At 59.0% G+C, this 114,395-nt stretch carries 103 protein-coding genes, 2 tRNA genes and 2 pseudogenes; 40 read left to right on the top strand and 67 right to left on the bottom strand.

Annotated elements, in window-relative coordinates:
* Positions 1–134 precede the first annotated feature (134 nt).
* From EKK30_RS08125 to EKK30_RS08155, 7 genes and pseudogenes are all read right to left on the bottom strand, one after another.
* The gene (locus EKK30_RS08125) at positions 135–806 is read right to left on the bottom strand and encodes a response regulator transcription factor (protein WP_290982989.1); all 672 of its coding nucleotides are present in this window, start codon (positions 804–806) and stop codon (positions 135–137) included.
* Positions 807–882: 76 nt separating this feature from the next.
* Positions 883–1,173: a hypothetical protein gene (locus tag EKK30_RS08130; protein WP_290982992.1), complete on the bottom strand. Its 291-nt coding sequence runs from the start codon at positions 1,171–1,173 to the stop codon at positions 883–885.
* A gap of 90 nt (positions 1,174–1,263) precedes the next feature.
* Positions 1,264–2,082, bottom strand: a complete 819-nt coding sequence (locus EKK30_RS08135; protein ID WP_290983337.1) for a glycosyl hydrolase 108 family protein — start codon at positions 2,080–2,082, stop codon at positions 1,264–1,266.
* Positions 2,056–2,953: pseudogene (locus EKK30_RS08140) on the bottom strand (phage portal protein); the annotation flags it as partial. The gene EKK30_RS08135 and the pseudogene EKK30_RS08140, both read right to left, overlap by 27 nt.
* 324 nt (positions 2,954–3,277) lie before the next feature.
* Positions 3,278–4,780, bottom strand: a complete 1,503-nt coding sequence (locus EKK30_RS08145; protein WP_290982994.1) for a terminase family protein — start codon at positions 4,778–4,780, stop codon at positions 3,278–3,280.
* Positions 4,698–5,270: a hypothetical protein gene (locus EKK30_RS08150; protein WP_290982997.1), complete on the bottom strand. Its 573-nt coding sequence runs from the start codon at positions 5,268–5,270 to the stop codon at positions 4,698–4,700. Before EKK30_RS08150 ends, EKK30_RS08145 begins: the two co-directional genes overlap by 83 nt.
* Before the next feature lie 310 nt (positions 5,271–5,580).
* The gene (locus EKK30_RS08155) at positions 5,581–6,066 is read right to left on the bottom strand and encodes a YcgN family cysteine cluster protein (RefSeq protein ID WP_290983000.1); all 486 of its coding nucleotides are present in this window, start codon (positions 6,064–6,066) and stop codon (positions 5,581–5,583) included.
* 215 nt (positions 6,067–6,281) lie between these two features.
* On the opposite strand from EKK30_RS08155, the gene EKK30_RS08160 reads away from it, so the two are divergent.
* The 3 genes from EKK30_RS08160 to EKK30_RS08170 are packed head-to-tail and all read left to right on the top strand — an operon-like array spanning position 6,282 to position 9,845.
* Complete coding sequence (locus tag EKK30_RS08160; RefSeq protein ID WP_290983003.1) at positions 6,282–8,609, top strand: PBP1A family penicillin-binding protein; 2,328 nt, start codon at positions 6,282–6,284, stop codon at positions 8,607–8,609.
* Positions 8,610–8,637: 28 nt separating this feature from the next.
* Positions 8,638–9,294 (top strand): DUF1214 domain-containing protein, encoded by a 657-nt coding sequence (locus EKK30_RS08165; RefSeq protein WP_290983006.1) that lies wholly within the window; start codon positions 8,638–8,640, stop codon positions 9,292–9,294.
* A complete protein-coding gene (locus tag EKK30_RS08170) occupies positions 9,291–9,845 on the top strand; it encodes a hypothetical protein (protein WP_290983009.1) in 555 nt (184 codons plus the stop codon). Before EKK30_RS08165 ends, EKK30_RS08170 begins: the two co-directional genes overlap by 4 nt.
* 110 nt (positions 9,846–9,955) lie before the next feature.
* Here the strand turns inward: EKK30_RS08170 and EKK30_RS08175 are convergent, their stop codons facing one another.
* The 3 genes from EKK30_RS08175 to EKK30_RS08185 form a co-directional block, all read right to left on the bottom strand.
* Positions 9,956–10,144 (bottom strand): hypothetical protein, encoded by a 189-nt coding sequence (locus EKK30_RS08175; protein ID WP_290983012.1) that lies wholly within the window; start codon positions 10,142–10,144, stop codon positions 9,956–9,958.
* Between the two features lie 205 nt (positions 10,145–10,349).
* On the bottom strand, positions 10,350–10,694 hold the full coding sequence (locus EKK30_RS08180) for a DUF1491 family protein (RefSeq protein ID WP_290983014.1): 345 nt from the start codon (positions 10,692–10,694) through the stop codon (positions 10,350–10,352).
* 33 nt (positions 10,695–10,727) lie between these two features.
* Positions 10,728–11,453, bottom strand: coding sequence for a peptidoglycan-binding domain-containing protein (locus EKK30_RS08185; protein WP_290983017.1), 726 nt, complete (start codon positions 11,451–11,453; stop codon positions 10,728–10,730).
* A gap of 260 nt (positions 11,454–11,713) precedes the next feature.
* On the opposite strand from EKK30_RS08185, the gene EKK30_RS08190 reads away from it, so the two are divergent.
* The 3 genes from EKK30_RS08190 (at position 11,714) to EKK30_RS08200 (ending at position 13,305) form a co-directional block, all read left to right on the top strand.
* Positions 11,714–12,106, top strand: a complete 393-nt coding sequence (locus EKK30_RS08190; RefSeq protein ID WP_290983020.1) for a DUF5330 domain-containing protein — start codon at positions 11,714–11,716, stop codon at positions 12,104–12,106.
* Between the two features lie 105 nt (positions 12,107–12,211).
* Positions 12,212–12,643: a SufE family protein gene (locus EKK30_RS08195; protein WP_290983024.1), complete on the top strand. Its 432-nt coding sequence runs from the start codon at positions 12,212–12,214 to the stop codon at positions 12,641–12,643.
* Positions 12,644–13,011: 368 nt separating this feature from the next.
* On the top strand, positions 13,012–13,305 hold the full coding sequence (locus EKK30_RS08200) for a GIY-YIG nuclease family protein (protein ID WP_290983027.1): 294 nt from the start codon (positions 13,012–13,014) through the stop codon (positions 13,303–13,305).
* 233 nt (positions 13,306–13,538) lie between these two features.
* Here the strand turns inward: EKK30_RS08200 and EKK30_RS08205 are convergent, their stop codons facing one another.
* The 4 genes from EKK30_RS08205 to EKK30_RS08220 all read right to left on the bottom strand — a co-directional run bounded on the left by EKK30_RS08205 (position 13,539) and on the right by EKK30_RS08220 (position 15,564).
* Positions 13,539–14,114: a DUF6456 domain-containing protein gene (locus tag EKK30_RS08205; protein WP_290983030.1), complete on the bottom strand. Its 576-nt coding sequence runs from the start codon at positions 14,112–14,114 to the stop codon at positions 13,539–13,541.
* On the bottom strand, positions 14,105–14,545 hold the full coding sequence (locus EKK30_RS08210) for a helix-turn-helix domain-containing protein (protein WP_290983033.1): 441 nt from the start codon (positions 14,543–14,545) through the stop codon (positions 14,105–14,107). Before EKK30_RS08210 ends, EKK30_RS08205 begins: the two co-directional genes overlap by 10 nt.
* Positions 14,546–14,919: 374 nt before the next feature.
* Positions 14,920–15,069 (bottom strand): hypothetical protein, encoded by a 150-nt coding sequence (locus EKK30_RS08215; protein WP_290983036.1) that lies wholly within the window; start codon positions 15,067–15,069, stop codon positions 14,920–14,922.
* 87 nt (positions 15,070–15,156) lie between these two features.
* The gene (locus EKK30_RS08220; RefSeq protein WP_290983339.1) at positions 15,157–15,564 is read right to left on the bottom strand and encodes a MucR family transcriptional regulator; all 408 of its coding nucleotides are present in this window, start codon (positions 15,562–15,564) and stop codon (positions 15,157–15,159) included.
* 339 nt (positions 15,565–15,903) lie between these two features.
* Here EKK30_RS08220 and EKK30_RS08225 point away from each other — a divergent pair, with 339 nt between their 5' ends.
* Together EKK30_RS08225 and EKK30_RS08230 are read left to right on the top strand one after the other, a co-directional pair.
* A complete protein-coding gene (locus EKK30_RS08225) occupies positions 15,904–18,075 on the top strand; it encodes a S9 family peptidase (RefSeq protein WP_290983039.1) in 2,172 nt (723 codons plus the stop codon).
* A 179-nt stretch (positions 18,076–18,254) separates the two neighbouring features.
* A complete protein-coding gene (locus EKK30_RS08230; protein ID WP_290983042.1) occupies positions 18,255–18,833 on the top strand; it encodes a cytochrome P460 family protein in 579 nt (192 codons plus the stop codon).
* Here the strand turns inward: EKK30_RS08230 and EKK30_RS08235 are convergent.
* Both EKK30_RS08235 and EKK30_RS08240 read right to left on the bottom strand, forming a co-directional pair.
* A complete protein-coding gene (locus EKK30_RS08235) occupies positions 18,811–20,016 on the bottom strand; it encodes a hypothetical protein (protein ID WP_290983045.1) in 1,206 nt (401 codons plus the stop codon). The genes EKK30_RS08230 and EKK30_RS08235 overlap by 23 nt on opposite strands.
* 228 nt (positions 20,017–20,244) lie before the next feature.
* Positions 20,245–21,582 carry a hypothetical protein gene (locus EKK30_RS08240; RefSeq protein WP_290983048.1) on the bottom strand — a complete coding sequence of 446 codons (1,338 nt, stop codon included), beginning with the start codon at positions 21,580–21,582 and terminating at the stop codon, positions 20,245–20,247.
* Positions 21,583–22,317: 735 nt separating this feature from the next.
* Here EKK30_RS08240 and EKK30_RS08245 point away from each other — a divergent pair.
* Complete coding sequence (locus EKK30_RS08245) at positions 22,318–23,493, top strand: peptidoglycan-binding domain-containing protein (RefSeq protein WP_290983051.1); 1,176 nt, start codon at positions 22,318–22,320, stop codon at positions 23,491–23,493.
* Here EKK30_RS08245 and cutA read toward each other — a convergent pair.
* Positions 23,487–23,867 carry a divalent-cation tolerance protein CutA gene (gene cutA / locus EKK30_RS08250; RefSeq protein ID WP_290983053.1) on the bottom strand — a complete coding sequence of 127 codons (381 nt, stop codon included), beginning with the start codon at positions 23,865–23,867 and terminating at the stop codon, positions 23,487–23,489. The genes EKK30_RS08245 and cutA overlap by 7 nt on opposite strands.
* A gap of 56 nt (positions 23,868–23,923) precedes the next feature.
* Here cutA and EKK30_RS08255 point away from each other — a divergent pair, with 56 nt between their 5' ends.
* Positions 23,924–24,706 carry an NAD kinase gene (locus tag EKK30_RS08255; RefSeq protein ID WP_290983056.1) on the top strand — a complete coding sequence of 261 codons (783 nt, stop codon included), beginning with the start codon at positions 23,924–23,926 and terminating at the stop codon, positions 24,704–24,706.
* A 234-nt stretch (positions 24,707–24,940) separates the two neighbouring features.
* Here the strand turns inward: EKK30_RS08255 and EKK30_RS08260 are convergent, their stop codons facing one another.
* Entirely contained in the window at positions 24,941–25,516 is a 576-nt protein-coding gene (locus tag EKK30_RS08260) for a nitroreductase (RefSeq protein ID WP_290983059.1), read from the bottom strand.
* A 117-nt stretch (positions 25,517–25,633) separates the two neighbouring features.
* On the opposite strand from EKK30_RS08260, the gene EKK30_RS08265 reads away from it, so the two are divergent.
* Together EKK30_RS08265 and EKK30_RS08270 are read left to right on the top strand one after the other, a co-directional pair.
* Positions 25,634–27,568: a VWA domain-containing protein gene (locus tag EKK30_RS08265; protein ID WP_290983062.1), complete on the top strand. Its 1,935-nt coding sequence runs from the start codon at positions 25,634–25,636 to the stop codon at positions 27,566–27,568.
* A gap of 5 nt (positions 27,569–27,573) precedes the next feature.
* Positions 27,574–28,623 carry a hypothetical protein gene (locus EKK30_RS08270; RefSeq protein WP_290983065.1) on the top strand — a complete coding sequence of 350 codons (1,050 nt, stop codon included), beginning with the start codon at positions 27,574–27,576 and terminating at the stop codon, positions 28,621–28,623.
* On the opposite strand, the gene EKK30_RS08275 is transcribed toward EKK30_RS08270, so the two are convergent.
* Together EKK30_RS08275 and EKK30_RS08280 are read right to left on the bottom strand one after the other, a co-directional pair.
* Positions 28,610–29,188, bottom strand: a complete 579-nt coding sequence (locus EKK30_RS08275) for a hypothetical protein (protein WP_290983068.1) — start codon at positions 29,186–29,188, stop codon at positions 28,610–28,612. The genes EKK30_RS08270 and EKK30_RS08275 overlap by 14 nt on opposite strands.
* 66 nt (positions 29,189–29,254) lie before the next feature.
* Complete coding sequence (locus tag EKK30_RS08280; RefSeq protein ID WP_290983071.1) at positions 29,255–30,292, bottom strand: amino acid ABC transporter substrate-binding protein; 1,038 nt, start codon at positions 30,290–30,292, stop codon at positions 29,255–29,257.
* Positions 30,293–30,491: 199 nt separating this feature from the next.
* Here EKK30_RS08280 and metC point away from each other — a divergent pair, with 199 nt between their 5' ends.
* Positions 30,492–31,676, top strand: a complete 1,185-nt coding sequence (gene metC, locus EKK30_RS08285; RefSeq protein ID WP_290983074.1) for a cystathionine beta-lyase — start codon at positions 30,492–30,494, stop codon at positions 31,674–31,676.
* Between the two features lie 15 nt (positions 31,677–31,691).
* Here the strand turns inward: metC and EKK30_RS08290 are convergent, their stop codons facing one another.
* Positions 31,692–33,443, bottom strand: coding sequence for a L,D-transpeptidase family protein (locus EKK30_RS08290; protein WP_290983077.1), 1,752 nt, complete (start codon positions 33,441–33,443; stop codon positions 31,692–31,694).
* 292 nt (positions 33,444–33,735) lie between these two features.
* A tRNA-Arg gene (locus EKK30_RS08295) sits at positions 33,736–33,811 on the bottom strand.
* A gap of 208 nt (positions 33,812–34,019) precedes the next feature.
* On the opposite strand from EKK30_RS08295, the gene EKK30_RS08300 reads away from it, so the two are divergent.
* Together EKK30_RS08300 and EKK30_RS08305 are read left to right on the top strand one after the other, a co-directional pair.
* Positions 34,020–34,367 (top strand): hypothetical protein, encoded by a 348-nt coding sequence (locus EKK30_RS08300; RefSeq protein WP_290983080.1) that lies wholly within the window; start codon positions 34,020–34,022, stop codon positions 34,365–34,367.
* A gap of 102 nt (positions 34,368–34,469) precedes the next feature.
* Positions 34,470–34,793: a hypothetical protein gene (locus EKK30_RS08305; RefSeq protein ID WP_290983084.1), complete on the top strand. Its 324-nt coding sequence runs from the start codon at positions 34,470–34,472 to the stop codon at positions 34,791–34,793.
* Between the two features lie 63 nt (positions 34,794–34,856).
* Here EKK30_RS08305 and EKK30_RS08310 read toward each other — a convergent pair whose 3' ends face one another.
* Positions 34,857–35,450 carry a hypothetical protein gene (locus EKK30_RS08310; RefSeq protein WP_290983087.1) on the bottom strand — a complete coding sequence of 198 codons (594 nt, stop codon included), beginning with the start codon at positions 35,448–35,450 and terminating at the stop codon, positions 34,857–34,859.
* A 342-nt stretch (positions 35,451–35,792) separates the two neighbouring features.
* Between EKK30_RS08310 and ligD (EKK30_RS08315) the strand changes: the two genes are divergently transcribed.
* Positions 35,793–37,469 (top strand): non-homologous end-joining DNA ligase, encoded by a 1,677-nt coding sequence (gene ligD, locus EKK30_RS08315; protein ID WP_290983089.1) that lies wholly within the window; start codon positions 35,793–35,795, stop codon positions 37,467–37,469.
* A gap of 118 nt (positions 37,470–37,587) precedes the next feature.
* Complete coding sequence (ligD, locus tag EKK30_RS08320) at positions 37,588–38,541, top strand: non-homologous end-joining DNA ligase (protein WP_290983092.1); 954 nt, start codon at positions 37,588–37,590, stop codon at positions 38,539–38,541.
* Positions 38,542–38,620: 79 nt separating this feature from the next.
* Here ligD (EKK30_RS08320) and EKK30_RS08325 read toward each other — a convergent pair whose 3' ends face one another.
* Positions 38,621–38,815 (bottom strand): hypothetical protein, encoded by a 195-nt coding sequence (locus EKK30_RS08325; protein ID WP_290983095.1) that lies wholly within the window; start codon positions 38,813–38,815, stop codon positions 38,621–38,623.
* A 166-nt stretch (positions 38,816–38,981) separates the two neighbouring features.
* Between EKK30_RS08325 and EKK30_RS08330 the strand changes: the two genes are divergently transcribed.
* Both EKK30_RS08330 and EKK30_RS08335 read left to right on the top strand, forming a co-directional pair.
* Positions 38,982–40,097 (top strand): hypothetical protein, encoded by a 1,116-nt coding sequence (locus EKK30_RS08330; protein ID WP_290983097.1) that lies wholly within the window; start codon positions 38,982–38,984, stop codon positions 40,095–40,097.
* 559 nt (positions 40,098–40,656) lie between these two features.
* Positions 40,657–41,133, top strand: a complete 477-nt coding sequence (locus EKK30_RS08335; protein WP_290983100.1) for an NUDIX hydrolase — start codon at positions 40,657–40,659, stop codon at positions 41,131–41,133.
* A 172-nt stretch (positions 41,134–41,305) separates the two neighbouring features.
* On the opposite strand, the gene EKK30_RS08340 is transcribed toward EKK30_RS08335, so the two are convergent.
* Positions 41,306–41,998, bottom strand: a complete 693-nt coding sequence (locus EKK30_RS08340) for a group II truncated hemoglobin (RefSeq protein ID WP_290983103.1) — start codon at positions 41,996–41,998, stop codon at positions 41,306–41,308.
* Positions 41,999–42,032: 34 nt separating this feature from the next.
* On the opposite strand from EKK30_RS08340, the gene EKK30_RS08345 reads away from it, so the two are divergent.
* The gene (locus EKK30_RS08345) at positions 42,033–42,284 is read left to right on the top strand and encodes a hypothetical protein (protein WP_290983106.1); all 252 of its coding nucleotides are present in this window, start codon (positions 42,033–42,035) and stop codon (positions 42,282–42,284) included.
* A gap of 369 nt (positions 42,285–42,653) precedes the next feature.
* Positions 42,654–43,574 carry a hypothetical protein gene (locus tag EKK30_RS08350; protein WP_290983109.1) on the top strand — a complete coding sequence of 307 codons (921 nt, stop codon included), beginning with the start codon at positions 42,654–42,656 and terminating at the stop codon, positions 43,572–43,574.
* A gap of 118 nt (positions 43,575–43,692) precedes the next feature.
* Here the strand turns inward: EKK30_RS08350 and EKK30_RS08355 are convergent, their stop codons facing one another.
* The 15 genes from EKK30_RS08355 to EKK30_RS08425 form a co-directional block, all read right to left on the bottom strand.
* Positions 43,693–44,322 (bottom strand): NADAR family protein, encoded by a 630-nt coding sequence (locus EKK30_RS08355; RefSeq protein WP_290983112.1) that lies wholly within the window; start codon positions 44,320–44,322, stop codon positions 43,693–43,695.
* Positions 44,323–44,505: 183 nt separating this feature from the next.
* The gene (locus tag EKK30_RS08360) at positions 44,506–44,844 is read right to left on the bottom strand and encodes a cytochrome c (protein WP_290983115.1); all 339 of its coding nucleotides are present in this window, start codon (positions 44,842–44,844) and stop codon (positions 44,506–44,508) included.
* 18 nt (positions 44,845–44,862) lie between these two features.
* On the bottom strand, positions 44,863–46,086 hold the full coding sequence (locus tag EKK30_RS08365; RefSeq protein ID WP_290983118.1) for a hypothetical protein: 1,224 nt from the start codon (positions 46,084–46,086) through the stop codon (positions 44,863–44,865).
* Positions 46,087–46,091: 5 nt separating this feature from the next.
* Complete coding sequence (locus tag EKK30_RS08370; protein WP_290983121.1) at positions 46,092–47,507, bottom strand: cytochrome c; 1,416 nt, start codon at positions 47,505–47,507, stop codon at positions 46,092–46,094.
* 499 nt (positions 47,508–48,006) lie between these two features.
* Positions 48,007–48,579, bottom strand: a complete 573-nt coding sequence (locus EKK30_RS08375; protein ID WP_290983124.1) for a DUF2244 domain-containing protein — start codon at positions 48,577–48,579, stop codon at positions 48,007–48,009.
* A gap of 76 nt (positions 48,580–48,655) precedes the next feature.
* The gene (locus EKK30_RS08380; RefSeq protein ID WP_290983126.1) at positions 48,656–49,033 is read right to left on the bottom strand and encodes a hypothetical protein; all 378 of its coding nucleotides are present in this window, start codon (positions 49,031–49,033) and stop codon (positions 48,656–48,658) included.
* A 435-nt stretch (positions 49,034–49,468) separates the two neighbouring features.
* Positions 49,469–49,930, bottom strand: coding sequence for an SRPBCC family protein (locus EKK30_RS08385; RefSeq protein WP_290983128.1), 462 nt, complete (start codon positions 49,928–49,930; stop codon positions 49,469–49,471).
* A 294-nt stretch (positions 49,931–50,224) separates the two neighbouring features.
* A complete protein-coding gene (locus tag EKK30_RS08390; RefSeq protein WP_290983131.1) occupies positions 50,225–50,845 on the bottom strand; it encodes a response regulator transcription factor in 621 nt (206 codons plus the stop codon).
* On the bottom strand, positions 50,842–52,200 hold the full coding sequence (locus EKK30_RS08395; RefSeq protein ID WP_290983134.1) for a histidine kinase: 1,359 nt from the start codon (positions 52,198–52,200) through the stop codon (positions 50,842–50,844). The genes EKK30_RS08390 and EKK30_RS08395 overlap by 4 nt, the downstream gene beginning before the upstream one ends.
* Before the next feature lie 18 nt (positions 52,201–52,218).
* Positions 52,219–53,199, bottom strand: a complete 981-nt coding sequence (locus tag EKK30_RS08400) for a PQQ-dependent catabolism-associated beta-propeller protein (protein WP_290983137.1) — start codon at positions 53,197–53,199, stop codon at positions 52,219–52,221.
* A 13-nt stretch (positions 53,200–53,212) separates the two neighbouring features.
* Positions 53,213–54,412, bottom strand: coding sequence for an ABC transporter substrate-binding protein (locus EKK30_RS08405; RefSeq protein ID WP_290983140.1), 1,200 nt, complete (start codon positions 54,410–54,412; stop codon positions 53,213–53,215).
* Positions 54,413–54,477: 65 nt separating this feature from the next.
* Positions 54,478–55,044 (bottom strand): cytochrome c, encoded by a 567-nt coding sequence (locus EKK30_RS08410; RefSeq protein ID WP_290983143.1) that lies wholly within the window; start codon positions 55,042–55,044, stop codon positions 54,478–54,480.
* A 128-nt stretch (positions 55,045–55,172) separates the two neighbouring features.
* Positions 55,173–57,011, bottom strand: coding sequence for a quinoprotein dehydrogenase-associated putative ABC transporter substrate-binding protein (locus EKK30_RS08415; protein ID WP_290983146.1), 1,839 nt, complete (start codon positions 57,009–57,011; stop codon positions 55,173–55,175).
* A 97-nt stretch (positions 57,012–57,108) separates the two neighbouring features.
* Positions 57,109–58,989 carry a PQQ-dependent dehydrogenase, methanol/ethanol family gene (locus EKK30_RS08420; RefSeq protein ID WP_290983149.1) on the bottom strand — a complete coding sequence of 627 codons (1,881 nt, stop codon included), beginning with the start codon at positions 58,987–58,989 and terminating at the stop codon, positions 57,109–57,111.
* Positions 58,990–59,447: 458 nt separating this feature from the next.
* Positions 59,448–60,593, bottom strand: coding sequence for a serine hydrolase (locus EKK30_RS08425; protein ID WP_290983151.1), 1,146 nt, complete (start codon positions 60,591–60,593; stop codon positions 59,448–59,450).
* 137 nt (positions 60,594–60,730) lie between these two features.
* Between EKK30_RS08425 and EKK30_RS08430 the strand changes: the two genes are divergently transcribed.
* Positions 60,731–61,561 carry a quinoprotein dehydrogenase-associated SoxYZ-like carrier gene (locus tag EKK30_RS08430; RefSeq protein WP_290983154.1) on the top strand — a complete coding sequence of 277 codons (831 nt, stop codon included), beginning with the start codon at positions 60,731–60,733 and terminating at the stop codon, positions 61,559–61,561.
* Here EKK30_RS08430 and EKK30_RS08435 read toward each other — a convergent pair.
* Positions 61,527–62,282, bottom strand: a complete 756-nt coding sequence (locus EKK30_RS08435) for a VWA domain-containing protein (RefSeq protein ID WP_290983158.1) — start codon at positions 62,280–62,282, stop codon at positions 61,527–61,529. The two genes, EKK30_RS08430 and EKK30_RS08435, sit on opposite strands and share 35 nt — an antisense overlap.
* Positions 62,279–63,388, bottom strand: coding sequence for a WD40 repeat domain-containing protein (locus EKK30_RS08440; RefSeq protein WP_290983161.1), 1,110 nt, complete (start codon positions 63,386–63,388; stop codon positions 62,279–62,281). The genes EKK30_RS08435 and EKK30_RS08440 overlap by 4 nt, the downstream gene beginning before the upstream one ends.
* A gap of 194 nt (positions 63,389–63,582) precedes the next feature.
* Between EKK30_RS08440 and EKK30_RS08445 the strand changes: the two genes are divergently transcribed.
* Positions 63,583–64,101 (top strand): DUF3617 family protein, encoded by a 519-nt coding sequence (locus EKK30_RS08445; protein WP_290983163.1) that lies wholly within the window; start codon positions 63,583–63,585, stop codon positions 64,099–64,101.
* Positions 64,102–64,150: 49 nt separating this feature from the next.
* On the opposite strand, the gene EKK30_RS08450 is transcribed toward EKK30_RS08445, so the two are convergent.
* A complete protein-coding gene (locus EKK30_RS08450; RefSeq protein WP_290983166.1) occupies positions 64,151–64,768 on the bottom strand; it encodes a response regulator transcription factor in 618 nt (205 codons plus the stop codon).
* A 108-nt stretch (positions 64,769–64,876) separates the two neighbouring features.
* Between EKK30_RS08450 and EKK30_RS08455 the strand changes: the two genes are divergently transcribed.
* The 6 genes from EKK30_RS08455 (at position 64,877) to EKK30_RS08480 (ending at position 73,179) form a co-directional block, all read left to right on the top strand.
* Positions 64,877–66,235: an ATP-binding protein gene (locus EKK30_RS08455; protein WP_290983169.1), complete on the top strand. Its 1,359-nt coding sequence runs from the start codon at positions 64,877–64,879 to the stop codon at positions 66,233–66,235.
* Positions 66,236–66,394: 159 nt separating this feature from the next.
* Positions 66,395–66,679, top strand: coding sequence for a hypothetical protein (locus EKK30_RS08460; RefSeq protein ID WP_290983173.1), 285 nt, complete (start codon positions 66,395–66,397; stop codon positions 66,677–66,679).
* A 434-nt stretch (positions 66,680–67,113) separates the two neighbouring features.
* On the top strand, positions 67,114–69,012 hold the full coding sequence (locus EKK30_RS08465) for a PQQ-dependent dehydrogenase, methanol/ethanol family (RefSeq protein WP_290983176.1): 1,899 nt from the start codon (positions 67,114–67,116) through the stop codon (positions 69,010–69,012).
* A gap of 137 nt (positions 69,013–69,149) precedes the next feature.
* Positions 69,150–70,958: a quinoprotein dehydrogenase-associated putative ABC transporter substrate-binding protein gene (locus EKK30_RS08470; protein ID WP_290983179.1), complete on the top strand. Its 1,809-nt coding sequence runs from the start codon at positions 69,150–69,152 to the stop codon at positions 70,956–70,958.
* Positions 70,959–70,970: 12 nt separating this feature from the next.
* Positions 70,971–72,170, top strand: a complete 1,200-nt coding sequence (locus EKK30_RS08475) for an ABC transporter substrate-binding protein (RefSeq protein WP_290983182.1) — start codon at positions 70,971–70,973, stop codon at positions 72,168–72,170.
* Between the two features lie 25 nt (positions 72,171–72,195).
* Positions 72,196–73,179, top strand: coding sequence for a PQQ-dependent catabolism-associated beta-propeller protein (locus tag EKK30_RS08480; RefSeq protein WP_290983185.1), 984 nt, complete (start codon positions 72,196–72,198; stop codon positions 73,177–73,179).
* Positions 73,180–73,292: 113 nt separating this feature from the next.
* On the opposite strand, the gene EKK30_RS08485 is transcribed toward EKK30_RS08480, so the two are convergent.
* Complete coding sequence (locus EKK30_RS08485) at positions 73,293–76,022, bottom strand: TonB-dependent receptor (protein ID WP_290983188.1); 2,730 nt, start codon at positions 76,020–76,022, stop codon at positions 73,293–73,295.
* Between the two features lie 1,072 nt (positions 76,023–77,094).
* Here EKK30_RS08485 and EKK30_RS08490 point away from each other — a divergent pair.
* Positions 77,095–78,675, top strand: coding sequence for a carboxylesterase/lipase family protein (locus EKK30_RS08490; protein WP_290983191.1), 1,581 nt, complete (start codon positions 77,095–77,097; stop codon positions 78,673–78,675).
* A 65-nt stretch (positions 78,676–78,740) separates the two neighbouring features.
* Here the strand turns inward: EKK30_RS08490 and EKK30_RS08495 are convergent.
* Both EKK30_RS08495 and glpK read right to left on the bottom strand, forming a co-directional pair.
* Positions 78,741–78,929 (bottom strand): annotated as a pseudogene (locus EKK30_RS08495) (helix-turn-helix domain-containing protein); the annotation flags it as partial.
* A gap of 136 nt (positions 78,930–79,065) precedes the next feature.
* Positions 79,066–80,553: a glycerol kinase GlpK gene (gene glpK / locus EKK30_RS08500; RefSeq protein WP_290983193.1), complete on the bottom strand. Its 1,488-nt coding sequence runs from the start codon at positions 80,551–80,553 to the stop codon at positions 79,066–79,068.
* Positions 80,554–81,016: 463 nt separating this feature from the next.
* On the opposite strand from glpK, the gene EKK30_RS08505 reads away from it, so the two are divergent.
* The 3 genes from EKK30_RS08505 (at position 81,017) to EKK30_RS08515 (ending at position 86,430) form a co-directional block, all read left to right on the top strand.
* Positions 81,017–81,781: a DUF4239 domain-containing protein gene (locus EKK30_RS08505; protein ID WP_290983196.1), complete on the top strand. Its 765-nt coding sequence runs from the start codon at positions 81,017–81,019 to the stop codon at positions 81,779–81,781.
* Between the two features lie 489 nt (positions 81,782–82,270).
* Positions 82,271–83,380: an efflux RND transporter periplasmic adaptor subunit gene (locus tag EKK30_RS08510; RefSeq protein ID WP_290983199.1), complete on the top strand. Its 1,110-nt coding sequence runs from the start codon at positions 82,271–82,273 to the stop codon at positions 83,378–83,380.
* A complete protein-coding gene (locus tag EKK30_RS08515) occupies positions 83,377–86,430 on the top strand; it encodes an efflux RND transporter permease subunit (protein WP_290983201.1) in 3,054 nt (1,017 codons plus the stop codon). The genes EKK30_RS08510 and EKK30_RS08515 overlap by 4 nt, the downstream gene beginning before the upstream one ends.
* On the opposite strand, the gene EKK30_RS08520 is transcribed toward EKK30_RS08515, so the two are convergent.
* The 9 genes from EKK30_RS08520 to EKK30_RS08560 form a co-directional block, all read right to left on the bottom strand.
* Complete coding sequence (locus EKK30_RS08520; RefSeq protein WP_290983203.1) at positions 86,427–87,878, bottom strand: GntP family permease; 1,452 nt, start codon at positions 87,876–87,878, stop codon at positions 86,427–86,429. The two genes, EKK30_RS08515 and EKK30_RS08520, sit on opposite strands and share 4 nt — an antisense overlap.
* Before the next feature lie 2 nt (positions 87,879–87,880).
* Entirely contained in the window at positions 87,881–88,918 is a 1,038-nt protein-coding gene (locus EKK30_RS08525; protein ID WP_290983205.1) for a patatin-like phospholipase family protein, read from the bottom strand.
* Between the two features lie 139 nt (positions 88,919–89,057).
* On the bottom strand, positions 89,058–90,683 hold the full coding sequence (locus EKK30_RS08530; RefSeq protein WP_290983208.1) for a proton-conducting transporter membrane subunit: 1,626 nt from the start codon (positions 90,681–90,683) through the stop codon (positions 89,058–89,060).
* Entirely contained in the window at positions 90,680–92,191 is a 1,512-nt protein-coding gene (locus EKK30_RS08535; RefSeq protein WP_290983211.1) for a proton-conducting transporter membrane subunit, read from the bottom strand. The genes EKK30_RS08530 and EKK30_RS08535 overlap by 4 nt, the downstream gene beginning before the upstream one ends.
* Positions 92,191–92,520 carry a sodium:proton antiporter gene (locus EKK30_RS08540; RefSeq protein WP_290983213.1) on the bottom strand — a complete coding sequence of 110 codons (330 nt, stop codon included), beginning with the start codon at positions 92,518–92,520 and terminating at the stop codon, positions 92,191–92,193. The genes EKK30_RS08535 and EKK30_RS08540 overlap by 1 nt, the downstream gene beginning before the upstream one ends.
* Complete coding sequence (locus EKK30_RS08545; protein WP_290983215.1) at positions 92,517–93,467, bottom strand: hydrogenase subunit MbhD domain-containing protein; 951 nt, start codon at positions 93,465–93,467, stop codon at positions 92,517–92,519. Before EKK30_RS08545 ends, EKK30_RS08540 begins: the two co-directional genes overlap by 4 nt.
* A 4-nt stretch (positions 93,468–93,471) precedes the next feature.
* A complete protein-coding gene (locus EKK30_RS08550) occupies positions 93,472–93,756 on the bottom strand; it encodes a monovalent cation/H(+) antiporter subunit G (protein WP_290983218.1) in 285 nt (94 codons plus the stop codon).
* Entirely contained in the window at positions 93,753–94,040 is a 288-nt protein-coding gene (locus tag EKK30_RS08555; protein WP_290983221.1) for a multiple resistance and pH regulation protein F, read from the bottom strand. The genes EKK30_RS08550 and EKK30_RS08555 overlap by 4 nt, the downstream gene beginning before the upstream one ends.
* Positions 94,033–94,506 carry a Na+/H+ antiporter subunit E gene (locus tag EKK30_RS08560; RefSeq protein WP_290983223.1) on the bottom strand — a complete coding sequence of 158 codons (474 nt, stop codon included), beginning with the start codon at positions 94,504–94,506 and terminating at the stop codon, positions 94,033–94,035. The genes EKK30_RS08555 and EKK30_RS08560 overlap by 8 nt, the downstream gene beginning before the upstream one ends.
* 695 nt (positions 94,507–95,201) lie before the next feature.
* Here EKK30_RS08560 and EKK30_RS08565 point away from each other — a divergent pair.
* Together EKK30_RS08565 and EKK30_RS08570 are read left to right on the top strand one after the other, a co-directional pair.
* Complete coding sequence (locus EKK30_RS08565) at positions 95,202–95,765, top strand: dihydrofolate reductase family protein (protein WP_290983224.1); 564 nt, start codon at positions 95,202–95,204, stop codon at positions 95,763–95,765.
* Positions 95,766–96,142: 377 nt separating this feature from the next.
* Positions 96,143–96,403 (top strand): hypothetical protein, encoded by a 261-nt coding sequence (locus tag EKK30_RS08570; protein ID WP_290983226.1) that lies wholly within the window; start codon positions 96,143–96,145, stop codon positions 96,401–96,403.
* A 195-nt stretch (positions 96,404–96,598) separates the two neighbouring features.
* Here EKK30_RS08570 and EKK30_RS08575 read toward each other — a convergent pair whose 3' ends face one another.
* The 4 genes from EKK30_RS08575 to EKK30_RS08590 form a co-directional block, all read right to left on the bottom strand.
* Positions 96,599–96,970, bottom strand: coding sequence for a hypothetical protein (locus tag EKK30_RS08575; RefSeq protein WP_290983228.1), 372 nt, complete (start codon positions 96,968–96,970; stop codon positions 96,599–96,601).
* A 402-nt stretch (positions 96,971–97,372) separates the two neighbouring features.
* A complete protein-coding gene (locus tag EKK30_RS08580; RefSeq protein ID WP_290983231.1) occupies positions 97,373–97,774 on the bottom strand; it encodes a hypothetical protein in 402 nt (133 codons plus the stop codon).
* A 1,047-nt stretch (positions 97,775–98,821) separates the two neighbouring features.
* A complete protein-coding gene (locus EKK30_RS08585; RefSeq protein WP_290983234.1) occupies positions 98,822–102,070 on the bottom strand; it encodes a CusA/CzcA family heavy metal efflux RND transporter in 3,249 nt (1,082 codons plus the stop codon).
* 13 nt (positions 102,071–102,083) lie between these two features.
* Positions 102,084–103,367, bottom strand: coding sequence for an efflux RND transporter periplasmic adaptor subunit (locus EKK30_RS08590; protein WP_290983237.1), 1,284 nt, complete (start codon positions 103,365–103,367; stop codon positions 102,084–102,086).
* Positions 103,368–104,339: 972 nt separating this feature from the next.
* Between EKK30_RS08590 and EKK30_RS08595 the strand changes: the two genes are divergently transcribed.
* Positions 104,340–105,440 (top strand): choloylglycine hydrolase family protein, encoded by a 1,101-nt coding sequence (locus EKK30_RS08595; RefSeq protein WP_290983240.1) that lies wholly within the window; start codon positions 104,340–104,342, stop codon positions 105,438–105,440.
* Positions 105,437–105,874, top strand: coding sequence for a calcium-binding protein (locus tag EKK30_RS08600; RefSeq protein ID WP_290983243.1), 438 nt, complete (start codon positions 105,437–105,439; stop codon positions 105,872–105,874). Before EKK30_RS08595 ends, EKK30_RS08600 begins: the two co-directional genes overlap by 4 nt.
* Positions 105,875–106,153: 279 nt before the next feature.
* Here EKK30_RS08600 and EKK30_RS08605 read toward each other — a convergent pair whose 3' ends face one another.
* From EKK30_RS08605 to EKK30_RS08630, 6 genes are all read right to left on the bottom strand, one after another.
* Positions 106,154–106,330: a hypothetical protein gene (locus EKK30_RS08605; protein ID WP_290983245.1), complete on the bottom strand. Its 177-nt coding sequence runs from the start codon at positions 106,328–106,330 to the stop codon at positions 106,154–106,156.
* An 87-nt stretch (positions 106,331–106,417) separates the two neighbouring features.
* Positions 106,418–106,494, bottom strand: a tRNA-Arg gene (locus EKK30_RS08610).
* 98 nt (positions 106,495–106,592) lie between these two features.
* Complete coding sequence (locus tag EKK30_RS08615) at positions 106,593–107,390, bottom strand: glycosyltransferase family 2 protein (protein ID WP_290983248.1); 798 nt, start codon at positions 107,388–107,390, stop codon at positions 106,593–106,595.
* A gap of 307 nt (positions 107,391–107,697) precedes the next feature.
* Positions 107,698–107,952, bottom strand: coding sequence for a GlsB/YeaQ/YmgE family stress response membrane protein (locus EKK30_RS08620; RefSeq protein WP_290983251.1), 255 nt, complete (start codon positions 107,950–107,952; stop codon positions 107,698–107,700).
* 212 nt (positions 107,953–108,164) lie between these two features.
* Positions 108,165–110,663: a TonB-dependent receptor gene (locus EKK30_RS08625; protein WP_290983253.1), complete on the bottom strand. Its 2,499-nt coding sequence runs from the start codon at positions 110,661–110,663 to the stop codon at positions 108,165–108,167.
* A 96-nt stretch (positions 110,664–110,759) separates the two neighbouring features.
* Complete coding sequence (locus EKK30_RS08630) at positions 110,760–111,131, bottom strand: DUF2946 family protein (RefSeq protein ID WP_290983255.1); 372 nt, start codon at positions 111,129–111,131, stop codon at positions 110,760–110,762.
* Between the two features lie 342 nt (positions 111,132–111,473).
* Between EKK30_RS08630 and EKK30_RS08635 the strand changes: the two genes are divergently transcribed.
* Positions 111,474–112,001 carry a hypothetical protein gene (locus tag EKK30_RS08635; RefSeq protein ID WP_290983257.1) on the top strand — a complete coding sequence of 176 codons (528 nt, stop codon included), beginning with the start codon at positions 111,474–111,476 and terminating at the stop codon, positions 111,999–112,001.
* 75 nt (positions 112,002–112,076) lie between these two features.
* A complete protein-coding gene (gene idi, locus EKK30_RS08640) occupies positions 112,077–112,598 on the top strand; it encodes an isopentenyl-diphosphate Delta-isomerase (protein WP_290983259.1) in 522 nt (173 codons plus the stop codon).
* Between the two features lie 120 nt (positions 112,599–112,718).
* On the opposite strand, the gene EKK30_RS08645 is transcribed toward idi, so the two are convergent.
* Together EKK30_RS08645 and EKK30_RS08650 are read right to left on the bottom strand one after the other, a co-directional pair.
* Positions 112,719–113,084, bottom strand: a complete 366-nt coding sequence (locus EKK30_RS08645) for a hypothetical protein (protein WP_290983261.1) — start codon at positions 113,082–113,084, stop codon at positions 112,719–112,721.
* A 115-nt stretch (positions 113,085–113,199) separates the two neighbouring features.
* The gene (locus tag EKK30_RS08650; RefSeq protein WP_290983264.1) at positions 113,200–113,397 is read right to left on the bottom strand and encodes a CsbD family protein; all 198 of its coding nucleotides are present in this window, start codon (positions 113,395–113,397) and stop codon (positions 113,200–113,202) included.
* A gap of 428 nt (positions 113,398–113,825) precedes the next feature.
* On the opposite strand from EKK30_RS08650, the gene EKK30_RS08655 reads away from it, so the two are divergent.
* Positions 113,826–114,089, top strand: a complete 264-nt coding sequence (locus tag EKK30_RS08655) for a hypothetical protein (RefSeq protein WP_290983266.1) — start codon at positions 113,826–113,828, stop codon at positions 114,087–114,089.
* Positions 114,090–114,395: the final 306 nt, after the last annotated feature.

Below are 114,395 nucleotides of genomic sequence, written 5' to 3' on the forward strand. Positions count from 1 at the left end.
GAAGCTTCTTCAGCTGAGCATCGAAGCTCAGCTGAACGTCTTCCCGGTAGAGCGCATATATTATGTAACCCGCCAGCGGCAGGGCCAGAAGTGTCCATGCTGCCGAAGTCGCAAAGAGGCGAAGAGCAAGTGAATTAAGCCTCATCCGGTCCTTGGCTCATGCGGTATCCAAGACCGCGGACCGTCTGGATCACGTCGCCTGGAATCTTCTTCCGCAGTCGGCCGATAAATACTTCGATCGTGTTCGAATCGCGATCAAAATCCTGATCATAGAGATGTTCGACCAGCTCGGTCCGCGAGACCACGCGGCCATTGTGATGCATCAGATAGGCGAGCAGACGGAATTCGTGGGAGGTCAGCTTGACGGGATTGCCCTCGCAGGTGACGCGCGCGGACTTGGTGTCCAGACGGATGGGACCGCATTCAATCTCGGATTTGGCGTGGCCGGACGCCCGGCGCACCTGGGCACGGACGCGGGCCAGCAGCTCTTCCATATGGAAGGGCTTGGCCAGGTAGTCGTCGGCGCCGGCATCCATCCCGGAGACCTTATCGCTCCAGCGGTCGCGCGCGGTCAGAATAATGACGGGCATTTTCCGGTCGCTGCGGCGCCATTGCTCGAGGACCGAGATGCCGTCGATCTTCGGCAAGCCGATATCCAAGATCACGATGTCGTAAGGCTCGGTATCGCCAAGGAAATAGCCTTCCTCACCATCGGCGGCCGTATCGACCGCGAAGCCGGCGTCCGAGAGCGCCGTGGAAAGCTGACGGTTCAAGTCCTTGTCGTCCTCAACTACCAGTGCGCGCACGGGATTCCCTCCCCTCGTGAATACGACTGCGGGTTTATAGGATGAACTCCAGCGAATGCTACCCGCAACGAACCGCCTATCGGGTTCTGGCAGTCATAACGGTCGTCCTGAGCTGTCCCGTCGGACTCCGGATCACCAGGCGATAAAAATATCCGTCGTCCGACCGGCAAAGGGTCGTCTTGACGAGTTCGCCGATGCCGTCGGCAGCGAGCGATCGGGATACCTCTTCGACCGTGATCAGGTTCTCGCGGCGAACGATCTGCCCCGCCATTCCCCAATCGGACATGCAATCGACGGCAAAACCAGGGCTGCATGGCAGCATGACTGCCGCTGCAATCGCAGACCCCGCTGTTCGCAACTCGATCATACCTTCATCCGAAAAATCGCGAGGGTTCTAAGATTATCCGATTGAATGGGCGATGAACACGTGTCTTCGGGGTCTACGAGAGAGGATCGGTTAATTTTTCCGCAGACTGATCACCGTGGAAGCCTTGAACCGGCCGTAGATGGCCAGCGTGGTGCCGAAGAGGCCGGCCACGGCCTGGACGGCGGAAATTGCCTGATCGCCGAACGTCTGGATAACGTCGGCCGGCAGGCTCACGCCCAGCGCCGGCGTCAGGAGCGGCAGGACCGTCGCCGCGGCCGTTATCAGGGTGCCCCACAGCGTCTTGGACTGGGCCCACCATTTGGCCGATTGATCAGTCGTCGTTGTATCGCTCATGGTCGTCGTTCCTTTCGCGTTGAGGGAGGGTTCAATGAGGGCGCGTGTGATGCCGTCAGCAGCCGCCCAGGACTTGCCGAGCGCCAGGGTTGCATCGACGCGCTTCAGCCAGCCGCGTCCGAACCGCCAGAAGTGCGGAAGCGCGCGATAACGTCCGCGGCGGATTTCGGCGTAGGTTTCGATGAGGTCGACGACATCGCGGCTGCCGATCGCACCAAGCGTTTGAGGTCCGATCTCACCATCGACCGTTGCGCCAGCCGCCTGGTGCAGCATTCGGATCGCAGCGCCGAGGCCGTGGTTCACGGCGGCATCGAAGTGCATAAGCGCGAGCGGGGCCGTAAAGGCCGAGCAATCCGCGGGATCGAAATAGCGGCGGCGATAGATGGCAGCGACGGTCTGATCGGAGATCGCCTGCAATTTCGCGATGAGGCTGTCGCGTGAAGCCGCATCGAGCGGCTCGCCTTCGAAGCTTGCGAAAACTTCGAGCGTGATGCCCTTGTTGGTCGCCCCGCCAGGATCGTACGGGTCATCCGAAAACGTGTTGTCGCCCGGAATGCCGAGCAGCATCGGGGGCACGCCGATCGCGAGCGCGATCTCGCGCGCGGCGGCGTTCTTGGCCTCGATGAAGTCCATGTCCTTCGGCGTCAGCGAAAGCGGCTTCCAGTCGAGGCCACCTTCCAAAAGCAGCGGACGTCCGGCAGCGCGCGCCCTGGAAGTTCGTCTCAAGCTCGCTTTTGAGGCGCGTGAACTGCTCGTCTGTCATCTGGCCGTTCGACGCCGCATAGACGAGCGCGCCTGATGGCCTGGCGGAATTGTCGAGCAGCGCCTTGTTCCAGCCCGAGGCCGTGTTGTGAATGTCGATCGCGGTGGCCGCGGCCTCGATCGGGCTCATGCCGTAGTGATCGTTGATTGGATGAAAGAGTTTCAGGTGAAGGATCGGCCGCACGCCTTCGACGGCGTCGTCGATGAAGCGCACGCTTCGTCCGCAGACGGTGTATTCGTAGCCTTCGGGCCAACCGTCGAGCCCAGGGATCACCTTCATGCGGTCGGGACGCAGGATGTGCAGCTCGCGCAGCTCGCCGTCGAGCGCGACGGCTTCCGCGTAGGCGTTGCCCGAGACGAGCAGGAAGCCGTACCAGGCTTCGAGGAAATCGGTGCCGGTGTGATCGAGGCTCGGCCGCCGGAGCAGCCCGATCAGCGGATGATCCTCGATCTCGGTCGTGCCCTCGTAGAGGAGCAAGGGGATCGAGGCGGCGGCCTCCGCTATCATGCGCACGCAGCGATAGACGATGGCATTCTGCATGAAGCCTTCGCGGGCGAAGGCGGCGTAGTCACGCGGCGCCCACACGGGCTCGCCGAGTGTGTGATAGGCGATGAGAGGGCCTACACTGCTTCCCTTCTTTTCCCCGCGAGGCGAATCTTTGATTGTGCCCGGCGACTCTCCTCCGTCGAGCCGACCGCCGGGCACGGGCGTGTTGAAAGAGTCTTCGAACATATTCGGCGACTCGCGTGGCAACAAGGACTCCGGCAGCCAGCGCGCTAGCGTTTCCGAGATCAGCGACATGAACTGTCCTTTGAAATTGCGTGGAACGGGCGCGTCGTCTCAGCGCTCCACCGTCGTGCGGACGGAGCGCGGCGAGGCTGTTCGGGGATTCAGCGTAAGAAGCACCTTAGGCTCACCGGTGCGTCTGCGACGAGTCCTGCGCTGGATCCCCGGCCGTCGCATACGCGCGACCGAGGATGACGAAGATCAAAGCATCCGTACCGATGGCTTGGTCGTATCGCTCAAGAGCAAGTCAGTGATGGCCCAGACGAGCGCGTCGGCGCGATCGGGGCTGCGGCCGCGCATCGTGCCATCGGCGCCGAACGAACACATCTGATCTTCCAGCGCATCGAAGCGCCCGACGTGCGCCACGCGGCCTTCGGCGTAAAGCGCGGCGACCGGCTCGGCGCGAACCCATTTTCCCCGCGTGGCGCGAACCTTCACGACGGGGAAATTCTCGCGAAATCGCTGCAGCACGGAGATCACGAGATCGCCGCCCTGATTGACTTCCGCCACCATGCGGTCGGCTTCGAAATCATCGAACGCGCCCAGCGCCGCATGCGCCCAGACTTCCGGCGTTCGTCCCTGGATCGTGCGATCGGCAAGAACGTAGGCTCGTTTGTCGACGCCCAAACCGGCGACGACAATTCCACACGCGTCCGATGACGCCGTCGCGGTGACGGGCGGATCGAGCGCGACGACGATGCGCTGCATGTCGGGCGTGGTTTCGACGCGCGCTTCCTCGATCCAGTGCCGGCGCCAGAGGCCATCGCTGGGGTCCTCGACGATCTCACCCAGGAGTTCCTGGCGGCCGATCGCGGAGCCCGCATAGCGGCGCGTCATCTCGGCCAAGAACGATGGCGCGAGGTTCATCGCATTGTCCGCTGTCGCAAGGTTGACGGTCACGGTCGCTTCGTCCGCCATGATCTGCTTCAACAGCTTCGTCGCGCGCGGCGTCGTCGTCACGCACATGCGCGGCGCATCGCCAAGACGGAGCGCGAACTGCAGCATGTCCCACGCCTTCTCCGCGCCGCGCCACTTGGCGAGTTCATCGCACCACGCGGCGGTGAACTGCGGACCGCGCAGTGCTTCGGCTTCATCGGCCGAGAACAGCTCCGCGATGGCACCGTTCGGCCAGGTCAGGCGACGCTTCGAAGGTTTGAACTCGGGCCGCTCGTGCGCCGGATGGATCGCGAGCAGACCGGATTGACCTTCGATCATGACGTTGCGAACGTCGGCGAGCGTTTTGCCCACGAGCGCTATTCTTGGTGAGTCTTTTGTTTGTGCTCGGCGACTCCGCTCCGCGGAGCCGGCCGCCGAGCACGCGCTTGCATCTTCGGCACGGGCCACGGAGCGTATCCACTCGGCGCCTGCCCTCGTCTTGCCGGAACCGCGGCCGCCGAGAAGCAGCCAGACTCTCCATGCTTTTGCGCCTTGCGACTCTGCTTCGCAGAGCCGGCCGCAAGGCGCGGCCTTGTTGGGCGAGTTTTGCGCAACATCGAGCGCACCGGGCGGCTGGCTCCCCGCAGGGGAGTCGCCGGGTGCAATCGATAAGGGCGCCAGCTGATCGTCGCGGGCCCAGATTTCCCAGTCGTGCGCGATGAAGTGCAGCTCTTCGCGCGTCAACTCATTCAGATCGTCGGACAGACGCCCGCTTGCGATTGAGGCGCTCAAGACGTTCCGCAATTTCGCGGCGTAGGTCTTCCGCATGGGCGAGCGCCTCCTTGTTTTTGGCATCTCCTCCCGATGTCTTCCGCTTCGTCATCTCGCGTTGCATCTCAACGGCTTTCTCCAATGCGTTGACCATCTGCGACAGAGCCCGCGAGGCGCGCTCGCGATCCTGGGACGTGAGCCCCTTTTGCTTCTCGAGCTTCGTCAGCTCGCCGTCGATCGTGTTGTAGACACGCTGAACGAGGGATTTTTTTGTTGGCGCTCGGCGACTCGCGTTCCGCGAGCCGGCCGCAGCGCGCGGGCTTGGATCTTCTTCCGTCGGAGCAGCTGATTGTTCGGCCACCTTCGTAGCCTTCGCGGCTTTCGTCGGCGGCTTCGTTTCCGCGTGATCGTCGCGTGCGGTCTTCGCCGCCGTGCTGGAGCGCGAAGCCGTGCGCCGCGCCGCCGACTTTGCTGCCGCCGAGCGATCCTCCTTCGTCGAGCCCGTCGCTCGGCGCGCAGAGTTCGCAGCGCGTGGGCTTGCCGCCATCCGCCGCCACCTTCCGAATTGTGCTGGAGCCGCAGCGTGCGACGGAGCGGCTGAGCCGCAAATCCCGTGTCTCACACTTTCCGCATTATACAGGAATGATGCCCGAGAAGCGTCGCGCTGTCAACGGGAAAAACGATCCAACTCATTGAATTTATTTTATAAAATCAAAGGCCGCAGCAAAATCTTTCCATTATAATTTCGCGCAACTCGGCGGGGATAAGTTTTTTCGCTGCGAACGAGCATGGCGTCGAACACTGGCATCCTCCGCACAAGCCCGGGATGACATCGTTCGGTCGGCTCGCGTTGAGCGCTACTCCGCAGCGGGACGGGCCCGCTCGGCTTCCTCGGGGAGGTCGGGGATGATGTACTTCCAGTAGTTCTCCTGCTTCACGCGGCGTTCGCTCATGGCGAAGCTGCGAACGGAGATTCCGGCCTGGTGCACGGTTTCGGGCGTTCCCGAGACGAGCGGATGCCACCAGGGGAGATCGCCCCCTTCCCCGACGATGCGATAGGCGCAGGTCTTGGGCAGCCACGACAGCTCGCGGGCACGCGCTATGTCGATTTCCAGGCAATCGGGCATCTTGAGGAAGCGGTTGGGATAATCCTTGCAGCGGCAGGTGCGCACATCGAGCATGCCGCAGGAAAGCCGCGTCAGATAAATCTCGGCCGTGTCTTCGTCCTCGAGCTTGACGAGGCAGCAACGCCCGCAGCCGTCGCACAGAGCTTCCCACTCCTCGCGGCCCATCTGTTCGAGGGTTTTCGTGCGCCAGAACGGTGGATCGTTGCCGTCCAACATCAGGTGTTGCTCTTCCCTTCCGCCCGCTCTCGGGATAACCACAATTTTGTCGACTTGCGACGCCTAACGTCCGCAAACTAACCACGGCGGCGCGTTCGGTGGAGCGCGTCGCAATTGGTGTTGCGAATAAGACTCGCAGTAAAGGGCTTAAGCCCGCGTCTCACTTGTGACAAGAGCGACTTAATGAGTTCGGCGCGGGCAAGGGGTAGCGCTTTTTGAACGACTGGTTCCACAAGCAGGGCGGCAGGGATCGCTTCATCGACTGGCTGGCGCTTGATTCCAAGATCAACGCGACGCTGGGAGAGGCTTGGTCGCGGACGAAGGATTATTGGAACGCTGGCTCGAGCTATTTCGCGCGGTTCCAGCTCGTCGGGTGGCGGCGACTGCTCAACGAGTTCGCCTCAGAAAGTCTGACGATGCTGTTCGGCGGTTTCGTCGTTCTGTACGGGCTGGCGCTGCCCGCCTTCCAGGAGTTCGACGAAAGCAAGTTCCTGACCGGCCGCTACGCGGTGAAGTTCCTCGACATCAACGGCAACGAGATCGGCAAGCGCGGCATCCTTCACAACGACTCCGTCCCCTTGAGCGAGATCCCGGATGTGCTCATCAAGGCGACGCTCGCGACCGAGGATCGCCGCTTCTTCGAACATTACGGCGTCGACGTGCTGGGCACGATGCGCGCGCTCGTCACCAACGTGCAGGCCAATGAGGTCGTGCAAGGCGGCTCGACGCTGACGCAGCAGCTGGCAAAGAACCTGTTCCTCTCGTCGGAGCGATCGCTCCAGCGAAAGGTCAAAGAGCTGTTTCTCTCGTTCCTGCTCGAGAGTCGATATTCCAAGCGCGAAATCCTAAAGCTCTATTTTGACCGCGCGTATATGGGCGGCGGCACGTTCGGAGCGGAAGCTGCCTCGCAGTATTATTTCGGCAAGTCGGTCCGCGACATCAACATGGCGGAAGCGGCGGTGCTCGCCGGACTGTTCAAGGCGCCGACCAAATATTCGCCGCTCGTCGATCTTGCGGCATCACGGGCGCGCACCAATCAGGTGCTCGATAACCTCGTCGAGGCGGGCTACTACACCGCCGGCCAGGTGCACGCGGCGCGAATGAACCCGGCGAAGATCGTCGAAGCGCGGGCGTCGGCCAGCCCAGACTGGTTCCTCGATTGGGCGTACGAGGAAGTGCAGCGCATCGCCGACGGCAAGAACCAATTCGTGCTGACGGCGCGTACCACGGTCGACCTCACGCTGCAGCGGCAAGCTGAAGAAGCGCTCGCCGCCGCGCTGCGCAAGGAAGGTCGCGACAATCATTTCAGCTCAGGCGCCATCGTCGTCACCGAGACGGACGGACGGGTGAAGGCGATCGTCGGCGGTCCGGATTACGGCGAGAGCCAGTTCAACCGCGCGACGCACGCCAAACGCCAGCCGGGCTCATCGTTCAAGATCTACGTGTACGCGGCGGCGATGGAGAACGGCTATACGCCCGAGACGATCGTGCGCGACGCATCGCGGTCATGCGGGAACTGGTCGCCCTCGAACTATGGCGGCGGTGGCGGCTCGGGCGCGCGCATACCTTTGTGGGAAGCGCTGGCGAAATCCTTGAACACCGTCGCGGCCGAACTTTCCTTCGCGGTCGGCCGCGAGAAGGTGATCGAGATGACGAAGCGGCTCGGCATCGAAGGCGTGAAGAAGACGTGTTCGATGGCGCTCGGCGACGGCGGCATCACGGTGCTCGAACACACGGGCGGCGTGGCGACGTTCGCCAACGGTGGAAAGTACGCCAAGCCTTACGGCATTCTCGACATCACCACATCCAAGGGCGACCTGCTCTATTCCCGCGAGCGCGATGAGCCTCCGCCGCGCCAGGTCGTGTCGCGGCATGTCGCGGAAGAAATGAACGTCATGCTCAATCGCGTCGTGACGCAGGGCACCGGCGGCATGGCCAATCTCGATTTCACCAACGTTGCCGGCAAGACGGGAACCTCGACCGGTCCGAAGGACGCTTGGTTCATGGGCTTCACCGGCAAGTACGTGGCCGGCGTCTGGCTCGGCAACGACGACAACCGGCCGATGCGTGCCGGCGTGACCGGCGGCCATCAAGCAGCGCCGGTTTGGCACGATCTCATGACGGTCGCGCACGCCGACATGAATATCCCGACGATCCCTGGATTGCCCCCGCATCCGCGTCAGGTGGAAGAGCAGCAGCGCCTGGCCGAGGTTCGGGCGCAGCAGGTCGCCGCGGGTCTTACGCCGGCGCAGACCGATGCATCCAAGCCGCCGAGTGTGATGCCGTCCAAGACGCGCGACGCCTTGAAGATGCTCGTCAGCGCGCTGCGCAAAGCCAACGGCGAAGCTCCCGCGGCTGTCACGCCGGCCGGCGGCGGCGAGCCTTCGCGCGTTCCGCAGCCTGACGATCCTAAGCAGGCGCCGCAACCCGCGACGCGCCCCGATCGCCGCGCTACGCTCTTCGATACCTCGCACGACGACCTTTCGATGCCGGCAGCCGCGCCGCCGTCCGGTGGGCGGACCTCGGCGACGGCGGTGCCCTGAACACGGATGCGATAGGAACCCAGCGACCGTGGCATCGATCGAAGCCAACTCCCCAGTAGCCCCGACGCGATTGAGCGTCGTGCGCGCGATCATCGCGATCCTCGTACGCGCCGTCACCGTGCTGATGGTGCTCGCGCTCGCGATCGCGACCGGCCTTTGGACAAGCCGATACATGATCGATCGCGGCTCGCCGCTTTCCTCCGACATGTACGGTCCGTGGCAGCAATGGCGCGATATCGGCCGCGAGAGCGCCGACCCTTATACGAAGGCGCACATGATCGCCACCGGCAAGCTTCGCATTTCCGCCGACAGCGCCGGTGTGTTCGAAGCGAAAACGGATTCGCAAGGCGCGCGACTTCACTCGTCGTGCAATTACATCATCGACGGCGCCAACATGCGCGGACTGTGGTGGAGCCTCGCCGTGTTCGACGCGCGCGGCAACCTCATCCACAACGACGCCGACCGCTACGAGTTCACGGCCGATACCATCGCGCCCAGTCCGAACGGATCGTTCGTGGTTTCGCTCGGACGCGACGCGAGGCCAGGCAACTGGCTGCCGACGAGCGGTGCGGGCCGTCTCGTCCTCGTCTTCACGGTGCTCGATCCGGCGACCGGCCTTTCCGCCGAAGAGCGCGCGGAGCGCAACAAGCATCTGCCCATCATCAAGCGCGAGGGCTGCTCATGAAGCCGCTCAAGGGTTTCGACTGGCGGTTGCTCGCGATCTTCATCCTGCTCGCCGGGATCGTGCATCTCGTCGCCACCTTCCTCGCCGTGAACGACACGCGGCGCTCGGCCTATTCACGGCTGACGCAGGAATATCCGGCCAACACGATGACGATTGCCGACGCGGTCGCGCCTCAGCATCAGCCGCTGCCCTTCATGGCGCCGGATGCGCGCTATGCGTTCTGTCCGTTCGAAACGAAGAACGGGACGATGCGGGTGCGCGCGCTGCTTCCGGATCTCGGTTGGACGGTCGGCGTGTATTCGCCGGATGGAACCAACCTTTATTTCGCTGCAGCCTCAGCCGATCGGGAGACGACGATCGATCTGTCGATTGTGCCTTCCGACGATCGCTTCATGGGCCTTCCTGCGACGAGCGCCGGCGTCGATCCGCAGCAGACGATCGCGGCGGCAAAGGGATTGATCGTCGTGCGGGCTCCCGACAAGGGCGAGCCCTATCGCTCCGACGAACTCGTCGCGCTTTCCAAGGCCTCGTGCCGACGCGACGGCGCGTGATTTCGGATTTCCCTTACGAGGCGCTGTATCGCGCTCTCCGTTCGCAACGGCGGCAGGCGTGAATTGCCTCGACACCCCATGCGAGCTTTAGATTTCAACTCGAGGCGTCGTCAGCTCTCGAGGTCGAGCTCGTCGCGATGACGCTTGGCTTTGCGCTGGTCTTCGACGTCGTCGCTGTGCCGCTCATAACGTACGCCGGGAAAGAAAACGATTTCCGCGGAGGCCGATGCATCGCACGCTGCAAGCACGGATGCGGCCGTCGGTCTCGGTGCAAATTTGAATTCCAAAATCGTTGCCATGCGCCATCCCCCAAGGGACGCGAAACTTAGCTCGCGCCGTACGGCATTCCCCGCCATCAAGGCTCCCGCCACGGGATCACTGATTGCGAAACGGAGCGTGGCGAGTATGCGCTGCTGCCGTCAGAATCATCGCATCACTATGAATTAAGGTCGGCGTCGAGTTAATGGTTTGTAAACGCGAGACGAATGTTGGCGCCGACTGTTGCTATTTCATCAATTCATCGCCGAGGAAGTGGCGGCCTTCGCGATCCTCGATTTCGACGACCCAGATGTCGCTATCGAAACTCGCTTCGCGACTGAGCATCGAATCCGCTTCGGCTTCCGGCACGAACTCGCTCTTGAAGCGCGGCACCCAACGCCGGTCGATGTCGACTTCTTCGAGACCTGCGGGCGCCGGTGAAAATACCGCGGCCATTCTGTCTGCGCGCACGATCTTGATGAAGATGGCGCCGGCGTCGTCGTCGCCATGGCGCGCGATCACGCCATTGGCGCCGTTGTAGAGGCAGCGGCGCAGATAGGCTTTGACCCAGATTTCCGATTTCAGACGCATCAGGCGACGTTAGCAGGCGATGCACAAGAATCGCTAGCGCTTCGATGCTTTGGCGATCGCCTCGCGCCGCGCCTTGGGTTCGCTCTGGAGGCGAAGCAGACGGCTTTCCATCGGACCGGAGATGCGGCCGGTGGGCTTCAATTTCTGGTCCGTCTCGAATTCGCGGATGGCGCGCGAGAACTCCGGCGTCAGGGCTGAGCCCGTCACGCCCGTCTGGTAGCCAAGCGCGGAGAGCTGCTGCTTCACCGTGCGAACGAAGCTTTCGCCATCGGGCGACATGGTCTTGCCCGGTCGCGCGGCGTTCGGCGGCAAGGACGAACTGCCGAGAATGAGCTGGCTCAAGAGCTGATCGCTCGGCTGGCCGGTGAGCACGAGGCCGTTGTCGTATTCGTAGGCGAAGATCGCGGCACGCGTGACGAGTCCCAGCACGCCGTCGGCAGGACCTGCCTCGTAATTGATGTTGTTGAGTTCGCGCTGGACGCCCTTGGTGATGTCGGCGCGGTCGGAATCGTCGCTGACGCTCAGCGGTCCGGGCGGTAGAGGCGCGGCATCAGCGGTTTGTGCCGCACCAGGGCCGGGCGCCGTCGGACCGAGTGACAAACCGGGGCCATCGACCCACGAAGTCCGGTCGGTGATCCCGCCCGTCTCGATCGCGCTGCCTTTGCCGCCGGTGTTCTGGAAGACGAGCATGTTCAGAGCCACGCTTGTCGTTGCAAGCAACGACAGGATAGCTGCGAGCTTTCGATCCCTTTCGGTCATGCTGCGGCCCGTCCCTCTTTGCCCCCGCCCGCGAGTATCGCGGCCAGCCGTTAAGACCTCCTTAACTCTCGAAATAAACCAGACGGAATGCGCGCACTAAATCCCGTAAAATTTGAAGTAAATCCGCTTCAAATTGCGGGTCGTGGGCTAGCTTAACCTTGATGCGCGGCTGGTATGGATGAGCGTAGAGGGAACGGCCTCGTTCAATCCGCTTCACGTGCCGGGGACATGCCCGGCCGTCAGACGCGAAGGTTTGTGTCATGGGTTTGTTGCGTTTAGCCACCGTCGCCGCGATCGCGATCGCACTGCTTCCTTCCGACAAGGAACAGCAGCAGCGGCTTTATCAGCGTGCGGGCGACACCGCCGAGTGGGTCGTCACCTTCTGCGATCGAAACGCCACTGTTTGCGCGAAGAGCGCCGAGTTGTGGACCCAATTCGTCGCCAAGGCGCAGTTTGGCGCTCAGCTCGCCTATGATATGGCGCGCGAGCGTTACGCGAATTCAGGATCTATGAGCAACGCGAGCCTGCGTCTCGACGACACGAACGGGACGACCGTTGCTCCCGCGGTGCTCGAGCGCGACAGCGGCACTCTGACGCCCTTCGACAAAGCGGCGGACTGGCGCGGCAAACGCGCACCCCACAACGGCATCTAAAGCCAGTTCTGGTCGGGCGCCTGCTCCGGCCTTGCTCTCTCCCCGCCCTGCGACCTATGTGTAAGGTGAACGATCCGCTAACGCGGATCATGCTGGGCGTTTCGCATGACCATTGAAGATATCCGCGCCGACTTCGCGATGCTCGACGATTGGGAAGATCGTTACCGCTACGTTATCGAGCTCGGCCGCGCGCTGCCGCCTCTCCCCGCCGAGTTGAAGACCGACGCCAACAAGGTGCGCGGGTGTGCCAGTCAAGTGTGGCTCGCGACGAAGCGCAGCGGCAATCCCGATGACCCCAAGCCCAGCGATAAGCTCGAGATGCAGGGCATGAGCGATGCCCACATCGTGCAGGGCCTCATCGCGTTGCTCTTCATCATCTACGAGGGCAAGACGCTGGACGAGATCCTGAAGACGGATGCCGAGGGAATCTTCGCGAGCCTCGGACTGAAGGAACACCTGACGCCACAGCGATCCAACGGGCTTGCCTCGATGATGAAGCGCATCAGGTCCGACGCCTCGGAGATGCTCGCGGCGTAGGGCCCGGCCTTTTTCGAACACGCTGAAGAGGCCGCTTGGTAGAGCTCAGTTTGCGGCTCTGGATGGCCGCTCGAGGGCGGCCATGGAGTTTTTTGGCAGGTCAGTGGAAGTCGGCGCCCCAGTGTCTGAGAGCCGCAACGTGAATGATTGTTTCAACGTCCCTCGCGGCATTGCTCATTGCCGGTGCGTCTCGGAGCGGCAATCCGGGATTGCTGTCACTTCGCACACTCTCACTCTCACTTCCACTTCTCACTTCTCACTTCTCACTTCTCACTTCTCACTTCTCACTTCTCACTTCTTGCATTCTCTCCTTCGTGCCTTCCATCACTCCATGGCCGGGCTCGACCCGGCCATCCAGGGCGCACCCCGTGAGCGAGCAGTTTTACGTTTACATCATGGCCAACAAGCGCAATGGGACGATCTACATCGGCGTGACCAACAATCTTGCCCGCCGCGTCTATGAGCACGCCAACAGCCTCGTTCCCGGCTTCACCTCCCGCTACGGACTGAAGATGCTCGTGTACTACGAAGTCTTCGATTCCATTTCTCTGGCGATCCAGCGCGAAACCAGTCTCAAACGCTGGCCCCGGCGTTGGAAGCTCGAGCTGATTGAAAAGACAAACCCGCAATGGAAGGATTTGGCTGAAGAGGCCGCTTGGTAGAGCTCAGTTTGCGGCTCTGGATGGCCGCCTCAAGGGCGGCCATGGAGTTTTGAGGGTAGGCACTATGGGGGATCTCCCCGTCGTGTCTTGAAGTTCAGCGCCTGCGGTATGCTCCACGCGGCCTGTCTCGGATGGGCATTCCGAGGTTGCTGCCGCTTCACACTTCGCACACTCCATACGTCGTTTTACACTTCTCACTCCTTACCTCGAGCGCGCGCGGTCTGGAATGCGGTTCAACCGGCGCCGTCGATCTCGGGGCGATAGTCGCTCGCGCCCCAGTGGCGGATGCGGACGGGCTGATCGCGCGTCTCGCTTGCAGCGGGAGGGACCATGCCGTAATGGCGCGCAAGCTGGCGCAGCGCGATCTGCAGAATGATCTTACCGGAACGCTGCGGCCAGCCGCTTGCCTTCTCGCTCGCCTCCAATCCCTTCAGATGGCAGCACACGTCGATCAGTACACCGGCGAGATCGGGGCCGACCGCCGCAAGCGCCCGCTTCACGCGCTCTTTCGCAGCAACTACGGAATCGCGAATGTCGGGTCCAATGTCGGGAGCGCCCTTGCCGCCGCCACCACCCGAAAGCAGCAGCGACCAGTTCGCCGTTGTCCTCGGCGTCATCTGCGCGAACCAGAAGTCGGCACGCAGCTTTTCCCCCGCATCGAACTCGGCGTCGGCGAGCATCGGCTGGCCGTCCTTGTCCCTGCGGCGCGCAAGCCAGGCGAGCGGACTTTCGGCGAGATTACGGTGCGGCGCTGCTGCTTCCTCGCAGGTGCGCGCGGCTGCGCGGCGGCGAGCGGATTTCATAGCCATTCGTGTTCCCCGGTTCTTGTGGAGGCGCGCAAGCGATCGCGACTGGGCACGCGGAGGACCAACGTCGGCAGAGCCCAACTCAGCAGGTCGAGTGCACGATCGAAGTTCGGATCGTCGCGGCGATATTCGACCTTGAGACAGGCATGAGAGACCGTCGTCCGGTCACGGCCGAACATCGCGCCGACCTCGGTCAAGGTCATTCCGCAGCAAACATGCGCAAGGTACATCGCGACCTGGCGTGCTTCGGCGATATCGCGAACACCGCGCGTTCCATGCCAAAGGCCTTCCGCATCGACACCGAAAACCGTCGATATCGCAAGGTCGATTGCCAGGCGCCTTTCATCCTGACCGAAGTGGGCAGGCGCTTCGGCAGAAGCGGCGGACAAGTGGCGCATCTTGCGCGCCGCGGATAGCGAAGCACGAAACATCATTCCTTCCCGGAGACCGAGAGCCTCTCGCTCTTTCCGCTTCTCCGCGGCGTGCGCGCTCTCTCTCATCGTTCGTTGCAGCTGTGACATCGCGGGAAGAATACGGGCGCCTCAAAGGGCGGGGATAAGTTTTTTTCCGACGCGCCCGTTCACCTTAGTCGCGCGGGGCGGCAGAAAAGTTATCCCCGCTCCGGGCGCGTGGCTCACACTTCCCCGCTATGCAGAAACGCGTTCCGAAAAGAGACAGAGCAACGCTGACGCACGCAGTGCACAGCGATGTTCGCAATTCAGAGTCCAGTTGCTGGCTCGACCTCGTCAGAATTTTACCGGTTTGGCCGAAAGATCTGAGCGATCGCTCGCCGGCCGGGCGAATGCACCTAATCGCGATCATCGAGCGGGAAGTGCGCAAGGAGCGGCGCCTCGGTAACGCGGGCAGCCATTCGTACGACCTCGCCCGGCATGCGAAGCTCGCGCGCCTCCTGAAAGGGGAACGTCGCGACCTGGTGGCCCTTCATCGCAAGGAGCAATGCGCAGCAGCCTATCGAGATGCAACAAGACGCGCGCGTTCGGTCCGGTTCACCGCACTTCAGAGTGAATAAGAAAGTGGAGGGCTCTCAGCGCTCACGCCGGGTGCCAAGGCCCATCTTCTTGGCGAGCTGAGAGCGCGCGTTGGCGTAATTCGGAGCCACCATCGGATAGTCGGGCGGCAGGCCCCATTTCTCCCGATACTCTTCCGGCGACAAGTTGTAGTGGGTGCGCAGGTGCCGCTTCAGCGATTTGAACTTCTTGCCGTCTTCAAGGCAAATGATGAAGTCCGGCATGACGGATTTCTTGACGGCGATCTTGGGTTTGGACTCGTCGCGCTCGGGCTGGACCGTCCGCCCCGCCGCCCGGCTCAAAGCCGCATGCGTCTCGGCGATGAGGTTTGGAAGCTCGTTCGAAGCGATTGAATTGTTGCTGACGTAGGCGGCGACGATCGTTGCCGTGATGGTCACGAGCTCAGGCGGTCCCGAACTATCCATGCGCTTGTCTTCCGCTTCTTCCGCCGGCCGATAACCGGCCCCCGACCGTCCGTCCATATCGACATTCCGCCGCTGCGTCTCTTCCGAGAATGGCCGATAGTGATCTTTACGTTACGAGCGCAATTCGAGCGTTCAACTCCGCTCCACTTGCGAAAGCTTTGACTACAGGACGCCAGCATTGTCAATCGGACCTCAAAAGTAGATTACGACATTGCTAATTCTTGAGGATAGCCCCACTTCATTTGATCATTACTGCGACACTCCCGGCGTGTTGACGCATTTGCTTCGGCGGCCGAGAACCGTCTCGCCCCGTAACCAAGCTTGAAGGTAATCAGCCCGATGACCGGCTCCATCTCAGCCACGACGAACGCCGCGCAGGCCGCTGAGGAGAGCGCATCTCCTTCGCCGCCGGTCGCCCGACGCGTGCCCGCGGTGTCCACGCATCATGGGGTAACGCTCAGCGACGACTATGCCTGGATCCGGGCGGACAACTGGCAGGAGGTGATGCGGAACCCTCAGGTGCTCGCCGAGGAGATCCGCAGCCATCTCGAAGCGGAGAATGCCTATACGAACGCAACGCTCGCGGACACGGAGCCGCTGCGCGAGACACTTTTCAAGGAGATGAAGGCGCGTCTCAAGGAAGACGATCAACAGGTGCCGCAGCCGGATGGACCGTTCGAGTATTTCCCCCGGTTCGTCAAAGGTGGGCAGTACGCGCAACTTTGCCGGATCCCTCGCGGCGGCTCTGTCAGCGCCGCGGAAGTGCTGCTGGACGGCAACAAGGAAGCGGAAGGCAAGAGCTATTGGGATCTCGGCGCGACTTCGCACACCAACGATCACAAGCTGCTGGCCTACGCGACCGACGACAAAGGGTCGGAGCTTTACACGGTTCGCATCCGCGACCTCGCGAGCGGGCAAAATCTCGCGGATGAGATTCCCGATACGCATGGCAGCCTCGAATGGTCGAGCGACGGCCGCACGCTTTTCTACATCAAGGTCGACGAGCACCAGCGTCCGCTGTTCGTCTATAGCCACGTGCTCGGCACGCCCGTGTCGGAAGACAAGCTGGTCTATGAGGAGAAGGATTCAGGTTTCTTCGTCGGACTTTCGGCGACGCAGTCGCAGAAGTTCATTCTCATCGACATCCACGATCACGATACGAGCGAAGTTCGCTTGATCGATGCGGATGCTCCAGATGCGGAGCCGAGGCTTGTCGCGCCGCGCCGTGTGCAGCATCAGTACAGCGTCGAGCATCATGGCCAGCATCTGATCATCGCCACCAACTCCAACGGCGCGGAGGACTTTCGCGTGGTGATCGCGCCGGTCGCCTCTCCGGGAGAGGAGAACTGGCGTGAGATCGTCGCCCACAAGCCAGGGCGGCTTATTGTCGATGTCAGCGTGTTCGAGAACTTCGTGACGCGGCTCGAGCGCGAGGAGAGCTTGCCGCGCATCGTGATCACGCCGATCAAGCCCGGCGCAAGCGCGGAGGATTTCTTCGATCTTGGAGGCGAGCACAGCATTGCCTTCGAGGAAGAAGCGTACGCGCTTGGCATGAGTTCAGGCTACGAGTTCGATACGACGCGCATCCGCTTCACGTACTCATCGCTCACGACGCCCGCCGAAACCTACGACTACGACATGGCCACGCGCGAGCGGACCCTCCGGAAGCGGCAAGAGATTCCGAGCGGGCACAATCCGGCGGACTATGTGACTCGCCGCCTTCTCGCGCCAGCCAAGGACGGCGCGCTCGTCCCCGTTACGCTGCTCTACAAGAAGACCACGCCACTCGATGGCTCGGCGCCGCTGTTTCTCTACGGATACGGCGCCTACGGCATCGCGATGCCGGCTTCGTTCTCGACGGCGCGGCTGTCGCTCGTCGATCGCGGTTTCATCTTTGCCATCGCGCATATTCGCGGCGGCAAGGACAAGGGCTATCGCTGGTACACCGACGGCAAGATGAAGAACAAGAAAAACACCTTCACTGACTTCATCGCGGCCGGCGAGCATCTGATCGCGCAAGGCTTCACGACGCGCGGGCGTGTCGTTGCGAACGGCGGCTCGGCGGGCGGCATGCTGATGGGCGCGATCGCCAACATGGCGCCAGATCTGTTTCTCGGCATCATCGCCGATGTGCCGTTCGTCGACGTCTTGAACACAATGCTCGACAAGGATCTGCCGCTGACCCCGCCGGAGTGGCCGGAATGGGGAAATCCGCTGACCAGCAAGGGTGACTTCGACTACATCCGCAGTTACTCGCCCTACGACAATGTCGAAGCGAAGGATTATCCGCATATCCTCGCGCTTGCCGGCCTAACCGATCCGCGCGTGACCTATTGGGAGCCGGCAAAGTGGATCGCGAAAATGCGCGCGCTCAACACGAGCCGTAATCTGGTGCTGCTCAAGACCAACATGGGCGCAGGGCACGGTGGCGCATCGGGCCGCTTCGACGGCTTGAAGGACACCGCTTTCAACTTCGCCTTCGCTTTGAAGATTGCTGGGTTAGGAGGCTAGAGGGCGCGCGAGCGCTCTCCGCTCCATCTGAATTTTAAAGAGAATTTTTCATTTTCTGATGCTCGACAAAATTTCGGATGAGCGTATTCTCCGCGCGCTGATGTTTTCCTGCGACGTCGAAGTTGACATTTATTCCACCTCCTCGCCGGGGCCTCCGGCGGCAGAACAGGAGATTTGGCATGTCGCGTCTTTCGACCTTTTCCTTTGTCAATCAGAAGCCGATCTTAATGATTGCTGCGATCGCGGTTTCGGTCGCGGGGGGTATCGCACTGGCTGCATCTGACAAGTACAGCGTCAAGGTTCCGGGCGGTCTCGCGTTCTCAGAGTTCAAAGGATACGAGGATTGGCAGAGCGTCGCGGTCAGCCAGACCGAAAGCGCGATGGCGGTCATCCTCGCCAATCCGGTGATGATCGAAGCCTATCGCTCCGGCGTTCCGGAAAATGGCAAACATTTCCCGGACGGATCAAAGATCGCGAAGATCCATTGGAAGCCGACGCTGAGCAAGGAGTCGCCCTCGCCTGCGACCGTGCCGGGCGAGCTTCTCAACGTCGATTTCATCGAGAAGGACAGCAAGCGCTTCGCCGACAGCGGCGGCTGGGGCTATGCCGCATTCATCTACGATCAGGCGACAGATTCATTCACACCGGCGACGACGTCGGATTCACCACCGCAAGAGAACGACGCCAAGTGCGGGTTCGCCTGCCACACGATCGTGCAGGCGAAGGATTATATCTTCACCGCGTATCCCCGGAGGTGACGGGCGTGATGGGGCTCAAGGCATTCGTTCGGGGGACTTGGGCAGGCTTGCGTCGCAAGGACCGTGTGCGCGTACGCAAGCTTTTCACGGCAAGGCGGAGCCGGCTCATCAGCATCGCTGCGCGCCCGGCCCATACCAGATCCAGCCGTCCGTTCTTTGCCGCAATCGCTATCGTCTGACGCCCGCATAGCCGCTCGTGTGGCGTCAGCCAACGGCACGTCAAAAAGTGATAGGACGAGCGCACTGGCGGAAACGTCTTGAATTTGGACAACGCGCCGAGTGCGTCCAGCATCATCATCGTGCGGCGACACTTCGGGCACTGACCGCAATTGTGAAGCGCGTCGGGCTTGGCGTAGCAGATGCGCATCATGGCCCGAAGCGGTTCCCAGTCCTTAAGGAGGCTTAGCTTGTCGACCCGCGAATAAAACGCTCCGTCGTGGATTATTTGCGTCTGCTCCGTCGACAGGAGCGCGTCGATCATAGGGTTGGAGCCCCAGGGCTTGAGGGTCGTGTACGTCATCGACGACGGGACGATGAACCGGCTGACCCCGGCACCCAAGGCAAGGCCGACGGCGCACAGTGCAATGCCGTGACCTAGATCCCAGTCCGGCACGAAGGCGCGAACGTTGCTTTTCACCCTGACGAGTTCGATGCCGCGATCACGGAACATCGCCTCGTAGTTCGCCGCGGCGCACTCGAAGATGTCTTCGTCCTTGAGCGGGATATCGAGTCCGTGAACGAAGACGGCATACTTGGTTTGAAATCCGGGCGGAAGATCGCGATCGGGAAATTGGCTGAAGAAGGAGTCCACGCCTCCGGAGAATGCCGCGGCAACGTGCGCCGGCGTCGCCGCTTTAGCTACGAGCCCTTTAGAAACAAGCCGGATAGGCTTGAATTTCTGCGGAGCCCACGTGGTGAATATTTTCCAATACTCCTGCAGGCCGACACTCAGGCGCTCGGAGAATGGCTCATCAACGCAAATTTCCTCGTCGAGGGTTGAAGCAAGCAAGCTCAGCGCAACCGCAAATGGCTCAATCGCGCGCGAACACAAATGCTCGTACCGCTGCGGGAAAGTGAACCAAAGTTCATCGGGGAAACTTCCTGCTGATCGGTCGATACTCACCTTCGCCCGGAGCGTAATGAAGCCGCGCTCGGTTGCCAGCTCCGGGGAGTGAATTCGCATATGCGCAATCTCGACAGCATCGGCCCGACACTGCGTCTCGATGGGCCGCACAGGATTTCAATTATTCCAGTTCTTTCAAATCGCAATTTGGCCTGAACGCAATGCAGCTCAATCCCGGAATATGGAATTGAGCCAAACAGACAGTGCATAACTGGATTTGCGCATATCAATGGCCCCCAAAAACAAAAAGGCCCGCCGAAGCGGGCCTTTCGTTTCTAGGAGGCAGCGCTAGGCTGCGACCGTGCCGAAGGTAGGCGATTTCGTAGCCTCCTCGAGTGCCATGTCGGATTTGAGTGCGATACCGATATACCGGACTCGGCCGGCGACCTTCTCCTTCTTCACACCAAGTTCTGCAAATTCACGTGCAAAGCTCGGAAGTGCTGCAGGCTCCTTGTTCTTGGCTTCACACCAAGAGCAGTAGTCTTCATAGAGTTCAGTAGCCGTTACGCTTGATCCGTCGCGGACCTCGATGTTCTCCTTGTAGAAACGTTCGGTGTTATTCTCGGGGACGAGACGCGCAACCGGCGCCACGACCTTGCTTTCAGCGACCTTGGTCTCAACCTGATGCACTTCCTGTGCGGGCTGAGCTTCGATCGCCCGCGCCGGGACAACGGGTGCTTCGAGAGCGATCTCGAGCGAACGATTGTCGTTGGCGCCAGAACGCGGCTTCTTCGTCTGAACGGCGACCGGTGTGAGCACCGGTACCGCCACCGCTGCCGCAGCGGTGCTTACTTCCGTCAGCGCCTTGCTCGGCGAGACGGGGACAGGTTGGCGATCATAGAGACGCCACTGACTGAATGCGACGTACATGCCGAATCCAGACCCGATCTCGAGCAGCAGCGCGACGAATAACGTCAACGCCATCTGCACGTTCTCGATCTTCACGTTCGGGAAGAACGCGTTCACAAGCTCGGTCAGAACCTTCGCTTGCGGGTCGGCTTCGGACATCGCAGGCGTACCTGCTTTCGCATCGATCTTCGACTTGATCTCGGAGATGCGCGCGTCGGCCTCCTTGCCAGAGCTTGCGGATGCGAGCTCGGCGTCAAGAGCGGTCAACTGCTGGCAGAAGTTACGCTCGGATTTCGAGCTCACTTCCTTACAGCCGTTCGACCACTGCCAGGCCTTCTGCATCTTCATGCCGTCGATCTCGCTCTTCACCGTCTCATAGGGACGATGCTGAGGGATCCATCCGGCTTGCTCTTCCGCGCGCTTCAGCTCGCCTCTCAGATCCTGATAGGCTTGCGCTTCCTGTGCGCGATGCCCGGTCGTATCGAAGCGATTTAACGCTGCGTGACCGAGCGCGGAGGTCATGGAGTAGGCCGTAACGACCGTCCAGACCAATGCGGATGCCGCCGCTTGTGACCACATTCGATTTCGAACTGCGGCGAAAAAGAAAAACGGTACAAGAGCCTTCATGCAGTCGGCGGCAGCGGATGCTGCACCGTAGATTTGGCCGTCGAGCTCGGTTCGTCCGAGACTGAAGCCAAAACGCCAGTTCATAGCAGCGGAAACGGCGAGTAATACGCCTGCTGCCAGAACCCCCAACACGCCTAAAACGTGTCTCATCGTGTGCCCTCTCCTGTGAGGACCGATCGGCTACGCGAAAACGAAGACCGGCCATTTCGTTGTGGCCCTAGCGACCGAGGGAGCCGCCGGCCAAACTCCGGAACGCGAAACGGGCATGATTGCGAATGGTGTCGCGATCGATCGGCTGTGAGCTCCGATGACATCCCCATGACATCGGCAGGCGAACGAGGCAGAAACCGCACAATCAAGCAGACCAGAGCTGCCACACTTGCTTCCGACCGGAAGTTGCCGCCACGATTTCGCCGCAAGAAATCAGGGTGGAAAACTTTGCTTCAGGGCCGGGGCGCGCGTGGAAAACTGACTCGAATTAAACTCCCCTCTCCTCCAGCCGTAGCTGAGTCGTGTGGGGATGTTAATCCGAAAGGACAGCGGAATCAGAATTCTAGTAAGCCGTGCTCAAGGTGACGCGGGCGTCATATGACAGTGTCCACAGAACCGGTGTGGCGGTTGAAAACTTCCGGTTATCAAGAGGTTTTGCACCGAGCCTGCCAGCTTCGCGCAAGGGTCTGATTGTGGCAATCATGTGCTCCGCCTGCAGTTTAGGCGTTGCAAAGACACGACACCTTGCCGGCCCCGCTCTGCCGAGCATCATGCATTTGCCATTTACCAAGAGCCTCGACTTAGGGCATTCTCTCTCATGTTGGTCCGGCCTATTTCGCCGCCACTCTTGATGAGTGATGAGAGCGCCAACGGGACGTTGGTGGAGTTTGGGTCATGCCGCGTTCGGGCATATTGCTGCTTCTGTCAGCCGGGATCGCGCTTTCGGCGTACGAGCATCTGCCGCCCTCAGCCGACGCGCCTCGCGGCCTTGCGGAAATCACACGGATCTCGGTCGCTCCCGACGGCACATATCGCAGCGATGAGGTCATTCGCTCTTTTGCGCCGGCAAAGCCGTCTGCGCATCGCGAGACGTCGGAAAGCCGGTCCGAGCGCCCCGCGCAAGCCGCACCTCTCGTTCGGCCCGGCACGTGGACCACGGTAGTCACCCCTGGGCAGGCGATCGTGTCGCCGATCAAGTCCTCGCGTCCTGCCGATGACGCGACCCGTGTACAGCTCGCCCGCGACCTGCAGCAGGAACTTCAACGCGCCGGTTGCTACCAAGGCGAGATCACGGGTAGCTGGACCCCAGGCACACGCCGCGCGATGGCCGCGTTCATGGATCGCGCAAATGCCGTGCTTCCCTACGATCAGCCAGACTACGTTCTTCTTGCACTCGTCCAAGGTCATCGGGAGATCGCCTGTGCCATGGATTGCCCTTCGGGGCAGATCCTTGAAGACGGCGGTCGCTGTGTTCCACGGGCGGTTGTCGCGCAGGCAGCCAAGAAATCGAAGCGGCTCGAAGAACGCCGGGTTGCGCAGCACCGCCTCGCCGAGGATCGCGGGCGCGTTGCGACTTCGGAGCCCGAAGTCCTGCCATGGCAGAAGCGTGAGCCAGCCGTCGCTCAGGCGGATGATGTCGCGATGGCTTCCCGGCCTGAGCCGTTACCCGGACGCATGTCGATCGGTGGTCCAGTCGACGTGACTCCGCCGCGCCCCTCTCTATCGAGTGCCGTTCCGCTTGGAGTTGTCTCAACCTCCGAAGGCGCTGAGGTTCCAACTCCCGGCGGCAGCGCGGATACGGGTGCTTCGAACAAGGTGGCAGCGCTCCAAGGGTATGACGCCGATACAGATGATCTGTCGGACAGCGCGACGGTTACAGGCGCCGATGGGGCGGCTCCCGCAGTCGAGGGTTTTACGGAAGTGCACAAGCCGAGAAAGGCACGGCGCTCCGATCGGGACGCGCGGCCGCGGCGTGAATACTATGCGTCGGCGGGCAAGCGGCGCCATGGCGATCCTCGACCGGGAACGGCGCGATTCAATCTCATGCAGTCGCTCGGCGGCATTTATTGACCGCTGCTGATGCCCCGAACCCACGCGAGATAGTCACCGCTGCCGCCCAAGACCGGCAGGGTGATGATACCGGGCACCTCGTATGGATGGTGCGCGGCGATGTACTCAACGGCGGAGGAAGCCGCTTCCGCCGGCAGCTTCACCATCATCAGGACTTCGTCAGCGGTTTCGAGCCTCCCCTTCCACTCGAATACGGACGTGACCGAGGGAACGAGGTTGACCGCGGCCGCGAGCCGGCGTTCTACGAGGTCACGCGCAACGGCAAGCGCTCCTTCCCGCGTGGGATAGGTGGCGTAAATCATCACGACACCATCGGCTGGCGCACCGACGCACTCTCCGCTATCCCGCATAGGGGGCTTGTTGTTTACCGGCACTTGAGCGAGCTTCCCTGGCTTGCCTGCTGCGACCTCTCATGACGTGAAGGCCATTGATGGCGAAAGAAAAGCAGAAGTTCGAACGCATCGCCTTCGTTGCGAGCGACGTACCGGAGGCGGTCGAAGCCCAAGAAGCCTTGATCAAGCGTTATGGGGAGACGGAGCCTGCTGAGGCGGACGTGATCGTGGCGCTCGGCGGCGACGGCTTCATGTTGCAGACGCTACACCGCTTCATCAACGACCGGATCCCGATCTACGGCATGAACCGTGGATCAGTCGGCTTCCTGATGAACGACTACAGGGAAGATCAACTTCTCGAGCGCCTCGCGGCGGCCGAGACCAGCCGGATCCATCCTCTGGCGATGATCGCGACCGACGCCAACGGCAAGGCGCACAAGAGCCTCGCCATCAACGAGATCTCGCTCTTCCGCCAGCGCTATCAGGCGGCGAAGCTGCAGATCGCGATCGACGAGAAGGTTCGGCTGGAAGAGCTGATTTGCGACGGCATCCTGGTTTCAACGCCTGCGGGATCGACGGCCTATAATCTTTCGGCGCACGGGCCGATTCTGCCGATCAAATCCTCGCTGCTGGCGGTCACGCCGATCAGCCCGTTCCGGCCCCGACGCTGGCGCGGGGCGATCGTTCCGAACAAGGTGCACATCAAGATTTCCGTGATGGAGCACGAAAAGCGGCCGGTGAGTGCGGTGGCCGACCACTTCGAAACGCGAAACGTCATCAAGGTCGAGGTGGAGCAGGCGCGTGCCGTCGAGCTGTTCATGATGTTCGATCGCGAGCACGGCCTGGAAGAGCGCGTGCTGGCGGAACAGTTTAGATTTTGACGCTTTGCTCGGAAGCGGAAGCAAGACGGGGAACAAGCCCCCAAAAAACCGACTGGCCCCCCGACGCTGCTCTTAGAGCGGGCGCAGAGGGCCATGATGTGGTTCCATGTGCTGCGTCCTGATCTCCCTGCCGTCGGTGCTGATCCCGCGGCTCCCCGAATCAAGTTTGCAAACACGCATGCCGAAAGCCTGCCAGCAGATGGTTAATGCCGTCCTAATACCGGGCGGCGGTGCTTAGCCCGGCCAGTGCTTCACCAGGGCTTCGAGCTTGGGACGCTCGCGCTCGTCGGGCTTCTCCATCGGGGTGCCGATATAGATGAAGCCCGCGACCTTCTCGTGCTCGGCCAAGCCGAAGGCTTCCCGGACGGAGGGGCTGTAGGCGATCCACTCGCTGAGCCAGGATGTGCCGAAGCCCAGCGCATTGGCGGCGAGGCACAGATTGAAGCAGAGCGCACCGACAGAGAGCACCTGCTCCCATTCCGGCGCGCCGGGCCGCGACTTCGCCGACGATATGACAGCAATGACCATCGGCGAGCGCATGAAGCGGGCGCGCTCCATGTCGAGCCGGACATGCGAGGGGGGCTCGCGTTCTTCTTTTTCGCAGGCCTTGGCGAAAATCTCGCCAGCCGCGGCACGCGCCTCGCCCTCGAAAACGATGAAGCGCCACGGCGCGAGCTTCTTATGATCGGGAACGCGCGTTCCAACGGTAAGAATCTTGTTGAGTTCTTCGGGGGTTGGCGCGGGTGCGGCGAGCCGATCGGGCTTCACCGAGCGTCTTGCCGCAAGAAATTCAAAAAATGCGGTATTCATGCCTCGTTCCGTGCTTTTGCGTGCCCGTTTCGCTATACGAGGCTTCCGGCTGACACAAGCGCTCCGTTACCATCAGAGTCGGAATAACGGGCGAGACGGCGACGGCGTGGGGGATCAATGCGCCTCAGGTTTCTGAGACTTATCAGGATTGCCGGGCTCGCCGCGGCTTCGCTCGCGGTAATCGCGCTCGCAGCGACCGGGGCTGCCCGGAGCGAAGACGCGCCGACCACCATGATAATCCTCGACGGGTCGGGCTCGATGTGGGGACGCCTCGCCCCTGACAACCGCGCCAAAATCGACATTGCCCGCGAGAAGCTCGGCGCACTTCTGTCGGCGCCATCGAAAGCGCGCGTGGGCCTGATCGCCTTCGGCCATCGTCGCCGCGGCGATTGCAACGACGTCGAACTGATCGCTCCTCCTGACGCTGCCCGGCAGGACGTGCTTGATCCGATCGCGAAGCTCAACCCCAAAGGGCCGGGGCCGGTAACAGCGGCGATCAAGATGGCGGCTGACGCAATTGCCCAGTCCCGTCCGGCGCAGATCATCGTCATCGCCGACAACGCCGACAATTGCCGGCAGGATTCGTGTGCGGCGGCGCGTGACATCGCCAAGTCTTCTCCCGGCGTCGCCATTCAAGTCATCGGGGTCGGTGTTCCCGCGAACGAGCGCCCGCGTCTCGCATGCGTGGCGGAAGCCACGGGCGGCCGCTACTACGACATCACCGACTCCAACGGCCTCAACGCCGCGCTCGATGAAACGACGAAGCTCGCCATTCTCTCGCCAGGAGAAGTCGCCGGCGCGACCGAGCCAACCACGCCTCCGCCGCCGCCAGCCGGAGCATCGCTACGCGCGTCGGCCGCGCTCGTCGAAGGTGGTCCGCTGCTCAAGGTTCCGTTGACGTGGCGCGTCTACAAAACAGGCGGCACGACCGTGCTCGGCCAAGGGTTCGATAAAGACATCTCCGTAAAGCTGCCTGCAGGCGAGTACGACATCGAGGCGGAACTTGGCGGCATCAAAGTCCGGCGACCGATCAAAATCGCGGACGGAGAAGCGCAAAGTATCGTTCTGCCGCTCGATGCGGCGCATCTTGCCGTGCGCGCGATCGCAGCGAAGGGCGCTACTCCGGCCACAACTGCGGTGCTGACGCTGTCATCATCCGACGCTCCGGTATCCATTCAGCGCGGCGGCATGCTCGACGTCTACCTCAAGCCAGCCAACTACAGCTTGATAGTCGTTGACGGCACGGCGCGTGTCTCGCAGACGCTGAGCCTCGCAGCTGGAGACGACAAGCCCGTCGACATCATGCTCTCCACCGGCACGCTCAAAGTCTCAGCGACGGGCGGCGACGGCAAGCCGCTGAGCGACGTTCTGCTCACGGTCGAAACGGACGATCCGGAGAGCCCGAACGGCCGTCGCGAAGTTGCGCGGTCGCGGAGTTCGGACGCGACCTTCTCTCTTACCGAAGGCACGTATTACATCGGCGCGCATTCGGCGAACGGCAGCGTCAGCAAGCGCGTGGGCATCGGCGCGGGCCAGAGCGTCTCGGAGACGCTCGCTGTGAAGCTCGTGCCGGTCACCATTTCGGCACTGGTCGCCGGCGCGGCGCCGAAAGCCGATCAAAACATCTTTTATCGCGTCGACCGCATCGATGGCGATCGCGTCAGCATTGCCCGCGCCATCGGCCCGGCGCTTTCGCTCGACCTGTCGCCGGGGCGCTACCGCGTTACGGCTTCGCTTGCGGTCTCACATCTCTCGGCGTCGCAAGAGATTGCCGTCGAGGATGGGAAGCCCGCGAAAGCCGTGATCGACATCGCATCGGGACAGGTCAACTTCGTTCCGGCTGCGGGCGCCGTGCCTGCCTTTGGCGACGTCTACTGGGAAGTTTCCGATACGAGCGGCATGCCGATCTGGCGCGCGACGGGTTCGGAGGCGACCGCGGTTCTCGCTCCGGGCAAATATACCGTACGTTTTGACGTTCGCGACAAGCACGGCAAGGCGGCCTTCGAGGTTCGCGCGGGCGAGAGCCAAAAGATCGAGATTGGACCAGGATGATCCACGTGCTGCGTGAATTCCTCGGATATTTGGCAAAGCGGCTCCACGCGCGTGCGCTCGCTCCTGTGCTGGCTGCGGTGCTGATCTCCTTCGTTGCTTCCGCTTCAGCCATGGCCGAGGAGCCGATCCCCGATGGCCCGGCGCCGGGTCCATGGGGGCCGGTCGGTGACAAGCGAAAAAATACAACGACGGTGGAACGGGCGAAGTCGAAAGGTTCCGGCGTGAAGCTCGTCGCATTGTTGACTGGGGATGGCCAGCAGATCGAGCAAGGCGTGATCTGGCGCGTCTTTCAATCAAACGGGCAGCCGGGGAAATCGAAGCTTTTGCTGCAATCGCGGGAGGCGAGCCCTTTCGTCAAGCTTCCGCCAGGCGACTACATGGTCAACGCCTCGTTCGGACGCGCCAACCTCACGCGCAAGATCGCGGTGAAAGCGGACGGGCCGCCATTCGAGGCTTTCGTTTTGAACGCAGGCGGCTTTCGATTGTCGGCTATGGTCGGGGGAAAGGTCGCGCCTCCTGGAGCGGTCAGTTACTCGATCTATTCGGATGATCGCGACGAAGCCGAAGGCACCTCCGCCATCATCAGCGGCGCCAAGCCCAATCTGATCATACGCCTCAATTCCGGCATCTACCGACTGGTCTCCCTTTACGGCGATGCCAACGCGAAGATTGAGACCGACGTGACCGTAGAAGCCGGGAAGCTCACCGAAACGACGGTCACTCACACCGGCGGCAAGGTGACGTTCAAGCTCGTCACGCGGACGGGCGGAGAAGCGATGCCCGATACGCGCTGGACCATCCAAACCGATGACGGCGAGACAGTGAAAGAGAGCGTCGGTGCCCTGCCGACCCACATACTCGCTCCCGGCGAGTACGTCGTTACGGCGTCTTCAGGTGGACATATCTTCCAGAACAATTTCGAGATCAAAGACGGCGACAACATCAGCGTCGAAGTTTTGATGGCTGCGAACAAAGACGCGAGCAGCCGAGTTTCGAGCGGCGCGACGAACATCGCGCCGACCGGCGGCGTACCGATGGATTTCAGAAGTCCGTAAGCACCCAATCGGTGGGGCAACCATTGTCCCGCATGCGTTTTTCTACACGCTCGTGTTGCACGTGATCGCCGCCTTCGAGATAGGCCGCGCGCGCCATCTGCCATTGCTCGCACGCGCTCGTAAGATCGCCGGCTTCGTAGGCCGTTTCGCCCAGCGCGAGCCGGGCCGCGGCGTGAGCTGACGGCGGCCCGTGCAGCGCTCCGTTTCCGGCGGCCGATCTCAAGGCGGACATCCGCGCGGCGGTGTTGCCGGCCCGATCGTAGGCCGCAGCAAGGTTGTAGTAGAGACCAGAAAGCGACGTCTTCTCGCCGTTCGCCGTCGCTTGGTCGATCTTGGCCAGCAGCGTTTCGACGCTCTCGATCGGGGTTGGCGGCTCGGCGCTTGGTCGCGGAGCGAGATCCGCCGTTTTTTCCGCGATGATGCGGTGAGGCTCGCTCGCTAAACCCGGCGGTCCCGGAAGAGCACCGCGCGCACGCCGATGCTTCGCCCACACTATCCTCAGGACCAGCAGAGCCAGAACAATCGGCGGCAATAGAACGATCAGGTCGAAAAGCGCCGTCGTCATGGTCGCCGTGCCCCCATCCCGCAGCCTCCCCCACAATCGAGGCCCCTCGTCCCGCAATTCAGATTATCAGCGGAACGGCATCGCGTACATCAAGCCGCCTTTGGTCCATAAGGCATTGAGGCCGCGGTCCAGCTTCAAGGGGGAACTCTGTCCCAGCGTCCGTTCGAAGATCTCGCCGTAATTTCCGACCTGCTTGATGACCTGGTAGACCCAGTCGCGCGATAGACCGAGCGGCGCACCAAAATCGGCGTCGAGCCCCAGGAAGCGGCGCACCTCATGCGAGGGCGAAGACTTCATGGAATCAATATTGTCGCTCGTGATGTTGAGCTCTTCAGCAGCGATAAGCGCCATCCCGGTCCAACGCACGATGGCGAACCAGGCATCGTCGCCCAGCCGAACGGCCGGGCCGTACGGCTCCTTGCTGATCATCTCCGGCAGCAGCATGTGATCGGCGCCGTTCGACAGCCTGCTCTTCTCGTAGGCCAGGAGCGACATATCGCCGGTCAGAACCGTGCAGCCGCCGGCGGAATAGGTTTTGACGAGATCGTCCCAGCGCTCGGACTGGACGCGCTGGTAACGCATCTTGCGGGTACCGAAATAGTCGGCGACGGCCGCTTCGTCGCTGGAATCGGCGAGGACGCAGATCGACGCGCCGGAAAGCTCGAGCACGCTCGCGATAGAATGATTGCGCGGGATGATGAAACCCTGGCCGTCGTAATAGAGAGCGCCGGTGAAACGCGCACCAAGATCGGTATCGCGGGTGAGGGTCCAAGTCGTGGAGTCGACGAGGACGTCGACTTCGTCCTCCTGCAAGGACTTGAAGCGATCGCCGGCGCTGATGCTCAAGAACTTCACCGCGTCGCGATTGCCCAGCGTCGCTGCCGCGAGGGCAGAGCAGAATTCGACGTCCAGGCCTCGCCACGTCCCACGGGGAGAAACTTCGCTAAAGCCCGCTGCATGATCGGTGACGCCGCACACGACCTTTCCCCGCGTCCGGATCGCGTCAAGGATGTTGATCGGTGCGCTGGACGCTCGCGGGGCCAGACCGATGCCGATGACAAAAAGCGCGAGGGGGGCGAGCGCCACCCGGATTGCCATCTTCATCTGCGCACTTCCGACGTATGCATCACCCAACAAGCTCTTCTTTCGCGGCAGCAAGCAGACGATAACTGCGGACCTCGGGTGCGGCCCTGGCGGGACCGAAGCGGTGCCAGACATCTCGCGTCAGCACGCAATGGTCAAGGCCTTGACCTGCAATCGAAGTTGCGTCACGACGGCCGAACCCCGCCCGGAGTAGTTTAAAATGACTATAAAAGATGATGGCCACGGAGGCGGAGAGCGCCCCGAGACCGAAGTCGTTCATTTCGGCCGTAAGCCATTTGACCAGCATGGCTTCGTCAATACCCCGGTCTATCGGGGATCGACTGTCCTATATCCGACGCTGGAAGCGCTGCATGCACGGACGCAGCCCTATACATACGGGCGGCGCGCGACGCCGACGACGCGCGCGCTGGAAGACGCGCTCACTCACCTCGCGGGCGGAACTGCGACAGTACTGACCTCCTCGGGCCTTGCCGCGATCTCAACCGCGATCCTGGCGTTTGCGCAGAGCGGCGACCATATCCTGATGGGCGACAGCATTTATCAGCCAGCGCGGGTGCTCGCCGACAAAATGCTGAAGCGTCTCGGCATCGAGACCAGCTACTACGATCCTGGCATCGGCGGCGATATCGCCAAACACTTCCGGCCCAATACACGTCTTGTCATGGTCGAAGCGCCGGGCTCGCAGACGTTCGAAATGCAGGACATTCCGGCAATCGCCGCGGCCGCTCACGCGAGAGATATCTGGGTGCTCGCCGACAACACGTGGGCGACGCCGCTCTATTGCAAGCCGCTGGCGCTCGGCGCCGACGTGTCAATCGAAGCTGCCACCAAGTACATCGTCGGGCACGCTGACGCGATGCTTGGCGCAATAACCGGCAACGCGCGCGCGGCTAAATTTCTCGACAATGCCAAGGAGACGCTCGGGACCTGTCCCGGATCGGAAGAAACGTATCTTGCGCTGCGCGGCCTTCGGACGCTCGCGGTTCGGCTCGAACGCCACCAGCGCTCCGGGCTTGCCGTCGCTGAGTGGCTCGCTGCGCGGCCGGAAGTCGATCGCATTCTGCATCCGGCGCTTGCGAGCGATCCCGGTCATGCTCTGTGGAAGCGCGATTTCAGCGGCGCGAGCGGGCTTTTCACCGCCGTGTTGAAGCCGACGTCGGAGAAGGCGCTCGCCGCGTTTCTCGACGGGCTCAAGTTCTTCGGTATGGGATATTCATGGGGCGGCTATGAAAGCCTCGTGGTGCCGTTCGACCCGACGAGCTACCGGACCGCGACGCGGTGGCAGGGACCAGGTCCCGCGCTTCGGTTCCACGTCGGGCTCGAGGCCGTCGACGATCTCATCGACGATTTGGCAGCCGGGTTCGATCGAATGAAGGGCGCTTAAGACCAGCGCTCTTCCTCAAAAGCCCAGAACCTGGCGAATGATGTCGCCAACGCCACCATCGTATTTCCGGTACTTGCCGTCGTTGGTCAGGCCCATCGGCGCATCCAGGCTGCTCTCGCTTTTGGTGAATTTCACTTGCTTCAGGGCTGAAGTGTCGACGGCGGCCAAGTGATCGCGGCCGACATCGATCTGGTCCCATTTGCCGGCAAGCGCGAGCGCGATGCGCTGCTGATGCCCATACCAATCGCCGTAATAGTGGGCGTCTCCGCTCTCATCCACCCAGACGGTGAAGTAGCCGACGTGTACCGGAATCGGCCGATCAAGCTTGAACTCGTTATCCATCGGTCCTTTGCGGATCAGCCTCTTCACGTCGGGCGCCGCATCGCCCCGATCGACATTGAAAATCTGCTGGGCGAAGTCCTGCGGGTTGCGCACGCGCATGCAGCCATGGCTGTAAAGCCGGACAGACTCGTTAAAGAGCGACTTCGATGGCGTATCGTGCAGGTAGACCGAATGCTTATTCGGGAAGAGTAGCTTGACGAGACCCAGCGCGTTGTCGTCGCCGGCCGGCTGATAGAACGTGTAGGCGCTCAAGTTTGCTTTCGCCCAGTTCACCTTCGTGCTGTCGATGCGGCGGCCGTTGCGCATCACGATGTAGCCCTGCTGCTCGATCGAACGGCCCGAGAGAAGCATCGACAGCTTGATCGAGTCGGGGATGTTCCAGCGTGGCTTCAGAACGATCGACGTCATGTCCTTGGAGAAGATCGGCGTCTGCTTGTCCGCCGTGCCGACGACGACGCGATCGTTGAAGAGCGTCTTGCCGTTCTCCGTGAGCGTGATCGAGAAGGAAGGAACATTGACGAGAATGTGGGTGTCGCCAAGGGAGCGCGGCATCCATCGCCATTCCTCCATGTTGGCGATGACAGCCTTGATGTTATCGGCCTTCGATCCAGTATTGTTGCCGGCGAGCGCCGCGCGCGTAGCGGGTCCGACGATGCCGTCGTCGCTCAAGCCTTTCGACGCCTGAAATTTCTTGACGGCGGCTTCGAGCTTGTCGTCGAAAAGCTGCTCGGAGCCCGTCTCCGACGCGATATCGAAACGCTGCTTGAGGGTCGCGATATCGGCATCGCGAACCCCGACCGTCAGCATCTTGCCGCGTCTAGGAATGACGAAAGCGTCCGCCTTCTCTGCGGGTCCGCCACGCAGGTCGGCGAGCAGCGCCTTGAGCTTCAGGAACTGCTCCTGAGAAGGCTGGAACGTGCGCAGGACCTGAGCCGGGTCCGGCTGATCTGCGATCCGCGTAAGAACTTCCGAGGCCGGGGTCAACGTCGGCATTCGGTCGAGATATGACGACAATTGCCGTTCCGGATCAGGAATGCGGCCGCCCTCGGCCTCATGCGCATAGCGCAACACCGTGCCGGTGATCTCAAGTTCGGCGGCGACGAGCTGATCGTTCGACCATTGACCGGGGGCAAGCGCCTGGCGTGCAGCCGTGAGCTGGAAATCCGAGGCGTCGAGGCCCCATTCGCCGGCACGGCTCAGCTCGGCCGTTACGAGGTCAGCCAAATGGCTCGGGCCCTGAGCATCGACCCAAAGGGGGCGACACTCCCGCGCTTGATAAAACGTTGTGACTTGTGCGCGATCGGCATCCTTGAAAGGTGTCGCAGCGGCATCCGAGAGCTTGGCACAGATGGCCGCGGGTAAACCGGTTAACGGCGCGGGGGTCGGGGCATCTTCAACACTGGGCGATGGCGCGGGGGCTGTCAAAACTGCTTCCTCCGCCATCGCGGCGGGCGGGAGCAAGGTAGAAAGCGTGAGAGCCGTTACAGCTGCTACCGAACGCAGGATTATCGAAGCTTGAAGGGGATTTGAACGGAGGAAGAAGAGGACCATGAAACGCACTCACCACAACACGCTCGATTATCGCAGATGAAGCGCAGGTTATGCCAGCCTCTTCCGCCTGCGAGACTTAATTTCGAAAATGCGCCTGCTGGTTAAGGGTTGGTGATCGAGCGACCGCAAATTCATCTTGAATGAGCGTGCCCCCGATCGATCACATTGGCGATCCCGGCAGGGGTCGAACCTGCAACCTTCGGAGTCGAATTCCGACGCTCTATCCATTGAGCCACGGGACCGCGATGTGACGCGTGTATGAAACCAACTATCGCCGCTTTCGCATTTCATTATCGGCTTCACGGCGCGACCCGTAAACCGATTCCTATTGATGATGGCATATTCTCAGTCGCGGAGAAATGTCTTCGTCAGATCGAAACCTACATGGGAACGCCGAGTTAGTTTCGCCAGCGGGGAATCTGCAGCTTCTCAGGGGGAGAAGGTCGGGGGATGACTTTCATCGAGCAGGCGTGTCAAGAGCGAGCAGTCGCTCTTTGGCGCCGACGTGCGGACTACATAACTCTTCAATCGCAGTTTTTCGTCGCGGTACTCCGCTATTCGGAGGCGTACTGCGAGCATCCGACTGCGTCGGCTTTTGTTTTGGCGAGCCGTCAGTTGTCGGCCTGGGGAGCGCACGCGTACCGGCGTCACGCGCCGAAAGTAGCGCGGCGGGTTGATGCCGTTCTGGCAGAGCCGCAGCTCCTGCCTCGTACGTTAGCGCAGTTCGCGGAAAAGGCGTTCGACGAAGCCCGCCTGCAACAGCGGATTGTTGCCCGGCTGGTGAAAGTGAACGCTTAGAACTGCGCAACCTCACGGCGTTTTCGCACATCGGACGAGCGGAACTATACGGTTCCGGGGCTCGTTCTCGATATGGAAACGTGTACGAGAGAGGAGACTGCAATGAAATCCTTGAAAATCGGCGCTGCCGCGCTTGCACTGGCTGTTGCCGGTTCTTTTGGCGCTATGGCGCAATCGTCCGACTCGGGCGTGAGCCCGCAGACGCCGGGATCGCGGCCGACGACGGTCGATCCGATGCCGAACAATGGTGCTAGCTCGGGTACGACGGGCGCAAACTCGCCGGCTGGCATTCCGGCCGATCCGACTACCAATGAGAACGTCCAGCCGGGCCCGTCGACGTCGACGCCGACCGATCCGGCTGCAGGTTCCAACCCGAATGCTCGCGCTCCAACTTCGCCGGCTGGTACGGGCACGTCTAGCCCCTGATCGCCGCTCAATAGCTGAAAGTAAATCGGCTCCGGGTTTGACCCGGAGCCTTTTTTGTATTCATCAGTCCGCGCAATCGCGATATCGGCGCCACCAGTACGAACTGCCCGTACGCACCGCTTTCCGGTAGAGCCATCCGCAATCGCCGCCGTAGGCATAATCGTCGTAATAACCGTCATCGTAATAGCCATACCCACCATAGAAGTAGGGATAGCCGCGACGATGGTGGCCATGCCGGCCGCCGTGACCGTGATCTCTTCCTCCTCGGAATGCTTCGCCACGATTCCGACCACCGCGGAATGCCTGGCCACCACGGTCGCCTCGTCCTATTCGGCCGCCGCCATCGCCACGGAATCCGCGTGCGCCGTTGAAGCTGGAGCCACCTCGTGAGGAGTGCGCTCCGAAGCCACCGCCGCCGCCCATCCGGCCACCGCCGACATGTCCGCCGCCACCGCTGAAGCCGCCACCGCCGTGACCACCTCCGCCTCCGCCAAAACCACTCCCTCCGCCCCCGCCGTGGCCACCTCCACCGCCACCACCTCCAGCTACTCCGCCGCCGCCGCCTCCTCCGCCACCGCCGTTAGCCGCGTCGACAGATACGCTGCCGAGCGTCAAAAGCAGCGCCGTTCCCAGCGCCGCCACAGTTTTCAGGTACATCGATGACTCCTTGGTCTCTCCGAGCCGGCTGCCTTCATGGCATCCTTGAACTTAGGTAACTGGTGGGCAAAACGCGCAGTTCCAGTACCAGGGCTCGCACGGGACTTTTGAACTACGCTCGTAGAGGGCCCACAGCCGGAAATCGAAGCAAGGAACCGACCGCCACTCTCGATCATTTGCCTATCAGACGGATGCACCAGCGTACGTCAGGCGCCTTTCAGGGTGTCCGAGGCCGTTCGTGAGCTTCACTGCTCCGAACGGCTTTGCTTTGTCCCAGCTCTACCCGGCAAGCGGCGTTTGGCCTACATTTGATCGAGCGCTCTAGCGTGCGGACCGCATCGCATGACCAAGAAGAAATTGTCGGAATATCGCGCCAAGCGCGACTTCACCAAAACAGCCGAGCCCAGCGGAGCGGCGGCGGTCCGGCCGGCGAAGCAGTTGCGCTTCGTCATCCAGAAACATGCGGCAACACGCTTGCACTACGATTTCCGGCTTGAACTCGATGGCGTGTTCAAATCGTGGGCGGTCACGCGGGGTCCATCGATTGATCCGCACGATAAGCGTCTGGCCGTGGAGGTGGAGGACCATCCGCTCGACTACGGCGACTTCGAAGGCACGATTCCGAAGGGACAATACGGTGGCGGTACGGTGATGCTTTGGGATCGCGGGTTCTGGGCGCCTGTCGGCGACAAGAGCCCCGAGCAGCAACTCCGCGACGGCGAGTTGAAATTCGTGCTCGCTGGCGAGAAACTGGAAGGCAGTTGGGTGCTCGTCAAGATGAAGAACGGCCGCTTCGGCGGAAAGCGCAACAACTGGCTTCTCATCAAGCACAAGGATGAAGGCGCGCACGCCGGCGACGCGGACCACATCCTCTCACTTGATCGCTCGGTAGCTTCGAAGCGAACGATGGAGCAGATCGCTGCAGGCAAAGGCCGCAGCCCTGATCCTTTCATTTTGCAGAAAGGGCGAGGCTCTCGGGCAGATGCTGTCTGGAATTCGTCGGGCCCTGATGACAAGGCCGAACCGGCGGCGGCTAAGAAACCCCTTAAGCGAATGCCGGTGCGCAAAATGGCCAAGTCTTCTACGAGGCGCGCGAGCGAAACGGCTTCGCCCGATGGTTCGACCGTTCTCGGCATTAGGATTAGCCACCCAGAAAAAGAGCTTTGGCCAGCCGTGGACAATGAGCCCGCTGTCAGCAAGCTCGACCTCGCGCATTATCTCGAAACGGTCGGGACATGGATGCTGCCGCACATTAAGGGCCGACCGTGCTCCGTGATCCGCGCTCCCGATGGGATCGGCGGCGAGACGTTCTTCCAACGACATGCGATGCGCGGCATGTCGAAGGAAATCGATCTCGTTCGCGTTTCGGGCGATCGCGAGCCCTACATCGAAGTCAACTCCATCGAGGGCCTCGTAGCTCTCGGCCAGATCGCGTCGCTGGAGTTTCATCCGTGGAATTGCGCGCCCCTCGATCCCAATGTTGCTGGTCGTCTGGTCTTCGATCTCGATCCGGCGCCGGATGTCGAATTCGGCCGCGTCGTTGCCGCCGCCATCGAGTTGCGGGAACGGCTCGACAAGGTCGGCCTCATCTCATTCTGCAAGACCACTGGCGGCAAAGGCATGCACGTGGTGACCCCGCTCAAAACGCGAGGAACAGCTGGCGTCGGATGGGATGATGCCAAAGCGTTCGCTGGAGCGTTGTGCGAGCAAATGGCGAATGACAGCCCGGACGCTTACCTCATCAAAATGACGAAGAAGCTCAGGAAAGGCCGGATCTTCCTCGATTACCTCAGGAACGATCGCATGTCGACGGCGGTGGCGCCGCTATCGCCACGTGCGCGTCCCGGCGCGACGGTGTCGATGCCGCTGACATGGGGACAGGTCAAGCAGGGGCTCGATCCGAAGCGCTTCACATTGCGCAGCGTGCCAGCGCTTCTGAAGAAATCTTCAGCGTGGGAGGATTATTGCGACTCCGAGCGGCCGCTGAAGAGCGCAATCAAAAAGCTGCTCGGATCTTGAGCCCTTGCGCATGAAAGCCCCGGCGACGCGCTCGCGCCCCTCTCTCCGAAAGCCTCGCAGCGCTCCACGGCGATCGATGCCTTCCCCTTCTAAAGTTGAGGGAGCGATACCGGGGAAGATGCCCGGGTTCATCGAACCTTGTCTCGCGACGCTCGTCTCGAAGCCACCAATTGGCGAAGAGTGGGTGCATGAGATCAAGTTCGATGGGTATCGTATCCAGGCTCATATAAACGGGACCCACGTCAAGCTTCTAACCCGCAAGGGGCTCGATTGGACGGCCCGATTTGGCTCGCTACCGAAGCTGCTCGCAGCCTTTCACCCAGGAACCGCGATCATCGACTGCGAGCTTGTCGTTGAGGATTCGGACGGGCGCTCGAGTTTTTCGGAACTGGCCTCGGCGCTGAAGAGCGGTTCTGGCGAGAAGTTCGTTCTGCACTGCTTTGACCTGCTCTACCTCGACGGCTTGAACCTCCTCGGCGCAACGCTGCGGGATCGAAAGCGTCTTCTAGAGAAGCTATTTGCCGGAAGATCGAAAACGCGGCAGATCCGATACAGCGGTCATCTGGCCGCGGACGGTGCACGCATGCTGTCGGACGCGTGCAGTCTCGGCTTGGAAGGCATTATATCGAAGCGGATTGATCGCCCGTACCGGTCCGGGCGGCACGACGACTGGTTGAAATCCAAATGTATCCAGGTCGATGAATTCGTGATCATCGGCTACTTGGTCTCAAGTGCTAGCTCGAATGCAATAGGCGCACTGGTCGTCGGCTACTACGACAAAAAGCGGCTGATCTACGCCGGACGCGTCGGCACGGGGTATACTCAACAAACTGCCGCGGACCTCATGCGCAAGCTGAAGCCGCTCAAGATCGAGACAACCCCATCGCACGGCCCGCTGACAAACCTTCAGCGGCGGGATGTGATTTGGGTGCGCCCTGACCTCGTCGCGCAAATCGAATATCGAGCGTGGACGGGCGACGGACTTCTGCGTCATGCCGCGTTCAAGGGTCTGCGGGAGGACAAGCCCGCGCGGGAAGTTCGGCGGCCGACGACGAAAGTCGTCGAGCGCTGACTCTCGCCATTTCAATAGACGCTCGAAAAGAACTTTTGACCGATGCTTTTGCAGTTCGGAGGATCTAGTTGCTCGCGGTTTACTTCGGTGCGCCAGTCGCTACCCAATCGTAAGGATGGGCCAGCTTCCGACGGTATGCTTCGGCGGCCTCGCGGGTTTCGAAGACCATCGCTTCGTCGCGTGCCTCAGTCCCGTCACCGTCTTGACCGAAATAGATGTCCGGGCGGCCGGCATAGACGACGTCAGGCTTCCGCTCCACAAGCATCCATTTCATTGCTGGTCTCCGTGATGCTCCTGCCGACGTTACCGAAAGAGATTCTATCATGTTGGCAAATTCACTCGTTTATTTGTTGTCAACAGAAATTCAGCCTTCTCGGCCCTATGCTCTTTGACTTAGGCCGCCCCGCGCCTAGTGTTCCTCGTCAGGGGGAAACTTGGCAATGAGCAAGCAGGCAATTTTGCACATCGGAGGCGAGAAAACCGGAACGACCACACTCCAACGATTTCTCACCAATAATGCACGAGCCTTGCGCCGCGCCGGTTACTATTATCCCTCCGAAAAGAACAACATCTGCTTCGATAACAAAGGTCATTTCCCAGTCGCCGGATGCATGCTCGACGCTCCTGTCGAGTTCGTCTCGTCGAAAAAGCGTTCGACACTGCCCTTGGTCTTGCAGTCGTTGAAACGTCTATCCGCCGACTCAGATGACTCGCTGATTTTATCGTGCGAGCACTTCTCCTCTCGCCTCACCGAAGCGAAACAACTTCGAGCGTTGCGCGACGCCATTTCGCGCGATGACATCAAGATCATTTTTTATGCAAGAGAGGCTTCCGAACTGGTTCTGGCTGCTTGGTCCACCTGGGTGAAAGGCGGCGTTAGGGACAAACTCGACCTCGACAGCGTCGTTCCTACCAACCGATACTTCAATCATCTCCTTGTGCTGGATCTTTGGTCGGAGGTTTTCGGTCGCGAGAACCTCATTGTGAGAGAATACAGCCGGGTGAACCTGGTCGAAGGCGACATTCGCCACGACTTCTGCGAGGCTTTGGGAATCAAGCTGAAGAATCCTCGCCTGGATGAGGACGAAAATCGATCGCTCGATGCCCAGCGCCTCGAAGTTTTACGCCACCTCAACGAAATCCTGCCGATGTTCGAAGAATGCGCGAGCGGGTGGGAGCACGCGCAAGATATTCGTCACCTTGTCACGGCGTGCATTCCTGCAGGCGCTCCTCTGACCGCGCTCATGAGCAATGCCGATCGAGCGATGATCAAGGCGCGCTTCGCAGATGCAAACCGCGAGCTGAGCGAACGTTACCTTGGCGGGCAACTATCCAGAAAATGGTTTGCCCCCGATGACGCCTCGACGCCGGACAACCATGCCAGCTCGCGGGAGCAAGCTGAATTGGTCGACGTCTTGCGCGATACGATCGTTCGACTCGCCGAGATAACGCACAGGCATCAGAGCCGACGGCCATCGCGTAAGGTGAAGGCGTGGTGGAGAACGGTACGTCAAAAGTTTAGAAGCGGGACCGCTGGTTATCCCGCGTTTCGCTGAAGCGCGGGCTATTTTGCCGAGGCGGAGAGCCTTCACCTCGGCCTACAGAGTTGCTCGGTGAGCACTCCGGCTGGCGAAGACGACTATTCGCGCCGGTCAGGGAAATCTTCCATCCTCTCGCTTCTTCAGAGGCAAATCAGAAAGGATCGCAAATCGCCTGATGTCCGATAGCTGGCGCGGAGCAGGACAAGTTGAAGGCGATCCTGGCGGGCGTGCCGTAGAAAGTGAACCTCCTTTATCGATCGTTTCAGAAATATTCTGATATCGCGGCCGGGCGCCCTTCCGCAGGACGCGGCGCGAGCAGCCCGCACGAGCCACGGGCGCCAACGGGTCGGATTGCGCGCAGGCGCTTATTAAACTGGCACCGATCATCATTTTCGACGAAGTGACATCCGAACGCGCTTCCGAGACGAAATTTGCTATTCCGACTGGGATACTGGAAAAGACTGAGGGCTGCGCGGTCATCTCGGTTGCTCACCGGGCAATCGCCGGTCCCAGCTATGGGGGGGCATTATCTGGTGAAAGCGGAACGGACTAACGAGGCATTGAAATCGCTGGAATGAGCAAGAAATCTCGATGGCAGCGCCAAGTCGGCGCGCTCCCTATAGATATCGCAAGCAACGGCGAGGCCTACGTCCTGCTGGTAACGTCGCGCGAAACGAAGCGATGGGTGATCCCTAAGGGCTGGCCATCGCGCAAAATGTCGGATTCGAAGGCCGCTGCCCGCGAGGCCGAGCAAGAGGCAGGTGTACTGGGCAAAATCGAACGCAAGCCGATCGGCCGCTACACGTACCGGAAAGTATTGCCCGCAGGGTCTCGTATGATCGAGGTCGACGTCTACCCGCTTTGGGTTAGGAAAGAGCTCAAAAAGTGGTCGGAGCAAAGCGAGCGAACTCGAATCTGGGCCACGTTCGACCAGGCGGCCAAGCTGGTGCGGGAACCTAGTCTTCAACGGCTGTTCTCCAAGATCGCCGACGATCTTCGCAATCATTCAGCCGATGAAATCGCCGAGACGCGGGATCAAGGGTCGAAATAGCTCGACATCCCTATCGACTCTTCGCACCGCTTATTTTTCTGCGCAGACCTTGGAATAAGACTTCGGATCAATCCCAATCATGGCCGGGGTTTTCGTTATTGCCAGTCGTTCATCCCGCACATGTCCCGCGAACATGACGGCGTGCCCATGACGGGCTGAGCGCGTGCGGAGCCTATTGGGCCTTATTGACCAACACGGTTGCAACGCGAGTGAAATAGCGGATCAATTCGCTCTTTACTTCGGGCGCAAATCCCACGCGATCAATCGCGATTGTCATGCACTCCAACCAAGTGTCGCGCGCATGTGGAGTGATCTCGACGTGTTCGTGCATCTTGCGCACATCGGAATGACCGTACCGTTCAACATAGAGACGCGGGCCACCCAAAAATCCCGATAGAAATCGAAACTGTTCCAGACGGGCGTGCTCTAAACCGTGACCGCGCAGGTGCAAAAGGTGGAGTATTTCTCCGGGCCGGTCGTGCTCCACAATATCGTAGAATGCCTCCACAAGGGCCCGAACGCCCTTCTCTCCTCCGATTCGATCGTAAAGAGATTGCGGAGCTTTGAAGCGCACCCCGATCTCGGTTTTAGGTTCTGCCACGAAAGGGTTGGCTCCACTACGAAATAGGCTTCGAGCGACGCGCACACGCAGCCCGGCAGCGCCAGCGTGAACACGATTGTCCCGCATGTATCGAGTCCAAGAGAGATTGTCTCTCGCGGACTTCTGTTCTCGAACAAACATTCTCATTTTGGCGCGCGGTTCAGGAAAGATCAACAGCCCGCGATCTGTTATATCGTGATGCGATGCAATATCACATTTCACATCTAAATGCGTTTTTGCGGGAACGCGCGGTTTCGTCTCCATGTTTCTCGATGAGGAAAGCAAAGGAGATGTCGTGATGGCATACCAGACAGACCCCCAAACCGGCCGCAGAATTGAGAGACGCGTGCCAACAGCGCCCGAAAGCCGGGCTGGCACGTGGTTTGGATTGATCGTCATGATCGTATTGGCGGCGGGCGCAGCGCTGTGGGCGCTTGGTTACTTGCCGTCCTTGCAGCAGACGTCCACTGGCGCCCCGCCGGTAACGTCGTCGGCAGACAGCAACGCCAGCAACGTTCATCCGGCGCCTTCGCCGAATCCTGGACCCTAACTGGTAGTTAGAACGGCCGATGGAAGGGCGCGTCGCCGTCGTCAGGAGCGCACGCGCCATTTCGCGTCAGCGTGTACGTCCGCGGCTGTTGGCGATCTCAGTTGACATCGCCAGCGAGCGTCGCCAGTCCTCGGCGCATTCGCGGCCCATCTTCGCGTGCATTCATCGCAGGTCGGCACAGTCCGGGTCATGGCCCGTTGCCCCACGTTCTGGCCGGTTCTTCTGCCGACTTCACGCGCCACGGGCGACGCTTCGACAGGTCACACTGCAGACGGTGGGCGAGCGGCTGGTCTCCTTCACTGGTAGCGTTGACTCATGCAAAAAACTAGTCGACCACTGGCGCGCGCAATTTGGCGAGAGATCGACGATATGTTTGCAAAAATCTTTCATGCGACCGAACAGTCTCCCCTCACAGCCGAAGGCTGCAGTCCAGCGGATGTTGATCTTCTTCGGAAATTTCAGGTCGATAGCAAGCCAACGCCGGGCTTTGTCACAGATTTCGTCGGCTCCAAAACCGATGTGAGGTTTGGAACTCATATGACAAATTTGGCTGGAGCCGTCGAACGCAAATTGCCATTGCCCGGCAGCTTCCACGCCGATGCTATCGAATGGGTTGGAGTTCTCAGGGCGGTCGAAGATGCCACGAACGAAACATTCGTTATGGCGGAGATCGGTGCGGGCTATGGGCCATGGATTGCGTCCGCGTGGAAAGCGCTCTGCAAAAAAGTGTCTAACCCTAAGTTCCGGGCAGTAGCGGTTGAAGCTGATACGCAACATTGTGACTGGATTCGCCGACACGCAGAAGCCAATCAGATAGCGAAAGAAAACTTGAAGATCATAGAGGCCGCCGCCACCGTCGACGGTCGCCCTGTATTCTTCCCAATCATTGATCCCGCAGCAGACTGGGGGGCAGCCGCCTCGGAGACAGCGGAAAAAACCGACTACAGGGGATTCCAACTCGATCACAGACCCGTCGCCGGGATATCGCTCACGGATGCGCTGAACTCGCACGAAAGATACGACCTGGTTCACGTCGACATTCAGGGTAGTGAGCTGTCTGTGATTCCGGCATCGCTCGATTGCCTGAACGCAAAGGTGCAAAGACTAGTTATCGGTACTCATTCGCGAAAAATTGAGGGCGATCTACTTACAAGTCTCTCCGCGGTGGGTTGGATACTGGAGAACGAAAAGCCGTGCCAATTTGCTTTCAATGGATCCGGCGAGCCTATTACGGAACGCCATGTAAGGATCGATGGAACGCAAGTGTGGCGCAATAGTCGGGTCGTTTAATTTTCACCAACACCTCTGGCGGGCGGCTTTTGTGGAGCGGCGGTCGTCTTGAAAATCCAGAAACGTGCGGATGAGGTGCTCAATCTTTCTTGTGGCCAGCGGCGGCATTCTTAGACGCTTATTTCATTCTTAGCTCACGTCGGATTCTCGTCCAGACGGCGGCCATAACTACGCCGGGGATGGTCTTGCTGTCGCGCCGCACGACGTGAAGCAACGGGCGTTCACCTGTTGCCAAGAGCGCGTCCTGCGCCAGAGCATTCTGTTCGAACTTCGCCCGGCATGCACGCTCCATCAGGTGCCAATGGGCCCAGGTCCCGACCACAACCTCATCCCCTTTATACATTATTGTTGCCCCATAGGCCCGCCGTCTGCCTTCCCGCAACGCCGTCACACCGTCGTACTTCGCAAGGCGCGCTCTCTCGAGATCTGAATCGAATTTTAGTCCCTGCCAGAATGCCTCGACAGAGGCGTAGTACTGCCCATCGAGTTCAAACGGCGTCGGCGCCAAATTGCTTATCAAGCGCGCAATGGGATTGGCCGAGTCGCTCACGATATTAATAGGCTCGCGGCAGGCATCGACCTTTGCACCGAGATTATAGAGCGTGATCGCACCATGGCCTCTGTCTCCGCCGGGCATCACGTTAAGAACGTGGTCGAGGTGCGCGGTATGCCAGCCGGTCAACGCTTGCTTCTCTTCATCGCTCTCGGGAAGGAGCACAATAACGCTTTCTTTGAACAGCACTTTCATCGCCATCCTCTTCCGCGCCGCAGGTAAGCCCTTGAAGCGAGCTTACATCCCATTTGCAGACGTCGCGACCTTGGGCAGGGCCGCAATAATTCAAGGATAGTGCGAGGTCCGCTATCCTATGAGCGGCCGACTTTGCTTTCCAATGACCGAGGCGCCGCCGATGACGACGCCTCGGACATGCTGTTATTTCTGGGCCGTCGTAGCCGGACTGAGGGAGTTCCAGAACGCAGACAGGTTGTCGATGTCGGCATCGCTCAGCGGCTTCGCCATTTCCGCCATCGTCGGATTTGTCCGCTCTGTTCCGGCACGATAGGCCTTCAACGCCGAGACGATATAGTCGCGATCCTGGCCGGCAAGATTTGGCACGCCCGGGATTTCGCTTTTACCTCGCTCTCCGTGACAGGCCATACAGACCTCCGCGCGCTTCCGACCGGCAGCTATGTCCGCAGCATTGGTAGGCGCGCTGATTTGAGTGATCGTGAAAGCGGCCGCCGTTACGGCCCACCATTTGATATGGATCATATTAGGTTTCTCCGAAAGCTAAGCGAGGAAGGCATTGCGAAGCCAAATGGCGACGCCGTAGACGAAAAACACGCCGATCCAGACGACGAGGACGGCAACGGCTGCGGAGCCAAGACGAGAAACTCCAGGGCTCGCCGTGTAGGTGCCTTCGACGCGGCCCGCGCGGTAAAGCAGCGTCAGATAGTACCCGCCAACGAGACCGCCGACGCCAAGGATGGTTGAGAAAAACAGCACCGTTGATGGCAAGTCGGCGTGGATCTTGTAGGCGTCCGCCACGTATCCGAATGGCTTCAGGTAGGCGATACGGATAAGCTCGCGCCAAATCGCGAGGAGCGCGATCATCGCCGCGCCAAGGCTGAGCAAGATGTAGCCATGCAGTCGCAGAATTCTCTGCGAAGCCAACCACCCGAGCATCGCAAAACCTAGGGGTATGGCCCAGCCCAACGGCTCAGACCTGAGCCCTGTCGAGGCGGGGAGGTCGAATTGCCACCAAAGAGCCAGCGACGCCGAGATGATGCCACCGCCGGCGGCGATCTTACGACCGAGATTGCGCGAGAACTCGAGGTATTCGCGTGTCTTATCTTTGCGCACCGACAGATAATCTGCGTAGGCCAGCAGATAAAGGCCGATCGCTGGCGCCGACAGGCTCATGATGAAGAGGTAGCGCGGCCACTCTATCGCGTGAAGTGTCGTGCCGCTGTTATCGACGATACCTCCTGGCGCGTACCACGACATCCACTTGTCAGGCTGGATCGCCTGGTAGGTGAGAACGTGCATGATCAAACCGTCGAGCGCGAAAAGCACGAGGCTCATGACGGCGTAGATGCCGACATAACGCTTCGCTCCCTCGTGGTTCGCCTCATAGAAGACGAACCAGAGGCAATAGCCGACGATCAGCGTAAAGATAAATCCGATCGCCCATGCCGCAGAGAGCACGTTGGATGTGTACCACTGCGGATCGTAGATGACCTGCGTGAAGAGTAAGGGAGCCACGCCAAGGACAATCAGTAGCGAGACTCCCACTTTCGCGACCTTCGTCATCGCAAGAGAGAGTTGCTCCCAGAACGGTCCCGCTTCGCGTTTATAAAACGCATAGACGGCAAGCACGCCCGAACCGAGCGTCAGAAATACGAATGCGATATGGAAGACCCACGTCACGACGGCGAGGACTTGGAACACGAGCGGAGGCGCGGGAACGCCTGCCGGATCGCGCATGGTATTGAGAACGGTTCCGACATCCATGTCTGCTATTCCTTCTTGGTCTCGGAATTGGGGTTGGCTTCTGCAATTGGCGTGGCGTCCTGCTTCAAGGGACCCGCCTTGCCATTCACCGTCGCGATGTAATGGGCGATGGCACCGATCTCGTCGTCCGGAAGATCAATGCGCGGCATGTATGCAACGCTGCCGTGCCTGAGAGGCCCCTTGAGGAAGGCGGCTATCAAATCTTCATCTGTTGAGCGACGGAACTTGTCGGGAAGGCTGCGAAGAGGCGCGCCGGGATTGAGCGAATGGCAATTCGAGCACGCGATCTTGGCAAGGAGTTCGCCAACTTCCAGCTTATTCTCAGACGTGATCGTCCGCAGCCGATCCGGTATAAAGGGGTGCAGCTTGAGCAGTCCCTTGTCGGCAATGGTGTCGACCTCACCGACAATGCCTTTGCCGGGGACGTCGCGTGCGATGACCTGATTTCCGTAGATGTATTGGCCGGCGACATAGGGCTTGCGCATGCTTTCGCGCATGCGCTCTTCGGGCCAGACCCCGACGATGGCGATAAACAGGAAGAGCGGGACCGCTACCCACAGCCGTATCATCTGGGGCCATAGCATCGCTGAGATCAAATAGATGGCCGTGACGGCCGCAACGGCGATCATACCTTCCGCGTAAATAGGGAGAAGATGCGCCTCCAACATGACGTGCGCATTCTTCGGGAGCGTCTGCAGGTAGTAGAGGAACATGATGACGGAGAAGAGCCCGCCGACTAGCCCCACCGGTGCGATGAGCCGAACGACACTTGCCTTAAGCGCTTCGTCTTTCATGCCGGGCACGACGAGCAAGCCGACGACCGCAGCCATGACAAGCATCGACCCCGTTCGAACGCCGAGATGGGCAAAGAAGTTGATGTTGTAAAACGCATCGCTCGTCGAGCCGGTCTCGTACCAGGACTCGCTTCCCGGCCACATCATGAACGACAGGATGCCGACGATCAGAAGCATCGTCGCCCATGAGGCGAGCGCGAAAGACCACGTCAGTTTGAGATGCGAAAGCGGATCGATTTTGCCGACGAGATAGACGAGAGCATAAACGCCGATCACCTCGACGGTGAAGTAGACCCATTCGGCAGCCCATACCCAAACGAAATTATGGATAAGGCCGCTGACGCCGCGCGGGCTCGCGACCGTGATTGCGTACCAGATACCAGGACCGGTAATCGATCCGATGATGTAGGAGAAGACGAGGAGAAACAGGCCGTAGCGCTTGATGAAATCGAGCAGTTGCGGTTGGTTGTCCCGGTAAGCTTTCGTTTCGAGCAGCGCGAAGAGAAAGGCTGCGCCGACCGAAGTATGGGACGCAACGACGTGAATGACGCCGATGATTCCCATGACCCATGCCGTGCCGATGTAGGGCACGTAGAACGTCGGATACATGCCGAGCATGTTGTCCATGAGCGGTTTCCTAATTTTTTTGTCAGGTTTGGTCATCTGCTCGCGTTCAAGCCGAGCCGAATGGCTCGCCGAGCGGCATATGACGCGTGAATCTTTCGAAGGCTCAGACTGTCGGCGGTCCGCGAGCACCAAGCGAGGCTAGGTTTGCCGCCGGCCCGACGCTCGAAATATATTGGTGGGCTATTCGCTCGCCGGGGTTGGCGAGAACGCTTGGATTGCTTTCACATGGCGCTGGCAATCCCGGCGCTCCAATCAATCTGCAAGCGTCGCAGACACCTTTATGAGCGCCTTTCTGCCCCGCTCCCTTAGACGGCGACCAGCAGATGACCGGAATGGTGCCATCGGGCAGGGCGAAGGCTGCGAGGTCGATTGGCGCTGGAACGAATTGCGGCTTGTGAGCAGCACCTATCAGCGCGCTCGCCAGCGCATAAAGCGCTAGCAGAAATGCCCGAAAAGCTGTCGCTGGCCGCAATTTCATTTTACCCGCTCTGTCGCTGCCTTATGGCGCGTAGGGACCTTGGGTGAAGATCGCCCAGCTCATGGCGGTCTCCGTGACGAGCGATACCGAGTAAGGACGCAACGCTTGCCACAAAGCGTCGGCAAAAGTTTCTCGTTCGGAAGGTGAGAGATCGCGCGCGATTTCCTCACGCTTGCCCCTCACCGACAGAAAAAGCTGCCGGCATCCAAAGTCCGGATCGTCAGCTTTGATGAGCTTTGAGCCAAAGCAAGCGATTTCGATTTCGCGGACAGGCCTTCTGAAGGCCGAGCGCCGAATTTTGAGAATGCCGTCCTTGATGACGATCTCTTCCCTACGCTCGCGCTGGCAGCACCGGAACGCATGAAGCGCGAGTAGAACGCCGGAGAGATCGAGCAGCGAGAATACCGTGACCGGCCAATAACCCCGCAAAAGAAATGGCAGTTGAACAATGCCGACCGCCGCGCCGAGCACGGCGTAGAGGACATTCGCGCCCCGATCACTCAAGCTTTGGTACGGCGTTATGACGAATGACGTGCTTAGCTGTGCGCAAGCCGCTGTGGCTTGCGCCTGTGCAATTGCACATGGCGAAGACATGATTGCCCCACGTTGCTGAATCCAACCCAAAACGGCGCGAAGGAACGGCGTTCCATCACGTCCATCGACTTCGGGATCAAGTTTCGAGTTGAGGGGGAGCGCGCGAGCGGAAACTTAGCGGACGATCCGATCCCACGTGAGCGCGGTAGTCGTCCGGCCGTGCCTCGGCGAGAATTTTACCGGGCAGTTCTGACGGTGGCTCGTGATCGGATAGAAGTCCAGGCGCGGCGCTTATTAGGCACGCATCGCATAAGGCACATACGTGCTTACCAGCGGGGCCATTCTTACCCCCGCAGATGAAGGGCAGCGAGCCGTCGGGAAGCGCGTAGGCCGAAAGGTCGACACTCGAGGCGATAGTGATTGGCTTATGCGCAAAGCCAAAAGTCGCCGCCGACAGCACATAAAGTGCCAGCAGGAAATCTCGGACCACGATGTTACGGCGCAATTGACGCATGTCGGGACGATCACTAGGCAACGGGAACTAAGTCAATTCGTTCAATCGTCGCAACGAACTGCTCCGTCTCCGAAAGTTTCCCGCAGAACCGGTCGATCAGCGTGTTGTCTTTGACCGAAATCGCGCGACCGCAGCGGGCGTCACCTCAGGCATAGATATGGGGTTGTCGCTTGTAGCCAAGCTTCGTGACCAGACATATGCCGAATCTCTTCAGCTCATAGCCGAATACGCGCCAGAGCCACCTTTCAATGCCGGATCACCCCACACGGCTTGGAAAGCCGAGGTCGATATGATGCTGGCGATGATCGCACCATTCGCCAGCAAGGCAAAAGACATAGCTAGACAATCTAGGTGAATGCCAATTGGACTAAGAGACGCCTCTTACGTGGGCGTAGAGGGACGATCCGCATCTATAGATTGAACGGTATCCGGAATTTATTGAGAGCTTGCTCGCGCGGGCGTAATTTTCAGATTCAGGTCCGATAGCTTCGAGCTAATGCTAGCCATACCCTCGCGCAGAACGCCGTCGATTGCGGCTCGCGCTTCGCTGTCTGATTTGCCGTCGGCTGCATCGTAGGAAGCTGACCATATAATATCGAGTTCTTCCCCCTTCGATGCGATGGAGAATGCCGCGTGGTAGTTCTTTACCGGCAAGAGACTATCTACGATGGCGTAGTCGTAGCTCAGAGGTGTGGAACTCAGTAGCCGCTCTTTTATCTTGCTGCCATCTTTGAGCGAGAGCGTCCGAAAGGTCGCGCCGCCCTCTTTGCCTTCCGTGCATGAGAGCACCTCGGGGTGCCACTCAGCGATCTCACAGAACGGTCCGAACCGCTGCCACAATATTTTTGATTGCTGATCGATATCCTGTCGCCCAACTTTCAATTGGAGCGTTTCCATCGATGAAAGACCCGCGGCGAGAGCTAAGCTGCTCGCCGAGCCCATAAGCAACAACAACAAGATCGCACGCTGGAGGTGTTTCATCTATTGATTAGGAGAGGATCGCTTTTTTTGACTTGCTCGCGCGTGTTCGAAAAAAATGCGGCGGATGGTATGAACCCAGGAGGATCGTGCGTTCGCACCACCCTACCGCAAGCGTGGCATGCCGACAGTACGGGCCGGCTATTCGCGGCACCACGGGACGACTTCCCGATGTTGAGCTTCCCGCTTCCCATTGCGAGCTAAGTGAAGCGTTCAGGTCTTCCTCATTTCGAGCGCCATGCGAATAAGATCGGCGGTTCGCTCTACGGCAAGCTTTGACTTCATCAAACTGCACGCATTGGCCACCGTTTTGTAGGCCACACCAAGCGTGGATGCGATTGCTGAAAGGCTTTTGCCTTCTCCGAGGAGCCTTAGGATCTCGATTTCACGCATCGTCAGTCGCTCGAGAAGATCGCCGCCACCCGAAAATTGTTTCATGGCGAGATCGGTCGCTATCTCGCGCTCGACGTAGCGTTTCCCCTCTCCCACCCGAAGAACCGCGGCAATGAGTTCCTCTGCCGATGCCGCCTTGGAAATGTAGCCGCGAGCTCCAGCTTGCAGAGCGCGGGCAGCATAAATCGCCTCCGCATGCATGCTGAGCATCAGCACTTTCGAATTTGGATTTTCGATAAGGAAACGCTTGAGTAACTCGAGACCGCTCGAGCCAGCAAGGCTGATATCGAGAACGACGACGTCAGGATTTTGCTGCCGAAAGACCGTGAGAGCCTGATAGCTCGTCGCTGCTTCGTGAATATCGGCGCCCGGGATGGCGGAAAGCAGGCGCCTTACGCCTTCCCGCACCAGCACGTGATCATCTACCAGGAGTATTCTCATAGGGACACCGAACCGGCATGGGAGCCGGCCAAAGAATGATGCTGCTCAGTCGCTTTTCCAAATCGCGCTTCCACGATGGTTCCCCGCCCGTCGGGACGATTCCTGACATTGAAGCGGCCTCTCTTAGCCATTACTCGCTCTCGCATACCGGTAAGACCATGGCCCGCACGGCTTGATTTGAGTCCGCCGCCGTCGTCGACTACGTGAACGCTTAAGCCGCTATCATCGAACTTAACGGCGGCATCGATGGTCGTTGTCTTCCCATGTCGCACGGCGTTGCTAATGCTCTCCTGGACAATGCGGTAGACGACGGAGTCGAGCTCAACCCCGACGCCACCTTCCGGAATGGTCGTCGTGATTTCGAGACCGGGTTTGCGGGCGGTCCAAAATTCAACGAGCCTTTGAACGGCTGCTTCGAGGCCAAGGTCTTCGACCGTCCCTGTTCGCAGCCGCCCAAGGATTTGGAGAACGCGCCTTTGGCTCAGCCCCACAGCTTCGCGAATGGATTCCAACCTATCGGCGGCATCTCCAAGTTGATTGTCGCCTAACGAATTTTGAACGGCCGCCGCATCTAGGCCGACCGAAAATAAAAGCGGTCCGATCTCGTCGTGAAGGTCGCGTGCCAGTTCGGCCCGCTCTTCTTCCTGCACGCTTGAGAGCTGCTCCTCGAGCAAAGTCTTCGCAGCTTCAGCTTGCTCGAGCTTGGCCGCCATATGGTTGAATACGCTGGTCACGGCCCGGATATCGCGAGCTCCGCGTTCTTCGACGCGAGTGCTGAAATCCCCCTCTGCCCCACGCAACAGCGCGTCGCCTAATTGTTCGAGCGGCTTCAACTCCCGGCCGACTGTCCAGTAGATGAGCGCACTTACCAATGCCGCCAGAAGCCCTACGAGCAACAGGCTGTTGCCAACATCCTCCCACACTTCCTGCACTTCGTTGCGTGGATCGGTCTCAATAAGAAAGGCCGAATAGCCGTGAATTTCAGGAGGCAATTTTACGTGTGCAGATTCGGTGGAACCTGCCAGAAGATTGTAGAACCACTCCGGCGCCGGCTCGCTCGGCGTTTCTATGTGGGACTGAACCGCGCGCTCGCCGCCCTTATCCACGATTGAGACTTTGAGGTGGCGCGCACTATTGAACTGCTCGATGATCCCAATCAAAGCGTGATACGGGTTGGGCGAGCCGTTTAAGCCGTTGACGCCATCTTCCAGTATTTGCTCTCCCACCACGAACGCAGAGTGCAGTTCCGTCTCGATCTTGGCCGCCGCCCTCCAGTAGGTCGTCAGAGCGCCGACGATTACGCTGAGAAACAGAACGAGGGCGACATTGATGAGAAGGCGTTGTCTAAGCGACATGGGAATGATCCGAGGTGCTCACGGCTTTATGACCAATCCCCAAGGCAACCGCCCTACGGGAACGGATTTCTCCGCCTTTTCGGAAGCGACATCAATGACGGTGACATCATTCGACAGACCGTTAGCGGTGAAGAGTTTCGAGCGGTCTGCATTAAAGTCCATGTGCCAAGGACGCTGACCGACGAGAATGTAGTTTGTCGTTTCATAAGTCCCGGTATCGACCACCGCGACACGGTTCGCGCGCCCCAAGGCCACAAAAGCTTTCTTTCCATCCGCAGAAAACTGCACGCCCATCGGCTGAATGAGCTCGGATCGCACCCCTGGAATATTGAAAGTCAGACGCCTTTTTATCTTCCGTGCCGACGCATCAATAACCGATACGCTCCCGCCGACTTCAGCGGTAACCCATACCTCTCTGCCATCGGGGCTGTAACGCGCCACCCGCGGCCGCGTGTCGACGAGGACGTTGGCAACAACCTTCATCGACTTGATGTCGATGAAGTGGGCCATGCTCGTCGATTCAGATGTGGCGACCACGATGGAATCGTCGGGCGACACCGCCATGCCCTCGGGTTCTACCCCGATCTGAATTTCGCCCCGCACCGAGCCGTCAGCCGCATTGATAACGGTGACCATGCCATCATCTTCGTTGGCGATGTAAATGAACTTCCCCGCATGGTCGATATCGAGCAGCTCGGGATCCGGCCCCGCGGTTTCATGCGTGCTCGTGATCTGGAATGTCGTCGTGTCCATCACGTCCAACCGATTGTCGTCGCCCGCGCAGATGAAGAGCGTCTTACGATCGGGGGACAAGACCATGCCACGTGGTCGTTTGCCGACCGGCACGGTCTTGACAACCCTGAGAGCGTCAATGTCCAGGACCGTGATTGTGTTGTCTTTCTCATTGCTGATGAAAGCGATGCCGGCAGAGGCTTGCCCGCTCAACAGAGCGGTTAAAGAAGCGGACAATGCGGTCGCGACCACAGCGAGTTTCTTCATGTTGCTAAGCTGGTCAGCCTCTCTGTTGACATCTCGATTCCGGCTCGTCGAAACCGAGCGTGTCGGTGAGATACTTGGGATGCAGGAAGCCTTCTTGTGGGGATATCGACACGAGCGCGCGCGGCCCGACGAGCAGAATGGGTTGGCGCAATTGGCGATCCCATCTGCGAAAGTTCATGCCTTGTGATTTAAAGCCGGCCACTTCGAACTTATCCGAAATCAGATACTCTCGCAGCGTTCCCGCGTCGGACGAATTTGTCCGCGTGACCGCCTCCCCGAATATCCGCACGGCAAGCCAAGCCGAATAGTCGCGTTCGGTCATCACGCGGCCCGTTTTTCTCTCGAACCGGTTCTGCATTTGCGTGGCGGCACTCTCTTCGTATGACCGGTGCCACGAAACGGCGATCAGGCCGTGCGTGCCAGCAACAGGACGCGGCTCAAATGTATTGAATAGAAGATAGTCGCCGAAATTCTCTCCGACATCGGCAACGACGATAACATCGTAGTTTCCCAAGTTCTGGGTCAGCACTGGCATCTGTGATTGAATTTGCCGATGCCCGGTATCTGTTCGGCGCGAGCCCGCAACGTACGCATAGAGCTTTTCGCCGACGATCTCCGCGCCAAACCGCTTGGCTGCACGGTGCAACGCATCGGCGTAGTCTTTGTCCTGAGACTGCGCGCCGGATATGAGTCCCCACCTCTTCCAACGCTTCCATATCAGGAACTGCGCGAGTGCATCAGCACGCATCGACCAATCAGGTGGGACGTGGAAGATATTGCGGCGGCACTGGTCATTACGCAGCCGGCCATCGTTCGAACGAATATTCATTATGATCGCGTTATGGGCCTCCGCGATGTCCGCAACTTCCAGGAGATCCGTCGGCTCTAGATCGGCGACGATCAGCGATACGCCAGATTTCAGGATGTTGACGGCGGCGGGTCTAATATCCTCGCTCTCGGGAATGATCGCTTCCACTAGCCTGAAGGTTTGCCCGATCAGCCGCCCCGTCATGTTGTCTTCGACTAGACCTATCCGCGCTCCTTGGATGCCCTTATCAGTGAAGACTTTGTCCACGAGCGACAGAGGCTCGACCTCGGCGTAAGACTTACCGAGGTAAGCTATTTTTACATCCAACGCCGCCCCGGTACTGCCGGCCGGAGCATCATCGCTCCGTACCGGCAAAGTCAACAGAGGCAAAAAAAACGCAAGCATCAGAGCAACACCATTCGCACAAGCATGGCGTATCGAACGGCCGCACCAGCTTCGTCCGCGGCGTATCACCAGTTCCGTCGACCTTTGTTGAGCGAGTGAACGAACGCGATGATCTTCCAAAGTTCATCGTCGTCCTTGATGATCCCCCCGAACGGCGGCATCGGCCCAACGACGCTCTCCTGCCCCTTCCGGCTCAAGCCATAGGTCTTCTGGAGTTCCTGGCTTCCATGGGAAACGAGGCGGAACAGAATGTCGTCGTCGCTGCCGTAAACCCAAGTGTCGTTTGTGAGCGGCGGGCACATGCCGCCACCGCCGCCACCGCCATGGCAGCCGTTGCAGCTATAGGAAAAGTAGAGCTTCTTGCCCTCTTCGATCTTGTCCGCCTGATCCGTGTATGGGTTCTTCATGGTGCCGATCGGATTGGCCTTATCGACGTCCAACGGCGGCTTGTGGGTGACTTCCGTCGGTTTCCTGGCCTTGAACTCTTCGTAGGCTTTCGCAGCGGCAGCCTTTGCTGCGGCTTGCGGGTCATCATCGTCGTCCGCTCGCACGACATGCGTTGAAGCCAGCAGAGCCGCCGCGCACAGCATGAGCGCCGCAGTGAACAGAAAAAACCAATTCCGATTTCTCACGAGCCGATCCTTCCATAGCGAATTGGACTAAGCCAAAATTCCAAGCGATTGATTGCGGTTGACCACCGACAGCATCCATTTAACGTGTTCGCGATTGCCGAAAATTCCCGAAATTCTCTCGGTTCTGCTCAGTTGCTTCCGGCCTGCGTCAGGAGGTTCAGGAGGCTGACGACGGCGGTATTTCCGTTCGATTTCGCCAGATCCTCGGCAGTCAGCCCTTGAGGCGACTTGAAGTTGCGATCGGCCCCCGCTTGAACGAGAAGTCCTACGATCGGCGCGTTGTTGTGTGCTGCAGCGAGCAGGAGTGCGGTCACGCCGGTCGAGGAGACGTCATTGACCTTTGCGCCCTTTGCGATAAGCGCACGCGCCAATTCGAGGGGGCCAGGGTCTCCGGGATTCACCTTTTCGATCCGCGCGACCCCAGCGCCTAGGGTCAGTTCACGATCTTCGGAGCCTGCGATCAGCATCAACGGCGTGAGCTTCGCGTCACCGTCGGACGTCTCGACTTCCGCGCCGGCATCGATCAAAGCGATGGCCGCCTTGTACTTACTTTCGAGTATGGCAAGCGCGAGAGGCGTTACACCCGCAGGCGTTCGCAACTCCAGATCGGCGCCGTTGCCGGCGAGCGCCCGTACCGCTGCTGGTGAATCCCGCAGCACCGCATGTTGCAGAGCCGTGTAGCCATCGCGATCCTTGATGTTGAGATTGGCCTTGCGTGTGACGAGCGCTTCGATCGCCTTGGCATCTTCATTTCTGGCGGCAACATGAAGCGGTGCGTATCCTTCAACGTCGGTCTTGTTGACGTCCGCGCCCTTGTCGATGAGGAATGATACGCGCTCAAGGTCGCCCGCAAGAACGGCGTTGACCAATTCCTGATTGATATCGGCGCCGCTCTTTAGCCAATCTTCTAGGCGCGCGCGATCGACCTTCTGATCTGGAGCCGCCTTGGCGTAAGCTGCGCGAGGGTCGTCGATCGGTCGCGTATATGTCCCGTGAGACGGTAGGTCACCGGCCACGATGCACCGACTGCACTGCACGAGCGGAACGCCATAATCGAGGAGGATCCTCTCGATCTCAGTCCGCTTCGCGTTCAAGGCCAGGTCGAACTTGTATTTCAGAATCCAGTCGATTTTTCGTAAGCCGATTGCGAGGTCAAATTCTAAAGGGACGTCATCTTCATCGAGATTGACGGGCTGAACGACAAGCGGTTCCTTTTTTGTCGTCTTCAGCCAACCCGCAAATGGTCCCCACACTGCAGCGACATCGAGCTTACCGTCGATCACGTCCTGTACTTGGCGCCAAGGCTGGGCTGCCGGATCAAGGTCGGCGTTGTGGCTGACGACGTGGAGCGTAACATTTTCCCGGATGCCCCGCTGCGCGAGAGCCATTCGGATTCCCGACGTCTGGTACGTACCGATCGAGAGGGACTGAAGCTGCGGGTCGTCTAGATTTTTGATTTTGAGTCCGCGATCGCTTCGGTAGGCAAGGACGTAGGTCGTGCGGTAGATCGGTTCAGTTTCGAGCACCCGTTCGAAACCCGCGGGTAGATCGAGCAGGACATCGCAATCGCCGGAATCGAAAGTTTGGCGAGTTATTCCCCGTTCGAGATACGGGCGCCAGAAGTAGGTGACATAGGTCCCCATCTCGGCCGCGACGAGTTCTATGATCTTATTCTCATAGCCTGCGCGGTTGATGTCGGAGAGCGGCAGATTGCCCGGGTCGCCGCAGACGCGCAGACCAGAGACTTGCCGCTGCATCGCCGCTTTCTTGAGAGCGTTGTGATCAGCTGAGGTCAGCGGCATCTGCGCCTCCAAATGCGCCAGTGCCGTATCAAGTCGGAGTTTGTCCTTGTCGTTCGAAGCGTCGTCTGCGGCAAGCGCCCCGCCTGCTACTCCAAGCAAGGCTGCAATGGTTGCCAGACCCATCTCCAGGAACCGCGAGATGGGCGACCGCGCAGTACAAGCCATTTGCACACTCATTGAAATCTTGATTCAGCAGTGAAGATCCTGCGAAGCCGAGACGACACACGGCGCGATCCGTGTGTCGTCTCGCCGGGCGAAACGCCTACTCCATCACTCGGAACGTAAAGAGCGTTCCGGCTTGAGGGATCTTGTCGAGATTAGCCGCCTTGGTCATGGCAGTCGCGCCGATCGCACCGAACTTATCGTTGAGATCCAGACCCGCCGTAACGGGGACGCCAATCCATCCGCCGATACCCGACAAGATCGAGACATACTGCTTGCCGTTGACCTTGTAGGTGATCGGATTGCCGATGATGCCCGAGGCGAGCTTGCGCTCCCACAGCACTTTGCCGGAGTTGCGATCTACCGCGCGGAAGTCACCGCCGAGCGAGCCGTAGAACAGCAGTCCCCCAGCCGTATTTAGCGTGCCGCCCCAATTCGGGTAGGGATCCGGAATTTCCCAGTCTGTCTGGCCGGTAAGCACGTCGAACTTCTTGATCTTGCCGGTGATGCCCGGCTTCTCTGGGAACATGAAAACGTTGGCAAAGACGTAGACCGTGCCCTGCTGGGTATGGCTGCGTTCCTGCGGTTCAAGCTCCATGCACCAATTGTTGGTCGGGCAATAGAATTTGTTCGGTTCCGCCGGATCGACCGAGCAAGGCTGCTGATCCTTGCCGCCCATGGCAGACGGGCATGCATTCACATTGCGCCCGCGTTCGAGAGGCGAGTGTTCGCGCACCTTCACCGGACGGCCGGTCTTAAGATCAATCTTTTCTGCCCAATTCACGGTTACGAACTTGTTGGCACGCAAAAGCGTGCCGTCAGTACGATCGAGAACATAATTGAAGCCATTGCGATCGAAATGGACGAGCGTCTTACGAGCTCTTCCATCGACGTTCATATCGACGAGAATGTTTTCATTGACGCCATCATAGTCCCACTGGTCGAACGGGGTCATTTGGTAGGCAAACACGGCCTCCCCCGTATCAACCTTGCGCCCGAAGATCGTCATCGACCACTTGTTGTCGAACTCGCCCGAGTTGCACTCTTCATGTGTTTTCCTCGAGCAACGATACGATGGGCTCCAAAGACCAGGATTGCCTGTGGAATAGTAGATCATCTTCAATTCGGGATCGTAACTGAACCAGCCCCATGCGGAGCCGCCGCCGATCTTCCAATCGTTGCCCACGTGGGTATGGATGCCGAGGTCTTTGCCCGCGGTCCCAAAGTGAGGATTGGCCTTGTTGGTCTCGGGCGTCAGGCAACCGTCTTTATCAGAGCCGGTTGAATAGCATTTCCAGACCTGCTTGCCGGTCTTGAGGTCGTAGGCGTTCACCCGACCCCGCGCTGCAAATTCATCGCCGCCGAAACCGATAATCACCAGGCCATCAGCGATGAGCGGCGCGTTGGTAATCGTTTCGCCTTTCTCTGGCCAGGCATGCTTCACGACCCAGACTTCCTTGCCCGTCTGTGCATCAAGCGCCACGACGAAGCCGTCGAGCGTGCCAAACACTACTTTTCCGTCCGCATATACCGGTCCTCGATTGACGGTATCGCAGCACGCGCGAGGAACTGCTGTTTCATCGCGATCGGTTTGCTTCACGTAGTTCCAAACTTGCTTGGGATGATCGGGGTCGGAGAGGTCGAGCCCCTGCACGATGTTGCACTTGGACATTTCAGGGCAGCCTGAAACGAAGAACATCATCGGCTTCCCACCAACGTCACTGATGACGACGGGTTGTCCTTCATGCCCCCGCAGCGCGCCGGTCGATTGCGACCACACCATCTGCAATTTGGAAACGTTTTCGGTAGTGATGTCTTTGAGTGCGCTGTGACGCGTCAGGGCGTTGTCTCGTCCGGCAGATGGCCATTGGTTTGGGTCCTGCGCGAGCTTGGTCACCTCGTCATCGGCTAGCGCCGGCACGGATAAGCCGACCAGCGCTGCCAGTATTCCCGCAGCGAGGCGGAACCTGTTCGTCCTCATGGATACTTCCTCCTAGCCTATTTTTTCTCAGTCTCCGCACCCCGCGAAAACTGAGGTGGCTTTCTCGCCGGCCGGCTTCAGGCAACACTTCTTCACCCTCCACGGCTGTGGCGGATTTGAAAGAGCTGCACTGCGAAAGATTAGTCCGGTCTCATTCGTTCGGCCGCGACATGAACTTGCGACCGTGCTGATTTCAGCGCGCAGAAATTAGGGTGCAAAAAATTCCTCAGCCATGGGACGAGTTCCCATAGGTCATAGGAACACTTCCCCTTCACACGCTTGTGATATTGTTACCTTCCGAAATCGCTTCGTATCGATCCCGCGCGCGCAACCATCGGGTGTTTTCGCTTCGCCCACAGGCATGCTGCGCGATTTCCCACCTGTATTGATTAAGAACACGGAAGGCGCACTTCCTTCCTGACAAGGCCATTTTCCCGGGAATGCGCGAAGCCCACCCTTCAGTGTGCGCGAACGAGCTGCGCGATATGTTCCGCTAGCACATCGATATCCTGCACGCCGTCACTATCGGCGAGCAACACGACAGATACCCAGTCAGAGTTCTTGGGCTGAACGATCAGATTGAATGAGGTGTAACCCGATACGGTGCCGCTATGAAAATAGCGATCGACCTCGTCTTTATGTGAAACGAACCAACCTGCGCCATAATAGGTCCATGCATCCACGCGTCCGCTGTCGGAAAACATGACGGCTCGCATGCCGGCGCTCAGCGCATTACCCGCCATAAGCTCGGAATTCCATTTAAAGATGTCGATGACGGTCGAAGCCACATCGCCACTGCCCTTGAGCCAGTCGGGCTGAAAGAAACGAGGACGGCGTCCATAGTGGGGAGTTGCGAGCCCAGCGGCGATATGCGGATCGGCGCGAAATCCGGTGTCACTCAATCCCAAGCGAACGAAGATCTCGTCTTCAAGGATCTGGTGGTAGCTGCGCGTCGAACCAGCGACTGCGAGCTGTTCCATGATTTCCGAAAGCAAGAAGTAGCTTGTGTTCGAATATTCAAAAGACCCCGGATACCCGCTCGGTCGATAGCCTTTGATAGCCGTCAGAAGCTGCCGGGCAGGAACCGCGCCCCATGGGTCCAAATCACGCGGCGGACGCCGTGTGTAGTTCGGAAGATTGGACGTCATGGACAGAAGGTTGCTGATCGTGATGGGTGGTCCACCTTCGAGTTGCCAATCGTGAGCGGCATCGAGAATGTCAGCGACTGGCGTATCCAATTTGATCGTCTCCGAGCGCCCCCGAATACTCGCCCCTTTGTCGATGAGGCGTAACAATGCCGCCGCTGTGAATTGCTTCGTAATAGATCCGACCATGTAGATGGTGCGTGCCGTAGCGGGACGACCTGGCGAGGCGCTGCCGAAGCCATCTGCATACAAGAGCGTTCCTGCGCGGCCGATCGCAACGCTCATGCCTGAGATGGCGGGAGCGCCAGAGTCGGCAGGAGGATTCATGAAGCTGGTGACCAGCTTGCCGGTCTCGATGGCCAAAGAGGTATCAGCTTCCAATGCTTCCGCATCAAGCAAGCCGAGAAGCAACAAGCAGAGGGCAACAGATACCGTCTTGGCCAGCGCTAGACGCATCATCCCTTTCCTCGATCCGGCGAGGTCTATTCGAAAACAGGAATATTTCCCTGTCGAAATCGCAATTGCAACCGGGCCGTTCGAGTTATTCTCGATCGTACGCGGTGCAAGGGGTTTACCCCTAACTCATGGTGTCCGGAATGAATGAGAACGTGCATGGCCGGCGAGTGGTCATTCGAGCGTGTATCGGCCTGATGGCAGCCATTTCGATAGCGAGCGCAGCGCGCGCGGATGACGATCCCTGGCCGGGTCTCAGAAAAGAGCTCTTTCAAGACAGGCCCCTCGCCGAAGACGCCACCATTCAGCTGTTTGCACCCAACCAAGCGGACGATGCTGCCGCAGTACCTGTGGCTATTGCGATTTCGCCCATGATGGTTCCCGGGGCGAAGTCCCTGACATTGATGATCGACCGCAACCCAGTTCCGGTCGCGGCACAATTCACGTTTGGAGATGCTTACCGACGCGGCCCCGACATCGGCGAAAGGACAATCGCGACGCGTATCCGTGTTGACGCCTTCAGTCGCGTGCGCGCGATCTTGGAGACGACCGATGGACGCCTGCACATGGTCTCCAAATTCGTGATAGGATCCGGAGGATGCTCTGCACCGGCATCGAAGGATACTGAAGTCGCGTTGGCGCAACTCGGCAAGGCACGTCTCGTCATACGCCGCGACGACGCCAAGGGCCCGAACTGGCGCGAAGCACGGGTCATGATCAAGCATCCGAACTTCACGGGTATGCAAATGAATAGCAGGACCGGTGACTACACCCCGGCCCGCTTTGTCAACGCCATAGAAGTCAAGCAAGGTCAGGACGTCATCTGGTCTATGGCAGGAGGCATCTCCATTTCCGAGGACCCGAATATTCGCTTCACGTTCGCAGCTGACAGCCTCGCCGATCTCGAGCTCAACGCAAGCGATACGTCGGGAGCGAAATTCAAGGCGACCGGCTCGATATCTCCGCCTTCCTGACGGGGGTCGATTGTTGCGTATGCGACGCCGCCAGTTGGCAAGTCAGCGTTCTACGAAGTGCATCGGCGAGCTCATCCTCACTCTCGACGGCAAGGTATAGGCCACCCGTTTGCTCCGCCAGACAACGAGCTCCAAAAACCGCCCCGAGACCAGCCGCATCACGATGCCTATAGCCGATGACGTGGATCGTCATATCCGCGGCTTTAGCCTTTAGCGCATCTGCCATCTCGCACGGCTTGCCCGCGCAGGTCTCCTCCCCGTCCGTCAGAAGAACGATCACAGCCGGGCTACTTCGATAGTCGAGAACTTCCGCTGCGTCTTTGACCGACTGGGTCAGAGGCGTCCTCCCTGCTGGTTGGACTTTATCGACCTCCGATACGATCAGAGACGCAGCATTCGTCTGCGGCCGAACCTTAAGTTCGATGCTGTCGCACTGATTATACGCGCCCTCACCGTAGATGATGAGCCCCATCCGTCGCGAGCGGGGAATCTCCGGAAGTATCCGATGCAGTGCGCGCTTGACGCGCGCGATATGAGGTTCTTTCGTCGTCAGATCGGTGGTGCCCATCGAACCTGATGCATCGAAGACGAACATCAGATCTTTCATGCATTCGCCGCTCTTGTCTTCGCATCGCGCGACAATGGGGACTGCGGCCATCACGCCCGCCAAGAAGGCGATCACCACCTGCTTTCTCCGAGGCAATGCAATCTGATATTTCATGGTGACGATAACTGCGACACGTCCCAGACTCGGACTTTGCCATCATAGGATGCCGTAACCACCTCCCGTCCGCTCGGCGAAAATTCCGCATCTTCAACCTCCATCAGATGCCCCGCCAGTGTCAGCAGCAGAGCCCCTGAGCGCGCATCCCAGATACGTGCCGTCTTGTCATGCGAGGCGGTGAGAAGATGGGAGCCATCCGGGCTTAAAGCCAAACGCATGACATATCGATCGTGGCCAGCGAAGGTCGCGACGGCAGTGCCTGTCGAGATATCCCAAAGTTTCGCAGTTTTGTCCGTCGAAGCTGAATAGACCTTGTTGCCGGAGCGATCGAAGATGACGCGTAACACGCCGCGCTGGTGTCCTTCGAGCTTTCGGATTAGTTGGCCGGTCGACGCATTCCAGATGCGAACGATCTTGTCGCTCGACGACGTTGCGATTTTCGATCCATCCGGGCTGAAGGTTGCGCTCGTCACCATGCCGGTATGGTCGCCCAATGCAAATCGCAACGCTCCTGTCTTTGCGTTCCAAATCCGCGCGCTCCGGTCGTTTGATGCAGTGACGATAAGCGAGCCGTCAGGGCTGAATTCCAAATCGCCAATGTTCCCCTCGTGGCCTGATAGTTTCAGTAGCTCTTTCCCCGTCGAGGAATCCCATACGCGGGCGGTGGTATCGAGAGAGCCAGTCGCTATACGAGACCCGTCGGGACTGAAGGCAAGAGCTTCAACCATGGCCGTATGACCAACCAGCTCTCCGATCGAAGCGCCTGTCACGCCATTCCAAATCCGCCCGCTCCCGTCGCGCGCAACGGTCACAACAGTTTTGCCATCAGGACTGAACGCCGCATTGCGGACTCCTTCCGCATGCCCCGTTAGCGTTGCGATCTCCACACCCGTCTGCGCATTCCAAAGCTTCGCCGTCTTATCGTTCGAGGCCGTCAAGATGCGCAATCCATCGGGACTGAACCTTGCCACCCAGACATCGCTGGTGTGACCCGACAGGACAAGTCGCGGTCCGGTTGCTGTTTGGCCGTCTGCCAGCAAATGAAAAGGACTTGTGAGCAGAAAACCGACAAAGACCAAACTGAAAGAAAGTGGGCGCAGCATTCGCACGGCTCCCGAGATTGGATCGCGCGGGACAATGAGAAGGTCGACGCACCCTTCACAACGGGAATAATTCCCAAACTTTTCTTCCAGATCATCCAACTATTGCGCCCCGCAACGCGGCGGCCGTAGAGATCGCTCCTACAAAAGCACGCCATTGACGACGACAAGAACAATGTGCCCGTTGGAGGAATTGAATGCGCGACCTAGGTTGGCTCTCTGCATCTCTGTTTATTCTCGGCGTGTCCTCAGGACCGACTTTCGGCGACGTGGCTGCAACGACATTGCCTGAGAGAAAAGCGGGCCTTTGGGAACTCAAAACCCAAATGGATGAGGGCAATGGCCCGAAAGATCAGGTCATGAAGATGTGCATCGATGCGGATATGGAGAAGAATACAGTCATGGGGAGCATCGCTGATCACAAGGCAAATTGCTCCGCCTACAACATCAAGACATCGGGCGGCAGCACAATCGTCGATGCCGACTGTGTTTATAATGGCCGCAAGGTGGTCAGCACGACCAACATGTCGGGCGATTTCCAGTCCACATTCAAAATCACGATCGACAGCACCACGACGGATCCTAAGCAAACGGCTCAGAGCGTCGTCGTGAAACGCACGATCACGCAACTTGGCACCTTTGTCGGTAGCGCCTGTGGCGAGCTCAAACCCGGTGAAGCGGAAGCGCCAGATGGAACGCGTCTACTTGTACAGTGAGCGGTATTGAGAGGTGAGACGCCATCGCTAGCTCAAACCGCGAGGCGTCTCACACGAGTTTCAATTCGACGGCGATGCGTATCATTTCCGATGACGTACGCGCGTTCAGCTTATGGCGGAGCATGGCGCAGTCTCCCGCGACCGTTTTATAAGATACTGCGATGTCGCTCGCGATCTCTGCCATACTCCGGCCCCGGGTGAGCATCCGAAGCACTTGATGCTCTCGATCGCTCAGTAACGCCGAAGTGCCAGGCGCTTTGGCCCGCAGCAATGCGATTTCCTGAATGAGATCATCGGCCATCCAGGGCTCGCCCCGGTCCACCGCGTACACCGCGTCCCTTAAGTCGAAGGGATTGCCATTTTTGCTGACATAACTCTTGGCGCCGCACTCGATTGCTTGAACCGCGATCATCGGGGTATCGCTCATCGAGAAGACGATTACGCGCGCGTCCGGATTGTCACCGACGAATTCGCGCGTGAGTTCGAGACCCGAGCCATCGGGAAGATTTATGTCGACGACCGTCACGTCTGGCAGATGCTCTCGCATTGCCGTGCGCGCCTCGGATGCGGTCCGCACCTCAATCATCGTGACGTTGTCGTCATCTGAAAACAATGCACGGCAACCCGAGATGACAATCGGATGATCCTCGACTACGAGAAGCTTCACGTCAGTCTGCGCTCTCTTTCGCTTCAGATATCTTCGTTGTAACGAGCGAGTTGCGATTATCAATCCCGATCTCACGGGAAAAAATTCCTAACAGAGTGCGAAGGCGTCATGTCGATTCAGTTGCGTCTCAATCTGGCGATTGCGGCCCTATCAGTGATCGGGCTGCTTTGTATGATCGGATTCATTCTGCTGGACGCCAAGCCACGCATGGATGTCGAGAACGCAAGCACCATGCTGCTTACCGAAACGCTTATCCGCTCGGCGCTCGTGCCCATTCGCGAGTCGAACGATCCGAGGCAAGGCCTGACGAGGCTCATCGCCGAGTTGAAACATCTGCGTCATGCCTCGGTGTCACTTGCTTCCCAGAAAGGAGAAGCTGACCCGACGCTCGACGATGGTCTGGAAAGGACATGGTTTTCGGGAGGGAAGTCTCTTCCGGTCGCGCCCTTGAAGATTCCCGTAGAAGCGCGTGGACAGCTCCTCGACACGATTGTCGTCACGCCAAGACCCGGAGACGAGTTCTCGGAACTGCTTGAAGCCATTTTTCGCATATTCCAATGGGGAACGATCGTATCCGCGATCATGCTGTTTCTGACTTGGCTGATCGTCAATCGCTCGCTCCAGCCCGTCCGCGCACTTCGTGATGCGATGCACCGCATGTCCGGGGGTGAATTCGACTTGCGGGTCCCAGAGGTAGGCCCCCCCGAGATCAAGTCCATCTGCGGCAGCCTCAATCTACTGGCCGCTGCGTTGCAGAGATCACAGAAGGACAATCGACGACTGACCGCTAACATGATCTCGATACAAGATGAGGAACGGCGCGACATCGCTCGAGAGCTTCACGATGAACTTGGCCCCTATCTTTTTGCGATGCGCGCAGACGCTTCGCTTCTACGCCGCGAGCTCGAGAAATCAGAAATCGATAGATCGCGAAGCCTTCGCCTCAACGGTCAGATTTCAAGCCATCTCGATCTTCTTCAACAGACGAACCGGCGTGTTCTGGAACGCCTCACACCTGCTGGTTTGGCAGAACTTGGTCTGAGCGGCTCTCTGCAGGCAATGGCCGATATGTGGCAACGGCACAAGAGCGGGGTTGATCTTCAGACATCGATCGACGAGCGCATCGACGATCTGGATGACACACGAAAGCTAACGATTTTTCGAGTTGTCCAAGAGGGTCTGACCAACGCCTTTCGCCACTCTGGCGCGAAAAATATCTCAGTCGTGGTGTCATTCACAAACTCCGACCAACCCCCGAGCCAAACTGCTGTCAATATTTCTATCCGCGATAATGGCAAGGGTCGCGCTGACGGTTCGGAGGGGTTTGGATTGAAGGCGATGCGAGAGCGCGTTAGCGCAATGTCCGGCTCTATGGCCATCGAATCCCAGCGGGAAGGCGGCACGGCACTCTCGGTGACACTACCCGTCGTGGATGCGCTGGCGAGCGTGGAAGCATGTGAAGTTTAGGTAAGTCGCTCATAGCTGCGCGGGAATGCTGCCGTTAGCTTTTCCTGGGAGATCTTCCCGACTTTCTCGGGTCCATGAGAGAGTTCCTCGGGACCAGTTGTCTGCACCGTCGAAAAAGTTTAGCCACCGCCATCATGACTTTTCAGCGGAGAGGAAACAATGCGCCGAACAATTGCGCTGTCGATTGGTCTCGCTTTAACAGTTCAGTCGACGGTCGTCCTGGCAGAGAATGGCTCGAAGAGCCCGCTGAAATTTCAGATGTGCGAAGCGGATGATCCGCAGAAGTGCGCGGAGAACCGCTATCTGCCATGCGGCACCGATCCTGGTGTAGCGGCTTTGATCAGTTGCCAGAAAGATGGCTGGAAGTTCTTCACCTTGGCGAAGGCGAAGTCTGAAGCAGGCGGTCAATGCGGCGCTACAGTTTTCAACGTGACCTGCCAATAGAAAGCGCCCCGCCTGCTATTCGGTTTCCTCCATGAACGTGCCCTAAAGCAGCGCGGGCGCGTAACTGCGGGCCAATCAATTGACGCAACAGCGAGCGCTTACAACGATTGTTCGCTCCACTCTTCCAATGGGAAGGCGGTCAAAAAACATCGGGAATTCATCCCGTGGAAGCAAGCAATTTTGACAACTAGTGTCCCGCCGTCACGCTCGTGGAGGAGTGGTGCGGAATGCGCTTACTTCCATTTTCACATTGCCCTCCGCGTTTCTGGTCAGCGGATCTCCGCCGCGCTGCGATGCGTTCAGGAGAACCGCATGACAGCAATTGATGCAGCGTAATCGGCCTTGCTCGCGTGGCCACGCCTCGGCGTGAGTTGATGCTTCAGCATCAACGGCAGGACAAACGCATGTGTCGAAATGGATGGAGAGGAAAACCCATGAGCTTCAGGAAATCATTCCTGTGGGCGGGCGGCCTTGCGGTGGCGCTTTTATGCGGCGCTGCGTCAGTCCCAAGTTTTGCCAACGAGCAGATCGAGCAAGAAGCAAAGAACCCTGATCTTTGGCCGGCTCCCGGCCGCGATAATCAGCTGACGCGCCATTCCGACCTCAAGGATATCAACCTAGATAACGTCAACAAGCTGCAGATGGCATGGCAGCAATCAACGGGCGCGCTGCGCGGTCACGAAGGCCAGCCGATCGTCGTCATTCATAACGGCAAACCGATGATGTACTTCTCATCGGGTTGCCCCAACATGGCTCAGTGCAATATTCTGCAGGCCCTGGATCTCACCGATCCTGATAATCCTGTTCAGGTCTGGAACTACGTCAAGAAGACGGATCGCGACGAGACGGCCGTGCCGCGCGCATGCTGCGATACCGTCCATCGTGGTGTGAACTATGCCGACAACAAGGTTATCTATCATACGCTCGATGGCTTCATCATTGCGCTCGATGCTTCGACCGGCAAGGAAGTCTGGGTCGTAAAACATGCTTATCCGGAGCATGGCGAGACCATTACCGGTCCGACTCTGGTCGCTGAAGATCTCGTTATCGCCGGCTTCGGCGGCGACGAATTTGCGGCGCGCGGTCGACTGACAGCCTACGATCTCAAGACCGGCAAAGTTCGCTGGAAATGCCATTCGAACGGTCCGGACAAGGACGTCTGTCTGACGCCAGAGACCAATAAGGCGCATCCTGAGTACGGCACCGCCGGCCACGACATTGGCGTCACCAGCTACCCTTCGACGAATGGCGGCGAGTGGAAGATCGGCGGCGGTTCATATTGGGCATGGGGCAGCTACGACCCCAAGCGCAAGCTCGTCTACTGGTCGACCGGTAACCCCGGCCACTGGAGCCCGTCCTATCGTTGCTCGGCCAAAACGCACGACGAGTGCAACGATGGCAAGCACGACAACAAGTGGTCCATGACCATTTTCGCCCGTCACGTCGAGGACGGAACGGTCGCTTGGGCCTATCAGATGACGCCATTCGACCAGTGGGACTATGACGGCGTCAACGAGAACATCCTGGTCGACAACCTTGATGTCGACGGCAAGAAGCAGGACGTGCTCGTTCACTTTGACCGCAACGGCTTCAACTACGTGCTCAACCGTGACGACGGCACGCTGCTGCGCGCCAACAAGTTCGTGACGGTCAACTGGGCCGAGAAGGTCGACCTCAAGACCGGTCGTCCGATCAAGGTCTATGAGCATTCGCCGTTCGAGCGCCACCGCAACGTCCAGGCCTGCCCATCGGCAATGGGCGGCAAGGACCAGCAGCCTTGCTCGGTCGATCCGAAGGAACCCAACAAGTTCTACTGCCCTACCAACAACTGGTGCATGGAAGACGAGCCGCAGGATCGTACGCATACCCAGCAGGGCACGGTGTATGTCTTTGCTAACGTCTACATGTATCCCGAGAAGCCTGGCGTTACTGGCAAGATCAAGAAGTTCGACATCCTGACAGGCAAGGCCGATTGGGAAATTCCGGATCCTTATCCGAACTGGTCGGGCACGCTGAACACTGACGGTGGCCTCATGTTCTATGGTTCGAACGGCGGACAGTTCCGTGCGGTCGACCGCAACACGGGCAAGGTCGTCTGGGAGCGTAAGCTGGCGTCGGGCATCATCGGCAACCCGATCGCGTGGAAGGTCGACGGCAAGGAATACATCTCAGTGTTCGCCGGTCTCGGCGGCTGGATCGGTATCCCGGTCACGGCTGGTCTCGATATGGACGACAAGTTCGGCGCGATCGGTGCGACGGCCATGGCAAAAGCCGCTGGCCTCGACAAGATCCCGCAGGGTGGTGTGCTCACGACCTTCCGCGTCTATCCGTAAAGGTGGACGACACGAACTGGAAGACTGCGGCGTCCGGACCGGCAACGGGCCGGACGCCAAATGTTTTAAGCCCCAGCCTTTTGCTTCGTCTCGCGCCTGCACGGACGCGAGACCAACAAGACCAAAAGAGGTCCGACATGCGTGGCGCCAGAACTCTTCTGACCTTTGGACTACTCACGATTTCAGCGACCGTCGCCTTTGGCCGCGATCTAAGCTACCTCAAATCCAAACCCTTCGATCAGCTGACCTCGGCCGAGTTGTCGGCGGCGAAGGAGGAAGCAAAGAAGCTCAAGCTCACGAACCTTGTGGCCTGCGCTGATCCCGGCAACCTTCCACTCTCCGACAACAAGAAAGAGGGTTTCGAGAACAAGATCGCCGAAGCCGTGGGGCGCAAGCTTGGCGTCGACATCACGTTCTTCTGGCGTCCCTACATCGAACGCGGATTGACTCGCGAAACGTTTGATAATCACGAATGCCAAATCCTGCTGGGCATGCCCACGGATTATCCTGATTTGCTGACGACCGTCCCGGTTTATCGCTCGACCTACGTTCTCGCTTATCGCTCCGACAAGGGGATCAGCGTCAAGAACATGGATGATCCCATCCTGCATCAGCTGAGAATCGGCGTCTTCCAGCAATCGGCGATGCGACAGGTGCTGGCCGAGCACGACATCAAAGAGAAGGTGGATCTGCAGATCATCAGTGTCGACGCCGATCTTGAGCCCGAGCGGCAGCCGTGGCGCCAGGTTCAGCGCGTCGTCGACGGCAATATCGATATGGCTGCGGTCTGGGGACCATTTGCAGGCTGGCTGAAGAAAAAAGGCGCGCCTCTTACCATTGAGCCGGTCAACATGATGGTCGACAACATCCCGCTCGAGTTCTCGCTTGGTTGGGGCGTACAGAACACCGATGTCGTTCTAAAGCTCAAGATCGACATGGCCATGGAAGACGCCAAGGACGAAATCGCGAAGATCCTCGAAGACTACGGGGTCCCCTTGGTCAAATGCTCAAACTGCATCGTCGAGGGAACGTTACCCTCGCGCGGAACACTTCAAGAGCGAGAGGGACAAGCCTACGAGGACCGCTTCATGACGGTCCAGAAGTCTCATGAACATGCCGCAGACGCTTCACCCGATCAGATCGTAACGCGCGAACGCCTCGAGGCGTGGCTCAAGGACGGTGTCGACGTCAATGCCGAGCTCATGAACGCGGTTGTCGGCGCTGACGCCGAGCGGGTGAGGTTCCTCATCGAAAAGGGTGCCGACGTCAACAAGCCGGATCAATTGGGGGCGCTTCCGCTCGGCGCGGCGGCAAGCATCCGGCGCACGGACCTGATGCAGATTCTTCTCGACCACGGGGCGAACGTTGATGCCATTGATAATGACGGTATGACGGCCCTCCAACATGCGATCAACGTCAATCACGTGCCATCGATTCAGATACTTTCACAACACGGCGCCGATCTCGAGAAAGGAACCGAGAAAGGCTACACAGCACTCGAGATTGCCCTGTCGGAAGGTAAATTCTTTGCGGCGAAGGCGCTTATAGATGCAGGCGTCAAAGTCAACGTCGCTCACGGACCAGAGAAGCTGACGCCACTGATGGTCTGCGCGACCCAGCTGCAGCCTCAACAGCGCCTAAGCCAGCTCGCGCGAGGGCCCACACCGCTTGCTCTTGCCGAAGATTTGATCAAGCGAGGAGCGGACGTGAACGCTCAGACCAAAGAGGGCATCACAGCCCTGATGATCGCAGCCGGACAGAACAATGCACCGATGATCGGCCTGCTCCTGCGCGCTGGTGCTGATGCAAAATTGAAGTCATCGACGGGAAAAACCGCCCTCGACATCGCGAATGAAGCGGGCAATGAAGCGGCAACCGGCGCACTCAAGTTCCTCACGAGCGCCGCGCCCGCGCCTTTGAACGATGGGTCGAAGACGACTCAATGAGAACCGGTGAATATGCGTACCCCATGCCTTGCCCTGTTGCTGTCGCTTATCCTGACGGCAACAGCCAGCGCTAGTCCCGCGCAACCGTCCGCGCTCGACGTCACCATAGGGTATCTTGGTCGCGATTATCGTGAGCCGCTTCCCGTATCCCTCGTCGAACCGGCTGTAAGCGATGAGGGTGTTCAAGGCGCGCGACTAGGCTTGAGCGACAACGCAGCCACGGGCCGGTTTCTCAACCAAACCTACCAACTTCAAGAACGGATCACTCCGCGCAACGGTGACGTTGCCGCTGACGCCAAAGAGCTCCTGAAGGTTACAAAGCTTATTGTGGCGGATCTCGAGCCGGAGGATCTGCTCCGCGTTGCCGATCTCCCTGAGGCGCGCGGCGCGATCATCATCAATGCCCGCTCGAGTGATGATGACCTTAGGGGCAAGGATTGCCGTCAGAACGTATTCCATGTCGCTCCCAGTTGGGCCATGAGGGCGGACGCACTCGGCCAATACATGGCGTGGAAGCGGTGGAACCATTGGTTTCTTCTCACCGGCGATGCAAAAGCCGACGCGCAATATGCTCAGTCACTGAAGCGCGCGGCGAAAAAATTCGGAAGTCTCATCGCCGAAGAGCGAAAAATCGCTTTTGATCCCGGAAACCGCAATTCCGAAACGGGTCACCAGCAGATCCAGACCCAGATCCCAATGAGGACGCAATCGCCGCCGCAGCATGACATCGTCTTCGTGGCAGATACCGACGATAGCTTTGGTGATTATCTCCTGTGGCGCACGTCGGTCCCCAAACCGGTCGCAGGGACGCAAGGACTCGTCGCGGTGGCGTGGTCGCCCGTCTACGAAGAGTATGGCGGCATTCAATTGCAAACGCGCTTTCGCGCGAAGTCAAAGCGCGCCATGACTGAAAGGGACTACTTGGCTTGGCTCGCCGTTCGCGTATTTGGCGAGGCGCTCACGCGGTCCGGCCAAACGGATGCTGCCGGCTGGCGCACTTATATCATGTCGAAGCCATTTCAAGTCGCCGGCTTTAAGGGCCAAGGGTTGTCGTTCCGCCCCTGGGACCGCCAGCTTCGGCAGCCCATCATTCTCACTGGTCCCAGGACGCTGGTTTCCGTTTCTCCGCAAGAAGGTTTTCTCCATCCAACTTATCTGACGGATACGCTGGGCGTCGATGAACCCGAGACGGAATGCAAGCTGCGCGGATGATAATCGCAATTGAATAGGTAAGAATATGCTGAAGCTCTCGACGCGCATGCTGATAACTTCATTGATGCTGAGCGCGGCACCCTCGGCCTTCGCCGACAGAATCTTTGTCTCCAACGAGCGAGATAATACCGTCACGGTGATCGACAGCGATACGCTGAAGGTCATCAAGACCATTCCGACGGGCAAACGCCCACGCGGCTTGGCGCTAACACCCGATTACAAGGAACTTATCATCTGTATCGGCGACGATAGCCGCCTCGATGTCATCGACACGGAGAAGCTCGAAGTTACAAAATCCTTCGCTGCGTCCGGACCTGACCCCGAACTTCTAGCGATTAGTCACAAGGGCGATCGCATTTACGTCGCGAACGAGGATGATGGCCTCGTGACTGTCATGGATAGGGCGACTGGCAACGCCATCACCGAAATTCCAGTCGGCGTCGAACCCGAGGGCATGGCCGTCTCTCCCGATGACAGCCTGGTCGTCAACACGTCGGAACAGACCAGCATGGCGCACTTCATCGACGCAAAAAGCAATAAAGTGCTTGCCAATATCCTGGTCGACACCCGCCCGCGCGAAGCAACCTTCACTAAGGACGGCAAGGAGGTTTGGGTTTCCGCGGAGGTCGGCGGTACCGTCGCCGTCATCGATACGAAAACCTATGAGATCAAGAAGAAGCTCAGCTTCGATGTTCCAGGCGTCCGACCGGAACTTATGCAGCCGATCGGCATTCGCTTTACCTTGGATGGCAAGACCGCGTTTGTTGCACTTGGACCATCCAATCGGGTTGCCGTAATCGATGCGGCGACACATGAGGTCAAGAGCTACATCCTTGTCGGCCAGCGCCCCTGGCACCTGGAGCTGAAGCCGGACGGCACGAAAATGTATGTCGCGAACGGAATGACGAACGACATCACCGTCATCGACATCGCGTCGCTTAAGGCAGAGAAGTCCGTCCCGGTCGGGCGCCTGCCCTGGGGAGTGGCTGTGAAGCCCAGCGGCAAATGATATCAAAGAGGACGGCGACCCATTGATCGCCGTCCTCAAGGATGCCATCGAGCGACGGGAAGAACATCGACTGGCAGAAAAGAGAGGGCGCAGGCAGCCGCGCCTTCCCATTATTAGAATTTTACTTTGATGCCGCCGTACGCCGCGAAGGGGATCGCAGGCGTTATCGTCCGCGCGTTGTTGGGATCATACTTGAGGCCGTTGAGAGACGGATCGGGTCCGCCGCCGCTCGACGCGCCGCTGCAGGTCGGATCGCTGCCACAGCCAGGTCCTGCCTGCTGCGCGAGCTTGGTATTAAAATAAGTTCCGTAGATGCCGTACTGCTGATCAAAGAGGTTGTCGATCAGGCCATAGACTTGGATGTGGTCGGTGACGTCGTAGGAAGTGTGCAGGTTCACCTTCGTATACCCTCCGAGCGGCTTATCGACATTTGTGTCATCGCCGTAGAAAAACTGGCTGCTCGCCGCGATCAGGTCGGCACCAAACTTCCACTTCGGCGTGATCTTGTAGTCGAAGCCGGCCTTGAACCGATGTTGCGGAATGCCCGGGATGCGATCGCCTGGCTTGATCTTCATGCACATCGCTTCTCCGTCTTCGTCGCCACCTCCTTCATCGCCGCCGCCAATTCCGAAATCATCGCACTCAGTTGTGACCTTAGGATTGTTCTCAGATGGTATGATGTTCGTCGACTGATAGGTTGCATCGATGAAAGCGTAGCTTCCGTACCAGAACCAGCGCTCGTTGCGATAAGACGCGTTGAGTTCCACACCCTGGCGCTGTGTCAGGCCAGCGTTAGCGAAGTATCCACGGCCCTGCTGCTGATCGGCAATCTGAATGATGTCATCCGAGTTCAGAGTGCGGAACCAGTTGATGCCCCAATCGAACCGCTCCTTCCCGCTCCAGGAGATGTTCTGCCCCCGGAACCCTAGCTCCCATGTCCTCGATACGACTTGCTTCAACGGCGGGTCCGAAGCCAGCGCGCTTTCGATGATGCAGGGATTTTCCGGGTCAGAACAGGCGATTTCCGAAGCTGTCGGCGCCCTGTTAGCTTCTGAATAACCGCCATAGAACGAAAGGGCCGGCGCAATTTTGTACGTGAAGCCGGCTGAAGGATTGAACCGATTGAATTCGTTCACGCCGTTGAGGGCGTTCAAAGATTCTTCGCCCGTGTTGATGATTTGAACACGAGCGTAGTTGAAGCGCCCGCCAGCCGTCACGGTCAACCGATCGGTGACGTCGAACGCATCGAGGAAGTAGATTCCAAAGTAATCGTTGAGTGTGGTGAGCGATCTTGGCGTCACCGACGATGCATCCAGATCATCTCCGAGTGAGGGATCGCCCGTCAAAGTCGGGCCCGTTACGGCAACCACGTATTTTGGCTCGAAGCTGCCGAGCTGGCTCGAAGCTTGATAGGCTACATGACCATGATCGTAGCTGCTGCCGATTATGAACTGGTTGCGATGACCGAAGAGATCCGATTTGTTCGCGGCCTGAAGCGCCACGCCAAAACTGTCCGCGTTCTGACCCGTCTTATCGATCGAGCCGAGAACGCCGTACTGATCAAGATCCGTAATCGGATTGAGCGCGCCATTTTTCCCGAGCCCAAATAGTGGAGCGCCGTCTTCCGTGCAGAGTTCCGAACCTCCGGGCGTTCCGGGCGGACATTCGTCGAATTCAGAAATGTTGCCGTCGATATGACTTTGCTTGAAGTGCCGGTAATAAGTCACGCCGGATACTGCGGTTTGCGGTGTGACCTGGACCACGCCATTCAAAGAGTACATCTGCATGTCATTGTCGGTGACTTGCGGCGACGTGAACGTGCGTGACCTTCCTGCGAAGTTGAGAAGTTCTTCCGGAACCGCAGCGGTTACGCCAACCTGGTTCGAAGCGATGGTGCTGTTGAAATGGAACTCCGCTCCATCCCCCCTCACCCCGAGGTCGAGGTAGCCACGGCGCTCTGTCGCGCTCGAGAAGTCACGGAAGCCATCGTCGTCGATCGCTTCGAATGCCCCGTATGCCGCCCAATTGCCGCTCTGCATGCCCGCTTCGGACGAAACCTGCTTGCGCCCGAACGATCCGAAGCGCGTATCAACATCAGCGCCATGGAAGTTGAAGCCGTCCTTCATGGTAATATTGACGGCGCCGCCAATGGCGTTCAGCCCGAAAATCGGATTGGTGCTCATGACCGTGATGTCGGCAATCGCCGCATCGGGGAGGAAGTCCCAGTTGACCGTATCGCCGAACGCCTCATTGATGCGCACACCGTTCTGATAAACGGCCAAGCCCTGGGGCAACCCATTCACGGGTGAAGCTTCGAAGCCGCGATATTGCACGCCGGTTTGAAACGAATTGCCTTGAAGATCGTCAACCACTACGCCAGGGATCCGATTGTTCAGCACATCCTGGGTGATGACCGAATGATCTCGCGCGATGTCGGCGGACGAGAGCGTGTTCACCGTATAGGGGATCTTGCCGACGGGCATCTCACTGCCGGGAAGCGGCGATATCTTCACGTCAGCGGGGGGCGGAGGAATCACAAAATTTGGCGCGGGACCCTGCGCTGTCGTTTGGGACGTCGGGTCGACAGATGATGGCGGCCCGGGTTGCACCTGGGGCGCAGCGGTCGTCTTCACTTTTTTCGTCGTCTTTTTAGAAGCGGGCGCCGGCTTCTGCTTTTCCTGTATGACTTGCACCTCTGGCAGCTTCTGCTGGTCTGGTGCAGTTCCCGCACTTGGAGCAGGTACCGTTGGCGCGGCAGTGCCGCCGGCCTCCTGGGCAATCACACTAGATGTCGAAAGACAGGCGAGCGTTGCTGCCGCGATACATATTTTGACTGGTTTCATCCCCTGACCCCCACGTGAGCGCTCCGCGATCCGCTTTATCTCTCCGTAATCAGCTTCCCCCAGTTGAAGCTTAGGATCGAAAAGCGGAGCGAGATCAGAGATTTGGCCGTCTTGTTGCGCCTTCTGCCTGACTCGCAGGGACAGGGTCGGCAATAGGCACCGCGGGATGGAATTCCAAAGAATCCCAGAAGATAGGGAATTAATCTCCAGATTGTTGACGGCATCACTCACGCAAAACGCCTCGGCCGTTTCCGACCGAGGCGCCGCTCCGACGAGCAGAAGATGTATCTGAACCGTTCGTGCGGCAGTTGTGTGTAGCTAAAGCTTTCTCCCAGGCCCGTGCCAAGGCGATAATAATTACAAGTCCGAAGACGAGTTCGCTGGCCAGCAGCAGCAAAGGTCCATAAGCGCTCGGGTCCATTCAAACGAACTCGCACGCAGCTAGGTGAACCCATGCCGCAACCGCTGCGGCAGGGATCCAACTGTCTTCGCAAGTGCGGCCCGTGGGCAGTAGCATGCCGTCGTGCCCGGGGAGTCGGCGGCAGCGCATCGCGGATACATTCCTTAGGCTCGGCATTTTGCCAAAAGCGATCAAAGTGAGCGATATCGTCTGGCGCCCGGGCTCATAACTCTTCTATGTGATCTCCAGGTTTCTTTGTTTTTCCGTTTTGCGGAGCGTTGGCCTGATATCGCAGACGGCGATATTTCGCAGACACTGTGGGCTTCGTTGCTGTGATCGCTCAGGTCAATGGCTCACCTGCTGCGGGATGAAAGCGTACACTATCGAAACGAAGACTCGACAGCTTCCTTGGACTCAAACACCCGCGCTCTTCCCTCAGGGCTCCGTCCGCGCGTTGGCGGCTTCCCGTTTCATGGAACACTCGTCCGTTCACATCGCGCGTTAGAGTCGGCCGCGTGGGACGAGGTGGTACTGGCGCACTCGATCAGGGGTTTCGGGCCGCCCTTCAGACTTTAAAGCTTGCCCCCTGCGCCGCTCCGATCGCTGACGTTATCGTCAGTCTTGAACCCGTCGTCCTTTCGCGAGATGTTTGGTCTTTTGGGGGGAGTTGGGATGCTGCGGCTAAGCGTTTCCTTGATGGCTCGACGTTTGACCTCAATGGCGATCGCAGCGTTGCTTGCGTGCTTGGCAGTCAGCGATTCCGCTGAGGCGGCGGAGCCGACCGTCGCAACCCAATCCGGCCGCGTCCAAGGCGTGACTCACGGCCTGGTGACGTCGTTCAAAGGCATCCCCTTCGCCGCGCCACCCGTCGGCGATCTCAGATGGCGTGATCCGCGCCCCGTAGCGCCCTGGAAGGGTGTTCGCATGGCCGACGCCTACGGCGCCAATTGCATGCAGGCCGCGGCGCCCCCAGGCATCATCGGACAGGATAAGCCGCGGCCTATGAGCGAAGACTGTCTCTATCTGAACGTGTGGACACCGAAGCCGAAGGCGGACGCTGGCCTGCCGGTCATGGTTTGGATTCATGGCGGCGCTTACGTCATCGGTTCGGGCGCTCTCGCCAACACCGACGGCTCGGCGTTGGCGGGTAAAGGTGCCGTCGTCGTCTCGTTCAACTATAGATTACGGCAGTTCGGATTCTTTTCGCACCCAGCGATTTCGGGCAACAGCGTCGAGACGACGGCGAACTTTGGACTGCTCGATCAGATCGCGGCGCTGAAATGGGTGAAGCGGAATATCGCCAATTTCGGAGGCGATCCCGACAACGTCACGATATTCGGGGAATCCGCCGGGGCCAAGAGCGTGCTCGCGCTGTTCGCCTCGCCACTGGCTTACGGCCTCTTCTCTAAGGGAATTGCGGAAAGCTCTTACCTAATCCCCGACATGACGCGCGAGAAAGCCGTTGAAATGAGCGTCAAAATCTCCGACGCCGTGGGTCTCCCCGGCGCAAGCGCGACCGCAAAGCAATTGCGTGACGTGCCGGCCGAGAAGCTCGTCGCGCTCGAAGGGAAAGGCTTGTCCAACGCGCCCGTCCCCATCAGCGGCGACAAAGTGCTCCCGCGTTCGATCGACGCCGTGTTCCGCGCCGGTGAAGAGCAACCGCTGCCGTTAATCCTTGGCAACAATAGCGACGACGCGAGCGTCGCAGCGGCATTCGGCGTCGATCCAGCGGACGTTATCGGCAAAATCGCGGCGGCGGGCTTCGTCGTAAAGCTGCTCTATCCCGGCGTCGAGGACGAGAAGGAGCGCGCTCGGCAAGCGACCCGAGATCTCATATTCACAATGCCGGTGCGCTGGATCGCTGACCGCCACGCAAAGAAAGCACCAGTGTGGACATACTACTTCGATTATACGGCGGAGAAGCTCCGGCCGGAACGGCCGAACGGTGTGCCGCATGGCGACGAAATTCCGTATGTGTTCGACACTGGCGACCGCGATCCGGTCACGAAACCGGTGCTCACTGAAAACGATCGCGCCTTCGCGAATAAGGTCAGCGAATACTGGTTCAATTTTGCAAAAAGCAGCGCGCCGGCAGCCCAAGGCGCGCCAGCCTGGCCGCGCGACACGCGCTTTGTCGATCGTACACTCATTCTCGCTGACCCGATCGAGGCGAAAGAGAATTTCATGAAGATCCGGCTCGACGTGATGATAGGAATGACAAAGATCGTCGGCGCAGTCGCAGGGCCGCGTTAACGCGGTTGTCTGAAGCTGGCCCTTAGGATCAACTAGGAATAACGGCATTCTGCCAGCAGCATCATTTAGTTTTTGCTGTCGCCCTTACGCCGCTCTGTGCGGTAGCGACCTGGGGACAGGCCATGGTGCCGACGGAACAGCTTCGAGAATGCCGCGCTTGTTTCGTAGCCAACGCGGCTCGCGATTCTCGCTTTGGCCTCATCGGACGATTGGAGCAGAAACGCGGCCTCCGCCATCCGGCGCGCGATCAAGAACAGGGTTTGTGAGGGTCAAAGATCTCATCAGAGCTTTTTTTGCGAAGGGGAATGCACAAGGTCACTCATTCCTCAAGCATTTCACCCGTGATCACTGCTCGGAAAGCAACCTAACGCAGTCTTAGGGCAACCCGAGCTAGCGCGGTCGCCGAACACGATCAATGGCGTCTCGCCAACCGGCCCACTTGCGAGCCCGCTTCGCGGCATCCATTGTCGGTGAAAAGCGTCTGTCTAACCGCCAGCTCGCAGAAAACCCGGCAGGGTCTGGGCAAATGCCTGCTTGATAGCCAGCGAGATACGCTGCACCGAGCGACGTGGTCTCCCTCACGACTGGGCGATCAACTGGCGCGTCCAGAATGTCGGCCACAAACTGCATGGTCACATCGCTCGCAGTCATTCCGCCGTCGATGCGCAGCACCGTTTCGGATAGTGCAGGACAGTCTGCGTGCATCGCTTCCAAAAGGTCGCGGGTCTGATAACCCACGGATTCAAGCGCCGCCAACGCGATCTCGGCGGGCCCGGAATTGCGCGTTAGTCCAAACAACGCGCCACGCGCTTCGGCGTCCCAATAGGGCGCCCCTAGCCCTACGAACGCCGGAACGAGATAGACTTCCTCTTGGGGATCGGCTTTTTTCGCGAGCGCGTCAGCCTCTGCTGACCGGGAGATCATATGGAGACCATCGCGAAGCAACTGTACGGCTGCTCCAGCAATAAAGAGCGCTCCTTCCAGCGCGTAGGTTCGCTCTCCACTGAACTGATATGCGATGGTGGTGAGTAGGCGATGACGCGAATAGACCAGATTGGTGCCTGTATTGAGCAACAGGAAGCAACCGGTCCCGTATGTGACCTTCATCATGCCTGGCGTAAAGCACCCCTGCCCGATGGTCGCCGCTTGCTGATCACCTGCGATCCCGCAAACCCGGATTGCACCTCCGAAGAGTTCTGGCAACGTCTCGCCGAAGTTTGCAGCGCAATCTCGAACTTCCGGCAGTAATCCCACGGGAATTGCGAACTGGCTACACAGCTCCTTATCCCATCCGCCGCGCGCGATGTTGAAGAGGAGCGTCCGCGACGCGTTGGTCGCATCGGTTGCGTGGACCTTCCCGCCAGTAAGACGCCAAAGCAAAAACGAATCCACAGTTCCAAATGCGAGCCTTCCTTGCTCTGCAAGAACGCGAGCGCCGCTCACGTTATCCAACAGCCACGCGATCTTGGTCGCCGAGAAATAGGGATCGACTAAGAGTCCACTCTTCTCGGTGATGCCAAGTTCAAGGCCCGAGGTTCGCATGGCGGTACAGGCGTCAGCCGTTCGTCGGTCCTGCCATACGATCGCATTGTGGATCGGCTTGTCCGTGGCCCGATCCCAGAGGATGGTGGTCTCGCGCTGGTTCGTGATCCCAATCCCGGCGACATCACTAGCGCTAATGCCGGCAACTGACATCGCTTCTCGGACGGTTGCGACCACCGCCGACCAGATTTCCTCAGCGTCGTGCTCGACCCATCCCGGAGCAGGATAGATTTGCCGTAACTCCTTCTGCGCCGATGCGACGGGCGAGAGCCTTCCGTCGAATACCGTCGCCCGCGTCGAGGTCGTGCCCTGGTCGATGGCAATAATGTGGGTCATGCGATGCCAAAAATTTGCAAGCGTTGCGGAGCGAAGCACGGGGTCTGAGCGGAAACTTACTCTGTTCGTTGGTGCATTGAAGCGGCCATTTTTATCGCACCGTGGGATCGCACCGGAAGCAAAATGCAAGGGATGGATGAGAGCAAATATCTCCTTGTTTTTATGGGCGATCCCGGCAGGATTCGAACCTGCTGATGACGGTCGCATGTCCCTTGTCAACGACGAGCGGGCGAACCCGGTTCTTCTGCTAAGGGCCAATTGCTGCCATGCAAATCGAAAGTGTGTTACTCACCGTGCTTAATTATTTGAGTTCGGCAGCGGTCAATCTTAAGCTGACTACTGGCGCTTGAGCAGGACTAGGATCAGTTGCCCATTAAGGATGAGCAAAGGGAAGTAACCCGATCGGCACGATAATCACTAAACAAAAGCTTTGCCGACCCATCACCAGCTTAGCCGACGAATCATGAGCTCCCTTGCAATCGGCGCGACAGTCTTTGCCTGCACCTTCGGCGGTGCAATTATCGGATTGCTTCTGCGGGGTTTTCTTCCAGAGCGCCACCTCAACGCTGAAACCAAGGACGTAATCAAGTTTGCGATCGGCATAATCGGCACGATGGCAGCTCTCGTACTCGGGCTCTTGGTCGGATCTGCAAAGGCGACGTTTGACACGCAGAGAGATGGCTTAGCGCAGCTCTCAGCGAGCGTAATCTATCTCGACCGCATTCTCGCCCACTATGGGCCAGAAGCACGCGAACCACGCCAGACGCTTCGAGATTCACTGGCCGATATGATGGATAAGACTTGGCCACATCTCTCTCCCAACGGCACACAGGCAGGCGCCACATCCGACACGTCGGGTCGTTACGAGGTTATGTTCGATCAGGTGCAAGCATTGACACCGAGGACCGATGCGCAACGGGTACTGCAGACATCCGCGTTAGATATTCTTAAAGACATTGCAAAGACCCGCTGGTCACTCTTCGCGCACCAAAACGGCTCGATTTCCCTACCCTTCTTCGTTGTTGTGGTTTCGTGGTTTGCACTCATCTTGGCGGCCTTCGGATTGTTCGCCCCGCCAAACGCGGTGGTAGTCGCTGCGCTTCTCGTTTCTTCACTGGTGCTTTCGAGCGCAATTTTTCTTGTTTCAGAGCTTGACCGCCCTTTCCATGGCATCATTCAGATTTCAAGCGCGCCGCTTCAAAATGCGCTCAGTGAGCTTGGCAAATAGCTTATCAACCGGCCCCTTGGTCGGATATTCTTCGCGCAGGAGATGCCGCTCAGAGCGAAGGTGCGCCGCTCGATGTTTTGAGGCAAGGAATTTCGCTTAACGAAATTTACTCGACGTTTAATTCGACTCCTATTCGATGAGCGAAATTCTGCCGCGTGAAGTTTCTGGGCGTTTTGGCTGCTCAAAACATGAGACCGGTCATCCCTCGTTTCATGGAGTCTCTAAATGGCGTCTCAGCTTAAAACTCGCCGGGCGCCACCGTTGAATGTCAAGGAAGCCGCAGAGCGCTGCAATCTCACCGAGCATCAGATGCGGCGGAACATCGAGAGCAGGCGCCTGCGTGCGGTCCGCCTATGGCGCGCTGTCAGAATCCACCCTGAGCACTCCGACGTGAAGCTGGTTCAGAAAAAAAATTGCGACCGACTATTTCGCCGACGGTCAAAGTGAGATTTGATCCTTTTGCAGACAAAATGCGCTAGGAGGCATTGCATGGCTCTCTCCCTATCGCCCGCCGCTTGGTGCCGGTGGCGGGCTTGGCAGCTCCTCTTACCGGCAGTCTCCATATTTCTCGTGGGATGCGGGCCAGAAGCGGAAAGCCCGAATGACCAGGTGCGTCCGGTACGGACCGTCGTAGCGCGGAAAAGCGAGCTTGGCGAAACGGTCACGCTGACGGGGCAAATTCAGGCTGAGAACGAAGTGTCTCTGGCGTTTCGCATCGGTGGCCGCATCATCGAAAGGTCTGTGGGCGTCGGCGACCATGTCGACCCGGAACAGATCCTGGCGAAGCTCGATCCTCAAGACGAATTGAACGCGCTGCGCTCTGCAAGGGCGGCATTGTCGGCGGCAGAAGGACAGTTGGTCGAGGCGCAGAATACCTACGACCGGCAAAGCGAGCTTTTGCGGCGCGGGCACACGACCCGCGTCTTGTACGATCAGGCCCAGCAAAGCCTGCGCACCGCCCAGTCGCGCGAGGACGACGCGCAGGCACGGTTGGAGATCGCGCAAGACCGGGTTAGCTTCACCGAACTCAGGGCGAACGTGACGGGAACTGTTACGGCTCGTTCCGCCGAATCCGGAGAAGTGGTTCAGCCCGGACAGACGGTCTTTCGCGTTGCGCGGGTCGAGGGGCGAGACGCGGTGTTTGATGTTCCGGCGCAGATCATTCACTCCGCGCCGCCCAATCCGGAGATCACCGTTACTCTCACGGACGATCCATCCGTCAAGGCCAAGGGGTGGGTTCGCCAAGTCGATCCGGAAGCGGATCCGGTTACGCGAACGTTTCGGGTCCGCGTTAGCCTCATCGATCCGCCCGGCACGATGCGCCTAGGGACCACGGTAACAGGGAGCATGCGGCAGAAGTCGGTGCCAGCGATATCGATACCTGCAACGGCGTTGACGAGAAGCAATGGGCAGCCGGCGGTTTGGATTCTTGATCCAGAGAACCTCACCGTATCGCTGCGTAATGTCGAAGCGGTGAGCTTCGATCCATCGTCGGTGGTCGTCGCACATGGGTTGAGCGAAGGCGACATCTTGGTGACCGCCGGCGTTCAAGCGTTGCATCCCGGTCAGAAGGTGCGTTTGCTTGGAGCATCTTCGTGAGCGGGCTCAACCTCTCCGAATGGGCATTGAAGCATCGCTCGTTCACCGTCTTCTTGATGATCGCGGTGACGCTAGCGGGCCTGTCTTCCTATTTTTCTCTCGGACGGGCCGAGGACCCGCCCTTCACGTTTCGAGCCATGGTCGTGCAGGCTTCCTGGCCGGGTGCCACGCTCCAGGACACGTTGCTGCAAGTCACCGAGCGCATCGAACGCAAGCTACAGGAGACGCGCGGCCTCGATTTTCTTCGCAGCTATACCAAGCCCGGATTGACCACAATCTTCGTCAACCTAAAAGGCTCGACGAAAGCCGCGGATGTGCCGGACATCTGGTATCAGGTGAGGAAGAATATCGGAGACATCCGCGCTACACTCCCACAGGGCGTGGTGGGCCCAGGTTTCAACGATGATTTCGGCGACACCTTCGGATTGATCTACGGCTTTACCGCCGACGGATTTTCACACCGGGAGCTTCGCGATTATGTCGAGGAGATGCGTTCGCGACTCCTGCAGGTGCCGGATGTCGCCAAGATCGATGTGTTGGGCGCGCAGGACGAGCAGATCTATGTCGAGTTCTCGACACAAAAGCTGGCGGGCCTCGGTATCGATCGCTCCGCGCTCATCGCGGCCCTTCAGGCGCAAAATTCGGTTAGTCCTGCCGGCACGCTCGAGACCGGCGACGAAAAGGTCGTGTTGCGCGTATCGGGATCGTTTCGGTCAGAAGAGGACATTCTAAGTGCGAACTTCTTCTCCAATGGCCGGCTGATCCGATTGCGTGACATCGCCGAGGTCCGGCGGGCATTTACCGATCCGCCGCAGCCGATGTTTCGGGTCAATGGGAAATCTGCGATCGGTCTTGCCATTTCGATGCGCGATGGCGGCGACATCCTTGCGCTTGGTCGAAACGTGAAGAAGGCCATTCACGAGAGCATGGCCGACGTGCCGATCGGGATTGACGCAACGCTGGTGTCCGATCAACCGGTAGTCGTCAAGACGGCGATCAGCGAATTCACCGAGTCCCTTTGGCAGGCGATCGCGATCATCATGATCGTCAGTATCATCAGTTTGGGGTTCCGGCCGGGCGCCATCGTCGCGTTATCGATTCCGCTGACCATGGCGATCATTTTCCCGATCATGCAGTGGCTTCAAATCGACCTACAGCGCATCTCGCTCGGCGCGCTCATCATTGCGCTCGGTCTGCTTGTCGACGACGCGATGACAACCATCGATGTCATGACCTCGCGCTTGGCTGCCGGTGACAGCAAGGAACAGTCCGCGACCTTCGCCTACAAGACGTTGGCTTTCCCGATGCTGACCGGCTCCTTTGTGACCGCGGCAGGATTCGTGCCGATCGGATTCGCGCAGAGCACCGCCGGAGAATACACGTTTTCGATCTTCGCCGTCGTGACGATCGCGCTGATCGTATCCTGGTTTGTCGCGGTTTTGTTTGCTCCGCTCCTCGGTGTCTGGCTTCTGAAAGCCCCGGATTCGTCCGAACCCAAAAAGGAGAGCGCGGTCGTTGCGATGTTCCACAAGATCGTCGTCGGCGCGATGCGGATGCGATGGCTGACGATTGGCGTAACGCTCGGGCTGTTCGCCATTTCTCTGTTGCTCCTGCCGCTTGTTCCGCGCCAGTTCTTTCCCGCCTCCGATAGACCTGAGCTCGTTGTTGATCTGACGCTGCCGCAAAACGCGTCCATCTTCGCGAGCGAGCAGGCCGCAGCGAAACTCGAAGACATTCTCAAAGACGATCCGGACGTCGCGAGCTGGAGCTTTTATGTCGGGCGCGGCGCCGTCCGCTTCTATCTTCCCTTGGACGTTCGGCTGGCGAACGATTTCTTTTCGCAGGCTGTCGTCATTGCGAAGGACGTGGCCGCGCGAGACCAACTGCATACCAAGCTGGAAAAGGTTCTGGCCGAGAAACTGCCCACCGCGGTCGTGCGCGTTTCGCCTTTGGAGCTCGGCCCGCCCGTCGGTTGGCCGGTCCAGTACCGGGTGAGTGGACCCGAGATAGAAAAGGTTCGCGCCATTGCCCTGCAACTGGGGCAGGTCCTCGGGGCCGATCCCGATGTGCGCCATGTGAATTTCGATTGGATGGAGCCGGCGCGCAAAGTCCGGATTCAGATCGATCAGGATCAAGCGCGAATTTTGGGGCTGAGTTCGCAGACGTTGGCCGAGGTACTCAATACCGTCACGACCGGCACGCCCATCACGCAGGTCCGCGACGATATTTATCTCGTCAACGTCGTCACGCGCGCCCTCGACGAGCAACGGGTTTCGCTTTCGACTTTGCGATCCTTGCAACTTCCATTGGCGAACGGTCGGACCGTGCCGCTCAGCCAAGTGGCGACCTTCGACTTCGAGCAGGAGTATCCTCTGATTTGGCGGCGGCAACGTCTGCCGACACTGACCGTGCAGGCCGACGTCGCCCCGGGTTTAACCGCGGAAGCGGCCGTTACCAGGCTTGGTCCTGCGGTCAAGAAGCTCAGCGGCAGCGTACCGGCCGGCTATCATATCGCCGTGGGAGGTACCGTGGAGGAGAGCGCCAAGTCGCAGGCCTCGGTGTTTGCCCAGTTACCGCTGATGCTCTTTCTCATGCTGTTTTTCTTGATGGCGCAACTGCAAAGCTTCGGCCGCTTGATCCTCGTGCTTTCTATCGTCCCGATGGGCCTCATCGGCATCGTGGCCGCGTTGCTGTTGTCGGGGCGGCCGCTGGGATTCGTTGCCATCCTCGGTATTTTGGCGCTCATGGGAATGATCGCGCGCAATGCCGTCATCCTGATCGAGCAAATCGAAACGGAACGTGCGGAGGGACGCAGCCCTTGGGACGCCGTCGTCCAAGGCGCGCTTTCGCGCTTTCGTCCCATCATGCTCACCGCGATATCGACGGTGCTCGGATTTATACCGATTGCGCCGACCGTATTCTGGGGGCCGATGGCCTTCGCAATCATGGGTGGGCTGTTCGTGGCGACATTACTGACGCTGATCGTTCTGCCGGCGCTGTATGTCGCCTGGTTTCGGATACCGGCGCCCGAGCCAGTCGCAGCCGCCTAGAACGATCCGACCAGCGTACCAAGGACAATCACGGCGGCGAGCGCCGCCAGGGCTCCAACGATCGCAACCATGACGATATCGACGTAACTCTCTTTGTGGGTCGATCCGCAAACGGCGAGCAGCGTCACGACGGCGCCGTTGTGCGGCAGGCTATCGAGCGTGCCGGCGCCGATGACCGCGACCCGGTGCAGGAGGGCCGGATCTATGCCTTGTTCCTGCGCGATTCTCAGGTAGGTCGATCCCAATGCGTCGAGCGCGATCGTAAGTCCGCCCGAAGCCGATCCGGTCAAAGAGGCAAGGACGTTCGTAGCCACAGCAAGAGAGACCAGCGGTCCGCCGCCGATGCCAAGAACCCAGTCACGGACCACCGCAAAGGCGGGAAGTGCGGCGACGACCGCGCCGAAGCCGACAAGACTGGCAACGCTGAGAACGGGGAGAGCGGCGGCGTTCGCGCCCGCGTCCATGGTTTCTCGCAGCTTCGAAAGGCGGCCGAGATTTAGGGGAATGAGAACGGCGATCGCGGCGGCGAGCGCGGTGACGACGGCCCAGACTCCACCCACGGCCGCGAGAGACGTCTCGCCCCACTCGGGCTTTGCCAAGTAAGACGCATCGAGACGGGGCAGCACAAAGAGGGACATCAGAAGATTGACGCCGATGACGATGATGAGCGGCGTTGCGGCGATTGCGATGGGCGGAGTTGTTTCGCTGATCGCGCCGTTGGGGGCCTCGATCGGGTCGAAGGCGTTTGCGGCGGTTGCGCGTTCCCGGATCTTCTCGTTCTTGGCCGCCGCTAAAGCTGCATCCGCGCGGCCTTCGTAGCCTTCTCCCGCGCTGCGCGCGCGCGCCTCAACATTCGCAAGCCACCATAGGCCAAATCCCATGGTGATTGCCGACGCGATGATGCCAAGGCCAGGCGCGGCGAACGGCGTTGTGCCGAAAAAGGGCATCGGGATTGCATTCTGTATCGCCGGGGTTCCGGGCATCATCGACATGGTGAAGGTCGAGGTTCCGAGCGCGATGGCTGCGGGCATGATCCGCTTCGGGATGGCCGCGGCGCGGAAGAGCGCATGTGCCATCGGCGCAAGCACGAAGAAGGCGACAAACAAGCTTACGCCGCCATAGGTCACGAGGGCGCCGGCAAGGACAACGGCGAGCACGGCCCGTTTGGTGCCGAGGCGTTCCGTCATGAAGCTGGCGATCGCAGAGACTGAGCCGCTATCCTCCATCAGTTTTCCGAAGAGGGCGCCGAGCAGAAATATCGGAAAGAACTGCATGACGAACTGGGCCGCGCTGCGCATGAACGTCTGCGTCAGGTGAGCGAGCAGTGGTTCTCCCGACAACAGGGCGGCAAGCAGCGCCGCGGCGGGCGCGAGCAGCAGGATGCTCCAGCCGCGGTAGGCGAAATAGATGAGTAGGCCGAGCGCAACAAGAATACCGAGCAGGCCCATTTTCATATTCCTTCGAGCAGCGCGTCGAGGTTGAGGGTGGAGCGGCGTCCCAGATCAAGGGCATGGGCGTCCAGAAAGGCCTCCGCGGCCTTCACTCCCTCGCCATGGAGATATTCGAAGAAGGCCCATTCCGCGTTGAGCTTCGAGGATGCGCCGAGTTCAGCCATGATGTCGTTGCGCACCATGTGAAGCCGCATCCGCGCCCACCGTCGCCCCTCGCCGTCGCCCGGATCAGCCACCTTGCGCAACAGCGCCATCATCTTGAGTTCTTTCAGGGCCGACGAATTGAACGACACTTCGTTCAGACGATTGAGAATTTCGCTTGCCGAGCGCGGTATGCCGGGCCGCTCGATCGGATTGATCGGAATAAGGATGGTGTCATCGGATTCACACTCCTGCACGAGGGTTGCGAGTGTCGGATTGCCGGAGTAGCCGCCGTCCCAATAGGCTTCGCCGTCAATCTCAATCGCTTGAAACAACGTTGGCAGACAGGCGGACGCGAGAAGCACGTCAGGTGTGACGGCGGCGTTCTTGAAGACCTTGCCACGCCCCGTGCGCACGTTGGTCGCCGTGACGAAGAGGTGGATCGGCGCTTCTGCCAACAGGTCGAAATCTATGAGTTCGGCAAGGATATCGCGGAGCGGATTACTCCCGAAGGGATTGATGTCGTAGGGCGAGACGAGACGGGACATCAGATCCATGGCAACGTACATCGGGGAAGAATCGAGCGTCCAACGGCCGAGCAGCACGTCAAGCGGTCCGCGCTGAAATGGACTGAAGCGCGATGCCTCAGCGACCTTGCGCCAAAACTCTGCAAGCGCCTCGCGCGCGCCTTCCGCCCCGCCCTTGTGATGACCATGGACGAGAATTGCAGCGTTCATCGCGCCCGCCGAGGTGCCCGACACGCCGTCGATTTTCAGCCATGGCTCCTGCAGCAGCCGGTCGAGAACCCCCCACGTGAACGCACCATGCGAGCCGCCGCCCTGCAGAGCGAGATCGACGAGGACCGGTGCGCGCGCAAATGTTTTATTTTTTGGCATTGCACCTCGCTGCGATCGTTTAAGGCAAATTGATAGAGATCACTGTTGGTCTTCACGAACTGTCGGAACGCGCTGAAGACAGCCGATAACAAGTATATCGACATTTCAATTCGTTGACCGATTAATTCACGACGTGCCGTTAACGGCTGGCCCGCGCCGCTGCAGCAAGCAGCAGCGCGATGATCCCAAGCGAAATAGTCGCCGCCGGCCATTGCCGCAGACGCAAATCGAGGCGTTCGAAGGTCTCTCCGAGCCGCAAAGAAGCACGGAACGCGGCTTCCATAAGGTTGATGATGTCGCCTTCGGGAACACTTAGCAGACGGTGATCCCAGGGGCGTAATCCGTAAGCGAGCGCAGCCCCGAACAGAACTGGCCATAGCGATTTGAAGATTGCGGATGCCGTGAGCGCCTCACCGAGGCCGCCGACGACAACGGGATACAATAACCAGGGTACGACGACTGACGATATCGCCAACGCCAGCCATGATGCATCAATCGCGACTTGGGTTTTTGTCTGAGGCGATTGCTGCGCCATGCGTGCAAGCAGCATCAGAAAATGCAGCATCAGGAGCGTCGTCGCGGCCGCCGATAAATCAGCGAGTGTGCCAGCAATCCCATCTCCCAACGGCGCTTTGACGACGAGTTTCGCGAGCCATCCGCCGGTCATCGGCAAACCTGCGAGGCTCAAAGCCATGATGGCAGATAGCCACATCACGAGGGGCCGGTATTTCTGCGACGCCACAGCCGCTACGCCGATGCTAAGGAACAAAGCACCTTTCACCAGCACGTGGTGCGCGGCATAGACCGCTGAATCGAGCGCCGTACCGGGAATTGCCGAGGCGAGGCCCATCCCCATGACCGCCGCGATGACGCCCATCTGACTGATGCTCGAGTAGGCAAGAACCGTCTTCAGATTGTGCTGCGTGATCCCTACCGCGACACCATAAAACGCAGATATGAATCCTACGGCAGCCAGCGCCTCTCCCCAATCCGGAAGGGCCGTATCGAAAGGCAAAAAGCGGATCAATCCGATGACGCCGGCCTTCACGGCAGCTCCGCTCAATGCTGCGGCCGCCGGGAGAGGCGCGGCCGTATACGTGAGGGGCATCCAGCCGTGCATCGGAACGAGCGCGATTTTCAATCCGAAGCTAGCAATGATCAAAGCAAGCGCGCCATCGCGCCAAGGTGAACCGGGCAAGGCGGCAATAACGTCGTGGATTTGCAGGCTGCCGTTAGGTTCTCCGGCCGCGAGCAGCGCAAACGCTGCCAACAGAAATGCTTCGCCTAAAATGGTGAAGGCCATGTAGACGCCTGCGGCGCGCTTGGATGCGGCGTCGCCGTTACGCATGATGAGGCCAAATGCTGGAATGCTGACGAGCGCATAAAGGAGATAGAAGGTGAGAAGGTCGGCGGCGACGAATACTCCAAAACTTCCGGCCATTGTGAGCATCCAGCAGACGCTGAAGCGCACGTCGCGCGCCTCTCGACGCGCCGCTGCCAGTCCTGCGCCGATCCAGAGAATGGCGACGACCAGGAGCAGCACCCCCGCAACCTTATCGATAAAAAGCGTGTAACCGATCGCGGGCGCGGCGAACGCCGACGATTGTCCGCCAATAGTCATGAGCGCTGCGCCCAACGCTGGCAACGGCGCGATCCACAGACATGATGACAGGAAGTCGCGTCGCGCTTGTGAACCGCACAACGCCAACATGACGAGAGGAGTCGCCGGAGTTGCGATCAGAAGCACCAGACCCAACGCGTTCATGATGATCCACCGGCTACGGCTACGCGGCCAATTTGCAGGAAGTCGAAGAATGCTTTCGGCGCAAAGCCAAGGGCTATTGCGGTCAGCGCCAAGGCCAGAGCAACCGCTTCGCGACTTCGCCGGGGAGGAGCCTTCAAGTGTAAGATGTCGCTGGAAAGAGCGGGCGCCAAAACTCGGTAGAGGTAACCGGCGGCAAGGAGACCGCCGGATAGCATCACTGCTCCCCATATCGGCCGGCCGGCTTCGATCGATGCCTTGAGCAGCAGCCATTTTGCGAGGAATCCGCCGCTCGGCGGCAATCCCATCAGCGAAAGACCGCCAAGGCCGAATGCGAAGAGGGTCATCGGCATTACGGCGCCGATACCGCGTAGATCTCTGATGCGATCGTGTCCGAGAGATTCGGCAATAAGACCCGCCGCCAGGAACATCGCTGCCTTCGCAAAAGCATGCGAAAGCGTTTGCATGATACCCCCGCTCCAAGCCTCCGCGACCCAGAGGTTGGGGCCTTGCACGAGCGGAAACATAAGGAAGAGATAGCCGATCTGCGCCACCGTCGAATAGGCGATCAGAAGCTTCAGCCGCTCCTGCTGTAGCGCTAGAACACTGCCGAACAGGATTGCTGCGGAGCCGAGCGCCGCAAGAATGAAACTCACGGCCTCATGAGGCACATTCGGCAGAACGCCGAACCAAAGGCGGACAATCAAAAAGAATGAACCCTTGACGACAAGTGCCGAAAGCACAGCGCTGCAGGCCGCGGGCGCATTGGCGTGCGCAGGTGGCAGCCACAGATGCAGGGGGAAGAGAGCAGTTTTTGCGAGTAGCCCGGCCGTCATTAGTCCGGCAGCAACCCAAACGACAGGCTCGGAGCTAACGCGATCGGATAAAAGCACGATGTCGAGCGTGCCGTAGGCTCCGTAAAGCAAAGCGACGCCGAGGAGATAAAACACAGAGCCGCACAGCGCGAAGAGGAGATAGCGCAAAGCCGCGGAAATTGTTTCGGCCCGGCTATCGAGACAAACAAGAGGTACAGCGGCAAATGTCAGAAGCTCGATAGCGACATAGAGATTGAAAAGGTCGCCGCCTAAAAACACGAGATTCAACGACGCCCAGATCGCTTGTAGCAGGATCCAGAACGTCAATGGTGCGCGTGCTTCGGTTATTCCGGGGGGCGTTGCGAAAATAGCGCGTGCATAAAACCCTGCAGCGGCGACTATCAATGCTGTCGTCACAAGCATGACCGCCGAGAAGCCATCCGCGCGTAACGCGATGCCAAGAGGGGGATTGAAACCGCCTATGACATAGACGAGCGGCTGGCCGGATCGCCAGAGAAAGATTGCGATAGCTATCGCAATGCCAAATCCCGTCGGCATGAGTAGGAGCGCGATGCGTTCGGCATGTCGACCACCCGATAAAAGCGACGCCAGGATCCCGACAACCGGCAAAATGATTGCCAGCCAGAGCAGTGAACCGCCCGCCGTCGAAGCAGAGGCGATTGGCGCCGCATTCATTATTTTTCCGCCTTGTTAGACGTGTGTTCGGAGCGCAGCGAAACGGGTCCTGCAACTTCATACAGCCTCAACACGAGAGCGATCGCGAGCGCGCTCGCGGAGAACGCCACGACAATTCCCGTGATCACCATCGCTTGTGGGACCGGGTCCGCGGCAAATCCGGCAGCCGCGCCTTTACGCGCAACGATTCCAAAAAGCAGGAAGACGCCGCTTCCGATGAGATTGAATCCGAGGATTTTTCTTATGGGCTGCGGATCGGTGATCAGCCCATAAAGGCCGAGGCCGACGAGCGCTGATCCGATGAACCCTGCGAGCGTTGCTGCCGTCATTGCTGGCGCAGCCGTTTCGGCGGACCGGCAACCAAAACTGGCAGCGTCACGGCGATGGATAAGGTCATGAAGGCCTCAATAAAAAGGATCAATGGTTTGGCAAATCCAGTTGGGTAGGCAAAAACTCCGCTAGCAAAGGCGACGCCGGCGACACCGACCGCGACGAACACGGCCGGACCGGCAACAAGCACGAGCCGCAGCAATCGAGAACGGATCGACGGCATTTCGGTCAGTCCGGCCATCATCGTGATCATCCACATCGCAGCGAGAATTGCGCCGCCTTGAAATGCACCGCCCGGTTCGTCCGCACCGACCCAGACCATGTGAATGCCAATGAGTATCCCGAGGGGAGGAAGTACCTGCGCGAGCAATGCGCGCGTGCCATCGGGTTCCGCGCCGCGCGGATTTCCAGCGGCGCCGCCCCAATATTGATCGGCCGCGAGTGACCAGACGCCGACAACCGCGAGGACGAGTACGACCTTCTCCAGCATGGTATCGAACGAACGATACGAAAGAAGCACCGCCGTTATGGGATTGCCGAGACCCGTTTCCGCCAGGTGCCGAGCCGCTTCGGGAGCGAGCGTTGGACCTGGATCGGGCAGCGACAGCACGACGCCCGCAAGGACCAGCGTAACAAAAATGCACAGCGCAGCAGCGAACAAACGCAACGAAGCGCCCGGCAATTCATCATCGCCGCCGGATGCCTCGAGCTTGCGGAGACGTCCCGCCGCCCCGATCAATAAGACGCCCGTGACGCCGCTGCCGATGGCGGCTTCTGTCAGTGCTACGTCGACGGCGAACAGACGAACCCAAACGAGGGAAAGCAGCAGTCCGTAAGCGACGAAGCCGACGACCGCCGCGAACGCGTCGCGTGCGAAGACGGTCCACGCCGCCACAGCGAGCACTAGGCCGGCGAGACCGATGTCGAGTATCTGCAGTATGCTCATGGTGCTACCCGCTGCGCCGGATCGCACGCGCGATAAGCTGAGCCGATGTCGCTCCGGCCAATTGAATGAGCGCCCAGATCGCAACCAGTTTCAATGCGGCGAGAAGAGAGCCCGCATGCGGAAGCAGGCCAAGCACGATCAGCCCAACGCCAAGGTTGTCGGCTTTCGTTAGTGCGTGAAGTCGGGAAAGCGCATCTGGAAATCGCAACAACCCCGCAGTGCCTGCGAGAAAGAAAAAGGTCCCGAAGCAAATCGCGATCACACTGAAGAGATCGAGTAGAACGTTCATTCGGTGCGATCTCCCTTAGAGGTATCTGAATCTGGGGCCGCGACATTGTCCACGAAAGCGATGGCGGCGAACGCGGCAAGCAGCGCAAGGCCGAGAGCGACGTCGTCGACTCCACGAACTCCCGTCGCCGAGGCGACGAGCAGAAGTGACGTGATGCCGCCGGTTCCGAGAAGCTGTGTCGCCATGATGCGATCGGCATTCGTCGGGCCGCTGAGGACGCGCACCAGACCTACCGCCACGGTGAACAAGATTATCCCCGCTGCCGATAGAAAAAAGTCATTCATCGCTAAGCACCTGCCTGAAGAGATCTTCTTCGCGAGCGAGATCGGCCGCAACGGGTCGATCGATATCGAGACAGTGAACCAGAACGCTGCCTTCTTCGTCGGTGCCGGTCGGTAGCGTCCCCGGCAGCAAACTTGAGAGCGCGTAGAACGTGTTTCGTGCTACGCTGGAAGATAGTTGAACTCGATAAGGAACGATGCCTTGGTGCAGTCGAAGCTCACGTTCGAACGCACGTCGGGCGACGTCTATCCCTGATACGATGGATTGCCACGCAAACGTCGTCGCAAGTGTAGCAAGTCGTCCTATTCTCAGTCGCGATCTTCCCGGTGGCAGCAGAAACAGGCTGTTCCAAGTCGCCGCTGCCACTGCGGCTAATCCAATGGCAAGATCGCTTGGAGCCCATCCCGAAATCATGAGCCAGAAAATCAGGAATAGCGACGATCGGAACGCTAAGCTGCCGATTGGCATTCCGGATAGCTTTTGAGGGGCACCCAATGTTTTGTCCCTAGCAGCGAAACGGTCTTGTGCTCGCCCGTCTTACACGCGGATTGCTATTGGCATTGCTGTTTGCCGCAAAGTTATTCATCGCCAAACGAAAAACGGATTATCAGCAAACGGAGTTTTAACAAATTCTATAGCGTCAGCCAACTGGGCTCGACCGCAAAGCTTGCCAAAGGGCATGCATGAGACGGCAGCATCATTTGACCTGCGACCACAACATCCGACCTTCGTGTGTCGCATGCCATGGCCCTCAGGGCCAAGGCTCTGGCCGCCTGCCGCGGCTAAGCGGCCAATCATATTATTATGTTAAGCGGAAGCTCGATCAGTGGGGTCAAGGCTACCAAGAATTCCGCTGCGAACCAAGCACGCGAACATCGCCGACAAAACCAGACATCATCTGACGTGGCACCTCCCACAAGCGATGGCGCCTGCCTCGCCGTCCATCGTCAAGCGATTTCCTCTTCTGGGCTCGAGGGTTGCTAGACCCCGCTGGGCGCATACCGACGCGATGGTTTGAAAGTAGTCGTCTGCCTGCTCACGGTCAGGGCCACAAGGTGATGCTCTCAGAGCAAATTGTAACGGCGGCTAGGGGCCAATAGTGTGCATCTGCGCGAGTGCCAGCAGCCCATGGTACCTAGTCCGCTCTGTGATATAATTTCGCCATGGCCAAGCTCGTATTCGGAATGAACATGTCGTTGGACGGCTACGTCGACCACGACCACGATGCGTTCGCGCCTGATCCCGTGATGTTCAAATACTTTATTGAACAGACGCGCAAAGCCGCCGGCAGCATCTATGGGCGAGGCCTCTACGAGGTGATGCGCTATTGGGACGGGGACAATTGGGACCAGGACGATCCGGCGATGGGCGACGATCTGCGCGCGTTTGCGCAAGCGTGGCGGGCCATGCCGAAATGGGTGGTGTCACGTTCGCTGAAATCAGTGGGGCCGAATGCGACGTTGATCGGCGATGATGTAGAGTCGGCGGTACGAAAGCTGAAGGCCGATCTCGTCGGCGAGATCGAGGTCGGCGGACCAAAGCTAGCGGCAAGCCTTACCAAGCTTGGGCTGATCGATCAGTACCAACTCTTCCTTCATCCCGTCGTGCTTGGTCTCGGCAGGCCATTCTTCGTCGGTCCCCAGCCGCGGCTCCGACTCGTGGCCAGCGATCGCATTGGCGAGGACGTAATCAGGTTAAAATACGTCCCTGCCAAATCAGAAGGCTAATCGCTTGGCATTTCAAGTTGCAGACCCCTATCGAAGCCATTGGACAGAAAGCAGCCGCCGAACTTCCTGGCCAGCGGCACGCGCCTATCGATGTCCGAGTTGGGCCAAAATCGTCGCCTGGTGACTAAGCCAAGGAAGAATTGGGCCGATAGCGACCGCTAAAGCGGCCCGCACGGCCATGGTGAGCGCATGGCCGCCTATCCCTCGGCCAAAGGATTAGCAGGCGTGCGGCTCGGTTGACACTTCAATGACGCCGCATCGTTCTCCTAAAACATTCGATCATCCACTAGCTCGTAACGAACCCATTCATCGCTGCGTATCGGAGGGTAGTTCGGTGCACGGATTGTTCGTTGCCGAATGAATTTAGGGAGGAAGTCATGCTTGGTAAAAAGGTCGTCGCGGCTATCGCATTCACCATCATCTCTGCGGCTCCGGCCTTCGCTGGCTGCGAGGAAGAGTTTGACGCTTTGTCAAAAGCGATAAGCGGACCAGTTACGATGACAGCTGGCCATCGCGCAGCCATGATGCGTCGCGCGGTAGCGGGTTACGACCAGTGTATGGCGGGTGACGCCAAATCATTCGACGGCATCCGAGATCAAATCATGGAGCAGATCCGTCAAAGCTTGGGTGAGCATTAATCGACTACCCCATTTCGGCTCGTGAAGTCGGCGCGCTTGCAGTTTAAAGCATCGACGATCCTCACAATGTGGCTGGTGCGTCAGCTTTGCGAGCCCCTGGCAACAATCAAAGTAATCTCGTCTGCCTGCCGCCACTCTTCGACTTCGACGCTTCCCGAGCTGTACCGCAGTGTAATCGCGCGGACTTAGTCGATACTATTTCGTCAAGTTCTCACAAACGTTGCGTACAGAACTTGGCAACGCGCCTTGGATTTCGGGAAGATCGTACAGGAAAACATCGTTGGCTCTCTTTGGATTGCCACGACAGCTACTAACGAAGTTTTTCGCAAACCCTGCTAGCTTGATGTAGTAGCTGTCCACTCTGTCTTGCGCGTCCAAATAATGCGACGTGCAAATATCGTTTTTTGCAAGCCCCTGAAAGGTCACCTCTAGCGCCGAGCGCAAACTCTCTTGGTTTTCGATCTCAAACTTGTGCATAGCAGAAAACGCTTCCTCGCACGATTGACCTGCTTCTGCGCGCGAACTTTCAAACGCAATCGCCATCCATGCGATGATGAAAATCATCATGCTGCCACCTGCAAAAAAGAGGGATTCTCCCGCGAAATTTAGTAAGCGGGGATGTTCCCCTTGTCCAAAACAACTTGTTCGAAATTATTTGCACAGCGCGCGTACATTAAGATCGTCAACTTCCATCGAGAAGGTATTATCCGTAAACTGATCGGAGTTTAGCGCGCATTGTGCTGTACACAGCACAGGCTGAAATTCCGGCCATGTGACGTCGTTCTTTGAAGCGGGTGGCTGAGACATTCGAATGGCAGCAGCCAATGCATCAGCGTTATCGGTTTTTGCGCCGCTTGGATCACTTTCGTCGACATACATTGAGATTGGACAAGCGGGTCACGTCGTGTTCGGAAATTTTCCGCTTCAGAAGATGAGCTGCCAACAGTGGTCATCCTTCTCAGATAGGATCTATAGCCTGTTCAATCTATCTCTGGGCAAACGCGAATGACGCTCATCACTCCGCGCCCCTGAATTGGCCACGATCTTCACCCCCAATTCGACATCAATTTCGGGATCGACAATCCAAAGCAAACGAACCAGGCGCTCGAGCGAGAACCGATCAATTTTTCCGTGGCGAATCCGCGACATTTCCGTTTGGCAAATTCCCGTCGCAGCTTCAAGCGCAACGGCCGTCCCCCACTTGGATTTGAGCGATTTGACAATTTGTGCGGCCACGAGTTTCCTCGCGTCATCGAGCCGCGAATTCCATCTTTCGTAGAGGTCTCCCTCGCACAGCGACAGATTCTCGCTGTCGAATGCCGCGCGCTGAGTGTTGGCGCTAAGTCGAACGGCCATTTGCCCTTTGCTCATCACACCACTCTTCCATTTGGTTGGCTTTTCGGACGGCAGAATTGACGAGGTGCAGTCAGCACCCCGGCTCTATTCGCTCAGCCCTTTCCGTATCGGGAGCTGGAAGCGCAGTCCCTTGAACCGGCCACACAGTCTCTGCTGTTATCGCTTTCGGTTCCCGGACGGTGCGGGGTGTCTGTGTTCGGCGGCCAATTCTGCGGTAGCCGATCCGATTTGTGGCAGTAGGTTCGCTTCGAAAGGTTGTGACAGTGGCGATAGGAATGGGCGTCGGCGACGACAAGCATCCCGTATGCGCTCCTGCTTTCGACCGTCATCGCGCTCTTGGCAGCGGATGGCAAAGCACTGGACGCGAAGATAGCGGTCGCGACTGCAGTTCTGATAAAGGCGGCTGAGAGATTTTTCGTCGGAGACATACTGGGAAGTCCTTGTCTTTTGTTCAGTCATTCGACGACAGGTGCGCGAGACGCGCTCAATTCAGTCGCCGAGGGGCAAGGGGTTGAACGGCGAGACTCGGAGCGGGTCACGAAAAGCGAGACTCGCTTCCACAATGAACGATTCCGGCGCCGCTCCTGGCTGACGCCTAGTTCAGCAACACAACAGTCCTGAGAGCAGCGAGCCGCGGGTCGGGCTGGGGCCGATGCAACAGCGCGAGCCGCAGCATCAGATGGGATCGCGGCTGGAAGCGGGCTCTTAAATCGCCACGAAAACAATTTGAGACAATAGCATCGCTATTTGGCCGAGGGGCATCGCAGGATTTCCATTTTGCGACGACCGGAAGAAGCAATCTGTCCAGACAAAATGCGCCAAACGCGCGCGGATCATGCGATCTCCCTTCCAGCGAGGCGCCATCATTTCTCGCCGAATTCGCATGGAAGGACACCTTGACGTGGACAAACTCGATCGCACGATGACCGTTTTTTCCCATGCAGTAGCCGAGCGGCGCCGCGAGAACCGCTGCCGGCAAAAGCAGGGTAAGCATGAACGCCGCGACGCAACGCGTCAGCCATCCAAAAGAGCCCGCCCGTGATAATACAGACTTGCGATTTCTCATCTCGAAGCTGCTCCCGAATGAAAGGCTGCATTCGCCAGCGCGTCGCCTTCATCCTGGACAGTGGATGTGCCGCGGACCCGCGCGCAAAGCGCGGGTAGAACAAGCAACGTAAGGATGGTGGCGCTTAGCAGGCCACCAATGACCACCGTCGCGAGTGGCTTTTGGATTTCTGCGCCAGTTCCCGTGGAGAGTGCCATAGGCACGAAACCCAAGGACGCAACGAGCGCCGTCATGACGACGGGTCGGAGCCGAGTCACTGCTCCGGCAAAAATTGCCCGTCGACGCTCCATGCCCTGCTCAACGAGCTGATTGATACTCGTCATCATCACGAGACCATTGAGGACCGCGACGCCGGAAAGCGCAATAAAGCCCACAGCTGACGACACTGAGAACGGCATGCCGCGCAGCCATAAGGCGATAATGCCGCCTGTAAGGGCAAGCGGAACGGCGGAACAGACCAAGAGCGCGTCTCGCGGAGACCCGAGGGCCGAATACAAGAGCAGGAAGATTAGGAAGAAACACGCCGGGACGACCAACGTCATGCGCTGCTGGGCCGCGGCAAGATTCTCAAACTGGCCACCCCACGAAACGTAGTAGCCCGCCGGCAGCTTAATTTGGCTTGCCACCTTTTCTTGCGCCTCCGCGACGACGGAAGCGATGTCGCGGCCACGCACGTTAGCAGTGACAACGACGCGCCGCTTTCCATTATCTCGGCTGATTTGATTGGGCCCCTCCGTGAAAGAGAAACTGGCCACCTGTTCGAGAAGAACAGACGATGACTTTCCTGCGCTGTCGGGCGGCAGTGAAACTGGCAGATGCTTGAGTTTTTCCAGATTTTCTCGCATGCCGTCCTGCAACCGGACGATAATGGGGTAACGGCGGTCGCCTTCGAACACCACTCCGGCGTCACGCCCGCCGATTGCGGCGCCGATGACGTCCTGGACGGCCATGACGCTCAGGCCTAAGCGCGCGATTTCATCTTGGTTGATGGTGATGGCGAGAAACGGGAGGCCCGACGCCTGCTCAACGCTGATATCCGTGGCACCCTCGGTTCCGCGCAAAATTGCGGCCACCTGATTGGCAGTCCGAAGCATAGGCTCGAATTCTTCGCCGAAGACCTTTACAGCAAGGTCTCCTCGCGCGCCGGCCAGCAGCTCATTGAACCGCATCTGTATGGGTTGCGAGAACACCAAGTTGTTGCCTGGCTGCTTTTCGATCGCGGCTTGGATTTTTGCCACGAGCGCATCTTTGGTAAGCGCCGGATCCGGCCAATCCTTCGTTGGCTTCAGGATGATGAAGGTATCTGATGCGTTCGGCGGCATAGGATCGGACGCAACTTCGGCCGTGCCGGTTTTTGAGAACACGAAAGCCACTTCAGGCAGCTGGCTGACAACTTTCTCCAGCTCGAGCTGCATACTTTGCGATTGCGAGAGCGACGTGCTCGGGATGCGAATAGCGTGCATCGCGAGGTTCTTTTCATCGAGCGTCGGAATGAATTCCTGCCCGAGTTTCGAAAACACAGAACCGGCAAGCACAAGCAATCCTACCGCGCCGGCGATGAACCAAACTGGTCGCGCCAAAGCTCGGTTTAGCACGGGCTCATAAACACGCTTGAGCGCACGAATGAAAATATTCTCCTTCTCCTCGACGCGCTTCGACAGTGCTATTGCGATGGCCGCAGGAACGAACGTCATAGAAAGTATAAAAGCGGCGACCAGCGCGATGATGACCGTCAGAGCCATCGGCTCGAACATCTTGCCCTCGACGCCGGCAAAGGTAAGCAATGGCACATAGACAAGGATGATGATCGCCTGTCCGTAAACCGACGGCTTGATCATCTCCTCCGCAGAGCGGATGACCGTTGCCAGACGCTCTTCGAGCGCGAGTTTGCGGCCCAATTCGTGCTGATGCTCGGCAATTCGCCGTAAGGTATTTTCTGCGATGATGACGGCACCATCGACAATGAGCCCGAAATCGAGCGCGCCGAGGCTCATCAAGTTGGCGCTGATCCTCATCTGAACCATTCCCGTCATAGTGAGGAGCATCGCGAGAGGAATAACAAGGGCGGTGATTAAGGCGGCGCGGAAGTTTCCGAGCATGAGAAAGAGAACGACGATAACGAGAAGGGCCCCCTCGGCCAAATTCTTGCTCACGGTAGCTATCGTCGCGTCGACCAATTGCGTGCGATCGAGCACGGTTTGCGCCTGCACTCCTGGTGGGAGGCTGCGACGAACATCCTGCATTTTGGCGTCCACGGCTGCCGCGACGGTGCGGCTATTGCCGCCGATCAGCATGAGGGCAGTACCCACCACGACTTCCTGACCATTTTCGCTGGCGCTTCCGGTCCTAATTTCGCGACCGATACCCACGGTCGCGACGTCCCTAATGCGAATCGCAACGCCGCCACGGGTCGTAATGACCACGTTGGCGATCTGCTCGGGCGTCGAAAGGCGCCCTGTGCTTAGGACCGCAAATCCCTCACCGTTTCGTTCGACGTAGCCCGCACCGCGATTGACGTTGTTTTGCTCGAGAGCCTGAGCAACATCCGCGAATGATAATCTAAGAGCCGTAAGCCGCGCGGGATCGGGTTGCACGACGTATTGCTTCTCGAACCCTCCAATGACATCGATGCCAGCAATGCCTTGCACCGTGATTATTTGCGGCCGGATGATCCAATCCTGCACGGTTCGGAGGTATGCGGCACGTTCAACGTCCGTCGTGAGCCGCTGGCCTTCGGGTGTGAGATAGCTGCCGTCGCGTTGCGGACCCGGTTTGCCGTCCCCAAGTGGCTCTGAACCTGCTGGCGCATACTGCACTGTCCACATGTAGATCTCGCCGAGACCTGTGGAGATGGGGCCGAGCTTGGGCGTGACGCCATCCGGTAAGTTTTTCTCAGCTTCTCTTAGTCGCTCACCCGTCTGTTGGCGTGCAAAGTAGATATCCGTCTTTTCTGAAAAGACCGCCGTAATTTGCGAAAACCCGTTACGCGATAAGGAGCGAGTGTATTCAAGGCCGGAAATTCCCGCGAGTGCAGTTTCTATGGGAAAGGTTATCTGCTTCTCGATATCGACCGGCGAGAGCGACGGCGCGATCGTGTTGATCTGCACCTGATTATTCGTAATGTCCGGAACCGCATCGATAGGAAGCTTATCGAGCGAATAGACGCCATAAGCGGCCGCCACGAGCGTCAGCATCACGACGAGCCACCGCTGATGAACCGAAAAGTGGAGAAGTCGGGCAATCATCATCCGGTCCTAATCAATGATCGTGCTCTGCTTCGGATTTCCCAAGCTCGGCTTTGAGCAGGAACGTGTTCGCCACCGCGATCGGCTCTCCGGCTTTCAATCCGGTCAAGACCTCAACGGCCTTTCCATCGTCCTCGCCTACCGTTATCTGGCGCGACTCGAACCCTTCAGCTGTCCTGACGAAAACGCGGGTTTCACCCTCGATCGTCTGCAGCGCGGCCTTCGGGATGACGAGATCGGCCTTCGACTCCGACACGGCGATGTCGGCATTGACGAATGAGCCTGGCCGCCAGGCCCCGTCGCGATTGTCTACCGACGCGATCACCCGGGCTGAGCGTGTGTCCTGGTTGAGTAGTGGGCTGATGAAGATGATCGCGCCATCCGACGTCGCGGTGCCTTCGATGGTGAGCCGTTGCCCCTCCTTGATCGACGGCAGATCCTGCGGCGAAACCGTGAGTTCGACCCATACCTTAGAAAGGTCTGCGATGGCATATAGCTCATGGGCCTGACCCTCTCCGCCCATGGGCGTGCCGATATCGACGAACTGCTCCACAATCCGTCCGCTGATGGGTGCTTTGATTTCGTAGCGCTCTAAACCAGTCGTCTCTTCGACAGCATTGGCGAGCCTCGCGACCGCCTCCTCGCCGACGCCCAGTGCCGAAAGCTTTTGCTTTGCGACGTCGCGGCGGACCTGTGCCTCCCGAAACGTTGCATCCGCACGAAGAAGGCGCTGTTCGGACGAGACGCGCTTCTCCCAAAGCGTCTTTTCGCGCTCGAACAGTGTTTCTTGCAGTCTGAAGTTCACGATTGCGGCGAGGTACTCGCTTTTTGCGTCGGCCACTTCGCGGCTATCGAGGATCGCGATGACCTCCCCGGCTCGCACGGAATCACCAAGGCGCTTTCTCAGCTCGGCGACCGCGCCAACGACCTTGGAGGGTACGCGCCCCACGCGGTTGCGATCAGGAATAATGGTTCCGGGAGCGCGCAGACGCGTTCGCAAAAGGCCAGCCTGAGCCGGTTGGACCGAGATCTTCGATTGATCGATCTGCTTGTCCGCGATCGCAACTTTAGTGTTTTTCTCTTCATGCCCGGCCTCGGCCTCCGCGCTCTTCGCAGATGCCGACGACTTTTCCTCATGCCCATGATCGGCATCTTCCGGCGCATCGATGGCTTCAGCTTGAGACTCGAGTCCCAAGACATCCTTCCATCCGGGAGCGAAACTTCCCGTGTGAAAAAAGTACGCGCCAACGAGCGTGCCGACTATCAGAGAGCCGGCGACGAGACCTAGTCGCTTCATAAAAAGACAATCCATGCCGAACGCAGCGCCGGTTTAAGGCGCACGCTCACGCTTCAGCTTTGAGGAAGACGGCGGATACACCCGCGCGAGTGAGGATTGCGCGGGTTCAGCGCTTATGCGCTGGCGCTAAACCTGGGAGGTTTATGAAGTGGATCTGGGTCGCGGGCAGCCCGAAGTGCATCGAGGTAAGGGGGATACCGAACTCCTGTTCCCTCAAGATACGCAGTCACATAGGATGACCTGTGGGGGAAGGCTTCAATGCACGGGCTATAGCAGGAGTGATGCTCAATCCCGCCTAACGGAGAGCGGTCTGCATCGCTATCATCGGTACTAGCATCGGCAGAGTTTACTGCATTGATAGCGATATGGGATTTGGGATCCCCAAAATGCGCGTTTGCGTGGGACGCCGAAACAGGGGCGCCGGCAAACAAGATCACCGCAACTAGAAGGGCCTTCAGGTACTGGCTCGCGCGGGACATAACATTCCAGTGCGGTTCGATCCGACCGCACGAAAAACGTTTAATGATTTGTCCCGAACCTTTCATGCGACGGAAGGTGGTTTCAGATCGTGGCCGAGTCAAGACGGACGCCAAACCTCGCCTGCGAAAACGGGCTCAATGATTGATTTGACGCAGCGAATGTCTTTCTAAGGCAACAAATAAATTCTCGAAATTGACGACTACAGCCAATACCAACCGTTGGCTGCTCATTTTCCAACTGCATCTTCACTTCGCGCGGTCGGCCGTCAGCATTATTGGCCGTAGCCCGTTCCTTAAATTTCCCATCGAAAACCATGGCGAGTGTTGACGAACTGTTAGGGCAGTTTCACGAGTTCCAGCGTGTGTACCAACGATCACATCGCGTCGTCGCCATTCTGCGCCTAAAGAACGGACAACCGGTTTCTCGAGACCGAAGGCGGAAGTTAGCTTATCCGAGAAACAGTCGCGTCAACGGCAAAAGAAAGTCCAACAAATGTTTAGCCATCGCGCCACATCCAATACGGCTGCAGTTGCTATCGTAGCGATCCTTCTCGGGGCCTCGGCGCAAGCCGTACAGGCCTGTACCGGCATTCGTCTCATTGCGGAAGACGGCACCGTCGTTCACGCCCGGACATTAGAATTTGCTACCGATATTCACTCCGAACTCATAATGATCCCGCGCGGCTATGCGCGGATTGGCACCACTCCAGACGGAAAAGAAGGACTGAAGTGGACGACAAAGTACGCAAGTGTCGGAATGAACGGCGTCGGACTTCCGATCTTGTTCGATGGACTTAATGAAAAAGGCTTGGCCGCCGGAATGTTCTACTTTCCGACCTCCGCCGGATACATGCCCTACACTTCGGGCGACGCGAGCAAGACCATTGCGCAGTGGGAAGTCGCTTCGTGGATTCTGGAGAACTTCGCCAGCGTCGACGAGGTTAAAGCCAACATTGCTAGCGTAGTTGTCCCAGCCGTTGTGTTCGCTGGATGGGGCTTCGCGCCCGAGGCCCACTACATCGTGCATGATGCTACAGGCAAGAGCATCGTCATCGAGTATGTGGGTGGTAAGCTCAACGTCTACGACGATGCACTGGGTGTGGTTACGAACTCGCCAGCGTTTGACTGGCATATGACAAACCTTCGCAACTTCGTGAATTACTCGATGACCAACGCGCCGCCCGTGCATTTAGGGGCCGTCACACTGCTCCCGACGGGCCAGGGTTCGGGCATGGCGGGCCTTCCGGGAGACTTCACGCCACCGTCGCGTTTTGTTCGAGCGGTCGCCTTCAGTCAGTCGGTCTTTCCGTCAAAGACCGGGCGCGATGCCATGCTGCAAGCCTTCCACATCCTAAACCAATTCGACATACCAAAAGGTGCCGCCCGCGAGCAGAAAGACGAGCACGGCAACATTCCAGCAGACTATACCTTGTGGACCTCGGCCAGCGATCTCAAGACAAAGCAGTACTTTTTCCGCACCCACGAGAACAGCCAGATCCGCATGGTCGATCTGATGAAGATGGACATCGATGGCAAGGGCATCGTCAAAATCTCAATAACGGGCGACGAGGTCATAAAATCGCTAACGCCATGAACGGACGCGAGGGTGACATGCGTTTAAGAACTTTGCTTCTGTTGTCAGGCATTGGATTTCTGGCCGTTGCAACGCCGATTAGTGCGAGGATATCTTCAGCGGCGATCCTGCATATGCTGGACACGGACAACGATGCCACCGTTGATCTTGCTGAAGCTAAGCAAGCCGGGGCTGCGGTTTTCGACCGACTCGATTCCGACAAAGATGGCACTTTGAATGTCGACGAACTGAGTGGCCGTCTTACCAAAGAAGAAATCGAGGCAGGCAACCCAGGTCACAAAGACAATCTAACCAGAGATCAGTACTTGGCGATCGTGGATCTGCGATTCAAAGGCGTCGATTCAAGTCACGATCAAAAACTCGACATTCAAGAACTTTCGTCTCCATCTGGCGAGAGCTTGGTCAAACTCATCGTCTATCGCATTCTTATCTAGGTCTGCGAATTCTTGCCTTGGGCATGTGCGGGAATTGCCTTAGACGACCGACTGCCTTCAAAACGCTGCCCTGTGTAGCGGGCAAGCGCGACGCACCACCAAAGGTCCTCGCGGAGATCGTCGCGTGCAGCAGATAGCGGGTCGTGAGAACCTCTGGCGGCCCGCAGTCATCGGGGCCGCGCGACGCGCCCGCGGTAAGCTCAGCTAGGCCATGGTGAGATAGTTGTCCCAAGTCGAAAAGCCAACGCTGAATCCTGTGGCGATAGCAGCCGCGCAATTTCAGCGCCCCGATTTCTCGAGATAATCAACTGCAGGAACCTTGCCTTCTTTGTCGGGAATAAACGCACTTAGCCTATCGAACTGAGGCACCGTCATTCGCGCTGGCATCAACCACAAAAGCGCCTCCGCGGCACCAGTCACGGGTGCCGCGATAAGAGCGATCGGTGTCCAGTTCATAGCATTCAACCCTGCGATCGCTCGTTCGCCGCGAACGTAGAACGAACTGTGATTGCAAACCAGATCAGGTCGAAACAAGCTAAGTATTGGCGATCCCGGCAGGACTTGAACCTGCGACCCTCTGCTTAGAAGGCAGATGCTCTATCCAACTGAGCTACGGGATCGTTGAGCCAGTCTATACGCGCAAATGCACCGCGGGTGGAAGACGGGTGTTATACCGCATCGATAAAAAAGATGCGGCGTGGCGTCCCCAGTGCTGCCGCTAAACGGCATGAGATGGCGCTCGAGGCACCTTCATATCCTGGATCGACAGCCGCCAGATGCGATAAACTTTCAGGAAACGGAAGCGGGCCTGGATGGCGGCATAGCGAAACCCTTTGACCCCACCCGTGAAGTGCCGGCGGATGACGTAATATTTGAAGAAGTTCATGGGGTATTCGGACACTAGCCGGACGCTCAAGACACCTACGGAACTGGGCCTGGCATTCGCAACCTGCAGCCAAGTCCGCTCGTCGAGCTTGCGCTTCATGTCGGCAAACGAGCGCATCGAAAAATGGTGCATCGGCGAGTTGAACTTCCCCACATCGTAGCCGTCGGTCACGACGGAGTCGTGAACATTGGAGTGCCTAAATCTGACGAAACGGCGATTGTACAGGCGGATATACCAATGGTCCCGAGGCCAGGGCCTCGGCTGTGCCGAACCGGGGTAGACCATTTGCAGCGGCATTCCGTAGGCGACGAACTCAGGATCACCCGCAGCAAAGACGGCCGAAATTTCGCGTTGAAGATCGTCTGTTACGACTTCGTCCGCGTCGATGTTGAAGAGCCAATCGTTGCGACAGGCCTCTTCAGCAAAACGCTTCTGGCCGCCAAATCCCAGCCATGGCTGGGTGATGACCCTGCAGCCCTCTTCCAGCGCCACGGCGACGGTATCGTCGGTGCTTTCGCTATCGACCACGACGACTTCATCGACCCAGCTGCGAACGGATCGAATTGTGCGCGCGATTCGATCTGCCTCGTTCTTGGAAATGATGAAGCAGGATACCGGAAGCTTACGCATGCAGGGCGGCCCGCCCCGCGTTTAGCGAGTTCATGTGTTACTCGACGTAATCATGTCATTCGCCCGCAAGATCATAAGCGCTGACGCTGACGGTACGAGAGTTTGTCTGGCGGAGCAACATACAGCCTGGGACGAACATTGCTGAATGGCGCGAACGACCATCCAGAACCTGGCTTCTCGCATTTTCGGTTCGCAGCTATCGTCTGCTAGCAGGCGCAACGGGAATATGTATGTATACCTGGATTAGTCTGTCTGGCTGCGCACACCGATCAAGCGCGCGCAGCCGATATTCTAGATCAGCTCATTGCTAGGCGCGTTTTACGAGCCTGAGCACGAATAACAGTATGATCGCGCCGATGGCTGCAGCGATGATTTCACCGAGGATGCCGCCGCCGAGACGAATTCCCAAATAGGGAAACAGCCAACCGGCGATCGCAGCGCCGATAATGCCGACAATGATATCGCCGACAAGTCCGAAGCCGCCGCCGCTCATAATCTGCCCGGCAAGCCAACCGGCAACCGCGCCGATTAGCAGCCAAATCACCAATACCGTGGGATCCATTTTTTTCTCTCCCTGTCAGCACGCTCACGAATCGAAACTAGGATCATGATCCGCGTCAAAACGCGCGCTGACAAGTTTTTGTCTCTTTCGGGAACGGGCAAAGAGATTCGCGCCGAATGCAAGATGTTTCGGTCCCGCGCCGATGCGGGCGGACGCAGATCAGATGCCGCGTCGCGCCTCCTTTTGTGCAGCCGGAGAGATGCCTCCGTCTGTCAGAACTTCACTTTCATGCCGCCGTAGTAGGTTCGCGGATTGCCCGCGTAGATCGATCCCGAGATCCCCGCCAAGCCTGCAGAGTCGTATCCCACGCGATCGGTGATGTTGTTCGCCGACGCCACGTAGGTCTCATCAAAGATATTCTTGATCTCGAAATAGGTCATCAGCGACCGAATGGGGCCGGAGCTGAAGTCCTTATTGTAGTGGATGTTGACATTCACGAGCTCGTAGCCGGGCGCCGTCAGGAGATTGGCGTTCTCCATGAAGAAGCCGTCATGCCATTCGTATTCGGCGAACGCACCGACGCCTTTGAACGAGCCATTCGGCACGTCGTAGCTGAGGCGCGTCGTCAACTCATTCGGCGCGACGCCTGGGATCTTGTTCCCGTCGCGGCTATACCGATAGAGTGCTGTGGGCGTTCCCGGCGGAGCGTTGGGCGGCACTCCAGTCAGGCCTTCCGTGTAGTCGGTGTAGATTTGATCGTCGAAGATATACGATGCCGTCAACCGGAACCCGTGTCCCAGCGCTACATCTGCTGACGCTTCAATGCCGCGATGCTCGGAAGCCGGGGCGTTGAACGTGAAGCTTTGCAATCCCGGTCCCGCCGATTGCGAGACAAGCTCATTTCTGAAGAACTCATAGAAGCCGGTGACGCTGAGCGTAACACCGGGCGCCGGTGTCCAATCGCCTCCCAAATCGAAGCCGACGTTGGTCTGCGACTTGAGATCGGTGTTGTTGCCTGGCTGGCCAGCGGATGTGACGAACAGGTTTGAAAATTGCGGCGTGCCGTAGCCGGTCCCCACACGCGCGCGCCATTGCCATTCTCGTGTCGGCGCATAGATCAATCCGAGTTCGGGTGCGACGTTCGTCATCTCGCGGTCGGCGGTGACGAAGTTGGTCCGTATGAGGTTGCCGCTGGTGTTGTAGATGTAGCCGCGCTGTGCGCCGTCGAGCAGCGTGCGTTCAACGGTTGCTCCGGCGACGACGGAGACGTCGTCGGCCACTCTCACCTCCTGGCGTGCGCGTACGCCGACATTAGTCGTCGATCCCGTCTGCTCGGACTGGAGCAGACCGAGCTTCGCGTCGCCACCGGGAGCAACGTTGTAAGTTTTTCCGTCGACTGGAAGGTAATTCCAGAAAGCCCCGAGGTAGCCGAGCGTTGGAAGCCCCGCAATCACGGTGCGGTGGCTTACACCGCTGATGAGATTGTACGAGAGATAGTCGCCGATCGCGCTCGTGGTGCTGGTCGGCTGATTGATGTTGCGGTCGTCAACGACCAGCTGCACCTGGCCTGTTGTTGCGGCGTCGAATGCGTGCTCCCAGCGAAAGCCACCCAGTGTGCGACGATCATTGCGGTTCGAGCCCGCCTGTTCAGCTGTCTGCGGGACGGCGTTCGATGATGTTCCGGTCGCAGAGAAATTGTTCGTTGCGCAGCCCGCCGCTGCGGTGGCCGCTGTTGCACAACCCTTCTGGAACGGATTCTGATTGAATTGATTGAGAGAGGTGCGGAACGGCAGCTCCGTGTCGAGATTGTTATTGATGAACTTGAACGTGAGCGTATCGGTAGTGGATGGCCGATACGTCAGAAGCGCATTCAGCGTCTGCGTATTGAAATCGCTGTAGCCGAAAAAGCCATCGCCTCGGACATCACTGGAGAAGACGGACGCTTCCCAATTGTCGCCGCGCTTGCCTCCGAGAACGTAGTTGTTGAGGTAGTTGAAGCTGCCGACATCGATGCCGTACTCGATGCCATCGATTGTGCCGCCCGGGTAAGTGCGGAAGTTGATCGCGCCGCCCGTCGCGTAGTTGCCAAACAGCGCAGAGGATGGTCCGCGCCAGACATCGATACCAGCGTAGGCATGGGGATCGATGAGGTCGCTGCGAGAGAGGCCATCCGGCTGCGTCACCGGAAACCCATCATCGAGGATCACGATGTTGCGGATACCGAAGCCGTTACGGGCATTGGAACCACGGATCGAGATGCCGATATCGCGCGGGCCATTACCCTGTTTCAGCGACACGCCGGGAACCTGGCGGAGAATGTCGGTGACAGAAAAGACCGGCACGTCTTGGAAGAGCTTCATGTTGACGGCGGTGGCCGTCTGGGCGCCGGCGCCGGTTGCGCCGGAAACTCCGGCAACGGCGGCTGACGGCGCGCCGGGATTCTCGACCAACGGCTTTGAAGCAGACCCTTGTGCCGGCGAGCCTGCGATTTGCGCTGATGCGCTTGGTGGAGAGGCGGGGCGCTCTTTCTTCGCGGATTTCGATGGCGTCTTGGCCGAGCCGGAGATTTTTACCTGCGGGGCTGGCGCGGGTTTTACCGCCGCTCCGTTGGGCTGCTCGACGGTGACCTCGGGCATTGGAACCGCGGCGGGGGATTTGGTCTCTTCGGCACTGGATTCCGACCCATAGGTGAAGATGGACAACGATGAAAAGGCCGTCGCCGCGACAACGCGGGCGAGCGCCGCACGGATGCCGCTCGATGAAGGTTGCATGCACAGAACCTAACTGATCTGACGATTTCGAGATCACGCGCGCTGGCGGAAGCACCGCCGTCGCAACGCAACTCAACAAAGACTAGGAAGAGGTCTTCAGATCAGAACTGCCGGAGGTCCGCGCGCTGATTGCGCCCCGGGCTTTGGTGTCGCGCGAAAAAGTTCGCTCGCAATTGCGTAAGTGACGGCGGCGTAGCGAACCGAATGGACGAGGAGATGCGGTGCACTGCTGAGACCATCCACAGCAGCTACCGGCGCATAAGGACACGTGCTCTTGGTATCGGCGTTGGACTGGGCCGGATGCGGAACGCCCTTTTCATCGAGCGTCCAACTTTGAGGTCCGTGCCCCGTACAAATGACGATTTGCAGTCCGCCGTGCTCGGGCGTGCTGGCAAGCATGAAGCCCATAGGGAGAAGGCTGCGCACCGCGAACGCAAGGACGATCAGCAGATTTAACGAGCGGTGCATCAGAGAGGACTTTCGCGAGCGAAATCGTGATTGAAAAAACTAGCGGCGCGTCAAGGGGTTCGCAAGGACACTGCAGGGTTGCGCGCAATATCGCTTTGCCGGCGTAGCCTTTGGGTGACGAAAGACGAGCCCCGCCCGCGACAATCGTGCCTTTTTTCTCAGCAACGTCCGGGCGAACGGCTCAGCTCTTGAGCAAAGGATCGACGTTCACGTTCCAAGACGTGCGGTCGATTTGGAATTGGTCCAAGTGGGCCAGTGGGTTAACGGCGACGGCTTTCCGTGGCACACTCCTTGATCTATCTGACCCTATCGCGATCAACAGGCAGAGCAGAGCGTGTCCCCGTGAGCCAGGACGATATGCATGGCTATACGGTGGCCTACGAGCGAGAGGAGCTTTCCTTTCCCGTCTACGTGGTTGGCTTCATCGGTGCCGTGCTCGCGACGACAGGGGCCGCGAGCGACAATATCATTCTTGTCGCGCTGTCCTTGTTCGCCTTCGGGTTCGCCTATTACAATTACCCTCTGCTCGAGACGGGCAAGCCGCGGATTGGCGCTGGCCAGTACGGTATTTTTGCGGAAGGCCTCGGTATTATCGCTTGGAGATCAATCAAGCAGATCGAGCTCATACCGTACGAAGTGCGAGGATCAACCACTAACGAGCTGCGCATTACTCTTGAAGAGCCGCTCGACCGGGCGCTGCTCGCAGACTGGCGCAAGCGACCATTCTATCGCTTTCTCATGCGGCTGCCATGGCGCGCAGGGCCGGAAAACAGCATCCGCATCCCACTCGATATCTTTGACCGGCCTGCGGACGACATCATGCGGAGTTTCAGCCGCATGAACTCCTTTTTCCGGGCCGGAACCCCTTAAGCGCCAGGGGCGAGTGTTCCAGGTGCTATGTCCAGCGGCACGAGATGTGCTAAGGCCCCGCGAGGGATCGAATTCATGCTCAAAGAAGAGGTCATCCTCGTCGATCGCGAGGATAACGAAACTGGAACTGCCGAAAAGCTCGAGGCTCATCGCTCCGGGCAACTTCATCGTGCGTTTTCGGTAATGGTGTGGGACCCGCGGGGCCGTCTTTTGCTGCAGCGCCGTCAGGTCGGCAAATATCACTCCGGTGGTCTATGGACCAACACGTGTTGCGGCCACCCGCGCCCCGGTGAGCCTGTCGGCGATGCTGCAGCGCGCCGGCTTTACGAGGAGATGGGCTTCGTTTCCGAATTGGAGCCGATCGGAACGTTCACGTATCGCGCGGACCTCGATGCCGGCTTGGTCGAGCACGAGTTCGTGCATGTCTTTCAGGGGGTCTACTCGGGACCGATCGCCCCCAACCCCGAGGAATGCGACGGCTACAGCTGGTCGACCCCGGAGGTCATCCGCAAGCAGATCGCGGCCGTGCCGGAGTGCTTCAGCGCATGGTTCCGCAAGTACGTCGAGGCCGGCTGGCCAATCGCGCCGCCATCCTGATGTTCTGCTAGCTTGTATTGCTCCACGCCGAATTCGCTGGGGAGTTGGTCTTCGGCGATTTCGTGCGCGAGCTTAAAAAACGAAAACATTCGCTGCCCGTCATCTCTGACTTGCTCGCCGCTATTGGCGTGTTGGGTACCTGACCTTCGTCGCGATCGTCTCGGCTTCTTCGATGAGCGCTTCACCGAGGCCCAGCGCCTGATCCGCCGTCAGCCCATAGGCAGCATCCTCTTCGAAGCGCAACATCACGACCGGTTCGTGACGGCCATGCCCCACTGCGAACGAATCGGGGAGCTTCGTTACGTTACTCTTCGAATTTTCATGGACATGATCGGAAAGAAGAGATGCGAGGCCCGCGACGGCCTCTTCGCTGAGCGAAATCGTACGCGCTTCGCCGGCGATATTGCAGATTGTGATCTCTAGTCGATCATTGACCCGGTCGCGTTCAGAACGAACGAGAAGCTCGGCGCAAAATTTCTCCGGCATTTACTGAGTCCCCCGGCGCGAGAATCGCAACGTTGCATTGCCATTCTAATCGCTCGAGGCAAAAAGAAAGGCCCAAAATTTGGGCCTCTCCAGTATTAGACTGCCGTTATCTCGATCAGAGCGAGTCAGACCAGCTATCCAGCTCCTGCTTCGCCTTATCCTTGGCATAGCCATAACGCTTCTGGAGGATACCCTCGAGCTGTTCACGGTTGCCGTTCACCTGGGCGATGTCATCGTCGGTCAATTGACCCCACTTTTCCTTCACCTTGCCGCTGAACTGCTTCCAGTTGCCTTCGATGCGATCCCAATTCATGACTAATCTCCTGTGTTGTGGGCATTCAACGTCCACCAGCAAGAAGCGGTTCCTGCCTAGCTTCGTTCAGGAAAATAAAAACGCATGGGACCTGAGAAGATTTCGGGTCGGAATAAATTTTCTCAACTGTTCGTGATTTCTTCGAATTATAGGGAACTCTTTGCTCGCCTCCCGCGTCAACGCTCTTGGCAAGCCGCACTTACTGACCCGCGGCAGCTGGTGGGGGGTCAATGAGACCGCAAGAATATCCATCGCAGAGTGATGATCGAGCCGCCGAGCACACGAGCCATGGTCGAAGCCTATCACTGCTTCATCGATGGTTCGCTCGCCTGAAGTGGCCAGTTCTTCGTCCTGGCGTCACTTCGCGGGCGTATTCATCTCGTATTGGTCGTATTGGCCGGCTGCGTTTCGCAGGCACGGAGCGAAAAATGATCAAGGCAACCGAATATCTGGAAATTTGCCAAGAGTGCGCTGCCTACGCACATACGATCGAAGACGCCCTTTATTGGCACAACGAGATCGTCACCGAGCTTTCGGTCGAGATCAATTTTGTCCAGGCATCACGTTGGCCTTCAGCGGTGAAGGCCAGCATGACTGCTTCTTTGGAAGAGCGGCGCAGGAATCATGCCGCTGCCATATCCAGGCTCACCAGTGTGCTGGAAAACGACGAGCGTTTGATCTGGCAGCCCTGACTTTGAGCGCGAATTTTGCCGATCAGCCGTTGCGGGCTTTTTTCTCGGCTTTGGCCGTTCGCTTTTTCTGATTTTCCAGCTTCCGCTGGCGGGCAATGATGCGGCGGCGACGGTTGTCTGACATCGTAGGCATTCTTGTCTCCTGAATAGTCTGAAAAACGCCGATCGCTCGTTCGCGATCGGGATGAGGCGCGCAGTCCTAGCAGAGCTTGTCATACTCGTCACCGAGATCTTAACAGAGCGAATATCTGCCCGAAAATGGGGGCTTGCGGCCTCGGCTCGAAAACGTTTCGAAAGATTTTGCGC

The organism is Hyphomicrobium sp. (genome assembly GCF_003987855.1).
Classification (GTDB): domain Bacteria; phylum Pseudomonadota; class Alphaproteobacteria; order Rhizobiales; family Hyphomicrobiaceae; genus Hyphomicrobium_B.

Excerpts from the sequence above, each read along its gene's own strand:
- EKK30_RS08130 (WP_290982992.1), bottom strand. The coding sequence starts at position 1,173 with ATGATCGAGTTGCGAACAGCGGGGTCTGCGATTGCAGCGGCAGTCATG.
- EKK30_RS08145 (WP_290982994.1), bottom strand. The coding sequence starts at position 4,780 with ATGCGGAAGACCTACGCCGCGAAATTGCGGAACGTCTTGAGCGCCTCA.
- EKK30_RS08150 (WP_290982997.1), bottom strand. The coding sequence starts at position 5,270 with ATGGCGGCAAGCCCACGCGCTGCGAACTCTGCGCGCCGAGCGACGGGC.
- EKK30_RS08155 (WP_290983000.1), bottom strand. The coding sequence starts at position 6,066 with ATGTTGGACGGCAACGATCCACCGTTCTGGCGCACGAAAACCCTCGAA.
- EKK30_RS08170 (WP_290983009.1), top strand. The coding sequence starts at position 9,291 with ATGAAGCCGCTCAAGGGTTTCGACTGGCGGTTGCTCGCGATCTTCATC.
- EKK30_RS08175 (WP_290983012.1), bottom strand. The coding sequence starts at position 10,144 with ATGGCAACGATTTTGGAATTCAAATTTGCACCGAGACCGACGGCCGCA.
- EKK30_RS08180 (WP_290983014.1), bottom strand. The coding sequence starts at position 10,694 with ATGCGTCTGAAATCGGAAATCTGGGTCAAAGCCTATCTGCGCCGCTGC.
- EKK30_RS08185 (WP_290983017.1), bottom strand. The coding sequence starts at position 11,453 with ATGACCGAAAGGGATCGAAAGCTCGCAGCTATCCTGTCGTTGCTTGCA.
- EKK30_RS08190 (WP_290983020.1), top strand. The coding sequence starts at position 11,714 with ATGGGTTTGTTGCGTTTAGCCACCGTCGCCGCGATCGCGATCGCACTG.
- EKK30_RS08195 (WP_290983024.1), top strand. The coding sequence starts at position 12,212 with ATGACCATTGAAGATATCCGCGCCGACTTCGCGATGCTCGACGATTGG.
- EKK30_RS08205 (WP_290983030.1), bottom strand. The coding sequence starts at position 14,114 with ATGGCTATGAAATCCGCTCGCCGCCGCGCAGCCGCGCGCACCTGCGAG.
- EKK30_RS08210 (WP_290983033.1), bottom strand. The coding sequence starts at position 14,545 with ATGATGTTTCGTGCTTCGCTATCCGCGGCGCGCAAGATGCGCCACTTG.
- EKK30_RS08220 (WP_290983339.1), bottom strand. The coding sequence starts at position 15,564 with ATGGATAGTTCGGGACCGCCTGAGCTCGTGACCATCACGGCAACGATC.
- EKK30_RS08225 (WP_290983039.1), top strand. The coding sequence starts at position 15,904 with ATGACCGGCTCCATCTCAGCCACGACGAACGCCGCGCAGGCCGCTGAG.
- EKK30_RS08230 (WP_290983042.1), top strand. The coding sequence starts at position 18,255 with ATGTCGCGTCTTTCGACCTTTTCCTTTGTCAATCAGAAGCCGATCTTA.
- EKK30_RS08235 (WP_290983045.1), bottom strand. The coding sequence starts at position 20,016 with ATGCGAATTCACTCCCCGGAGCTGGCAACCGAGCGCGGCTTCATTACG.
- EKK30_RS08240 (WP_290983048.1), bottom strand. The coding sequence starts at position 21,582 with ATGAGACACGTTTTAGGCGTGTTGGGGGTTCTGGCAGCAGGCGTATTA.
- EKK30_RS08245 (WP_290983051.1), top strand. The coding sequence starts at position 22,318 with ATGCCGCGTTCGGGCATATTGCTGCTTCTGTCAGCCGGGATCGCGCTT.
- EKK30_RS08255 (WP_290983056.1), top strand. The coding sequence starts at position 23,924 with ATGGCGAAAGAAAAGCAGAAGTTCGAACGCATCGCCTTCGTTGCGAGC.
- EKK30_RS08260 (WP_290983059.1), bottom strand. The coding sequence starts at position 25,516 with ATGAATACCGCATTTTTTGAATTTCTTGCGGCAAGACGCTCGGTGAAG.
- EKK30_RS08265 (WP_290983062.1), top strand. The coding sequence starts at position 25,634 with ATGCGCCTCAGGTTTCTGAGACTTATCAGGATTGCCGGGCTCGCCGCG.
- EKK30_RS08275 (WP_290983068.1), bottom strand. The coding sequence starts at position 29,188 with ATGACGACGGCGCTTTTCGACCTGATCGTTCTATTGCCGCCGATTGTT.
- EKK30_RS08280 (WP_290983071.1), bottom strand. The coding sequence starts at position 30,292 with ATGAAGATGGCAATCCGGGTGGCGCTCGCCCCCCTCGCGCTTTTTGTC.
- metC (WP_290983074.1), top strand. The coding sequence starts at position 30,492 with ATGACTATAAAAGATGATGGCCACGGAGGCGGAGAGCGCCCCGAGACC.
- EKK30_RS08300 (WP_290983080.1), top strand. The coding sequence starts at position 34,020 with ATGACTTTCATCGAGCAGGCGTGTCAAGAGCGAGCAGTCGCTCTTTGG.
- EKK30_RS08305 (WP_290983084.1), top strand. The coding sequence starts at position 34,470 with ATGAAATCCTTGAAAATCGGCGCTGCCGCGCTTGCACTGGCTGTTGCC.
- EKK30_RS08310 (WP_290983087.1), bottom strand. The coding sequence starts at position 35,450 with ATGTACCTGAAAACTGTGGCGGCGCTGGGAACGGCGCTGCTTTTGACG.
- ligD (WP_290983089.1), top strand. The coding sequence starts at position 35,793 with ATGACCAAGAAGAAATTGTCGGAATATCGCGCCAAGCGCGACTTCACC.
- ligD (WP_290983092.1), top strand. The coding sequence starts at position 37,588 with ATGCCCGGGTTCATCGAACCTTGTCTCGCGACGCTCGTCTCGAAGCCA.
- EKK30_RS08325 (WP_290983095.1), bottom strand. The coding sequence starts at position 38,815 with ATGAAATGGATGCTTGTGGAGCGGAAGCCTGACGTCGTCTATGCCGGC.
- EKK30_RS08330 (WP_290983097.1), top strand. The coding sequence starts at position 38,982 with ATGAGCAAGCAGGCAATTTTGCACATCGGAGGCGAGAAAACCGGAACG.
- EKK30_RS08335 (WP_290983100.1), top strand. The coding sequence starts at position 40,657 with ATGAGCAAGAAATCTCGATGGCAGCGCCAAGTCGGCGCGCTCCCTATA.
- EKK30_RS08340 (WP_290983103.1), bottom strand. The coding sequence starts at position 41,998 with ATGGAGACGAAACCGCGCGTTCCCGCAAAAACGCATTTAGATGTGAAA.
- EKK30_RS08345 (WP_290983106.1), top strand. The coding sequence starts at position 42,033 with ATGGCATACCAGACAGACCCCCAAACCGGCCGCAGAATTGAGAGACGC.
- EKK30_RS08350 (WP_290983109.1), top strand. The coding sequence starts at position 42,654 with ATGTTTGCAAAAATCTTTCATGCGACCGAACAGTCTCCCCTCACAGCC.
- EKK30_RS08355 (WP_290983112.1), bottom strand. The coding sequence starts at position 44,322 with ATGAAAGTGCTGTTCAAAGAAAGCGTTATTGTGCTCCTTCCCGAGAGC.
- EKK30_RS08360 (WP_290983115.1), bottom strand. The coding sequence starts at position 44,844 with ATGATCCATATCAAATGGTGGGCCGTAACGGCGGCCGCTTTCACGATC.
- EKK30_RS08365 (WP_290983118.1), bottom strand. The coding sequence starts at position 46,086 with ATGGATGTCGGAACCGTTCTCAATACCATGCGCGATCCGGCAGGCGTT.
- EKK30_RS08370 (WP_290983121.1), bottom strand. The coding sequence starts at position 47,507 with ATGGACAACATGCTCGGCATGTATCCGACGTTCTACGTGCCCTACATC.
- EKK30_RS08375 (WP_290983124.1), bottom strand. The coding sequence starts at position 48,579 with ATGTCTTCGCCATGTGCAATTGCACAGGCGCAAGCCACAGCGGCTTGC.
- EKK30_RS08380 (WP_290983126.1), bottom strand. The coding sequence starts at position 49,033 with ATGCGTCAATTGCGCCGTAACATCGTGGTCCGAGATTTCCTGCTGGCA.
- EKK30_RS08385 (WP_290983128.1), bottom strand. The coding sequence starts at position 49,930 with ATGGAAACGCTCCAATTGAAAGTTGGGCGACAGGATATCGATCAGCAA.
- EKK30_RS08390 (WP_290983131.1), bottom strand. The coding sequence starts at position 50,845 with ATGAGAATACTCCTGGTAGATGATCACGTGCTGGTGCGGGAAGGCGTA.
- EKK30_RS08395 (WP_290983134.1), bottom strand. The coding sequence starts at position 52,200 with ATGTCGCTTAGACAACGCCTTCTCATCAATGTCGCCCTCGTTCTGTTT.
- EKK30_RS08400 (WP_290983137.1), bottom strand. The coding sequence starts at position 53,199 with ATGAAGAAACTCGCTGTGGTCGCGACCGCATTGTCCGCTTCTTTAACC.
- EKK30_RS08405 (WP_290983140.1), bottom strand. The coding sequence starts at position 54,412 with ATGCTTGCGTTTTTTTTGCCTCTGTTGACTTTGCCGGTACGGAGCGAT.
- EKK30_RS08415 (WP_290983146.1), bottom strand. The coding sequence starts at position 57,011 with ATGGCTTGTACTGCGCGGTCGCCCATCTCGCGGTTCCTGGAGATGGGT.
- EKK30_RS08420 (WP_290983149.1), bottom strand. The coding sequence starts at position 58,989 with ATGAGGACGAACAGGTTCCGCCTCGCTGCGGGAATACTGGCAGCGCTG.
- EKK30_RS08425 (WP_290983151.1), bottom strand. The coding sequence starts at position 60,593 with ATGATGCGTCTAGCGCTGGCCAAGACGGTATCTGTTGCCCTCTGCTTG.
- EKK30_RS08430 (WP_290983154.1), top strand. The coding sequence starts at position 60,731 with ATGAATGAGAACGTGCATGGCCGGCGAGTGGTCATTCGAGCGTGTATC.
- EKK30_RS08435 (WP_290983158.1), bottom strand. The coding sequence starts at position 62,282 with ATGAAATATCAGATTGCATTGCCTCGGAGAAAGCAGGTGGTGATCGCC.
- EKK30_RS08440 (WP_290983161.1), bottom strand. The coding sequence starts at position 63,388 with ATGCTGCGCCCACTTTCTTTCAGTTTGGTCTTTGTCGGTTTTCTGCTC.
- EKK30_RS08445 (WP_290983163.1), top strand. The coding sequence starts at position 63,583 with ATGCGCGACCTAGGTTGGCTCTCTGCATCTCTGTTTATTCTCGGCGTG.
- EKK30_RS08455 (WP_290983169.1), top strand. The coding sequence starts at position 64,877 with ATGTCGATTCAGTTGCGTCTCAATCTGGCGATTGCGGCCCTATCAGTG.
- EKK30_RS08460 (WP_290983173.1), top strand. The coding sequence starts at position 66,395 with ATGCGCCGAACAATTGCGCTGTCGATTGGTCTCGCTTTAACAGTTCAG.
- EKK30_RS08465 (WP_290983176.1), top strand. The coding sequence starts at position 67,114 with ATGAGCTTCAGGAAATCATTCCTGTGGGCGGGCGGCCTTGCGGTGGCG.
- EKK30_RS08470 (WP_290983179.1), top strand. The coding sequence starts at position 69,150 with ATGCGTGGCGCCAGAACTCTTCTGACCTTTGGACTACTCACGATTTCA.
- EKK30_RS08475 (WP_290983182.1), top strand. The coding sequence starts at position 70,971 with ATGCGTACCCCATGCCTTGCCCTGTTGCTGTCGCTTATCCTGACGGCA.
- EKK30_RS08480 (WP_290983185.1), top strand. The coding sequence starts at position 72,196 with ATGCTGAAGCTCTCGACGCGCATGCTGATAACTTCATTGATGCTGAGC.
- EKK30_RS08485 (WP_290983188.1), bottom strand. The coding sequence starts at position 76,022 with ATGAAACCAGTCAAAATATGTATCGCGGCAGCAACGCTCGCCTGTCTT.
- EKK30_RS08490 (WP_290983191.1), top strand. The coding sequence starts at position 77,095 with ATGCTGCGGCTAAGCGTTTCCTTGATGGCTCGACGTTTGACCTCAATG.
- glpK (WP_290983193.1), bottom strand. The coding sequence starts at position 80,553 with ATGACCCACATTATTGCCATCGACCAGGGCACGACCTCGACGCGGGCG.
- EKK30_RS08505 (WP_290983196.1), top strand. The coding sequence starts at position 81,017 with ATGAGCTCCCTTGCAATCGGCGCGACAGTCTTTGCCTGCACCTTCGGC.
- EKK30_RS08510 (WP_290983199.1), top strand. The coding sequence starts at position 82,271 with ATGGCTCTCTCCCTATCGCCCGCCGCTTGGTGCCGGTGGCGGGCTTGG.
- EKK30_RS08520 (WP_290983203.1), bottom strand. The coding sequence starts at position 87,878 with ATGGGCCTGCTCGGTATTCTTGTTGCGCTCGGCCTACTCATCTATTTC.
- EKK30_RS08525 (WP_290983205.1), bottom strand. The coding sequence starts at position 88,918 with ATGCCAAAAAATAAAACATTTGCGCGCGCACCGGTCCTCGTCGATCTC.
- EKK30_RS08530 (WP_290983208.1), bottom strand. The coding sequence starts at position 90,683 with ATGAACGCGTTGGGTCTGGTGCTTCTGATCGCAACTCCGGCGACTCCT.
- EKK30_RS08535 (WP_290983211.1), bottom strand. The coding sequence starts at position 92,191 with ATGAATGCGGCGCCAATCGCCTCTGCTTCGACGGCGGGCGGTTCACTG.
- EKK30_RS08540 (WP_290983213.1), bottom strand. The coding sequence starts at position 92,520 with ATGACGGCAGCAACGCTCGCAGGGTTCATCGGATCAGCGCTCGTCGGC.
- EKK30_RS08545 (WP_290983215.1), bottom strand. The coding sequence starts at position 93,467 with ATGAGCATACTGCAGATACTCGACATCGGTCTCGCCGGCCTAGTGCTC.
- EKK30_RS08550 (WP_290983218.1), bottom strand. The coding sequence starts at position 93,756 with ATGAACGTTCTACTCGATCTCTTCAGTGTGATCGCGATTTGCTTCGGG.
- EKK30_RS08555 (WP_290983221.1), bottom strand. The coding sequence starts at position 94,040 with ATGAATGACTTTTTTCTATCGGCAGCGGGGATAATCTTGTTCACCGTG.
- EKK30_RS08560 (WP_290983223.1), bottom strand. The coding sequence starts at position 94,506 with ATGCCAATCGGCAGCTTAGCGTTCCGATCGTCGCTATTCCTGATTTTC.
- EKK30_RS08565 (WP_290983224.1), top strand. The coding sequence starts at position 95,202 with ATGGCCAAGCTCGTATTCGGAATGAACATGTCGTTGGACGGCTACGTC.
- EKK30_RS08570 (WP_290983226.1), top strand. The coding sequence starts at position 96,143 with ATGCTTGGTAAAAAGGTCGTCGCGGCTATCGCATTCACCATCATCTCT.
- EKK30_RS08575 (WP_290983228.1), bottom strand. The coding sequence starts at position 96,970 with ATGATGATTTTCATCATCGCATGGATGGCGATTGCGTTTGAAAGTTCG.
- EKK30_RS08580 (WP_290983231.1), bottom strand. The coding sequence starts at position 97,774 with ATGAGCAAAGGGCAAATGGCCGTTCGACTTAGCGCCAACACTCAGCGC.
- EKK30_RS08585 (WP_290983234.1), bottom strand. The coding sequence starts at position 102,070 with ATGATTGCCCGACTTCTCCACTTTTCGGTTCATCAGCGGTGGCTCGTC.
- EKK30_RS08590 (WP_290983237.1), bottom strand. The coding sequence starts at position 103,367 with ATGAAGCGACTAGGTCTCGTCGCCGGCTCTCTGATAGTCGGCACGCTC.
- EKK30_RS08595 (WP_290983240.1), top strand. The coding sequence starts at position 104,340 with ATGTTTAGCCATCGCGCCACATCCAATACGGCTGCAGTTGCTATCGTA.
- EKK30_RS08600 (WP_290983243.1), top strand. The coding sequence starts at position 105,437 with ATGAACGGACGCGAGGGTGACATGCGTTTAAGAACTTTGCTTCTGTTG.
- EKK30_RS08605 (WP_290983245.1), bottom strand. The coding sequence starts at position 106,330 with ATGAACTGGACACCGATCGCTCTTATCGCGGCACCCGTGACTGGTGCC.
- EKK30_RS08615 (WP_290983248.1), bottom strand. The coding sequence starts at position 107,390 with ATGCGTAAGCTTCCGGTATCCTGCTTCATCATTTCCAAGAACGAGGCA.
- EKK30_RS08620 (WP_290983251.1), bottom strand. The coding sequence starts at position 107,952 with ATGGATCCCACGGTATTGGTGATTTGGCTGCTAATCGGCGCGGTTGCC.
- EKK30_RS08625 (WP_290983253.1), bottom strand. The coding sequence starts at position 110,663 with ATGCAACCTTCATCGAGCGGCATCCGTGCGGCGCTCGCCCGCGTTGTC.
- EKK30_RS08630 (WP_290983255.1), bottom strand. The coding sequence starts at position 111,131 with ATGCACCGCTCGTTAAATCTGCTGATCGTCCTTGCGTTCGCGGTGCGC.
- idi (WP_290983259.1), top strand. The coding sequence starts at position 112,077 with ATGCTCAAAGAAGAGGTCATCCTCGTCGATCGCGAGGATAACGAAACT.
- EKK30_RS08645 (WP_290983261.1), bottom strand. The coding sequence starts at position 113,084 with ATGCCGGAGAAATTTTGCGCCGAGCTTCTCGTTCGTTCTGAACGCGAC.
- EKK30_RS08650 (WP_290983264.1), bottom strand. The coding sequence starts at position 113,397 with ATGAATTGGGATCGCATCGAAGGCAACTGGAAGCAGTTCAGCGGCAAG.
- EKK30_RS08655 (WP_290983266.1), top strand. The coding sequence starts at position 113,826 with ATGATCAAGGCAACCGAATATCTGGAAATTTGCCAAGAGTGCGCTGCC.